General features: G+C 71.9%; 103 protein-coding genes and 3 pseudogenes (2 of these 106 cut by a window edge). 57 read left to right on the top strand and 49 right to left on the bottom strand.

Annotated elements, in window-relative coordinates; translation table 11 throughout:
- Together AC6F7H_RS15870 and AC6F7H_RS15865 are read right to left on the bottom strand one after the other, a co-directional pair.
- Positions 1–363, bottom strand: the 5' portion of a protein-coding gene (locus AC6F7H_RS15870; protein ID WP_500757622.1) for a response regulator. The gene continues 312 nt to the left of window position 1, outside the view; the window shows 363 of its 675 coding nt (coding positions 1–363); it begins with the start codon at positions 361–363; its stop codon lies off the left edge, out of view.
- Positions 360–2,006 (bottom strand): sensor histidine kinase, encoded by a 1,647-nt coding sequence (locus AC6F7H_RS15865; protein WP_109381328.1) that lies wholly within the window; start codon positions 2,004–2,006, stop codon positions 360–362. The genes AC6F7H_RS15870 and AC6F7H_RS15865 overlap by 4 nt, the downstream gene beginning before the upstream one ends.
- A gap of 97 nt (positions 2,007–2,103) precedes the next feature.
- On the opposite strand from AC6F7H_RS15865, the gene AC6F7H_RS15860 reads away from it, so the two are divergent.
- From AC6F7H_RS15860 to AC6F7H_RS15840, 5 genes are all read left to right on the top strand, one after another.
- Positions 2,104–3,105, top strand: coding sequence for a Bug family tripartite tricarboxylate transporter substrate binding protein (locus AC6F7H_RS15860; protein WP_500757621.1), 1,002 nt, complete (start codon positions 2,104–2,106; stop codon positions 3,103–3,105).
- Positions 3,102–3,635, top strand: a complete 534-nt coding sequence (locus tag AC6F7H_RS15855) for a tripartite tricarboxylate transporter TctB family protein (protein ID WP_500757620.1) — start codon at positions 3,102–3,104, stop codon at positions 3,633–3,635. The genes AC6F7H_RS15860 and AC6F7H_RS15855 overlap by 4 nt, the downstream gene beginning before the upstream one ends.
- Entirely contained in the window at positions 3,635–5,149 is a 1,515-nt protein-coding gene (locus tag AC6F7H_RS15850) for a tripartite tricarboxylate transporter permease (RefSeq protein WP_500757619.1), read from the top strand. The genes AC6F7H_RS15855 and AC6F7H_RS15850 overlap by 1 nt, the downstream gene beginning before the upstream one ends.
- The gene (locus AC6F7H_RS15845) at positions 5,146–5,541 is read left to right on the top strand and encodes a universal stress protein (protein WP_109383879.1); all 396 of its coding nucleotides are present in this window, start codon (positions 5,146–5,148) and stop codon (positions 5,539–5,541) included. Before AC6F7H_RS15850 ends, AC6F7H_RS15845 begins: the two co-directional genes overlap by 4 nt.
- A 93-nt stretch (positions 5,542–5,634) precedes the next feature.
- Positions 5,635–6,771, top strand: a complete 1,137-nt coding sequence (locus tag AC6F7H_RS15840; RefSeq protein WP_500757618.1) for a DUF475 domain-containing protein — start codon at positions 5,635–5,637, stop codon at positions 6,769–6,771.
- 36 nt (positions 6,772–6,807) lie between these two features.
- Here the strand turns inward: AC6F7H_RS15840 and AC6F7H_RS15835 are convergent, their stop codons facing one another.
- On the bottom strand, positions 6,808–7,923 hold the full coding sequence (locus tag AC6F7H_RS15835) for an ADP-ribosylglycohydrolase family protein (RefSeq protein ID WP_500757617.1): 1,116 nt from the start codon (positions 7,921–7,923) through the stop codon (positions 6,808–6,810).
- A 211-nt stretch (positions 7,924–8,134) separates the two neighbouring features.
- Here AC6F7H_RS15835 and AC6F7H_RS15830 point away from each other — a divergent pair, with 211 nt between their 5' ends.
- The gene (locus AC6F7H_RS15830) at positions 8,135–8,416 is read left to right on the top strand and encodes a hypothetical protein (protein ID WP_500757616.1); all 282 of its coding nucleotides are present in this window, start codon (positions 8,135–8,137) and stop codon (positions 8,414–8,416) included.
- The gene (locus AC6F7H_RS15825) at positions 8,413–8,811 is read left to right on the top strand and encodes a PIN domain-containing protein (protein ID WP_500757615.1); all 399 of its coding nucleotides are present in this window, start codon (positions 8,413–8,415) and stop codon (positions 8,809–8,811) included. The genes AC6F7H_RS15830 and AC6F7H_RS15825 overlap by 4 nt, the downstream gene beginning before the upstream one ends.
- Positions 8,812–8,821: 10 nt before the next feature.
- Here the strand turns inward: AC6F7H_RS15825 and AC6F7H_RS15820 are convergent, their stop codons facing one another.
- The 3 genes from AC6F7H_RS15820 to AC6F7H_RS15810 all read right to left on the bottom strand — a co-directional run bounded on the left by AC6F7H_RS15820 (position 8,822) and on the right by AC6F7H_RS15810 (position 13,122).
- Complete coding sequence (locus tag AC6F7H_RS15820) at positions 8,822–9,403, bottom strand: hypothetical protein (RefSeq protein WP_500757614.1); 582 nt, start codon at positions 9,401–9,403, stop codon at positions 8,822–8,824.
- 138 nt (positions 9,404–9,541) lie between these two features.
- The gene (locus AC6F7H_RS15815; protein WP_500757613.1) at positions 9,542–12,127 is read right to left on the bottom strand and encodes a bifunctional FO biosynthesis protein CofGH; all 2,586 of its coding nucleotides are present in this window, start codon (positions 12,125–12,127) and stop codon (positions 9,542–9,544) included.
- A 101-nt stretch (positions 12,128–12,228) separates the two neighbouring features.
- Positions 12,229–13,122 (bottom strand): LLM class F420-dependent oxidoreductase, encoded by an 894-nt coding sequence (locus tag AC6F7H_RS15810; protein ID WP_500757612.1) that lies wholly within the window; start codon positions 13,120–13,122, stop codon positions 12,229–12,231.
- Positions 13,123–13,406: 284 nt separating this feature from the next.
- On the opposite strand from AC6F7H_RS15810, the gene AC6F7H_RS15805 reads away from it, so the two are divergent.
- The 5 genes and pseudogenes from AC6F7H_RS15805 to AC6F7H_RS15785 all read left to right on the top strand — a co-directional run.
- Positions 13,407–14,936, top strand: coding sequence for a CehA/McbA family metallohydrolase (locus AC6F7H_RS15805; protein ID WP_500757611.1), 1,530 nt, complete (start codon positions 13,407–13,409; stop codon positions 14,934–14,936).
- A 12-nt stretch (positions 14,937–14,948) separates the two neighbouring features.
- On the top strand, positions 14,949–15,344 hold the full coding sequence (locus AC6F7H_RS15800; protein ID WP_500757610.1) for a nitroreductase/quinone reductase family protein: 396 nt from the start codon (positions 14,949–14,951) through the stop codon (positions 15,342–15,344).
- Positions 15,345–15,557: 213 nt separating this feature from the next.
- Positions 15,558–18,524 carry an SARP-family global regulator AfsR gene (gene afsR / locus AC6F7H_RS15795; protein WP_500757609.1) on the top strand — a complete coding sequence of 989 codons (2,967 nt, stop codon included), beginning with the start codon at positions 15,558–15,560 and terminating at the stop codon, positions 18,522–18,524.
- A gap of 64 nt (positions 18,525–18,588) precedes the next feature.
- Positions 18,589–18,753 carry a hypothetical protein gene (locus AC6F7H_RS15790; protein ID WP_500757608.1) on the top strand — a complete coding sequence of 55 codons (165 nt, stop codon included), beginning with the start codon at positions 18,589–18,591 and terminating at the stop codon, positions 18,751–18,753.
- 12 nt (positions 18,754–18,765) lie between these two features.
- Positions 18,766–18,882 (top strand): annotated as a pseudogene (locus tag AC6F7H_RS15785) (hypothetical protein); the annotation flags it as partial.
- A gap of 75 nt (positions 18,883–18,957) precedes the next feature.
- Here the strand turns inward: AC6F7H_RS15785 and AC6F7H_RS15780 are convergent.
- Genes AC6F7H_RS15780 through AC6F7H_RS15770 form a run of 3 tightly spaced genes read right to left on the bottom strand, consistent with a single transcriptional unit; the run spans position 18,958 to position 20,821 of the window.
- A complete protein-coding gene (locus AC6F7H_RS15780) occupies positions 18,958–19,080 on the bottom strand; it encodes a hypothetical protein (protein ID WP_500757607.1) in 123 nt (40 codons plus the stop codon).
- Positions 19,077–19,610 (bottom strand): isoprenylcysteine carboxyl methyltransferase family protein, encoded by a 534-nt coding sequence (locus tag AC6F7H_RS15775; protein ID WP_500757606.1) that lies wholly within the window; start codon positions 19,608–19,610, stop codon positions 19,077–19,079. Before AC6F7H_RS15775 ends, AC6F7H_RS15780 begins: the two co-directional genes overlap by 4 nt.
- Positions 19,607–20,821 (bottom strand): type III polyketide synthase, encoded by a 1,215-nt coding sequence (locus tag AC6F7H_RS15770; protein WP_500761842.1) that lies wholly within the window; start codon positions 20,819–20,821, stop codon positions 19,607–19,609. Before AC6F7H_RS15770 ends, AC6F7H_RS15775 begins: the two co-directional genes overlap by 4 nt.
- 136 nt (positions 20,822–20,957) lie before the next feature.
- Between AC6F7H_RS15770 and AC6F7H_RS15765 the strand changes: the two genes are divergently transcribed.
- Entirely contained in the window at positions 20,958–21,197 is a 240-nt protein-coding gene (locus tag AC6F7H_RS15765) for a hypothetical protein (RefSeq protein ID WP_500757605.1), read from the top strand.
- 205 nt (positions 21,198–21,402) lie between these two features.
- Positions 21,403–21,609, top strand: a complete 207-nt coding sequence (locus AC6F7H_RS15760; RefSeq protein ID WP_500757604.1) for a hypothetical protein — start codon at positions 21,403–21,405, stop codon at positions 21,607–21,609.
- Positions 21,610–21,746: 137 nt separating this feature from the next.
- Here AC6F7H_RS15760 and AC6F7H_RS15755 read toward each other — a convergent pair whose 3' ends face one another.
- The 3 genes from AC6F7H_RS15755 to kbpA all read right to left on the bottom strand — a co-directional run bounded on the left by AC6F7H_RS15755 (position 21,747) and on the right by kbpA (position 25,873).
- Positions 21,747–22,334, bottom strand: a complete 588-nt coding sequence (locus AC6F7H_RS15755) for a hypothetical protein (RefSeq protein ID WP_500757603.1) — start codon at positions 22,332–22,334, stop codon at positions 21,747–21,749.
- A gap of 105 nt (positions 22,335–22,439) precedes the next feature.
- The gene (gene afsK, locus AC6F7H_RS15750; protein ID WP_500757601.1) at positions 22,440–24,806 is read right to left on the bottom strand and encodes a protein serine/threonine kinase AfsK; all 2,367 of its coding nucleotides are present in this window, start codon (positions 24,804–24,806) and stop codon (positions 22,440–22,442) included.
- Between the two features lie 221 nt (positions 24,807–25,027).
- Positions 25,028–25,873, bottom strand: a complete 846-nt coding sequence (gene kbpA / locus AC6F7H_RS15745; protein WP_500757600.1) for an AfsK-binding protein KbpA — start codon at positions 25,871–25,873, stop codon at positions 25,028–25,030.
- A gap of 134 nt (positions 25,874–26,007) precedes the next feature.
- Here kbpA and AC6F7H_RS15740 point away from each other — a divergent pair, with 134 nt between their 5' ends.
- Both AC6F7H_RS15740 and AC6F7H_RS15735 read left to right on the top strand, forming a co-directional pair.
- On the top strand, positions 26,008–26,643 hold the full coding sequence (locus AC6F7H_RS15740) for a TetR/AcrR family transcriptional regulator (protein WP_500761840.1): 636 nt from the start codon (positions 26,008–26,010) through the stop codon (positions 26,641–26,643).
- A gap of 174 nt (positions 26,644–26,817) precedes the next feature.
- The gene (locus AC6F7H_RS15735) at positions 26,818–27,486 is read left to right on the top strand and encodes a pyridoxine/pyridoxamine 5'-phosphate oxidase (protein ID WP_500757599.1); all 669 of its coding nucleotides are present in this window, start codon (positions 26,818–26,820) and stop codon (positions 27,484–27,486) included.
- A 28-nt stretch (positions 27,487–27,514) separates the two neighbouring features.
- On the opposite strand, the gene AC6F7H_RS15730 is transcribed toward AC6F7H_RS15735, so the two are convergent.
- Positions 27,515–28,129, bottom strand: coding sequence for a GNAT family N-acetyltransferase (locus tag AC6F7H_RS15730; protein WP_500757598.1), 615 nt, complete (start codon positions 28,127–28,129; stop codon positions 27,515–27,517).
- 148 nt (positions 28,130–28,277) lie between these two features.
- Here AC6F7H_RS15730 and AC6F7H_RS15725 point away from each other — a divergent pair, with 148 nt between their 5' ends.
- Complete coding sequence (locus AC6F7H_RS15725) at positions 28,278–29,480, top strand: flavin-containing monooxygenase (protein WP_500757597.1); 1,203 nt, start codon at positions 28,278–28,280, stop codon at positions 29,478–29,480.
- 63 nt (positions 29,481–29,543) lie between these two features.
- Here AC6F7H_RS15725 and AC6F7H_RS15720 read toward each other — a convergent pair whose 3' ends face one another.
- Positions 29,544–30,887: an MFS transporter gene (locus AC6F7H_RS15720; protein ID WP_500757596.1), complete on the bottom strand. Its 1,344-nt coding sequence runs from the start codon at positions 30,885–30,887 to the stop codon at positions 29,544–29,546.
- 71 nt (positions 30,888–30,958) lie between these two features.
- On the opposite strand from AC6F7H_RS15720, the gene AC6F7H_RS15715 reads away from it, so the two are divergent.
- Positions 30,959–32,080, top strand: a complete 1,122-nt coding sequence (locus tag AC6F7H_RS15715) for a GlxA family transcriptional regulator (RefSeq protein WP_500757595.1) — start codon at positions 30,959–30,961, stop codon at positions 32,078–32,080.
- Positions 32,081–32,529: 449 nt separating this feature from the next.
- Here the strand turns inward: AC6F7H_RS15715 and AC6F7H_RS15710 are convergent, their stop codons facing one another.
- The 3 genes from AC6F7H_RS15710 to AC6F7H_RS15700 form a co-directional block, all read right to left on the bottom strand.
- On the bottom strand, positions 32,530–32,970 hold the full coding sequence (locus tag AC6F7H_RS15710) for an ATP-binding protein (RefSeq protein WP_500757594.1): 441 nt from the start codon (positions 32,968–32,970) through the stop codon (positions 32,530–32,532).
- 901 nt (positions 32,971–33,871) lie between these two features.
- On the bottom strand, positions 33,872–34,384 hold the full coding sequence (locus AC6F7H_RS15705) for an EF-hand domain-containing protein (RefSeq protein ID WP_500757593.1): 513 nt from the start codon (positions 34,382–34,384) through the stop codon (positions 33,872–33,874).
- Positions 34,385–34,610: 226 nt separating this feature from the next.
- The gene (locus AC6F7H_RS15700) at positions 34,611–34,991 is read right to left on the bottom strand and encodes an STAS domain-containing protein (protein ID WP_500761838.1); all 381 of its coding nucleotides are present in this window, start codon (positions 34,989–34,991) and stop codon (positions 34,611–34,613) included.
- A 444-nt stretch (positions 34,992–35,435) separates the two neighbouring features.
- Here AC6F7H_RS15700 and AC6F7H_RS15695 point away from each other — a divergent pair, with 444 nt between their 5' ends.
- Positions 35,436–36,032 carry a sigma factor gene (locus AC6F7H_RS15695; RefSeq protein WP_500757592.1) on the top strand — a complete coding sequence of 199 codons (597 nt, stop codon included), beginning with the start codon at positions 35,436–35,438 and terminating at the stop codon, positions 36,030–36,032.
- On the top strand, positions 36,029–37,303 hold the full coding sequence (locus tag AC6F7H_RS15690; protein ID WP_500757591.1) for a maleylpyruvate isomerase N-terminal domain-containing protein: 1,275 nt from the start codon (positions 36,029–36,031) through the stop codon (positions 37,301–37,303). The genes AC6F7H_RS15695 and AC6F7H_RS15690 overlap by 4 nt, the downstream gene beginning before the upstream one ends.
- Positions 37,304–37,338: 35 nt before the next feature.
- Here the strand turns inward: AC6F7H_RS15690 and purU are convergent, their stop codons facing one another.
- Positions 37,339–38,220, bottom strand: a complete 882-nt coding sequence (purU, locus tag AC6F7H_RS15685; RefSeq protein WP_500757590.1) for a formyltetrahydrofolate deformylase — start codon at positions 38,218–38,220, stop codon at positions 37,339–37,341.
- Positions 38,221–38,266: 46 nt separating this feature from the next.
- Complete coding sequence (locus AC6F7H_RS15680; RefSeq protein ID WP_500757589.1) at positions 38,267–38,767, bottom strand: SCO4402 family protein; 501 nt, start codon at positions 38,765–38,767, stop codon at positions 38,267–38,269.
- Between the two features lie 117 nt (positions 38,768–38,884).
- Here AC6F7H_RS15680 and AC6F7H_RS15675 point away from each other — a divergent pair, with 117 nt between their 5' ends.
- On the top strand, positions 38,885–40,186 hold the full coding sequence (locus AC6F7H_RS15675) for an ABC transporter substrate-binding protein (RefSeq protein ID WP_500757588.1): 1,302 nt from the start codon (positions 38,885–38,887) through the stop codon (positions 40,184–40,186).
- Positions 40,187–40,315: 129 nt separating this feature from the next.
- Here AC6F7H_RS15675 and AC6F7H_RS15670 read toward each other — a convergent pair whose 3' ends face one another.
- Both AC6F7H_RS15670 and AC6F7H_RS15665 read right to left on the bottom strand, forming a co-directional pair.
- Positions 40,316–41,875, bottom strand: a complete 1,560-nt coding sequence (locus tag AC6F7H_RS15670) for a hypothetical protein (protein WP_500757587.1) — start codon at positions 41,873–41,875, stop codon at positions 40,316–40,318.
- 283 nt (positions 41,876–42,158) lie between these two features.
- Positions 42,159–43,544, bottom strand: a complete 1,386-nt coding sequence (locus AC6F7H_RS15665) for an NsdA family TPR-like regulatory protein (RefSeq protein WP_500757586.1) — start codon at positions 43,542–43,544, stop codon at positions 42,159–42,161.
- Between the two features lie 381 nt (positions 43,545–43,925).
- On the opposite strand from AC6F7H_RS15665, the gene AC6F7H_RS15660 reads away from it, so the two are divergent.
- From AC6F7H_RS15660 to AC6F7H_RS15650, 3 genes are all read left to right on the top strand, one after another.
- Positions 43,926–44,642 carry a bifunctional DNA primase/polymerase gene (locus AC6F7H_RS15660; RefSeq protein WP_500761836.1) on the top strand — a complete coding sequence of 239 codons (717 nt, stop codon included), beginning with the start codon at positions 43,926–43,928 and terminating at the stop codon, positions 44,640–44,642.
- Between the two features lie 363 nt (positions 44,643–45,005).
- Positions 45,006–45,797, top strand: coding sequence for an ABC transporter ATP-binding protein (locus AC6F7H_RS15655; RefSeq protein WP_500757585.1), 792 nt, complete (start codon positions 45,006–45,008; stop codon positions 45,795–45,797).
- Positions 45,794–47,443, top strand: a complete 1,650-nt coding sequence (locus AC6F7H_RS15650) for a transporter (RefSeq protein ID WP_500757584.1) — start codon at positions 45,794–45,796, stop codon at positions 47,441–47,443. The genes AC6F7H_RS15655 and AC6F7H_RS15650 overlap by 4 nt, the downstream gene beginning before the upstream one ends.
- A 32-nt stretch (positions 47,444–47,475) precedes the next feature.
- Here the strand turns inward: AC6F7H_RS15650 and AC6F7H_RS15645 are convergent, their stop codons facing one another.
- Together AC6F7H_RS15645 and AC6F7H_RS15640 are read right to left on the bottom strand one after the other, a co-directional pair.
- Positions 47,476–48,351, bottom strand: coding sequence for an alpha/beta fold hydrolase (locus AC6F7H_RS15645; RefSeq protein WP_500757583.1), 876 nt, complete (start codon positions 48,349–48,351; stop codon positions 47,476–47,478).
- Positions 48,352–48,894: 543 nt separating this feature from the next.
- Positions 48,895–49,587, bottom strand: coding sequence for an iron-dependent transcriptional repressor DtxR (locus tag AC6F7H_RS15640; protein WP_500757582.1), 693 nt, complete (start codon positions 49,585–49,587; stop codon positions 48,895–48,897).
- A gap of 250 nt (positions 49,588–49,837) precedes the next feature.
- On the opposite strand from AC6F7H_RS15640, the gene AC6F7H_RS15635 reads away from it, so the two are divergent.
- Positions 49,838–50,593, top strand: a complete 756-nt coding sequence (locus tag AC6F7H_RS15635; protein WP_500757581.1) for an SIS domain-containing protein — start codon at positions 49,838–49,840, stop codon at positions 50,591–50,593.
- Between the two features lie 10 nt (positions 50,594–50,603).
- Here AC6F7H_RS15635 and AC6F7H_RS15630 read toward each other — a convergent pair whose 3' ends face one another.
- Entirely contained in the window at positions 50,604–52,064 is a 1,461-nt protein-coding gene (locus tag AC6F7H_RS15630; RefSeq protein ID WP_500757580.1) for a PAS domain-containing protein, read from the bottom strand.
- Positions 52,065–52,282: 218 nt separating this feature from the next.
- Positions 52,283–52,960, bottom strand: a complete 678-nt coding sequence (locus AC6F7H_RS15625; RefSeq protein WP_109382685.1) for a helix-turn-helix domain-containing protein — start codon at positions 52,958–52,960, stop codon at positions 52,283–52,285.
- Positions 52,961–53,277: 317 nt separating this feature from the next.
- Between AC6F7H_RS15625 and AC6F7H_RS15620 the strand changes: the two genes are divergently transcribed.
- The gene (locus AC6F7H_RS15620; RefSeq protein WP_500757579.1) at positions 53,278–54,720 is read left to right on the top strand and encodes an NCS2 family permease; all 1,443 of its coding nucleotides are present in this window, start codon (positions 53,278–53,280) and stop codon (positions 54,718–54,720) included.
- 351 nt (positions 54,721–55,071) lie between these two features.
- On the opposite strand, the gene AC6F7H_RS15615 is transcribed toward AC6F7H_RS15620, so the two are convergent.
- A complete protein-coding gene (locus AC6F7H_RS15615) occupies positions 55,072–56,172 on the bottom strand; it encodes a citrate synthase 2 (RefSeq protein WP_500757578.1) in 1,101 nt (366 codons plus the stop codon).
- Positions 56,173–56,504: 332 nt separating this feature from the next.
- Here AC6F7H_RS15615 and pdxH point away from each other — a divergent pair, with 332 nt between their 5' ends.
- Positions 56,505–57,173 carry a pyridoxamine 5'-phosphate oxidase gene (gene pdxH, locus AC6F7H_RS15610; protein WP_500757577.1) on the top strand — a complete coding sequence of 223 codons (669 nt, stop codon included), beginning with the start codon at positions 56,505–56,507 and terminating at the stop codon, positions 57,171–57,173.
- 128 nt (positions 57,174–57,301) lie between these two features.
- Here the strand turns inward: pdxH and AC6F7H_RS15605 are convergent, their stop codons facing one another.
- Genes AC6F7H_RS15605 through AC6F7H_RS15595 form a run of 3 tightly spaced genes read right to left on the bottom strand, consistent with a single transcriptional unit; the run spans position 57,302 to position 58,952 of the window.
- Positions 57,302–57,931 (bottom strand): TetR/AcrR family transcriptional regulator, encoded by a 630-nt coding sequence (locus AC6F7H_RS15605; protein ID WP_500757576.1) that lies wholly within the window; start codon positions 57,929–57,931, stop codon positions 57,302–57,304.
- Positions 57,919–58,692 carry an enoyl-CoA hydratase family protein gene (locus AC6F7H_RS15600; protein ID WP_500757575.1) on the bottom strand — a complete coding sequence of 258 codons (774 nt, stop codon included), beginning with the start codon at positions 58,690–58,692 and terminating at the stop codon, positions 57,919–57,921. Before AC6F7H_RS15600 ends, AC6F7H_RS15605 begins: the two co-directional genes overlap by 13 nt.
- A complete protein-coding gene (locus AC6F7H_RS15595) occupies positions 58,689–58,952 on the bottom strand; it encodes a hypothetical protein (RefSeq protein WP_500762200.1) in 264 nt (87 codons plus the stop codon). Before AC6F7H_RS15595 ends, AC6F7H_RS15600 begins: the two co-directional genes overlap by 4 nt.
- Before the next feature lie 332 nt (positions 58,953–59,284).
- Here AC6F7H_RS15595 and AC6F7H_RS15590 point away from each other — a divergent pair, with 332 nt between their 5' ends.
- Complete coding sequence (locus tag AC6F7H_RS15590) at positions 59,285–60,382, top strand: IS630 family transposase (RefSeq protein WP_500754592.1); 1,098 nt, start codon at positions 59,285–59,287, stop codon at positions 60,380–60,382.
- A 39-nt stretch (positions 60,383–60,421) separates the two neighbouring features.
- Here AC6F7H_RS15590 and AC6F7H_RS15585 read toward each other — a convergent pair whose 3' ends face one another.
- The 6 genes from AC6F7H_RS15585 to AC6F7H_RS15560 all read right to left on the bottom strand — a co-directional run bounded on the left by AC6F7H_RS15585 (position 60,422) and on the right by AC6F7H_RS15560 (position 68,336).
- Entirely contained in the window at positions 60,422–60,952 is a 531-nt protein-coding gene (locus AC6F7H_RS15585) for a GNAT family N-acetyltransferase (RefSeq protein ID WP_500754593.1), read from the bottom strand.
- Between the two features lie 210 nt (positions 60,953–61,162).
- Positions 61,163–62,302, bottom strand: a complete 1,140-nt coding sequence (locus AC6F7H_RS15580; protein WP_500757574.1) for an acyl-CoA dehydrogenase family protein — start codon at positions 62,300–62,302, stop codon at positions 61,163–61,165.
- A gap of 81 nt (positions 62,303–62,383) precedes the next feature.
- Entirely contained in the window at positions 62,384–64,249 is a 1,866-nt protein-coding gene (locus AC6F7H_RS15575; RefSeq protein ID WP_500757573.1) for an acetyl/propionyl/methylcrotonyl-CoA carboxylase subunit alpha, read from the bottom strand.
- A 6-nt stretch (positions 64,250–64,255) separates the two neighbouring features.
- A complete protein-coding gene (locus AC6F7H_RS15570) occupies positions 64,256–65,854 on the bottom strand; it encodes an acyl-CoA carboxylase subunit beta (RefSeq protein WP_500757572.1) in 1,599 nt (532 codons plus the stop codon).
- Positions 65,851–67,542 (bottom strand): acyclic terpene utilization AtuA family protein, encoded by a 1,692-nt coding sequence (locus AC6F7H_RS15565; RefSeq protein ID WP_500757571.1) that lies wholly within the window; start codon positions 67,540–67,542, stop codon positions 65,851–65,853. The genes AC6F7H_RS15570 and AC6F7H_RS15565 overlap by 4 nt, the downstream gene beginning before the upstream one ends.
- Positions 67,539–68,336, bottom strand: coding sequence for a TIGR03084 family metal-binding protein (locus AC6F7H_RS15560; RefSeq protein WP_500757570.1), 798 nt, complete (start codon positions 68,334–68,336; stop codon positions 67,539–67,541). Before AC6F7H_RS15560 ends, AC6F7H_RS15565 begins: the two co-directional genes overlap by 4 nt.
- Positions 68,337–68,475: 139 nt before the next feature.
- On the opposite strand from AC6F7H_RS15560, the gene AC6F7H_RS15555 reads away from it, so the two are divergent.
- Both AC6F7H_RS15555 and AC6F7H_RS15550 read left to right on the top strand, forming a co-directional pair.
- Positions 68,476–68,874 (top strand): type II toxin-antitoxin system RelE/ParE family toxin, encoded by a 399-nt coding sequence (locus AC6F7H_RS15555; protein ID WP_500757569.1) that lies wholly within the window; start codon positions 68,476–68,478, stop codon positions 68,872–68,874.
- A gap of 11 nt (positions 68,875–68,885) precedes the next feature.
- A complete protein-coding gene (locus AC6F7H_RS15550) occupies positions 68,886–69,176 on the top strand; it encodes a helix-turn-helix domain-containing protein (RefSeq protein WP_279335352.1) in 291 nt (96 codons plus the stop codon).
- Between the two features lie 96 nt (positions 69,177–69,272).
- Here the strand turns inward: AC6F7H_RS15550 and AC6F7H_RS15545 are convergent, their stop codons facing one another.
- A complete protein-coding gene (locus AC6F7H_RS15545; protein WP_500757568.1) occupies positions 69,273–70,244 on the bottom strand; it encodes an EamA family transporter in 972 nt (323 codons plus the stop codon).
- Between the two features lie 357 nt (positions 70,245–70,601).
- Between AC6F7H_RS15545 and AC6F7H_RS15540 the strand changes: the two genes are divergently transcribed.
- Entirely contained in the window at positions 70,602–72,209 is a 1,608-nt protein-coding gene (locus tag AC6F7H_RS15540) for a vWA domain-containing protein (protein ID WP_500757567.1), read from the top strand.
- Between the two features lie 4 nt (positions 72,210–72,213).
- Here AC6F7H_RS15540 and AC6F7H_RS15535 read toward each other — a convergent pair whose 3' ends face one another.
- The gene (locus AC6F7H_RS15535) at positions 72,214–75,096 is read right to left on the bottom strand and encodes an FAD-binding and (Fe-S)-binding domain-containing protein (protein ID WP_500757566.1); all 2,883 of its coding nucleotides are present in this window, start codon (positions 75,094–75,096) and stop codon (positions 72,214–72,216) included.
- Between the two features lie 336 nt (positions 75,097–75,432).
- Between AC6F7H_RS15535 and AC6F7H_RS15530 the strand changes: the two genes are divergently transcribed.
- From AC6F7H_RS15530 to AC6F7H_RS15495, 8 genes are all read left to right on the top strand, one after another.
- Positions 75,433–77,580 carry an ATP-binding protein gene (locus tag AC6F7H_RS15530; protein ID WP_500757565.1) on the top strand — a complete coding sequence of 716 codons (2,148 nt, stop codon included), beginning with the start codon at positions 75,433–75,435 and terminating at the stop codon, positions 77,578–77,580.
- Positions 77,577–77,984: a roadblock/LC7 domain-containing protein gene (locus AC6F7H_RS15525; protein WP_279335345.1), complete on the top strand. Its 408-nt coding sequence runs from the start codon at positions 77,577–77,579 to the stop codon at positions 77,982–77,984. Before AC6F7H_RS15530 ends, AC6F7H_RS15525 begins: the two co-directional genes overlap by 4 nt.
- Positions 77,981–78,328 carry a DUF742 domain-containing protein gene (locus AC6F7H_RS15520; protein WP_109379351.1) on the top strand — a complete coding sequence of 116 codons (348 nt, stop codon included), beginning with the start codon at positions 77,981–77,983 and terminating at the stop codon, positions 78,326–78,328. The genes AC6F7H_RS15525 and AC6F7H_RS15520 overlap by 4 nt, the downstream gene beginning before the upstream one ends.
- Entirely contained in the window at positions 78,309–78,926 is a 618-nt protein-coding gene (locus AC6F7H_RS15515) for a GTP-binding protein (protein WP_500757564.1), read from the top strand. The genes AC6F7H_RS15520 and AC6F7H_RS15515 overlap by 20 nt, the downstream gene beginning before the upstream one ends.
- On the top strand, positions 78,923–80,167 hold the full coding sequence (locus AC6F7H_RS15510) for a cytochrome P450 (RefSeq protein WP_500757563.1): 1,245 nt from the start codon (positions 78,923–78,925) through the stop codon (positions 80,165–80,167). Before AC6F7H_RS15515 ends, AC6F7H_RS15510 begins: the two co-directional genes overlap by 4 nt.
- Positions 80,164–81,420: a cytochrome P450 family protein gene (locus AC6F7H_RS15505; RefSeq protein ID WP_500757562.1), complete on the top strand. Its 1,257-nt coding sequence runs from the start codon at positions 80,164–80,166 to the stop codon at positions 81,418–81,420. The genes AC6F7H_RS15510 and AC6F7H_RS15505 overlap by 4 nt, the downstream gene beginning before the upstream one ends.
- Positions 81,421–81,592: 172 nt before the next feature.
- Positions 81,593–82,711: a phosphoserine transaminase gene (gene serC / locus AC6F7H_RS15500; protein ID WP_500757561.1), complete on the top strand. Its 1,119-nt coding sequence runs from the start codon at positions 81,593–81,595 to the stop codon at positions 82,709–82,711.
- A gap of 579 nt (positions 82,712–83,290) precedes the next feature.
- Entirely contained in the window at positions 83,291–84,118 is an 828-nt protein-coding gene (locus AC6F7H_RS15495; RefSeq protein WP_500757560.1) for a DUF3800 domain-containing protein, read from the top strand.
- 188 nt (positions 84,119–84,306) lie between these two features.
- On the opposite strand, the gene AC6F7H_RS15490 is transcribed toward AC6F7H_RS15495, so the two are convergent.
- The gene (locus tag AC6F7H_RS15490) at positions 84,307–85,845 is read right to left on the bottom strand and encodes a cellulase family glycosylhydrolase (RefSeq protein ID WP_500757559.1); all 1,539 of its coding nucleotides are present in this window, start codon (positions 85,843–85,845) and stop codon (positions 84,307–84,309) included.
- A gap of 220 nt (positions 85,846–86,065) precedes the next feature.
- On the opposite strand from AC6F7H_RS15490, the gene AC6F7H_RS15485 reads away from it, so the two are divergent.
- A complete protein-coding gene (locus AC6F7H_RS15485; protein ID WP_500757558.1) occupies positions 86,066–86,500 on the top strand; it encodes a PPOX class F420-dependent oxidoreductase in 435 nt (144 codons plus the stop codon).
- Positions 86,501–86,512: 12 nt separating this feature from the next.
- Here the strand turns inward: AC6F7H_RS15485 and AC6F7H_RS15480 are convergent, their stop codons facing one another.
- Positions 86,513–87,526: a WD40 repeat domain-containing protein gene (locus tag AC6F7H_RS15480; RefSeq protein WP_500757557.1), complete on the bottom strand. Its 1,014-nt coding sequence runs from the start codon at positions 87,524–87,526 to the stop codon at positions 86,513–86,515.
- A gap of 88 nt (positions 87,527–87,614) precedes the next feature.
- On the opposite strand from AC6F7H_RS15480, the gene AC6F7H_RS15475 reads away from it, so the two are divergent.
- The 5 genes from AC6F7H_RS15475 to AC6F7H_RS15455 all read left to right on the top strand — a co-directional run bounded on the left by AC6F7H_RS15475 (position 87,615) and on the right by AC6F7H_RS15455 (position 90,937).
- A complete protein-coding gene (locus tag AC6F7H_RS15475; RefSeq protein WP_500757556.1) occupies positions 87,615–88,301 on the top strand; it encodes an SGNH/GDSL hydrolase family protein in 687 nt (228 codons plus the stop codon).
- 114 nt (positions 88,302–88,415) lie between these two features.
- Positions 88,416–89,003 carry a Uma2 family endonuclease gene (locus AC6F7H_RS15470; RefSeq protein ID WP_500757555.1) on the top strand — a complete coding sequence of 196 codons (588 nt, stop codon included), beginning with the start codon at positions 88,416–88,418 and terminating at the stop codon, positions 89,001–89,003.
- A 272-nt stretch (positions 89,004–89,275) separates the two neighbouring features.
- The gene (locus AC6F7H_RS15465) at positions 89,276–89,491 is read left to right on the top strand and encodes a type II toxin-antitoxin system VapB family antitoxin (protein WP_500757554.1); all 216 of its coding nucleotides are present in this window, start codon (positions 89,276–89,278) and stop codon (positions 89,489–89,491) included.
- Positions 89,488–89,904, top strand: a complete 417-nt coding sequence (locus tag AC6F7H_RS15460) for a PIN domain nuclease (RefSeq protein WP_500757553.1) — start codon at positions 89,488–89,490, stop codon at positions 89,902–89,904. The genes AC6F7H_RS15465 and AC6F7H_RS15460 overlap by 4 nt, the downstream gene beginning before the upstream one ends.
- Before the next feature lie 43 nt (positions 89,905–89,947).
- The gene (locus AC6F7H_RS15455; protein WP_500757552.1) at positions 89,948–90,937 is read left to right on the top strand and encodes an aldo/keto reductase; all 990 of its coding nucleotides are present in this window, start codon (positions 89,948–89,950) and stop codon (positions 90,935–90,937) included.
- A 157-nt stretch (positions 90,938–91,094) separates the two neighbouring features.
- Here the strand turns inward: AC6F7H_RS15455 and thpR are convergent, their stop codons facing one another.
- Complete coding sequence (thpR, locus tag AC6F7H_RS15450) at positions 91,095–91,667, bottom strand: RNA 2',3'-cyclic phosphodiesterase (RefSeq protein WP_500757551.1); 573 nt, start codon at positions 91,665–91,667, stop codon at positions 91,095–91,097.
- A gap of 114 nt (positions 91,668–91,781) precedes the next feature.
- Between thpR and AC6F7H_RS15445 the strand changes: the two genes are divergently transcribed.
- Positions 91,782–92,369 (top strand): Uma2 family endonuclease, encoded by a 588-nt coding sequence (locus AC6F7H_RS15445; RefSeq protein ID WP_500757550.1) that lies wholly within the window; start codon positions 91,782–91,784, stop codon positions 92,367–92,369.
- A gap of 36 nt (positions 92,370–92,405) precedes the next feature.
- Here AC6F7H_RS15445 and AC6F7H_RS15440 read toward each other — a convergent pair whose 3' ends face one another.
- Complete coding sequence (locus AC6F7H_RS15440) at positions 92,406–93,797, bottom strand: MFS transporter (protein WP_500757549.1); 1,392 nt, start codon at positions 93,795–93,797, stop codon at positions 92,406–92,408.
- Between the two features lie 31 nt (positions 93,798–93,828).
- Complete coding sequence (locus AC6F7H_RS15435; RefSeq protein ID WP_363034199.1) at positions 93,829–94,266, bottom strand: MarR family winged helix-turn-helix transcriptional regulator; 438 nt, start codon at positions 94,264–94,266, stop codon at positions 93,829–93,831.
- A gap of 211 nt (positions 94,267–94,477) precedes the next feature.
- Between AC6F7H_RS15435 and AC6F7H_RS15430 the strand changes: the two genes are divergently transcribed.
- Positions 94,478–94,660: a ribbon-helix-helix protein, CopG family gene (locus tag AC6F7H_RS15430; protein WP_109379380.1), complete on the top strand. Its 183-nt coding sequence runs from the start codon at positions 94,478–94,480 to the stop codon at positions 94,658–94,660.
- Positions 94,661–94,696: 36 nt separating this feature from the next.
- Here the strand turns inward: AC6F7H_RS15430 and AC6F7H_RS15425 are convergent, their stop codons facing one another.
- Positions 94,697–96,148 (bottom strand): NCS2 family permease, encoded by a 1,452-nt coding sequence (locus AC6F7H_RS15425; protein WP_500757548.1) that lies wholly within the window; start codon positions 96,146–96,148, stop codon positions 94,697–94,699.
- 181 nt (positions 96,149–96,329) lie between these two features.
- Here AC6F7H_RS15425 and AC6F7H_RS15420 point away from each other — a divergent pair, with 181 nt between their 5' ends.
- Both AC6F7H_RS15420 and AC6F7H_RS15415 read left to right on the top strand, forming a co-directional pair.
- Positions 96,330–96,716 carry a DUF2530 domain-containing protein gene (locus AC6F7H_RS15420; protein WP_500757547.1) on the top strand — a complete coding sequence of 129 codons (387 nt, stop codon included), beginning with the start codon at positions 96,330–96,332 and terminating at the stop codon, positions 96,714–96,716.
- Positions 96,717–96,834: 118 nt separating this feature from the next.
- Positions 96,835–99,234, top strand: coding sequence for an HAD-IC family P-type ATPase (locus tag AC6F7H_RS15415; RefSeq protein ID WP_500757546.1), 2,400 nt, complete (start codon positions 96,835–96,837; stop codon positions 99,232–99,234).
- A 121-nt stretch (positions 99,235–99,355) separates the two neighbouring features.
- On the opposite strand, the gene AC6F7H_RS15410 is transcribed toward AC6F7H_RS15415, so the two are convergent.
- Positions 99,356–100,231 carry a hypothetical protein gene (locus AC6F7H_RS15410; protein ID WP_500757545.1) on the bottom strand — a complete coding sequence of 292 codons (876 nt, stop codon included), beginning with the start codon at positions 100,229–100,231 and terminating at the stop codon, positions 99,356–99,358.
- A gap of 328 nt (positions 100,232–100,559) precedes the next feature.
- On the opposite strand from AC6F7H_RS15410, the gene nhaA reads away from it, so the two are divergent.
- Positions 100,560–102,455, top strand: coding sequence for a Na+/H+ antiporter NhaA (nhaA, locus tag AC6F7H_RS15405; RefSeq protein WP_500757544.1), 1,896 nt, complete (start codon positions 100,560–100,562; stop codon positions 102,453–102,455).
- An 80-nt stretch (positions 102,456–102,535) separates the two neighbouring features.
- Here nhaA and AC6F7H_RS15400 read toward each other — a convergent pair whose 3' ends face one another.
- Positions 102,536–105,667 carry a sacsin N-terminal ATP-binding-like domain-containing protein gene (locus AC6F7H_RS15400; protein ID WP_500757543.1) on the bottom strand — a complete coding sequence of 1,044 codons (3,132 nt, stop codon included), beginning with the start codon at positions 105,665–105,667 and terminating at the stop codon, positions 102,536–102,538.
- A 376-nt stretch (positions 105,668–106,043) separates the two neighbouring features.
- Here AC6F7H_RS15400 and AC6F7H_RS15395 point away from each other — a divergent pair.
- Positions 106,044–106,520: pseudogene (locus AC6F7H_RS15395) on the top strand (transposase); the annotation flags it as partial.
- A gap of 15 nt (positions 106,521–106,535) precedes the next feature.
- On the opposite strand, the pseudogene AC6F7H_RS15390 reads toward AC6F7H_RS15395, so the two are convergent.
- A pseudogene (locus tag AC6F7H_RS15390) lies at positions 106,536–106,676 on the bottom strand (transcriptional regulator); the annotation flags it as partial.
- Positions 106,677–106,835: 159 nt separating this feature from the next.
- Between AC6F7H_RS15390 and AC6F7H_RS15385 the strand changes: the two are divergent.
- Complete coding sequence (locus AC6F7H_RS15385) at positions 106,836–107,276, top strand: ATP-binding protein (RefSeq protein ID WP_500757542.1); 441 nt, start codon at positions 106,836–106,838, stop codon at positions 107,274–107,276.
- A 529-nt stretch (positions 107,277–107,805) separates the two neighbouring features.
- On the opposite strand, the gene AC6F7H_RS15380 is transcribed toward AC6F7H_RS15385, so the two are convergent.
- Entirely contained in the window at positions 107,806–108,732 is a 927-nt protein-coding gene (locus AC6F7H_RS15380; RefSeq protein WP_500757541.1) for a DUF3027 domain-containing protein, read from the bottom strand.
- A gap of 316 nt (positions 108,733–109,048) precedes the next feature.
- Here AC6F7H_RS15380 and AC6F7H_RS15375 point away from each other — a divergent pair, with 316 nt between their 5' ends.
- From AC6F7H_RS15375 to AC6F7H_RS15360, 4 genes are all read left to right on the top strand, one after another.
- Positions 109,049–110,488 (top strand): MFS transporter, encoded by a 1,440-nt coding sequence (locus tag AC6F7H_RS15375; protein WP_500757540.1) that lies wholly within the window; start codon positions 109,049–109,051, stop codon positions 110,486–110,488.
- Positions 110,489–110,551: 63 nt separating this feature from the next.
- Positions 110,552–111,049 (top strand): DUF2771 domain-containing protein, encoded by a 498-nt coding sequence (locus tag AC6F7H_RS15370; protein WP_500757539.1) that lies wholly within the window; start codon positions 110,552–110,554, stop codon positions 111,047–111,049.
- Positions 111,050–111,111: 62 nt separating this feature from the next.
- Positions 111,112–111,807: a futalosine hydrolase gene (locus AC6F7H_RS15365; RefSeq protein WP_500757538.1), complete on the top strand. Its 696-nt coding sequence runs from the start codon at positions 111,112–111,114 to the stop codon at positions 111,805–111,807.
- Positions 111,797–112,648 (top strand): 1,4-dihydroxy-6-naphtoate synthase, encoded by an 852-nt coding sequence (locus tag AC6F7H_RS15360; RefSeq protein WP_500757537.1) that lies wholly within the window; start codon positions 111,797–111,799, stop codon positions 112,646–112,648. The genes AC6F7H_RS15365 and AC6F7H_RS15360 overlap by 11 nt, the downstream gene beginning before the upstream one ends.
- A 29-nt stretch (positions 112,649–112,677) precedes the next feature.
- On the opposite strand, the gene AC6F7H_RS15355 is transcribed toward AC6F7H_RS15360, so the two are convergent.
- Complete coding sequence (locus AC6F7H_RS15355) at positions 112,678–113,061, bottom strand: cold-shock protein (RefSeq protein WP_202278384.1); 384 nt, start codon at positions 113,059–113,061, stop codon at positions 112,678–112,680.
- Positions 113,062–113,225: 164 nt separating this feature from the next.
- Between AC6F7H_RS15355 and AC6F7H_RS15350 the strand changes: the two genes are divergently transcribed.
- Positions 113,226–113,474 carry a hypothetical protein gene (locus tag AC6F7H_RS15350; protein WP_500757536.1) on the top strand — a complete coding sequence of 83 codons (249 nt, stop codon included), beginning with the start codon at positions 113,226–113,228 and terminating at the stop codon, positions 113,472–113,474.
- 189 nt (positions 113,475–113,663) lie between these two features.
- On the opposite strand, the gene AC6F7H_RS15345 is transcribed toward AC6F7H_RS15350, so the two are convergent.
- Positions 113,664–114,045, bottom strand: the 3' portion of a protein-coding gene (locus tag AC6F7H_RS15345) for an HAD family hydrolase (RefSeq protein ID WP_500757535.1). Its footprint extends 275 nt past the window's final position; the window shows 382 of its 657 coding nt (coding positions 276–657); its start codon lies beyond the right edge, outside the window — the gene reads right to left on this strand; its stop codon occupies positions 113,664–113,666.

Below are 114,045 nucleotides of genomic sequence, written 5' to 3'. Positions count from 1 at the left end.
CTGGGCGGCGTACCGCTCGAGACGAAAGCGCAGGTCTTCGAATTCGAACGGCTTCAGCAGGTAGTTGACAACGCCCTGACGGACGGAGCGGCGGACCGCGTCGGCCTCGCGCGAGGCGCTGATCACCATGACGTCACAGTCGTGCCCGGCGGTCCGCAGGCGTGGGATGACGTCCAGGCCGAACATGTCCGGAAGATAGAGGTCGAGCAGGACCAGGTCGGGGCGCAGCTCGCCGACGGCCGCGATCGCCTGCTCACCGGTGTTCGCCGTGCCGACGACCCGGAAGGGCTCGACGCGGTCGACGAAGGTCCGGTGGACACCTGCCACCATGAAGTCGTCGTCGACGACCAGTACATCGATCATCGGGAGGCTCCTTCCGGTACCGCGCCGGCCGGGTTGCCGACGGACATCCTCGCGGTGAACATGGCGCCGTCGGGCGTGTTGGCCACCGCGACCTCGCCGCCGTGGCGCTCGCAGACGAGCCGGGTGAGCGCCAGCCCGATGCCGCGCTCCCCCTCTTGGGCGGCCTTCGTCGTGAAGCCGTGCAGGAAGACCTCCTGGGCGAGTTCGGGCTCCACGCCGGGGCCCGAGTCGCGCACCACGATCTCCACGCTGGAGGCGTCCTGCCGCAATTCGACCTCCACCCAGGCATCGTGGCCGTCACCGCCCGCCGCCGCGGCGTCGACGGCGTTGTCGACGAGGTTGCCGATCACCGTCGCCACGTCCACGGAGTCCTCCGGCGCCAGCCGACCGAGCGCCGTGTGCTCCGAGACGCGCAGCACGACCTTCCGTTCAGCCGCGAGTGAGGACTTCGCCATCAGCAGAGCGCTGACGGCCATGTCGCGGACCCGTCTGGTCAGGGTCGTGTCCAGTGACTGGCGGTGTCGGCTCAGCGCGCGGACGTACTGCACCACCTCGTCGTGCTGACCGATCTGGATCAGCCCGGAAATCGTGTGCAGCTGATTGGCGAACTCGTGGGCCTGCGCGCGCAGCAACTCGGCGGAGCTGCGGAACGATCCGATCTCGCGTTCCATCTGCGCCAGTTCGGTGCGGTCCCGCAAGGTCGTGACCGAGCCGAGCCGGCGGCCGTCCTTGGTGACGGTCATCCGGTTCATCACCAGCACCCGGCCCCGGCGTATGACGACTTCGTCGCGCCGCTCGGTCGTGTCATCGGGGGATCCGGCGAGCACGTCGTGCAGTCGGCCCTCGATCCGGAGGTCGGCCAGGCTCATCCCCACACAGTGCTCGGGCAGATCGAGCAACCGCCTGCCGACCTCGTTCACCAGGGTGAGCCGCAACTGCGGGTCGAGGGCGATCACGCCTTCCGCGATCCCGTACAGCATCGCCTCGCGGTGCTCGGCGAGCCCCGCGATCTCGCGTGGCTCCAGACCGAAGGTCTGGCGTTTGGTACGCCGGGCCAGCAGCCACGATCCGATCAGACCGAGCCCGCTCGCAATGCCGAGGTAGGCGAGCAGATACGACGACGCGCCGCTCAGCCGCTGCCAGATCGTCGGTGACGCCTCACCGATCATCACTGTGCCGAGGTGCCGGCCGCGGTCCGGTTGAGTCGCTTTGAGCACCGGCACCTGGGCCACCAGCTCGTGGGCACCGTCCAGGACCAGATCCCCCGACCAGCCGCGGGCCTCGGCGACGCCGGGGCCGAGCGACAGCCTTGTACCGATCACCGTGGGATTCGTGGAGCTGACGATCCTGCCGCTGCTGTCGGCGACCGTCACGGAGGTGACGCCTGACTGGGTCAGCGTGGTCTGCACGAGCGGGGCGAGCGTCTCACCCGGCGCCGGCCGGCCGAGCTGGCTGGACACCAGGGGGTTGCCGGCCAGTTGCTCGGCCAGCGCGGTGACCCGGCGTCCCTCGACCCGGTTGAAGGTCGCTTCCGACTGGGCCAGCGAGACGGCGGCGACCGCCAGCAGCACCACCACGATGATGGCGAGCTGGAGTACCAGCAGCTCGCCCGCGAGGGTATGGCGGCGAAAAGTTACGACCACAATGAACTCAATCTTTAATGCTGACACAACACAGACGTGGTGTCTCACGAGTCGCACAATCATGGCGTCCGACTGCCGGAAGCGAAAGAGACAAGCCATGAGAACTCGCAGAGCTGCTGTCGTCAGTGCCCTGGCCACCATGTCCATGCTCGCGGTAGGCGCCTGCGGCGCCACCGCGGAGAAGAAGGAGACGGGCAAGAGCGACGAGCCCGTCACCGGACTGCGGATCATGGTCCCCAACACCCCGGGCGGCGGGTACGACACCACCGCGCGGACGGCGGCCAAGGTGCTGGAGGACACCAAGATCGCGTCCGGTGTCCAGGTGTTCAACCTCCCGGGCGCCGGCGGCACGGTCGGTCTGCAACGCACCGTGAACGAGAAGGGCAACGGCAAGCTCGCCATGCAGATGGGGCTGGGGGTCGTCGGTGCCGCGTACGCCTCGAAGTCGAAGGCGACGCTCTCGCAGACCACGCCGATAGCCAAGCTGATGGAGGAGGCGGGCGCGATCGTCGTGCCCAAGGACTCTCCGTACAAGACGATCGACGATCTCGTCACCGCCTGGAAGAAGGACCCCAAGAGCGTCGCGGTCGGGGGCGGCTCGTCGCCCGGCGGACCGGACCACCTGCTTCCGATGCAGCTCGCCAAGACGGTCGGCATCGACCCGAAGAAGGTCAACTACATCGGCTACGACGGCGGCGGTGAGCTGCTCCCGGCGATCCTCGGCAACAAGATCGCCTTCGGGGCCAGCGGTTTCGGCGAGTTCCTCGACCAGATCGAGGCGGGTCAGGTGCGAGTGCTCGCGGTGACCAGCGAGAAGCCGATCGACGCCCTCGATGACGCCCCGACGCTGAAGTCCTCGGGGATCGACATGGTCTTCACCAACTGGCGCGGAATCGTCGCCCCGCCCGGCATCAGCGACGCCGACAAGAAGGTCTGGATCGACTCGCTGACCGCGATGCACGGCTCCGAGGAGTGGAAGGCCGAGCTGACCAAGCACGGCTGGACCGACGCGTTCACCACGGGCGACGAGTTCGCCACCTACCTGACTGAACAGGACAAGACCGTCGCCGACATCCTCACAGAGCTCGGTCTGGCATGAGTCTGGACGTCGATGAGCGCACCGCTCCCGAGTCCCGCCGGCCCCCGGGAGCGGACCGCGCACAGTACGGCGTGTGCGCGTTCCTCGCCCTGCTGGGCGTACTGGTGATCGTCGACGCCACCGGGATCGCGCACACAACGAGCAGCACCGACCCGATCGGGCCGCGCACGGTACCGGTACTCCTCGGCGTACTGCTCCTTCTGATCGCCCTCGTGTACGTCGTCGACGTCGCGCGGGGCGGCCGCGTCGAACCGGAGGGCGGCGAGGACGTCGACCTGACGAATCCGATCGACTGGCGCACCGTGCTGCTGATGGTCGGCGCGTTCGTCGTCAACGCGGTACTGATCGAACCCCTCGGCTGGGTGATCAGCGGGACCCTCCTGTTCTGGGGAACGGCCTTCGCCCTGGGCAACCGGCACCACCTGCGCAACCTGGCGATCGCGGTGGCGCTGTCACTCATCACCTTCTACGCCTTCGCGATCGGGCTCGGCGTCTATCTCCCGGCCGGCGTGCTGCAAGGAATCCTGTAATGGACAACCTGAATCATCTGCTCGACGGGTTCGCGCACGTCGTCACCCCGATGAACCTGCTGCTGGCGCTGATCGGCGTCACCATCGGTACGGCGGTCGGGGTCCTGCCCGGCATCGGCCCGGCCATGACCGTGGCCCTGCTCCTGCCCGTGACGTACGGAATGGAGCCGACCCAGGCGTTCATCATGTTCGCCGGCATCTTCTACGGAGGCATGTACGGCGGTTCGACCACCTCGATCCTGCTGAACACGCCCGGCGAGTCGTCCTCGGTCGTCACGGCCATCGAGGGCAACAAGATGGCCAAGGCCGGCCGGGCGGCGCAGGCGCTCGCCACCGCGGCGATCGGCTCCTTCGTCGCCGGCACGATCGGCACTCTGCTGCTGGTGTTCGTCGCCCCCATCGTGGTGGATTTCGCGGTCGGCCTCGGCGCACCGGACTACTTCGCGATCATGCTGCTGTCCTTCATCGCGGTCACCGCGGTACTCGGCTCGTCGCGCATCCGCGGGTTCGCCTCGCTGCTCGTCGGCCTGGTGATCGGCATTGTCGGAATCGACTCGGTCTCCGGGCAGCAGCGGCTCACCTTCGGCGTCCCCCAACTCGCCGACGGCATCGACGTGGTGGTGGTCGCCGTCGGCATCTTCGCCGTCGGTGAGGCCCTCTGGGTGGCGGCGCATCTGCGGCGCAAGCCCGCGGGGGTGCTTCCCGTCGGCGTGCCGTGGATGGGCCGGGAGGACTGGAAACGGTCCTGGAAACCCTGGCTGCGCGGCGCCGCCTTCGGGTTCCCCTTCGGAGCCATGCCGGCCGGTGGCGCGGAGATCCCGACGTTCCTGTCGTACGTCACGGAGAAGAAGCTGACCAAGTACCCCGAGCAGTTCGGCAAGGGGGCCATCGAGGGAGTCGCCGGCCCGGAGGCGGCGAACAACGCGTCCGCGGCGGGCACCCTGGTGCCGATGCTCGCCATCGGACTGCCGACGAACGCGACCGCCGCGGTGATGCTCGCGGCGTTCCAGTCGTACGGCATCCAGCCCGGCCCGCTGCTGTTCGAGCGCGAGTCGGGGCTGGTCTGGGCACTGATCGCCAGCCTGTTCATCGGCAACCTGCTGCTGCTCCTGCTGAATCTGCCGCTCGCGCCGGCCTGGGCCAAACTGCTGCGGATACCGCGCCCCTATCTGTACGCGGGGATCGTGTTCTTCGCATCGATGGGTGCCTACGCGGTCAACGCCCAGCCGCTGGACCTGTTCCTCCTCCTGACGCTGGGACTGCTCGGTTTCGGAATGCGCAGATTCGGGCTGCCGGTGCTGCCGCTGATCGTCGGCGTCATCCTCGGCCCCCTCGCGGAACTGCAGGGCCGACGGTCGCTTCAGCTGTCGGGTGGCGAACTGTCCGGTCTGCTGGGCGGACCGGTCTCCTATGTGATCTACACGGTGATCGTGCTCGTACTGGTCTGGCCGCTGGTCCACCGGTTCGTCGTGCGTCCACTCGTCGAGCAACGGGCCCGAAAGGGGCGATCATGACGGTACTGGTGGGATATGTGCCCACGCCGGAGGGAGAGGCGGCCCTGCGCGCGGGAGTCGACGCGGCCCGCGCCCGGGGCGAGAACCTGCTGGTGGTGAACACCTCGCGAGGTGACGCGTACGTCGACCGCGGTTTCGCGGAGCGGACAGACCTCGACCAGGTCCGACGGGACCTGACCGAACTGGGCGTCGACTTCGACATACGCCAGGTGGTCGGCGGACGCGACGCCGCCGAGGAGATCGTCGAGCTGGCGGGGTCCGCCGGGGTGTCCCTGGTGGTGATCGGGCTGCGGCACCGCAGCCCGGTCGGCAAGCTCCTCCTGGGGTCCTCGGCGCAGCGGATCCTCCTGGACGCGCCGTGCCCGGTCCTCGCAGTGAAAGCGGATTCCTGACACACCCCTGTGACACACCGTCACCCCGGGGTGCGCCGTGGTCGGCGACGCGCGAGGTCGCCGGAGCCCCCTCCCTAAACCGATTGGGTACCAGTGGTTCTGAAAACCTTCGGCTGGTCGTTCGCGGTCACCGCGCTCGGTCTGGTCGCAGCGATCCTTTTCGGGGGGTGGACCGCCTTTGGCATCGTGGCGATCCTGTCGATCCTCGAGATCTCGCTGTCCTTCGACAACGCGGTGGTCAACGCCGGGATCCTGAAGAAGATGAATGCCTTCTGGCAGAAGATCTTCCTCACGGTCGGCATTCTGATCGCCGTCTTCGGCATGCGGCTGGTCTTCCCCGTCGTGATCGTCGCCATCAGCGCCCAGCTCGGTCCGATCGAGGCGGTCGATCTGGCCTTCAGCGACAAGGACCGGTACCAGCAACTCGTCACCGACGCCCACCCGTCGATCGCCGCGTTCGGTGGCATGTTCCTGCTGATGATCTTCCTGGACTTCGTGTTCGAGGACCGGGAGATCAAGTGGCTGACCTGGATCGAGCGCCCGCTCTCCAAGCTCGGCAAGGTCGACATGCTGTCGGTCTGCGTCGCGCTGATCGTCCTGCTGATCGCCTCCCTGACCGTCGGGGCCAACGCCCACCAGCACGGCGGCCTCCATGTCGACAAGGCGGAGACCGTCCTCCTCGCCGGCATCGGGGGTCTGATCACCTACATGATCGTGGGCGGACTCTCCGGCTACTTCGAGGACAAACTCGAAGAGGAGGAGGAACGCGAGCACGAGGAGGAGGAGAAGGCCGTGCGCGCCGGGAAGCCCCGCTCGGCGGTCGCGCTGGCCGGCAAGGCCGCGTTCTTCATGTTCCTCTACCTGGAGGTCCTGGACGCGTCCTTCTCCTTCGACGGTGTGATCGGCGCCTTCGCCATCACCAACGACATCGTGCTGATGGCCCTGGGCCTGGGCATCGGCGCCATGTACGTCCGTTCGCTGACGGTCTACCTGGTCCGCCAGGGCACCCTCGACGAGTACGTCTACCTGGAGCACGGCGCGCACTACGCCATCGGCGCGCTCGCCGCCCTGCTGCTCGTCACGATCCAGTACGAGATCAACGAGATCATCACCGGCCTGATCGGTGTCGTCCTGATCGGCGCCTCCTTCTGGTCCTCCGTGCGCCGCAACAAGGCGATCGCGGCGGCCGGGGGGACCCCGGAGAAGACCGAGGTCCCGTCCGGGGTGTGACCGGCCGTCGGACGCGGTGCGCACGTAGGGCCCCCGCTATGCCCGCGGGTATCTCGCCAGCCAGGCCGGGGACGAGTCGGCGGGGCTGTGCAGGGCGGGGCCCTGGGTCATCTCCATGGCGAAGTCGTCGGCGAGTTCCAGGATCGTGGGACGGCCCTCCAGTTCGGCCAGCCAGGCCGGTGGGAGGGCCGTCTCGCCGTGCAGGGCGCCCAGCAGCCCGCCGGTCAGCGCGCCGGCCACCGCGCTCGGCCCGTCCTGGTCGGCGGCGAGGCACAGCCCGTGCCGTACGTCCTCCCCCACCAGGGCGCAGTACACGGCGGCGGCGACGAGCCCCTCCGCCGTGCCCGTCCCGGCGAGCTGGGTGACCCGCTCCGGGGTGGGCATCCCCTGCCGCACGGCGCCCAGGGCCTGCTGCAGGGCGTCCGACACCGGCTGGTGCCCCGGCCGGGCGGCCAGCAGCGCGAGCGCCCGCTGCACCGCCGCGTCCAGGCTCTCGCCCCGGGCCAGCCCGTGCACGATCACCGCGTACGCGCCGGCCGCGAGGTAGGCGGTCGGGTGCCCGTGGGTCTGTGCCGCGCACTCCACGGCGAGCTGGGCGACGAGCTGCGGCTCCCAGCCGACGAGCAACCCGAAGGGCGCCGAGCGGGCCGCCGCCTCGGGCCCCGCCTCACCGGGGTTCCTGGGCGACTCGGGCGTCCCCATGGTCCCGTCCCCGAGCCCCAGCAGCAGCGCGCGGGCCGGGTCCCGGCGGGCGTAGAGCCACTCCTCCCGCGCGAGCCAGCCGTCCTCCGCCCGGCGCTCGTCCGGCCCCCAGTCCCGTTGCGTGGTCGCCCAGCGCAGATACGCCCGGTGCAGATCGGTCGGCGGATGCCAGGCGCCGGTGTCGCGCCGTATCTGCGCGCGGATCAGCCCGTCCACGGAGAACAGGGTCATCTGGGTGAGGTGCGTGACGGCCCCGCGCCGGTCGTGGGCGGGGACGAGTCCGGTGATCCCCGCGGCGCCGTGCGCCTTCCGGATCGCGTCGGTGCCCATCCCGTCCACGGGCGCGCCCAGGGCGTCCCCGAGGGCGACCCCGAGCAGCGTTCCGCGCACCCGGCTGCGGAAGTCCTGCTGCTCGCGCCGCCCCCACACGGGCCCGGCAGTCGCGTCCACCCAGACCTCCCAGGCCACCGTGCGTACGTGCGACGCCCAGCACTGTAACGAACGGGAGTGACCGGTTCAGTACGCGGTGAGGTACGGGAGCGGTACCCGAAACAACTGAGCCTGACCATTACTGGCCACCTGCGCTCAACCGCCACCGACCGTCCCTGCACTGCCCATGCAGCCAGGACGCTTATGGCATTTGCGATGCCATAATGGGTCCATGGCAGACGACGACACCGAATTTCCTCCCGGCAACGGCCCCAGCAGCGGCGTCTCCGTCACCCTCACCGCCGGCACCCTGCAGGCGATCCGGGAGCGGGTCGGCCGGCGGGGTGTCTCGGCGTATCTGGAGAGGGCGGCTCAGCGGCAGATCGAGCGGGATCAACTGGATGAGCTGATCGCCGCCTTCGAGGAGGTGCACGGGCCCGCAGACCCGGAGGCCGTGGCGGCCAAGCGCGCCCGGCTCACCGGAGAGGACTCCGGGGCGGGGGTCGCCGCGTGAGCGGTGCTCTGGTCCTGGACAGCGAGGGGCTGGCAAAGGCCGTGCAGCGGGACCGGGAGGTTCACGAGTGGCTGTCGGCCGCCCGTGACGCCGATCTCCCCGTGATCACCTCCGCCGCGGTGTTGGTCGAGGTGATCCATCCGAAGATCAACGATGCGGCGCTGCGGTGGACGCTCTCACGTGTGCGCGTGGAACCGGTCGCCCAGGCGCTCGCCCAGTCCGCTGCCGCTCTACTGCGTACCGCCGGCCTGCACGGCCACAAGTACGCCATCGATGCCATGCTCTGCGCGACCGCCCTGCAGTACCCCGGTCGGGTGACGATCCTGACCTCCGACGTGGAAGACGTCGGCCTCCTCACCTCCGGGCATCCACGCGTGGCGGCCGAGAAGGTCTGAGCTCACACGGTCACTCGACGACCCGGACCGTGGTGCCCGGGGTGCCGAAGGTCCACAGGGCCTTGCCGTCCGCCTTGCCCACGCGGATGCCGCCGGTCGTCCGGCCGTCGGGCGGTGGGGGTGAGGAGCCGTCGACGGCGTTGGAGAAGGCGATGGAGACGCCCGACTTGGCGGCGAAGTAGATGACGTGCTCGACCTCGACGCCGTCGCTGCCGGTCGTGGCCTCGGTGCGGGTGCCGATCGTGTACGTGCCGGGGTCGGGGGAGATTGTGCCCGGCCAGACCTCGAAGGAGCGGCGGGGGGCGTCGCTGGCGTCCACCAGCCACACCTGTTTGTCGTCGAGGGAGTAGACGATCCGGCGGCCGGTGCCCGAGTCGGCCGGGACCGCCTCCGACTCCGCCTCCGTCCCGGTCTCCTTCTCCTTCGGTTCGGCGGACGGTTTCGCGTCCGCCGTCGCCGACGCGCTCGGGCGGCTCGTGGACGCGGTGGGCTTCGGCCCCTGGTCCGCCTGGACGGCCAGGACCGCCACCGCGGCTATCGCCCCCGTGGTCAGCCCGGTCACCCAGGCCCACGAAGGAAGACGGGCAGGCACCGGTACGCATCTCCTCAGCTACGAGAACCCCCTCACCTCCGGGGCCCGATCATCGTACTGCGACCGGGGCGGGGCAGCGGGGTGGGCCGCCCTCACCCTTCCCGGCTCGCCCCGGCTCCGTTCCGGCTCGCCCCGGCTTCAATCCAGGACCGGCAGGAGGGCCGGCAGGTGGCCGTCGGAGGCCGCCGCCGCCTGCTGTCGTTCGGCCGGGACCTCGCCGTACAGGGTGGTGCGGGGCCTGGCCGGGCGGCCCGCCGCCTCCGCGACCGCGATCAGGTCCTTGACGGACTTGTAGGAGCCGTAGGAGGAGCCCGCCATGCGGGAGATGGTCTCCTCCATCAGGGTGCCGCCGAGGTCGTTGGCGCCGGAGCGGAGCATGTCGGCGGCGCCCTCCGCGCCCAGTTTGACCCAGCTGGTCTGGATGTTGGGGATGTGCGGGTGCAGCAGGAGGCGGGCCATCGCGGTGACCGCGCGATTGTCCCGGGTGGTGGGGCCGGGGCGGGCGATGCCGGCCAGGTAGACCGGGGCGTTGGTGTGGATGAAGGGGAGCGTCACGAACTCGGTGAAGCCGCCGGTGCGTTGCTGGATGCCGGCCAGGGTGCGCAGGTGCCCGAGCCAGTGGCGGGGCTGGTCGACGTGGCCGTACATCATCGTCGAGGAGGAACGGATGCCCAGCTCGTGGGCCGTCTCGACGACCTCGATCCAGGTGGCCGCCGGCAGTTTGCCCTTGGTCAGGATCCAGCGGACCTCGTCGTCGAGGATCTCGGCGGCCGTGCCGGGGATGGAGTCCAGGCCCGCCTCCTTGGCCGCGGTGAGCCACTCGCGGACGGACAGGCCGGTGCGGGTGGCGCCGTTGACCACCTCCATCGGGGAGAAGGCGTGCACGTGCATGCCGGGGACGCGTTCCTTGACCGCCTTAGCGATGTCGAAGTACGCGGTGCCCGGCAGGTCGGGGTGGATGCCGCCCTGCATGCAGACCTCCACCGCGCCCACGTCCCAGGCCTGCTGGGCGCGGTCGGCCACCTGCCGGAGGGAGAGCGTGTACGCGTCGGCGTCGGTGCGGCGCTGGGCGAAGGCGCAGAAACGGCAGCCGGTGTAACAGACGTTGGTGAAGTTGATGTTGCGGGTGACGATGTAGGTGACGTCGTCGCCGACCGCCGTTCTGCGGACGTCGTCGGCGATCCGGCACAGGGCGTCCAGCGCCGGGCCGTCCGCGTGCAGCAGGGCGAGGGCCTCCTCGTCGGTCAGCCTCGTCGGGTCGTCGGCCGCCCTCGCCAGGGCCTGGCGCACGTCGGTGTCGATGCGCTCGGGTGTCATGCCGGGGGCGGCGGCCTCGCGCAGGGCGCCCCAGTCGCCGTATACCTCGTCGAAGTCGTCGCGGCGGTCGGCGGTACGGCCCTCGGTGTCGATGGTGTGGTGCAGGTCGGTGCGGCCACTGTCCGTGAACACCTCGTCGGGCTCCTGCCAGGGGCGGCCCTCGACCACGGCGTCCGGGAGGGCGAGGCCGGTGGCGGGGTCGGCGAGCGCCGCCACGTGCGGGCGCAGCCGCGGATCCAGCCAGGGTTCGCCGCGGGTGACGAACTCCGGGTAGACGCAGAGGCGTTCGCGCATCTCGAAACCGGCCGCCCGGGACTTCTCGGCCAGTTCCCCGATCCGCGGCCAGGGGCGTTCGGGGTTGACGTGGTCGATGGTGAGCGGGGAGACGCCGCCCCAGTCGTCGATGCCGGCCGCGATCAGCCGTCCGTACTCGGAGTCGACGAGGTTGGGCGGGGCCTGCAGGCAGGCGGACGGGCCGAGGACGTGCCGGGCCACGGCCACCGTGGCGACCAGCGCGTCGAGTTCCGCGTCCGGCATGCCGCGCATCGCGGTGTCCGGCTTGGCGCGGAAGTTCTGGACGATCACCTCCTGGATGCCGTGGTGGGCGCGGGAGACCTTCCGCAGGGCGAACAGGGACTCGGCGCGCTCCTCGTAGGTCTCGCCGATGCCGATGAGGATGCCCGAGGTGAAGGGGACGGAGGAGCGGCCGGCGTCCTCCAGGACGCGCAGCCGCACGGCCGGTTCCTTGTCCGGGGAGCCGTGGTGCGGGCCGCCGGGCTCGGACCACAGGCGGGTCGCGGTGGTCTCCAGCATCATGCCCATCGAGGGCGCGACGGGCTTGAGCCGCTGGAAGTCGGTCCAGGTCAGCACGCCCGGGTTGAGGTGCGGGAGGAGTCCGGTCTCCTCCAGGATGCGGATGGAGATCGCGCGGACGTAGGCGATGGTGTCGTCGTAGCCGTGCGCGTCGAGCCACTCACGCGCCTCGGGCCAGCGGTCCTCGGGCTTGTCGCCGAGGGTGATGAGGGCTTCCTTGCAGCCGAGGGCGGCGCCCTTGCGGGCGATGTCCAGGACCTCGTCCGGCGACATGAACATCCCGTGCCCGGCCCGGCGCAGCTTGCCGGGCACGGTGACGAAGGTGCAGTAGTGGCACGTGTCCCGGCACAGCCGGGTCAGCGGGACGAAGACGCTCTTGGAGTACGTGATGACCCCGGGCCGGCCCGCCGCCCGAAGGCCCGCGTCCCTCACCCGGGCGGCCGAGGCGCACAGGTCCTCCAGCTGCTCACCGCGCGCCTGGAGCAGGACGGTGGCCTCGGACACGTCGAGGGAGACGCCGTCACGGGCCCGCTTGAGAGCACGACGCAGGGAGTTCTCGGTCGGGCCGGTTCCGGAGGTCGCGGATGTCGTCATTCCTTGAGCATACGTTCGGGGTGATCAGGGCAAAGGGGGGGTCGGGGCCCTCCTCCCGGCCCGGTGCTCACCGGCCGTCACGGGGACCGCCGCCGGTGCCGTCACCGGGTTGCCCCACCGGTGCCGTCGCCCGCCCCGTCGCCCGTGCCGTCGACGAACGGCTGGTAGGCGTCCAGGGCCCGCAGCACTCCCGCCTCGCCCTCCGGCGGCAGCTGCACCACGACCTCCTCGATCCCGAGTTCGGCGAAGCGGGCGAGCTTGCCCGGACCGGGCTGGACGGCGTACGGGACGACCTGGAGGGCGCCGGGGTCGCGGCCGGCGTCGGCCCAGGCGGTGCGCAGCCGGGGCACCGCCTCGGACAGGCCGCGCCCGCCGATCGGCATCCAGCCGTCGGCGTACTCGCAGACGTGCGTGAACAGCTTCGGCCCGGCCGTCCCGCCGACCAGCGTGCGCGGACCGATGACGGGACCGCGCGGCTTCTGCACCGGCTTGGGGTGCGCGAAGCTGGCCCGGACGCTGCCGAACTTCCCGTTGTACGCGGTCGGTTCCTCTGCCCACAGCGACCGCATCAGACCCATCCGGTCCCGGACCAGCTCCCGCCGCGTACGCCATTCCACCCCGTGGTCGGCGGCTTCCTCGACGTTCCAGCCGAAGCCGAGCCCGAGGGTGAACCGGCCGCCGGAGAGGTGGTCGAGGGTCGCGATCTGCTTGGCCAGGTCGATCGGGTCGTGCTGCGCGGCGAGCGTGATGCCGGTACCGACGCCGAGCCGCTCGGTGACGGCCGCGGCCTGCGCGAGCGCGACGTAGGGGTCCAGGGTGCGGCCGTACTCCCGGGGCAGGTCGCCGCCCGCCGGGTAGGGGCTGGTCCGCTCGACGGGGATGTGCGTGTGCTCGGGCAGATACAGCCCGGCGAAGCCGCGCTGCTCCAGCTCACGGGCGATCCGGGTCGGGGTGATCGTCTCGTCGGTGAGGAAGATCGTGACGGCGATGCGCATGAACGGGCCTTTCGTACGCGGACGACGGACCCATCCATACCCGGGCCCGGACCTCCTGTCCATACCGACCGGTCGGGACATCGGGACGGGCGCGGCGGGGCGGGAGGACCCGCGACAGAGGGGCCGACGATGAGCGGTCTCCGTCGCCGAATCCGCTGATTCCCTTTTCTTGCACGGCAGTTCACCGTTCGATATCAGTGTGGTACCGCACCACCCCTGCACCACCCATGCACCCGTGCCCTGTCATCCGCCCTGCCATCACACGACACCCCGGGAGCAGCAGCATGTGCGAGGAGCACCGGAGCGGGATCGGCCGGCGTGCCGTCTTCCTGACGGGAGCCGCCGCCGCGCTTACGTTGGGGAGCGTGAGCTTCGCTTCCGCGGCCGGCCGCGGCGAACAGGAGACGAGGACGGTGCGCGGCACCCTCCCGCCGGGCGCCCCCGACTTCGTCTACGTCCCCGTCGAAGTACCGTACGGCGTACGGGAGATCAGGGTCGCCTACACCTACGACAGACCGTCCGTCCCGGCCGGGACCGCGGGCAACGCCCTCGACGTCGGGATCTTCGACGAACGCGGCACCGAGCTGGGCGGCGCGGGCTTCCGGGGCTGGTCGGGCGGGGCCCGCACGGAGTTCTTCCTCCGCGCGGACGACGCCACCCCCGGCTATCTGCCCGGCCCGGTGCGGGAGGGCACCTGGCACATCGCGCTGGGCCCGTACACCGTGGCCCCGCAGGGTCTGTCGTACGAGATCACCGTCACGCTGACCTACGGAGAGCCCGGCGGGACGGTCCGGCCGGTGTATCCGCCCGAGCGGGCGAAGGGGCGCGGGCGGGCCTGGTACCGGGGCGACTGCCATCTGCACTCCTGGCACTCCGACGGCCGTCGCACCCCGGCCGAGATCGCGGCGCTCGCGCGGGCGGCGGGGCTGGACTTCATCAACAGCTCGGAGCACAACACCCATTCCGCGCACGCCCATTGGGCGGACTCCGCCGGGGACGACCTGCTGGTGCTGCTGGGCGAGGAGGTCACCACCCGCAACGGGCACGTGGTCGCGCTCGGCACGGACCCCGGCACCTTCGTCGACTGGCGCTACCGGGCCCGCGACGACCGGTTCGGCCGGTTCGCCCGCCGGATCCGCGGCGCCGGGGGCCTGGTCGTGCCGGCGCATCCGCACGCCACCTGCATCGGCTGCAACTGGAAGTTCGGCTTCGGCGAGGCGGACGCCGTGGAGGTGTGGAACGGCCCCTGGACACCCGACGACGAGGTGGCCCTGGCCGACTGGGACGGCATGCTCGTCGCCTCGGTGCGGGGTGGGCGGGGCGAAAGGGGCGGGCGGGGCTGGATTCCGGCGATGGGCAACAGCGACGCCCACCGGGACCCGGACGTCGTCGGTCACCCGCAGACCGTCGTCCTCGCCGACGAGCTGTCCCGCCGGGCCGTCCAGGAGGGCATCCGCGCGGGCCGCTCGTACGTCGCCGAGTCCGCACGCGTCTCCGTCGCCTTCACGGCGTCCGGCGGGCGGGGCGAACACGCCGATATCGGCGAGCGGTTGGGCGTGGACCGGGACACGCCGGTCACCGTCCGCCTGGAGGCCGTCGGCGCCCCGCGCTGCACGGTCCGCCTCGTCACCGACCAGGGTGTCCTGCACACCAGCGCCCCGCTGCCGGTGTCCGGCTCGGGTGCCGTCGAGTGGCGGACCACCCCGGCGTACGCCGCCTACGTCCGCGCCGAGCTGCGGCACGAGACGGCTGCCGGCCCGCTGCCGGGTGTCCCGGCCGCGTTGACCAACCCGATCTTCCTGGGTCGCCGGTAGGCTCGCCGCACCATGAGCCGTCATTCCGAACGCAAGTACCGGGCCGTCACCGCCGTCCAGCGCCGGATCGCCAACCCCGTGACGCGCCGCCTCCCACTGCAGACCCTCCTGGAGACCACGGGCCGCGTCTCCGGCCTGCCCCGGCGCACTCCGGTGGGCGGGCGGCGGGTCGGGAACTCGTTCTGGCTGGTGTCGGAGTTCGGCGAGCGGTCCCAGTACGTGCGCAACATCCGCGCGGATCCCCGGGTGCGGATCCGCATCCGGGGCCGCTGGCACACCGGTACCGCCCACCCGCTGCCCGAGGACGACCCGGTCGCCCGGCTGCGCGCCCTGCCGCGCATGAACAGCGCGACGGTACGGGCGGTGGGGGCAAAACTGCTGACGGTACGGGTCGACCTGGACGACTGAGGCGGGCGGCGCCACCTCCCACTCAGCTGACGCGGCGTCAACCGTGAGAGCCGGGGCCGGTTTCGGTGACATCGACGTACCCGTGCACGCGGAAGATGTGGGGGCCTTGTGGACCAGTGCGCGCCGCCGTGTGATCGCCGTCTCGCACAGCTGACGCATTCGTCACGGACAAGGCAAACTGGCGTGGTCGTTCAGGATCCGTAGGGGGACTCCATGGAGGGTGCACCGCGAGTGCCGGAGCAGGGACGTCCCGATTCGCCGACAGCACCGCCCGAGCCGCCGGTGCTGCGCTTCAGCGTGCTCGGACCGGTGCGCGCCTGGCGCGGCGGCGAGCCCGTCAGCACCGGCAGCCCTCAGCAACGCGCCCTGCTCGCCGCCCTGTTGCTCCGCGGGGGCCGTACGGCCACGGCCGCCGAGCTGATCGACGCCCTGTGGGGCGAGGAGCCGCCCTCACAGGCGCTGGCGGCGCTGCGTACGTACGCGTCCCGGCTGCGGAAGGTGCTGGACCCCGGGGTCCTGGTCAGCGAGTCCGGGGGATACGCGGTGCGCGGGCCGGGCGAGGGCGCGCTGGACGCCGAGGTGGCGCAGCGGCTGGCCGCCGAGGCGGAGCGGGCGAAGCACGCCGGGGACCTGTGCACGGCCCGTGCGCTGCTGGACCGTGCCCTCGCGCTCTGGGACGGCGAGACGCTGGCGGGCGTACCGGGCCCGTACGCGCAGGCCCAGCGGGTGCGGCTGGAGGAGTGGCGCCTGCAACTCGTCGAGGCCCGGCTGGACATGGACCTGGAGCAGGGCTGCCACGCGGAGGCCGTCTCGGAGCTGACGGCGCTCACGGCGGCCCACCCGCTGCGCGAACGCCTGCGCGAGCTGCTGATGCTGGCGCTGTACCGCAGCGGACGCCAGGCCGAGGCGCTGGCGGTGTACGCGGACACGCGCCGGCTGCTCGCCGACGAGCTGGGCGTGGACCCGCGGCCCGGCCTGCAGGAACTCCAGCAGCGCATCCTCCAGGCGGACCCCCACCTGGCGGAGCCCTCCTCCCCCGCTCCGCCCGAGCCCGCCGCCGCTCCGGTCCGTCCCGCGCAACTGCCCGCCACCGTGCCGGACTTCACCGGCCGCGCGTCCTTCGTACGCGAACTCGGCGCGATCCTCGCCTCGGCCGAGGGCCGGGTGATGGCGGTGTCCGCGCTGGCCGGGATAGGCGGCGTCGGCAAGACGACCCTCGCGGTGCACGTGGCCCACCAGGCACGGGCCGGCTTCCCCGACGGCCAGCTGTACGTCGACCTGCAGGGCGCGGGGCAGCGGGCGGCCGAGCCCGAGACGGTGCTCGGTGCCTTCCTGCGCGCCCTCGGCACCGCCGAGGGCGCTATCCCCGACTCGCTGGAGGAACGGGCGGCGCTGTACCGGTCCGTCCTGGACGGCCGCAGAGTGCTGGTGCTGCTGGACAACGCGCGGGACGCCGCCCAGGTACGCCCCCTCCTGCCGGGCACGGAGGGCTGCGCGGCCCTGGTGACGTCCCGGGTGCGGATGGTGGACCTGGCCGGCGCCCACCTGGTCGACCTGGACGTGATGTCCCCGGACGAGGCGCTGGCCCTGTTCACGAAGATCGTCGGTGAGGAACGGGTGGCGTCGGAGCGCGAGGCAGCGCTGGACGTCGTGGCGGCCTGCGGTTTCCTCCCGCTGGCCATCCGGATAGCGGCCTCCCGGCTGGCGGCACGCCGCACCTGGACCGTCGCGGTGCTGGCGGCCAAACTCGCCGACGAACGCCGCCGCCTGGACGAGCTGCAGGCCGGCGACCTCGCCGTGAAGGCCACCTTCGAACTCGGTTACGGACAGCTGGAGCCGGCCCAGGCCCGCGCCTTCCGTCTCCTCGGCCTGGCCGACGGCCCGGACATCTCCCTGGCGGCGGCGACGGCGGTCCTCGATCTCCCGCCGGACGACACGGAGGACCTCCTGGAGTCCCTGGTGGACACCTCCCTGCTGGAGTCCGCCGCACCCGGCCGCTACCGGCTGCACGACCTGGTCCGCCTCTACGCGCGTGCGTGCGCCGAACGCGACGAGCACCCGCCGGGCGAGCGCGCCGCCGCCCTGTCCCGTCTCCTGGACTTCTATCTGGCGACGGCGGCGGGCGTGTACGCGATCGAGCGGCCCGGGGACCGGCTGGTGGACCATCTGGCCGCCACCGACCATCCCGGGCTGCGTTTCCCCGACCGGGGGCCGGCGCGGGACTGGCTCTACACGGAGGCGAACTGCCTGCTGTCCTTCGCCCGGCAGTGCGCCGACCGGCCGGACACCCTGCGCCGGAGCATCGACCTGCTGTGGGCGGCGCTCGACCTGTCGGAGTCGGGGGCCAACTCCAAGGAGTACGAGTTCACGGCGCGGACCCTGCTGGAGGCGGCCCGGAAGGTCGGTGTCGCGCAGGTGGAGGCCCGGGCGCTGATGACCCTGGCGCACGCGCACCTCGACGGCGGCCGGTTCGACCTGGCCGACGAGGAGGCCGAGCAGGTCGTCCACCTCGCACGGCGGGCCGACGACCTGCTGCCCGTGTGCTGGGCGCACAACGCCCGCGGCGTGATCGCGCTCTACCAGGGCCGTACCGCGGCCGGCGAGGAGCATCTCTCCCACGCCATCACGCACTTCCGGACGCTGGGCGACCGCCCCGGTGAGGCCAGCGCGCTCTGCAACCTCTCGCGGATCCGGCTGGCCACCGGCAGCACGGACAGCGCCGTGGCACTCGCGCAGCAGGGCATGGAGATCTACGACGCCATGGGCAACTCCATGCGCGGTGCGAACGGCCGGTACGCGCTGGGCATGGCCCTCACCCAGAGCCACCGCCTGGTCGACGCGGCCGACCGGCTCCTCGAGGCGCTGGAGGTCTTCCGGGACAGCCGGCAACGGCTGTGGGAGGGCATGACCCTCTTCCGCCTGGCGGAGGTCGACATCGCGGGGCAGCGCTACGCCCCGGCCGCGGCGAACGCGGAGATGGCGCTGACGGTGCTGCGCGGCATCGGCGGGCAATGGCGGCGCGGCAACGTCCTGACGGTGCTGGGGCACGCCCTCACCGGCGTCGGCCACACGGGCCGCGCCCGCGTCTGCTGGGAGGAGGCCATGCGCATCTACGAGGCCCTGGGCTCACCGGAGGCCACGGCGGTACGCGCCCTGCTGACTCCCGTCGAGGCCGCCTGAACGTTCGCCGACCGCGGGTGACGGCGGCGCCGCGTGGCACGGGCCGGCCGGTGACGACGCGTGGATGCCCGTGGCCGCGACACGGCTGGGCCCGATCGCGGGGACGCCGGCCGGCTCGATGCTGTCCGGCCCGGACCGGCTGTCCCCGCACGAGCGCGGGCGCCTGCTGGACACCGTGGTCGCCTCCTGCGCGTCCGGGACGGTCGCGGCGGTCACCCGCGACCTGTAATGCCACCGCGACACGGTGCTCAACCGGCTGAGCCGTTCCACCGAGCTGACCGACCTCCACCCCACCGGGCCGGCGGAGGCGGCCACCGTCCTGTTCGCCCTGCGGTGCTCCCGCAGCCGTGGCGGGTGACACCGGCGGACCGTGGGACACCGGCGCTCCGGTGGCCGGGGATCGCGGACGACCGCGGCCCGCGGACGGCCGGGCTCACGCCAGGGCGTTCACCGCTGCGGCGAAGAGGTGGGGCAGGCGGGTGGCCGTGGGGGTGATGTGGTGGGCGAGGGCGGCGGGCCCGCCTCCGACGATCAGCAGGTCGTGGGTGCCGTTCACGCGGGGACCGCCTGGGTGAGGGCCGTGTTCTCGCAGCGGATCCGGACCGTGAGCAGCATCGCGTTGGCGAGGGTGAACGCCGTCGCGGTCAGCCACGCGGAGTGCACCAGGGGCAGCGCGACGATCTCCACGACGACCGCGACGTAGTTGGGGTGGCGCAGGAGACGGTAGGGGCCCGCCCCGACCAGGCGTGCTCCGGGGACGACGATGACGCGGGTGTTCCAGTACGGACCGAGGGTGGTGACGCACCACCAGCGCAGGGCCTGGGCCAGTACGGCGAGCGCCAGCATGGGCAGGCCGAGAGCGGGCAGGAACGGCCGGCCGGCGAGGAGCACGGGTTCGAGCAGGCAGCACGCGAGCAGGCCCGTGTGCAGGGCGACCATGACGGGGTAGTGGCCCCGGCCGTGCTCCACACCGGCGCGGGCGAGGGTCCAGGCCGCGTTGCGCCGGGCGACGGCGAGTTCGGCGACGCGCTCGGCGGCGACGGCGAGGACCAGGAGTACGTACCACCACTGCACGGGGGCGCTCACCAGCGCAGCAGGACGAGTTCGGAGCAGAAGCCCGGGCCCATCGCCAGGAGCAGGCCCCAGGTGCCGGGTTCGGGGCCGCGGGCTTCCAGGACGCTCTGCAGGATGTGCAGGACCGAGACCGAGGACATGTTCCCCACCGTCGCGAGGGAGCGCCACGCGGACTCCAGGGCGTCGCCGGGCAGGCCGAGGGTGTCGGTGACGGCGGAGAGGACCTTGGGGCCTCCCGGGTGGCACACCCAGGTTCCGATGTCGTCGGTGGTGAGGCCGTGTTCCGCGAGGAAGGCGCGCACGTGCCGGCCGAGGTGGTCGCGGACGACGCCGGGCACCCCGGCGTCGATCACGACGCGGAAGCCGCCGGCTCCGATGTCCCACCCGAGGAGTGGTGCGGTGTCCGGGTAGAGGTGGCTGCGTGTGGCGATCACCGAGGGGGCGGGGCCGGCCGCGTCCGGTTCACCGTTGTTCCTCCCGCCGGCGCTCCCCCACTCGCCGGCACTGCCCGCGCCGCGTGCGACGAGTGCCGCCGTGCCGTCGCCGAACAGGGCGCCGGCGACCAGGTTGGCGCGGCGGTCGTCACGGTGCTGGAGCGTCAGCGAGCACAGTTCGACGGTGAGCAGCACCGCGGTGTCGTCGGGGTGACCGAGCAGGTGGTCGTGCACCCTCGCGAGGCCGGCGGCGCCCGCCACACAGCCCAGGCCGAAGACCGGAAGCCGCTTGACGTCGGGCCGCAGCCCCACGCGCCCCGCCAGTCGGGCGTCGAGCGAGGGGGCGGCGACGCCGGTGATGGAGGCGCACACCAGCAGGTCGACGTCGGCCGGTGCGAGCCCCGCCTGCTTCAGCGCGCCGGTGAGGGCTTCCTCGCCCAGTTCGAGGCCGACCGCCAGCCAGGCGTCGTTGCGCAGCCCGAAGTCCCTCAGACCGGCGTACCGCTCGATCGGCAGGGCGAGGTGCCGGGTGCGGACGCCTGCGGACGCGTGCAGGCGGCGCAGTGCGGCGCGGTCCGCGCCCGGGGGCAGGCACAGGTCGCCGATCGGCTCGGTCAGGTCGGCCTGGGCGTATCGGTGCGGCGGCAGCGCGGTGTGGACGGCGGCGATCACAGACGGCGCGGTCGGCACGGCCGTCGCGGCCGTCGCGGCCGTACGGCGCGGGACGGCGGTCGGGGAGGTCGAGGTGGTCGGGGAGGGGGCATGGTCGGCGATCAGGGGGACACGCATGTCGGTCATGTCTCCCCCGCATCGGCTGCCTGACCACCTTGCGTATGTGTCTCTCCACCCGTCCGGGGCCCTCCGACGCTCGACGCGCCGGGTCCCGGTGTTGCTGCGTTCCTGTCGTCCGGAGCCGACGGTCGCCGTGACGGTGTTCGTGACCGCTCTGGCCGTGGCGGCGGCCGTGCTGGTGGTCGTCGCGGGGCCGCCCGGGGCGGTGGGGAGGCCGGGGTGGACGCTGGGGACGGCGGGCGGGATCGTCGCGGTCGCGGGTACGGCGGTACCGTCGGCGGACCGGAGCCGGTGGCCGTTCCGGGCGGCGGTCGTGGTGGCCGGGACGGCCGCGGCGCAGCTCCTGCTCCGGGGCTCGGACATGGCTTCTTGACGCCGGCGTTCATCATTCGTTTATCGCCGGGCGCCATCGTGGAGTCAGTCGATCCGTCGTGTCGGGGGGCAGACGGGTCGTCATCGAAGGCCGCTGTACCGGCCCACCAGGGTCGAGCGGCCGAGAGGCCCGTCCGGTCGTCCTCGGGGGAATGCCCGGGCGGGCCTCATGACGACGAACACCACACAGGGGAGACCGAGGAATCATGAGTGACGAGCAGGTCGTCAAGCCGCAGGACATCCACGCCACCTCGGAGCCGCTCGACACGAAGAGCGCGGACCCGAAGGCCCCCAAGGCCCCTGAGGCAGAGGTCGGCGGAGCGACCACCCAGGGCGACATCCACGCCACCGACGAGCCCCTGGAGACCAAGGACATCCACGCCACGTCGGAGCCGTTCAAGCCGACCCGGTAGACCACACCCGCACGGGGAAACAGCTGGGCCGCGACGGCGCGGAGGGGGAGCCGTCGCGGCCCAGCCGTGTGCGCGGCCCGTCCGCCGGTCTCGCCCAGGGCCCGCCCAGGGCTTGCGCGGGGTCGGAGCCTGGCGGGTCAGCGGGTGCCCGGGGCGTACCGGTCGGGGGCGCAGGCGGAAACCCGGGCGGCGCGTTCGTGGTCGCCGCCGACCTTCACCCGCGCGGTCGCCGTACCGCCGGCGGCCACGGCGACCCGCTGCGCCGGGGAGGCGACCCTGTGCCCGGCCCTGTCCGCGAAGGCCACGGTGACGGTGAAGACGCCGTCGACGGTATTGGGGTTGGTGACGCGGACGGTCGCGTACGGGACCGTCTTCGAGGCGCAGCTCAGCAGTTCCACGGTCGCGTCCCGGAGGGACGAGGACGAGCCCCCGCCACTCCCGCCGGTGCTGCTGCCGCCCGTGTCAGCGTCGTCGCCGTAGTCGTAGTTGTCGTCGTAGTAGTCGTCGTAGTCGTCGTAGTAGTCGTCGTCATCGTCATCGTCGCGGTGGCTTCCGCCGCCGGACCTCGACGACGAGTCGTGGTCCTGCGACGAGCTGCTGCACCCGCCACCGCCGTCCCCGCCATCACCGCGGCCGTGACCGCGTCCGGTCGAGAAGCCGGTGAGGGTGAGGACGACCAACGCCGCCACCGCTGTGAGCTTGAGAGTCTTCCCCCGTGACCGCATGTCCGGCAGACTGCCAGCCCCCTGTCACGAGCACGTCACCACCGGGCGACCGTCGCGTACCCGCCGGGGCGGCGGGCCCGGCGGGCCCCTGACAGGGGGCCGCCGTCACGTCGTACGTGCTGTGCCCGTCCCCTTCTCCGCGTCCAGGGCGTAGACGCAGCGGTCCTTGCTGCACGCGTAGACGACGCCGTCCCGGACGACCGGGGAGCCGGTGATCTCACCGCCGGTCGCCAGTTTCCATCTCAGGCGGCCGTCGTCGGCCTTCAGCGTGTAGAGCAGATGGTCCGTGGAGCCGAAGTGGATGCGGCCCTCGGCGACCGCGGGGGCGCCCACGATGTCGCCGCCGGCCTGGAAGCGCCACTTGGGCGTGCCGGTGACGGCGTCCAGGGTGTAGAGGCCCTTGCCGCTGCCGACGTGGACGTGGCCCGCGGCGACCAGGACCGGTTCGATCGAGGCGCGGGCCTCGGTGGCGATGCGCCAGCGGTCGCGGCCGTCGGTGGCGTCGAGGGCGTAGACCGTGCCGAGGTAGTCGGCGAGGTAGACGCCTCCGCCGGTGACCGCCGGACCGGAGACGAAGGTGGGCTGCGAGAGGAAGACCGCCGGCGCCTCGAAGTGCCAGCGGACGTGCCCGCCGACGACGTCCAGGGCGAGGACGCGGGTGCCCGCGGAGACGTACACGTACCCGTCGGGGGCGTGGGTGAGGCGGACCGGGACGCCGCCGCAGGAGGCCGCGTCGCCGATGGGGTACGACCAGCGCTCGTCGCCCGTGCGGGCGTCCAGGGCGCGCAGACGGGCGTCCTGCCAGACGTAGACCGTGCCGTCGTGGACGGCGGGGCCGGCCTCCGGGGTCTCGAAGTCGGTCTGGCAGCCGGTGACCTCCCACAGCTTCTGGCCGGTGGAGGCCTCCCACGCCTGGACGCCGCCGCCCCTGGTGCCGGTGACGACGGTGCCGTGGTCGGCCTGGAGGGAGTACACCCAGGCGTCCGTGGACAGCCGCCACAGATCGCCGCCCTCACGGGCGTCCAGGGCGAACAGGGTGGGGCCGTCGGATGCGTGGATGCGGCCGTCGGCGACCGCCATCGACCAGGCGACGTCCCGGGTCTTGAACCGGCGGCGGCCGGTGGCCACGTCGAGGGCGTGCACCTCGAAGGAGGTGACGTAGACGAGGTCGTCGGCGACGGAGGGGGTGCCCCAGACGTCGTTGGACATCCGGAAGCGCCACGGCCGCCAGCCGCTCGGCTGCTCCGGCGGCAGGGGCGGCACGGGCGGCGCCATGGTCACGGGGACGGCGGGGTCGGCGCCGTTGACGCCGGGGCGGGGCTTGGACCAGGAGGCGGCGAGGGCGGCCTCCGGCGGGGGCGCCTTGACGGCGGCGGCGCGGACGTCGGCGACGCGCGGGCCGGGGCCGATGGGCACCGGGGCGCCGGCCAGCCGTACCGGGCCGGTGTCGGGGGCGCCGACCGGCACGGGCGGGTGCGGCGGCGGGATCACGGGGTCGTGCGCGGGCGGGGGCGGGACCGGGAGGCGGGCGGCGCTGAGGCTGCGGCCCCCCGCGGGGGCGGGACGGGCGGGCGGTCGGCCGCCCCGGCGGCCCTCGATCAGGCTCACCGCCCGCTCGGGCAGCCACGCGGAGGCCGTGCCGCTGTCGTCGGAGCCGGAGCCGAACAGGTGCGGGGCGAGCTGGGACTGCAGGTCGGCGGGGCTGGGCCGGACCGGGGCCTCCATCTGCATGCAGGACTCGATCAGCGGACGCAGTTCGTCCGGGAGGCCCTCCAGGTCCGGGCCCTCGCGCAGCAGCATGAAGACCGTCTCGACCGGGTTCGCGCCGTGGAACGGGGCGTGCCCGGTGGCCGCGAAGACCAGGGTGGAACCGAGCGAGAACACGTCGCTGGCGCCGGTGACGCTGCGGGAGTCCTTGGCCTGCTCGGGGGACATGTAGGCGGGGGTGCCGACGGCGACGTTCGTCATCGTCAGACGGGTGTTCGACACGCCGGAGGCGATACCGAAGTCGATCACCCGGGGGCCGTCCTCGACGACGAGGACGTTGGACGGCTTGAGGTCGCGGTGGACGAGTCCGGCGCCGTGGATGGAGTGCAGCGCCTCCGCCACCCCGGCCGCCAGCCAGCGCACCGCCTGGGCCGGCATCGGCCCGCACTCGTTCACTATCTCCTCGAGGGAGGGTGCGGGAACGTACGCGGTGGCCAGCCACGGCACGGCGGCACGCGGATCGGCGTCCACCACGGCCGCGGTGTAGAACCCGGAGACCGCGCGGGCCGCCTCCACCTCGCGGGTGAAGCGGACGCGGAACAGCTGGTCCTCGGCCAGCTCGGTCCGGACGGTCTTGATCGCCACGCGCCGCCCGGACGCCGAGCGCGCGAGATAGACCAGCCCCATCCCGCCGGCCCCCAGCCGTCCCAGCACCTCGAACGGCCCGATACGCCGCGGATCGTGCTGCGTCAGCTGATCCACCACTTGCCTGCCACCTCCCCGTACGAATCGCGCCACCACCTGTACGCGACCGAAGTGCAGCGTCTCACCACCGCAGCCCCGTGGCGGCACGCACCCCGATTGTTCCTGTCCGGGGCGCCGGTTGCGAACCCGGCGACATAGGGGGTGTCTAGTCTTATATGCAAAATAATGGGACGGACGGGGAGCCGAGAACCCCCGGGACGGCCGGTCAGTGGGCCATCGGGTCAGTGGGCCAGGAGGGCGAAGGACGCGCCCTGGTCGTCGGTGACCACGGCCACCGTGCCGTAGGAGGTGTCGAAGGGCGGGACCTGGACGCGGCCGCCGAGCCGGGTCACCTCCGCCATGGTGGCCTCGGGGTCCTCGACGGCGAAGTGGACGAGGAAGTGGGGCGGCATCTCGGCCGGGAAGACGTCGGAGACCGGGGCACGGCCGAAGTCGGGCTCGACGCCCTCACCGAACAGGGCGTCGTGGAAGAGGCCGCCGTAGAAGGCGTTGGCCGCCTCGGTGTCCCGGGTGTAGAGCTCGGCCCAGGCGAAGCTCCCCCGCTCGTGCCGACGCCCGAAGCCGGGGCGGTCACCGGGCTGCCACAGGGCGAACACGGCGCCCTCGGGGTCGGTGACGAGTGCGGTGACGCCGAGTTCGCCGACCGGACGCGGCGCCGAGACGAGTTGTCCGCCGGCCGCGACGATCCGTCGGCACAGCGCCCCGACGTCAGGGGTCGCGAAGGACACCGTCCAGACGGTGGGGAGCCGGCCGTCCGTCTTGTGCGCGAGGGACGCCACCGGCTCACCGCCGAGCAGCGCCCGCACGGTTCCCAGGGGCGGGGAAGCCTGCGCTGGGCCCGACGGCGCGGGCTGCGAGGCCGGGGCGGGCCACTCGGGCTGCTCGGGCTGGTCCTCGAACGTCCACTCGAAGAGTTCGCCGTAGAACCGCTTGCCCGCCTCCACGTCGGGAAGCTGCGCGTCGACCCAGCAAGGGGTGCCCTCTGGGTACTCCGATGCCCTGTTTTCGGCGTTTCCAGCTTTTCCAGCTTTTCCAGCTTTTTCGGCGTTTTCGGCGTTTTCGGCCATACAGTCAAACTAGCCGTGCCGCACGCACCGCGCAGACCAGGCACACCAGGCGTCGAGAGCCCGCACACCCCATTTGCAGTCGGCCGAATCGCGCTCCGATCACCCGTCGGTAAGCTGACGTCATGACAGGACAAGTGCGTACCGTCGACGGCCGCGTGGCCGGTCGGCGTGGGCAGGCGACCCGGCAGAAGCTGCTCGACTGCCTCAGCGAGATGCTCAGCTCCTCCCCCTACCGGGATGTCAAAGTCATCGATGTCGCCCGCAGGGCGGGGACTTCGCCCGCGACCTTCTACCAGTACTTCCCGGACGTCGAGGGCGCCGTTCTCGAGATCGCCGACCAAGTGGCCGCCGACAGCGCCGGGTTGAGCGAGCTCCTGGAGGGCCGCTCCTGGGTCGGCAAGGCGGGCTGGCAGACGGCACAGGAACTTGTCGACGGTTTTCTGGACTTCTGGCGGAAGAACGACGCGATCCTGCGAGTCGTCGACCTCGGCGCCGCCGAGGGCGACAAGCGCTTTTACAAGATCCGTATGAAGGTCCTCAACTCGGTGAACAGCTCCCTCACGGACGCCGTCGCCGAGTTGCAGTCCAAGGGCCGGGTCGACAAGGACGTGAACCCGGCCGCGGTGGCCGGTTCCCTGGTCGCCATGCTCGCGGCGGTCGCCCTGCACCAGAAAGGTTTCACCTCCTGGGGCGTGAAGCAGGCCGAACTCAAACCCAATTTGGCCCTGTTGATCTACCTGGGCGTCACCGGCAAGAAGCCGACGAGGTAGGCGGATGCCGGCGACACTTCCCCGGTCCTCCATTTCGCACTTCACGTCCTGTCAGGCAGGCGGTGGTTCACTCCGGTGAGCCACCGCCTGTCGCATGTCACGACACCTCGCCGGTCCCGCCGTCGACCCGGCTGCCGGACTGCCGCCCCGGACACGTCCGGGCAGACTCGGGGCATGGGAACCGATCTTCATGAGCTGTTGAAGTCACTGCGGGTGTGGGATCCGGAGGTCACCGACCTGCCGGAGCTGGACCGGGCCGCCGCCCCCGCCGAGCCGCTGCCGCTGTTCACCCGGTGGTTCGCCGAGGCGGTGGCGGCCGGTCAGCCCGAGCCGCACACCATGTCGCTGGCCACGGCGGACGCCGAGGGGCTGCCCGACGTACGGATCGTGATGCTGCACGGCGCGGACGCGGACGGCTGGTCCTTCGCGACCCACGCCCACAGCCGCAAGGGCGGTCACCTCGCCGCCCGCCCGTATGCCGCGCTGGCCTTCTACTGGTCGGCGCTGGGCCGCCAGGTCCGGGTCCGCGGGCCCGTCGGCACCGCCCCGGCCGAGGAGGCGCAGGCCGATCTGCACGCCCGTTCGACCGGGGCGCTGGCCGCCGCGCTCACCGGCCGCCAGAGCGAGGTGCTCGGCTCGCCCGAGGAACTGGCCCGCGCCTCGGAGGCCGCCTGGGAGCGGGCCCGGCGGGAGCCGGACGCCCCGGCTCCGTCCTGGACCCTGTACCACCTGCGCCCGGACGAGGTGGAGTTCTTCCAGGGCGACGCCCTCCGCCGTCACACCCGGCTGCGCTACCGCCGCTCGCCCCGGGAGGGCTGGACGCGGGAACTGCTCTGGCCGTGAGGTCCGCGGTGGGGCCTTCGACGAGCCTTCAGCAGCCCTTCGGCGGGGCCGGCTCCGGGTCCGTGGCGAGGCGGGCGTGCAGGTGGGAGTCCCGGAAGGCGTCGTGGCTGCCCTCCGCGAACATCGCCTCGCGCAGGACCCCCTCGGGAAGGAACCCGCACCGTTCGGCGATCCGGCAGGACACCTCGTGTTCGACCGCGTGGTCCAGTTCGAGCCGGTGCAGGCCGAGTTCGGTGAACGCCCACCGCGCGGCGAGCAGCAGCGCCCGGGTGGCCACGCCCCGGCGGCGGGCCTCGGGCAGCACCCAGTAGCCGACCATGCCCAACCCCTGCACCGGCCGGACGTCGTTGACACCGATGTGCCCCAGTGGCGTACCGGTGTCCGCGTCGGCGATCCGGAAGGACACGGTCGTGCCGTCCTCGGTCCACTGCGCCCTCCTGCGCAGCGCCTCCCGGGCGCCCGCGACGTCCGTGACCGGCCGGAGCGGGGTGTTCCAGCGATGGAACTCCGGGTCCGTGGTGCCGCGCAGCCACACCTCGGCGTCGGACCGGGACGCCGGGTCCCAGGGGCTCAGGTGCAGACCGTGGCCGTGGAGTTCGGGGAGGGACCGCAAGGAGTGCGGGTGCGCATGCGTATCAGCCATACGGGTCATTCAAACCTGCACGGTCGGCCGGGACGCGAGAATTTCCGTCACTTGACCTCCCCCCTGTACCTACATACGTGATCAATCCGCAACCAATTCCGGTCTTGACCGATACCCATCAACCTGGTGCGTGATTACGCTCGCGCTCATGGCCGACTCCACCACGCCCCCGAACCCCACCGCACCGCCCCGGGGAGACCGCCCCGTCTACGTCGTCGGCGGTGGTCCCGGCGGCCTCGCCGTCGCGTACTCGCTGCGCGCCCGGGGCGTGCGGGCCGTCGTCCTGGAACGGTCCGAGCACGTGGGGGCGTCCTGGCGGCGCCACTACGACCGGCTGCGCCTGCACACCACGCGGCGCCTGTCCGCGCTGCCCGGCCTGCCGATACCGCGCCGGTTCGGGCGGTGGGTGGCCCGTGACGACATGGTCCGTTACCTGGAGAAGTACGCCGAGCACCACCGCCTCGAGATCGTCACCGGCGTCGAGGTCTCCCGCGTCGAGCGCACCGCCGACGACACGGGCTGGCTGCTGCGCGCCACCGGGGGCCGCGAACTGACCGGCGCCGCGGTCGTGATCGCCACCGGCTTCAACCACACGCCCCGCCTGCCCGACTGGCCCGGCCGGGAGACCTACACCGGCGAGTTCCTGCACGCGTCCGAGTACCGCAACGCGAAGCCCTTCGCCGACCGGGACGTCCTCGTCGCGGGCATCGGCAACACGGGCGCGGAGATCGCCGTCGACCTGGTGGAGGGCGGCGCCTCCCGGGTGCGGCTGTCGGTCCGTACCGTGCCGCACATCGTGCGCCGCTCGACCGCGGGCTGGCCCGCCCAGCGCTCGGCCGTCCTGGTGCGCCGGCTGCCGGTCGGGCTCGTGGACCGGCTGTCCCGGGCGCAGGCCAAGGTGGCGCTGCCCGACCTCTCGGCCCAGGGCCTGCCGCGCCCCGACAAGGGCCTCTACAGCAGGGTGCTGGAGGGCGCCATCCCCGTACAGGACGTCGGGCTGGTCGACGCCGTACGGCGGGGCAGGGTGGAGATCGTGGCCGCCGTGGCGGGGTTCGAGGACGGCGAGGTCGCCCTCGCCGACGGCACCCGCGTCGGCCCCGACGCGGTGGTCGCGGCCACCGGGTACGTCCGCGGCCTGGAGGGTCTCGTCGGCCACCTCGGCGTCCTCGACGACCGGGGAAGACCGGTGACCCGCGGCGCCGGCACCCCGCCCCACGCTCCCGGCCTGTACTTCACCGGCTTCACCAACCCCATCAGCGGCAACCTCCGCGAGTTGGCCATCGACGCGGAGAAGATAGCCAAGGCGGTGACCCGCCACGGGGCACCGGGAATCTCCCGACCACCCCGATGACTTTCGCTCATCAACTCAGCCTGTAACAGCTATTTCTGACGCCGTGCCAGTTCAGTGACCCGACTACCCCGAATACACGGTCGCAGCACCGGCCGCCGGTCGGCGCCGGATGACCAGGGCCATCAGGGCCGCCGTCGCGCACAGGGCACCGGAGGCGTACCAGACCACGTCGTACGAGCCGAAGACGTCCCGTGCGACACCGCCGAGGAAGGCGACGAGGGCGGCGCCGATCTGGTGGGAGGCGAGGACCCAGCCGAAGACGATCGGGCTGTCGTCGCCGTAGTGCTCGCGGCACAGCGCGAGGGTGGGCGGGACGGTGGCGACCCAGTCGAGGCCGTAGAAGACGATGAAGAAGATCATCGGGGGCTGGACCGTGGGGGCCAGGAGGATGGGCAGGAAGAGCAGGGAGACGCCGCGCAGGGCGTAGTAGACGGCGAGCAGGCGGCGCGCGTCGAAGCGGTCGGTGAACCAGCCGGAGGCCACCGTGCCGACGACGTCGAACACACCGATGACGGCCAGCAGGGAGGCGGCGGCGGTGATCGGCATGCCGTGGTCGTGGGACGCGGGCACGAAGTGGGTCTGGATCAGGCCGTTCGTGGAGGCACCGCAGATCGCGAAGGTGCCCGCGAGCAGCCAGAACGGGCCCGTGCGCACCGCCGAGGCCAGCACCTTGAGCGCGCGCCGGGCGGCGCCGGGGACGGGTGCGGGCTTGGGCACGAACTCCGTCGCACCGTACGGCTTCTGGCCCACGTCGGCCGGGTGGTCGTGCAGCAGCAGCCAGACGAAGGGGACGGCCGCGAGTGCGGCGAGCGCCACCGTGACGGCCGCCGGACGCCAGTCGTGCCGCTCGACGATCCAGGACAGCACGGGGAGGAAGATCAGCTGTCCGGACGCGGACGCCGCGGTGAGGATGCCGGTGACCAGGCCTCGGCGTGCGGTGAACCAGCGGTCGGTGACGGTCGCGGCGAACGCCAGCGCCATGGAGCCGGAGCCCAGGCCCACCAGCAGACCCCAGCACAGCAGGAGCTGCCACGCCGCCGTCATCCACACCGTCAGTCCCGAGCCGAGCGCGATCACGGTCAGCGCCACCGCGACGACCCGCCGGATGCCGTAGCGGTCCATCAGCGCCGCCGCGAAGGGGGCGGTGAGCCCGTACAGCGCGAGGTTGACGGAGACCGCGGCGCCGATGGTCCCTCGTGACCAGCCGAACTCCTCGTTCAGCGGATCGATGAACAGCCCCGGCACCGAGCGGAAGGCGGCGGCCCCGATGATCGTCACGAACGTGACGGCGGCGACGAACCACGCGCGGTGGATGCGGGGGCGAGGAGCCCGGAACCGAAGGGCGCGCCGGCGCAGCCCGTCACCGGGACGCTCCACGGCGTCGGCCGTCCTGCTTGTCTGGGTCACGCCATAGAGCTTCCGGAAACCGGCCTGACGCATCGAGTGGCCTGAAGGACAGCATTCGCTAGGATCGGGCCGTGGGATCGACAGGCTCCACCTCCAGCGCCCCGGGTGCCGGCACCGACGCCGGCACCTTCAGGCCCCATCGTGTCGTCGTCCTCGCCCTGGACGGGCTGCTCCCCTTCGAGTTGGGCATTCCGCACCGCATCTTCGGCCGCCCCGGGGACGCCGCGGGGCGGCCGCTGTACGAGGTGGTCACCTGCTCCGTCCGGCCGCCCGGACCGGTCCGGACCGACGCCGACTTCGCCATCCACGTCGTCCACGGCCCGGAGGCCCTCGCCACCGCCGACACGGTGGTCGTCCCGGCCTCCTACGAGCTCGGCCCGGTGTACGAGCGGGGCGAGCTGACCGGCGAACTGGCCGCCGCCCTCGCCCGCGTCCGCCCCGGCACCCGGCTCGCCTCCATCTGCACCGGCGTCTACGTCCTCGCCGCCGCCGGCCTCCTCGACGGCCGCCCCGCGACCACGCACTGGGCGGACGCCGAGCGCTTCCAGCGGCTCTTCCCCCGCGTCGACGTCGACCCGGACGTGCTGTTCATCGACGACGGCGACATCCTGACCTCCGCCGGCGTCGCGGCCGGCATCGACCTGTGCCTGCACATGGTGCGGCGCGACCACGGTGTCGCCGTGGCCAACGACGTGGCACGCCGCACGGTCGTACCGCCGCACCGCGACGGCGGGCAGGCGCAGTACATCGAGCGGCCGGTGCCCGATCAGCAGCAGACGTCCACGACGGGCGCCCGCGCCTGGGCGCTGGGCCGGCTGCACGAGCCGATCCAGCTGCGCGACATGGCCCTCCAGGAGTCGATGTCGGTACGCACCTTCACCCGCCGCTTCCGCGCGGAGACCGGTGCCAGTCCGGGGCAGTGGCTCACCCGGCAGCGGGTGGAGCGGGCCCGGCATCTGCTGGAGTCCACGGACCTGTCCGTGGACCGGGTGGCCGGTGACGCCGGTTTCGGTACCGCCCAGTCACTGCGGCAGCACTTCCAGGCGGCGCTGGGGGTGACGCCGTCCGCGTACCGGAGGACGTTCCGGGACGGAGACGCGGGCGCACCCCGGCCCGAAAAGTTGTCCACAGCCTGTGGAGGAACCGGCCGCCGCTCTGCGGGACTCCAGGGCTCCACCACCCCAGGACCCTGATCCGTCCGCGGTACACGACACCGGCGACGGCGATCGCCCTCCCGACGGCGACGGCGGCGCGGTGCCGCTCGGTCCCGAGCGCGGCGGCACCGCACCGCCTTCCGACTCCGGCGCTCCCTCCCCGGGCTCCCCTCGACCACAAAGGGAACCGACGCCGCAGTCGCGACCCACACTCGCCGAGGACTCCCGTCGTCGAAGCCCTCGCCGTCCCCTCGCAGCGAATCGCTGACGAACAGAGTGATCAAGTGGTCACGGCACGTCAATGCCGATTCATGGCCTTACGGATGACTCTGCGCCATATGCCCGGTTATTCGTCGGCCGCGCACGGAAGCACACCCGGCGCACCGGCTCACCCCCCGGCCCGCGCGACCGTCCCCTCGTGCATCCGTGCACCGATCCATCGACACATCGCCACGGCCGCGCGTCCACCCGCCGGCTCCGCGCGCGCCCTACACCGCCTCGTACGCGACTTCACCACAGGCCGGGGCGGACTCCCGCCCGGCCGTGCCGCGGTCCAGTTCGCACCAGATGCGCTTGCCGGTGCCGTCGGAACTCCACCCCCAGCGGTCCGCCAGGCCGTCGACGAGGGCGAGCCCGCGCCCACCGGTCGCCTCGCCGCCCGCACAGCGCGGCACCGGCGCGCTGCTGCTCCGGTCGGCCACCTCCAGGCGGACGGTGGCCTCCCCGGCCGCCACATCCCTCAGGGACAGTCTCAGTACGGCCGGACAGCCGGTGTGCACGACGGCGTTGGTGACGAGCTCCGAGACGAGAAGGATCAGCGTCTCGGACAGCGGCTCGTCGACCTCTATCCCCGACCCGGCCAGGCGTGAGCGGGTCCACTGCCGGGCCCGCCCCACCTCAGCGGGGTCGGGCCGGATCTCCAGTTGCACTTGAAGCACCTGCACCGCTCACACCATCCGAACCGGCGGACACTTGGACTCGCGCCTCACGAGGGCCACGATCGTAGCCATTCTCTGCATGGCCAGAACAACGGCCGGGACAGGGGTCACGGAACGTGAGTCCCTTGTGGGACAGCATGGTTGACGTACAGTCACGCCAACAAGCGCTTCGGGCATATTCCAGCGCGAAGGAGTACTCGTGCGGCATACTGTGCGACGCCCACCCCGGTCGGCCGAACAGGCGGTGGCGGCAGGCCCGGTCGCACGGCGAACAGCGGCAGACGCTGACATTTCCGGGGCCGTCCCGAAGACGGCTCCCGTACTGTGCGTGCTCACGACCACTCGCATCCCACACAAGGTACCGGAGCGGGCGGCCGACTCCGGGCCGTGACGAGTCACGTACAGGACACAACACGGCATCAACGCTCCGTGACCTCGTTGTGCCACAATCCGCGACATCCGAGCGGGAGCGCTCCAGGACATCGCAGACGAAGAGGCGGGGCAGGCCGTTCCGGCGGGCAGTTCGACGACGGACACCCCCCTCGCTCTCCGTCACCGTTTCCGCACGCCGAGTCCGCACCCAGGCTTTTTCGTGGGCAGCCGGGCCGCCGTGACGCCCGCGGGGTCGACGGTGACGGCCGCCCCGTGGACGGCGGCGCGGGGGCTCTCCGCGCGGGCCGGCATCCCGGCGCACCGGTCGGGCCACCGCCCGGAAGGTCCCGATCGGCCACGGCCGAACTGTTCACGGCTCCGGGCGTGTTGCGCCGTCGGCTCGCACCCGCACGTGGGCGCCGCCCCTGCGGAAGGCGCTGAAGGCACCGAAAGTACTCGAGTACGTCCCCGGGCGGCGCTGCTCCAGGAGCAGCGCCGCCCGGGGACGTGGAAACCGGCCCTACTCGGGGACGGTGAAGTAGCGGGCGAAGCCCCGTACGACCTCTTCCTCGCCGATCCTGCCGTCGCCGTCCGCGTCCAGCGCGGCGGCAGCGGATCCGGCGAGCTCCTCGGGAACACCGAGCGCCCTCAGGACGCGGGCGGCGTCCGCCACGCCGACCGCGCCGTCGTCGTCCGGGCCGGTCAGGGCGAGGGTCGCGCGCAGGAAGGGCCGGGCGATCTCGGCGAACCGGTCCGGGTTGTCCCGCAACCGCTTCACCGCGCCGGTCACGAATTCCTCGCGGGTGATGCGCTGGTCGCCGTCGTGGTCCGCGATGCCCGCCATGCCCTGCCAGAAGGCCTCGGCGCCGCCGTACAGGGCCTGGCCCTTGTCGGAGCGGGCCCGCGTGCCGAACTCGGCGAGCAGCGCCTTGGCCGCTCCGCTGAAGTCCTCGCGGTCGATGTAACCGTTGCCGTCCTGGTCGAAGGTGGCGAACCGGGCCGCGATCCGGCGCTCGTACTCGCTGGTGACCATGTTTCTTTCAGGCCGCCTTACTCAGAGGGTCGTCTCGCTCGGAGGGTACGTCGTACGAGGCGGCTTCATGAATTCGGAAGCGACATCTGCGCCAAGAGCGGGAGAATTCCGGGACAATCGCGTGACACGCGACACCTTTCGCGGTAGGTGCGGTGCGCGTGGTGTCCGTGATGCGCGTGCGCCCCGAGGTCCGTCGCGCCTGACGCCCCGAGGGCTCGCGGTCGGCTCAGGCCGACAGCGGGCGGGAGCTCCCGTCCACCGCGGACGGGACGTCCGGGTGCACGTCGAAGAGGCGGCGGACACCGAGCGCGCCGAGGACCCGGTTGACGTGACTGCCGTCGGCGGCCCCGTGGGCGGGCAGGATCAGCCGCAGACTGCCCCGGCAGGAACGCAGCAGCCGGCGGGTGGCTATGAGCACCCCGACGCCGCTGGAGTCGCAGAACCACACCTCGGAGAGATCGAGGACGAGGCTGTGCCTGCCGTCGGCCACCGCGTCGTGCACCCGCTGACGCAGCACCGGCGACGTCACCAGGTCCAGCTCACCCGACACTTGGAGCACGGCCCACTCGCCCTGCTGCCCGTCGGTCACTTTGAAGGCCACCACCACGCCCTTCGCTCGCCGAAACGGAAGAAACACCTACGCTTCCTTGCAGCGCGGCTGCCCACCGGCCGTGCCCTGAAACTCGACCCGGGAAACCGTTACCGAACAGTAAAGGCTTGTTTCAGTCGGCTTCGATCCAATTCGATGGGTTACGGTCTGTTCAGATCCGCATCAGTCAGTTCTGGTCAGTTCCGGTTGGCTTCAGTCAGTCTCAGTCGACTTCAGTCGATTCCGATCGGTGAGCGGCTGGGTAGGCACGCTCCGGACGGCATCCGACGTGCCCGCGGGTGGCTCCTTACCACCTGTGGCTCGCCGGGGGCGCGCATTGCCGTAAAGGGGCGTGCGCTCTCCGACGTGCCGACTACATTCATGGAGTCGGCGGGCACACGCCGGCCCCGGGCACGATCGGCTCGGGGCGCCGGGGGAGGAACAGGGGGTGAAGGGGGCCACATGTCGAAAAGGGACGTCCCGCCTCACTGGGACCGCAAGATGCAGCAGCGGCTCGCCCGCGGGGAGGCCGCGGCGCTCGGTGAGTTCTACGACCGGTTCGCCTCCCTCGTGCACGGCCTCGCCCACCGCGTCCTCGGCGACGAGCGCGCCGCCGACGGCATCACGCGCGACGTCTTCGCCCACGTCTGGGAGCACCCGGACGCCTACGACCCCAAGCAGGGCCCGCTGCGCACCTGGGTCGCCGAGCTGACCCATCGGCTGGCCGTCGAGCGGCTGCGCGCCACCGGGACGGCGGCGCTCGCCCGCAGCTCCCCCGGCTCCCCCGGCGACACGGAGGAACTGGAGCGCCAGGTGCGCCACGCCTCGGTGGCCGCCCGCGCGGACTACATCGCGCACGCCATGCCGGTACCGCTGCGGGCCGCGCTGGAGCGGGCGTACTTCCAGCGCCGCGACTACCACCAGACCGCCGCCGACCTCGGCGTCACCGCGGACGAGGCCCGCCGCCGCCTCCGGCTGGGCCTGCAACTGCTGGCCACGGCTCACGACACCGAGACGGCCCGGCTGGACACCCCGCCCGGCATCGGGGGTGCGGCGTGAGCGACGACCGTTGCGAGCCGTCCGGCGACGACGCCGCCGCCGCGGGAACACACACGGCCACGGGAAACGGGGCGGACGGTATGCGTGAGGACGGCGGGCCGTCCCTGCCGGCGCCGGCACCCGAGCCCTCCGCCGGGGTCGCGCCGCGACCGGTCGAGCCGCTGGTGCTGGAGCACCGGGTGCTGAAGTCACTGCTGGGCGCGTGGGCGCTGGCCGCCTGCGCGCCGGAGGAGACGGCGGCCGTCGAGGAGCACCTCGGCGACTGCGGGGCCTGCGCCGACGAGGCGCTGCGCCTGCGCGACGCGGTCGGGCTGCTGCAGCGCCCCGAGAGCCTCGATCTGGACCCGGGGCTGCGCACCCGCGTCCTGGAGTCCTGCCTCAAGCGGCGCCCGCCGCGCATACCCGTACCCGACTGGGCCGCCGCCTACGACGCCGAGACGGCCCGGCTGGACGCGCTGCTCCAGGACTTCGGCGACACCGAGTGGCACGCGCCCGTACGGCTGCGCTGGTACGAGGACGACGAGGCGACCACCCGCCGCACCACGGTCGCCGGGGTCATCGCGCATCTGCTGACCGTCGACGGCCTGGTCGCGGTCGCCCTCGGGCTGGACGACCCGCTCGGCGGCCTGTCGGCCGAGCGGCCCACCCCGTCGGCCCGCACCGAGGCGTACTGGAGTGCCGCCCACTCCCCTCCCACCCGCTCCGTACGGGCGCCCTGGCGTGCGCAGACCCACGACCTGGTGCGGACCGTGTCCTTCACGGGCAGCCGGGCCGGGCGGACGGCGGTGCCGTACGGCGACTTCGAGCTGCCGCTGCACGACGCGATGCTGGACCGCGCCTTCGAGTGCTGGGTGCACGCGGAGGACATCGCCGAGGCGGTGGACTACCCGTACGATCCGCCCACCGGACGGCATCTGCACCGCATGGTCGACCTGGCCGCGCGGATGCTGCCGTCCGTACTGGAGGCACGCCGCCGCTCCGGGCCGGACGCACCCGGCGGGCGGCGGCTGGTCGCGGCCGGTGCGCCGGGGCGGAGCCTGCGGCTGGAGATCGAGGGGTCCGGGGGCGGGGAGTGGCTGATCCCGCTGGACTCCCCCGCCGCCCGGGGCTCCGCCGAGCACGAGGTGGCCCACATCGCCCTCGACGGCTCGGAGTTCTGCCGTCTGGCCGCGGGCCACGTACCCCCGCGGGAGGCGGCCGCCGGGCAGGTCGGCGACAAGGAGGCCATCAGTGAGGTCCTCCTGGCGGCGGCCTCACTGAGCAGGATGTAGCCGGGACCCTCCACGCCTTCCGGGCGGCCGGCGGTTCAGGCGAAGACCACCGTCCGCCGCCCGTTCAGCAGGATGCGGCGCTCCGCGTGCCACTTCACCGCGCGCGCCAGCGCCTGGCACTCCACGTCGCGGCCGACGGCGACGAGCTGGTCCGGGGCGACGTCGTGCCGCACCCGCTCGACCTCCTGCTCGATGATCGGGCCCTCGTCGAGGTCGGCGGTGACGTAGTGCGCGGTGGCACCGATCAGTTTCACTCCCCGGGCGTGCGCCTGGTGATACGGCTTCGCGCCCTTGAAGCTCGGCAGGAAGGAGTGGTGGATGTTGATGATCCGCCCGGAGAGCTGCTTGCACAGGTCGTCCGAGAGGACCTGCATGTAGCGGGCGAGCACGACGAGTTCGACGTCCTCCTCGCGCACGATCTCCAGCAGCTTCGCCTCGGCCTCCGCCTTGGTGTCCTTCGTCACCGGCAGGTGGTGGAAGGGAATGTTGTACGAAGCCACCAGTTCCGCGAAGTCCGTGTGGTTGGACACCACTCCGGCGATCTCCACCGGCAGCGCGCCGATCCGGGCGCGGAAGAGCAGGTCGTTCAGGCAGTGGCCGAACCTGCTGACCATCAGGAGGATGCGCATCTTCTCGTCGGCCCGGTTGATCTGCCAGTCCATCCGGAACGAGTCACCGATCGCCGCGAAACTCGCCCGCAGCTTGTCCACGGTCACCGGTGCCTCGGCGGAGAAGTGGACCCGCATGAAGAACAGGTCGGTGTCGTGGTCGCCGAACTGCTGGCTGTCCTCGATGTTGCAGCCGGTCATGAACAGGTAGCTCGACACGGCGTGCACGATGCCCTGCTTGTCGGGGCAGGACAGGGTCAGAACGTACTGGTCGGCCGGGGCCTCTGCTCGGGTGGGCTGCTCACTCATGCGGGAAAGGGTCCCATACGCGGGTCGCGGACGAGGAGCCGTCCCGCTACGCGGACCGCGTGAGGATGTTCAGCACCTCGAGGGTCCGCGGCGCGGTGTCGGGGTCCTCCCCGTCGCTCACCGCCAGCCGCACATGCGCGTCCCGCGCGGCCCGTACCGCGTCCGGCCATCCCTCGTGCTCGAGGTAGGCGGTGACCGGTGCGTCCGGACCGACCTGGTGCATGATCCGCAGCACGCGCAGCACCGCGGTGTCGACGAGCGCCGCCTCCTGGGAGTCGCGGAAGATCGTGCCGACGTACTTCTCGGCGGACCAGTTGTCCAGCCAGGTGTCCTCGACCAGCCGGTAGACCGCGTCGGTGACGTCACCGTAGCCGTCCACCCCGGCCAGCCAGACCCCCTGCTGGAACCCGGGGTCGGAGAGCATGTGCAGCGCGGAGCGCACATTGCTGCGCCAGCGCCACCATGGCATGTCGTTGAGTGGCATGCCGCCCATGGTGGATGAGCGACGGCCGCGGCGGGAAGAGTTCTCCGAACCTTGCACGGTCATCGATCGTACGTTTCCACTTCCCAGGGGTCACATCGGCCCCTTAATTCACTCCCACGTCACCACTCGTTGACCACAGGTCACCCCGGGGTTGGCGATGTGAGGGAATCGTGCGTAAGCATGACCGGCAGTCGCATTCGCAGCAGTTCCCTTCCCCGCCACCGCTCCCGGACGTTCAGAGCGGGCGTCATGACCACGGGCACGCTGGCGGCGATGACGCTCGCCGCCGGCTGCGGAGTCGTCCCCGGCACCTTGGGGACCGACGACGACCCGATCACCGTCATGACCTGGGCGCCCGAGGAGACCAAGACCACCAACAAGCCCGGCATGCCCGCTTTCGCCCGCGCCTACGCCCGCTGGGTGAACTCCGAGGGCGGCATCAACGGCCGCAAGCTCAACGTCCTCACGTGCAACGAGCGCAACGACAGTGTGGCCGCCGCGCGGTGCGCCCGGACCGCGGTCAAGGAGAACGCCGTCGCGGTCGTCGGCTCGTACAGCCAGCACGCCGACGCCTTCCTGCCCACCCTCGAGGGTGCCGGCATCCCGTACATCGGCGGCTACGGCATCACCACCGACGAGTTCACCAGCCCGCTGTCCTACCCCGTCAACGGCGGCCAGCCGGCGCTGCTGGCCGGTCTCGGCCGCGCCCTCGCCGATTCCTGCGGGCCGGTCACCCTGATCCGGCCGGACACCATAGCGGGCGACCAGCTGCCCCCGCTGCTCAACTCGGGCCTGTCCGCCGGCGGTCATGAGCCGACCGCGGACCAGCGGGCGGAGGAGGAGGCCACCGAGTACGCCGGGCAGTCGAAGCGGGCCCTGGAGACCAGCACCACCGACCCGGAGGCGCCGGGCTGTGTGGTGCCCGCGCTCGGGGACCGCACCGGCACCTTCATGGACTCCTTCCGGCGGGCCCGCGCCGACTACCCCGACGTGCGCACCGCGACCGTGATGGGCAGCGTCGACCAGACGACGATCAACACGTCCGGCGGCGCGTCGAGCCCGTACGAGGGGTCGTACGTGACCGGCTGGTACCCGGCGTCGAGCGACGCGCTCTGGGACCCGATGAAGGACGTGATCAAGAAGGAGGCGTTCGGCGACAACCGGATCGACCCCGCCGACGCCGGGGTGCAGACCACCTGGATCGCCTACACGGTGCTGAAGCAGGTCCTCGAGTCGCTCGGCGACGACGAGGTGAGCTCGCGCGGTGTGACCCGGACGCTGAACAAGGGGCTGAAGGTCGAGACGGGCGGCCTCACCCCCACCCTGCGCTGGCAGTTCCAGGACAAGTTGGCCGCCGTCGGCTTCCCGCGGCTGGTCAACGCCAACGTGACCCTGCAGAAGGTCGAGGACGGGCGGCTGGTGGCCGGCAGCGAGGGCTTCATCGACGTGACGGACACCCTGCACGAAGCCGACGTGGTGTGACGCGCGGGGGCGCGGCGAGGACGGAGCGGGGTGAGGAGGGGCAGGGTGCGGACGGAGGCCGTCCACCGGCCCGGCCCGCTCCGCTGTCCTCCCCTGTCCTCCGCCGCCCCCGCTGCCGCCAAAAGCCGGTCACAGCTGGGTCGGCGGCCGCTCGGTCAGGCCGTACTGCTTGGCGATCGCGTTCCACAGCGAGGCCGCCTTGGTCTTCTCCTCCGTCGCGGTGCCGCTGGCCCGGTTGCCCGCCTCGGTCTGACCGGTCGTGCGGGCCTGGCCCTTCTTGCAGCCCTTCTTGCCCGCCACCTGGTCGGCCCAGGCCGCGTAGTGGTCGTCGGCCGACGCCGACGCCTGCCACGCCTTGGTGAGCGCGGCGCTCAGCGCCTGGTGGTCGGGCAGCTTGTCCACCTCGATGCCGGAGAGGTCGGTGACCAGTTGGTTGCGCTGGTCGGCCGCGTCCCGCAGGTCCTTGGCCGCCTGGTCGAGATTGCGGCAGGCCTTCACGTCGTTCACCGCGTTGATCACGGCGGTCCGGCTGTCGCCGCTGACGGCCAGCAGCTTGTCCAGCTCCACTGCCTGCTGACGGACCGGGTCGACGGTGGGGGACGCCTCGGCCTCGGGTTCCTCGCTCGCGGGGGCGGTGGCGGAGACGGGCTGCTTCTTGCCGCTGTCGTCGTCTCCGCTGCCGAGCAGCGCGCCCGCGCCGATGCCCAGGACGACGAGACCGACACCGACCGCCGCGATGAGCGGCACCCGTGAGCCCGTACGTCCGCTCCGGCCGCCGCCGTCGCCCCCACGGGCGGCACGCCGGCCGCCGCCACCCCGGCCGGGCGGGGTGTGGGCGGGCTGCGGACGCTCGAAGCGGGGGAGCTGCTGGGTGGAGCCGACCGCGCCCGGGTCGGCGCCCGCGCCGCGGAAGAGGTTGTCGAACTCGGCGGGCGGCTGCCGGTTCCCGTCGTCGCCCGGAGCGCCGGGTGCGGCGCCGTACGGGGCTCCCCCGGGCTGGTCGGTCACCGGGGCCATGAACTGGGTGGCCTCGGCGTCGGGGTTGCCCGCGGGCGGGCCCGGGTACCCGGTCGCCTCGGAGTGGTGTGCGGCGGGCATCTCGGGGGGCAGCGCCCCCGGGCCCACCGGGGGTATGTACTGCGTCGCACCCTCGTCCACGGGGGCGGCGGGCACCGGCGGCAGGAACTGGGTGGCCCCCTCCGACCCGTCGGGCAGTGCGCCCGCGGCGGCGGAGCCGTACGCGTCGACGGCGGGAACACCGTAGGAGGAACCGTTCTGCGGCGGCATCGGGGCGGACGGGTCGTACGGGGTGTGGGCGCCGTACGCCGGGACCTGCCCGCCCTCGGGCGGCAGCGGACCCGGACCGTGCTGCCCCTGGCCGTGCCCGCTCGCGGCCGGGTCCTGCGCGCCCCAGGGGGCCGGTTCCTGCGGGCCCCACTGCTGCGCGGGCGGGGATTGCCAGCCCTGACCCTGCGACGGGGCCGGCAACTGCTCCTCCGGTCCCCAGGGCGTTCCCCAGGTCTGGCCGCCGGGCGGCGCCGAGGCGGGCGGCTGTCCGCCCGCACCGCCCGGGGCTACCGGACCGGCCGGCCCGCCCGGCAGCAGGGGCTCGCCACCGTCGGAGGGCAGCACGATGCCTTCGCGCGCGGGGCGCGCCGAGGGCTCCTCGCCCTGTCCACTCTGCGTCACCGGGACTCCTACACATGGGGGACCTTGTGAATCGTCGACTCACGCTACCGGGTCCCCGGAGCCCGGTGCCACGCAGCACGGAGCCTGAGATCCTGCCCTGTGATCGCGGTAACAGAACCAGGTCACCACACGCTGTTCATGGCCCCTCCTTCACCCCGGCCCCGCGTCAACTCCACGTTGGCCGCCCGTTCGCCCGCCGAAGTCCGTCCCGTTCATCCCCCGACGCCGCCACCGTGCGTACCCGTACTCTTGCTCGCACCCCCGCCCGTACCTGTGTTCATGCTCATGCCGCGGCCGGGAGGGCGACACGTGCGCCGAACTCCCGCACCACCGGCTCCTCCTGATACGGCTCCAGTCGCTGTCGGAAGTCCTCCAGGTACTCGGCACCGCGGTTCGACCTGAGCCCGTCGAGCAGTTCCACCGCTTTCAGGCCCGTACTGCAGGCCTGTTCGACCTCCCGCTGCTGCACCTGCGCGGTGGCCAGCAGCACATAGCCGATCGCCCGGCGCCGGGCCCGGGACTCCGGATGGCCGGCCAGTGCCTCGAGCGCGCACCGCGCGGCCGCCTCGGCCTGTCCCAGATCCCGGTGGCAGTGCGCCAACTCGTCTGCCAAATAGGCCTCGTCGAAGTGTGCGATCCACACGGGATCGTCCCCCGACGCCGGATCGGCCGCCTCCATGGCGCTGATCGCGTGCCCGGCCGCGATCTGCGCGGCGTGCGCGTCGCCCATCAGCGCGTGCCCGCGTGCCTCCGCCGCGCGGAACATCGCCTGCGCGCGGGGTGTCGCCCGGCCCCGCGCGCCTTCCTGCGCGGCTCGCGCCAACTGCGCGATCTCCCGCGGGTTTCCGAGCTGCGCGGCCAGATGGCTCATGGAGGCGGCCAGTACGTACCCGCCGTAGCCGCGGTCGCCGGCCGCCTGGGCCAGCCGCAGCGCCTGGATGTAGTAGCGCTGGGCGAGGCCCGGTTGCCCGGTGTCGATCGCCATGTATCCGGCGAGTTCGGTCAGCCGGGCGACCGCCGCGAACAACTCCCGCCCCACGGCCTCTCGGTAAGATCCCGCGAGCAGCCCCGAGACGACGCTGTTGAGGTAGTGCACGACGACCGGACGCACGTGCCCGCTGCCGTACTGGTGGTCCAGGTCCACCAGGGCCTGCGTCATCGACCGCACGGCCCCCACGTCGGACCGCCCGACCCGCGGCCCGACCGAGCGCGCCACCTGCGCGTCGGGGGCGGAGATCAGCCAGTCCCGGCTCGGCTCCACGAGGGCGGACGCGGCGACGGAGGAGCCGGACAGGAAGTCCCGCCGGCCCACATCACTGCGCCACAGCTCGCAGACCTGCTCGATGGCCCCCAGCACCGTCGGCGAGAACTGGAGACCGACGCCCGACGCGAGGTTCTTGCCGTTGGCCATGCCGATCTCGTCGATCGTGACCGTGCGGCCCAGTTTGCGTCCGAGCGCCTCCGCGATGATCGCCGGCGCCCGGCCCCGCGGCTGCTGTCCGCGGAGCCAGCGGGCCACCGACGTCTTGTCGTAGCGCAGGTCGAGGCCGTGTTCGGCGCCGCACAGGTTGACCCTGCGGGCCAGCCCGGCGTTGGAGCACCCGGCTTCCTGAATGAGCGCCTGCAGTCGTTCGTTCGGCTGCCGCGCGACGAGAGGCCTTGCGGCCATGGCACACCCCCTGTGGCTGCGGTGCCTGCCCACGCACCGAGTTGACGTGTCTTCCGCGGCCGGAGACCCGGCATCTCCTGACATCTCCTCTCGACCAGGAGCAAAAGTTCCGGCCCTGAAGATCAATGCCCCGCCGAGGTGCCGAAGATGCGAGACATGTACGGATTGCCGGGGTGACAGTTGATGCCTGCCCCGGCCGGCCGCCCACTCCCGGTCGCGGCCGCCGGCCGGCCACCACCGGTCACCCACTCCTGGCTACCCACCTGGGGACGTGGATCCTCTTGCGCGCCCCCGCGGATGCACCCATGCGCCCCGGGCGCGAAGCAAGTGCTCCTCCCCCGCGCATGGACACGGGCGTAACCCCTGGTGACGGACGTAGTTGTGTTCATCGTGGAAAAAACGATCCCGGGCACCGGCACCGGACACATCCCGAAGCAGCGCGGAGAAACCCTGCTGGAGACCGCGGTGCGGTATACCGAGGAGCGGCACTGGGACGTGTTCGCGGGCACCTGGCTGGAGGCCGTCAACGGGGTGCACCGCTGCTCCTGCGGCGTCGCCGGGTGCCCGGCACCCGGCGCACACCCGGCGCGCTCGGACTGGGCGGCCCAGGCGACCGGCAGTGCGACCACCGTTCGCCGCATGTGGCAGATGTGGCCGACGGCCTCGATCCTGCTGCCCACCGGCCACGCCTTCGACACGATCTCCGTCCCCGAGACGGCCGGATTCCTGGCGCTGGCCCGGATGGAGCGGATGCAACTGACGCTCGGCCCGGTGACCCTGAGCCCGGCCGGACGCATGGAGTTCTTCGTGCTCCCCGGCGCCTCGACCAAGGTGCCGGGTCTGATCCGCTCCCTGGGCTGGTCGCTGTCCCCGCTCGATCTGAGCGTGCGGGGCGAGGGGGCGTACGTGGCGGCGCCGCCCACGCGGTTCGGGTCGAGGGGGGCCGTGCAGTGGGCCAGCAGGCCGACCCCGGCGAACCGCTGGCTGCCGGACGCGACGGAACTGATCTCCCCCCTCGCCTACGCCTGCGGCCGCGACCGCCAGGACCGTCGGGACCGGCAGGACCAGCAGGAGCTCAGGCGCCGGCAGGGCCAGTAGGACCGCCGGGACCGCCGGCCTCGGCAGAACCTCGCACCTGCCGGGACCGGCGGAACTCCGCGATCGACGCAACCACCAGGACCGGCAGAACCGACCACCGGACCCGGCAGGACAACGGAACCCGCAGGACCGGCAGGGCCACCGGGACCGACGGAACCATCAGGTCCGATCGGGCCACCAGGGCGCAGGGCCCACGGGAACACCAGGGCTGCAGGGTCCGTGGAGGTGCCCGGTCGGCGTGGGGCGCGGTCGGTCGAGGCGCGGTCGGTCGAGGCGCGGTCGGTCGGGGCGCGGTCGGTCGGGGCGGTGTGGGGCCGTGTGCTCCGGCCCCGCGCGGATCGCCCTCCCCGTTAGGGTGCTCGTATGACGGAGGGAGCAGGGGTGGGTTCGTCCGCCGTGCGTGTGCAGGGGCTCTGGAAGCGGTTCGGTCAGCAGATCGCGGTGGCCGGGATCGATCTGGAGCTGCCCGCGGGCAAGTTCATCGGGCTCGTCGGGCCGAACGGAGCGGGGAAGACCACCACGCTGTCGATGGTGACCGGGCTGCTGCGGCCCGATCAGGGCACCGTCGAGGTCGTGGGACACGACGTGTGGCGCGACCCGGTCGAGGTCAAGGCACGGATCGGGGTGCTGCCGGAGGGGCTGCGGCTGTTCGAGCGGCTGTCGGGGCGTGAACTGCTCGCCTACTCCGGCCGGTTGCGCGGCCTGCCCGGCGCCGAGGTCGACAAGCGCGCCACCCAGCTGCTCGACGTCCTCGACCTGGCCGGGGCCCAGCACAAGCTGGTCGTCGACTACTCGACCGGTATGCGCAAGAAGATCGGCCTCGCCGCCGCGCTCCTGCACAACCCCGAAGTGCTGTTCCTGGACGAGCCGTTCGAGGGGGTCGACCCGGTCTCGGCGCAGATCATCCGGGGCGTCCTGGAGCGGTACACCGCGTCCGGCGCCACGGTCGTGTTCTCCTCCCACGTCATGGAACTCGTCGAGTCGCTGTGCGACTGGGTCGCGGTGATGGCCGCGGGCCGGATCCGTGCCCACGGGCCACTCGCCGAGGTGCGCGGGGACGCGCCCTCGCTCCAGGCGGCGTTCCTGGAACTCGTCGGTGCGCACGGCCGCGACACCGGCTCCGAGCTCGACTGGCTGGGCGGCGGATCCCGGTGAGCGCCCCCGTCCCCGCTCCCGCGACCGCCCCCTCCCCCGCGGCCGCCTCCGCCCCCGCGCTCACCCCGGTCTTCGTCCGGCTGAAACTGTCCCTGCTGCGCAACGGACTGCGGCAGTCCGGTGGGCGCAAGGCCGCGTACATCACCTCGGCCGTCGTCGTCCTGCTGTTCGCCGCGCTCCAGCTCGTCGGCCTCGTCGTGCTGCGCCGCGTCGACCACGCCGAGTCGCTGGTCGTGCTGCTGGTGGCGGTGCTGGCACTGGGCTGGGCGGTGATGCCGCTGTTCTTCCCCAGCGGTGACGAGACGCTCGACCCGACCCGGCTGGTGATGCTGCCGCTGCGTCCCCGGCCGCTGGTGCGGGCCCTGCTCATCGCCTCGCTGGTCGGCATCGGACCGCTGTTCACACTGTGCATGCTCGTCGGGTCGGTGATCGCCGTCGCGCACGGCGGGGCGGCGATCGCCGTCAGCGCCTCTGCCGTACTCGCCGTCCCGCTGGCGCTGCTGGTGTGCGTGGCGCTGGCCCGTGCGGTCGCCACCGCCAACGTACGGCTGCTGACCAGCCGCAAGGGACGCGACCTCGCGGTGCTCAGCGGACTCCTGATCGCGATCGGGGCGCAACTGGTCAACTTCGGTGCGCAGCGGCTCGGTGCCTCCGGTCTCGAACAGCTCGAACCCGCGGCGGACGTGGTGCGCTGGATCCCTCCGGCGTCCGCGATCGGCGCGGTGCACTCGGTGGGCGAGGGCTCGTACGGGATCGCCGTCGCCCAGTTCGCCCTGAGCGTCGGGGCGCTGGTGGCGCTGCTCGCGCTGTGGTCGCGGTCGCTGACCCTGTTGATGACCTCGCCCGACGGTTCCACCCTGCAGAGCGGCGAGGCGGCCGTGCGCGACCGCGCCTCGACCGGGCCGGCCCGGCTGCTGCCCGCGGGACGCACCGGCACGGTCATGGAGCGCAGCCTCCGCTACGTCTGGCGCGACCCCAAGACCAAGGCGGCATGGGTGACCTCGCTGGCCATCGGGCTGATCGTGCCGGTGTTCAACGCCTGGCAGGGCACCGGCTCGGTCTACTTCGCCTGCTTCGCCGCCGGGATGCTCGGCATCATGATGTACAACCAGTTCGGCCAGGACACCTCGGCGTTCTGGATGGTCGCGATGACGATCGCCGGCACCCGGGACGCCTACGCCGAGCTCCGCGCCCGTGCCCTGGCCCTGCTGCTGATCACGCTGCCCTACGCCACGCTCGTGACCGTCCTGACCACCGCGATGCTCGGCGACTGGCCCCGGCTGCCGGAGGCCCTGGGGCTGTCCTTCGCCCTGCTGGGCGCGATGCTCGCGACCGGTGCGTGGACGTCGGCGTGCTTTCCCTACTCCATTCCGCAGGAGGGCTACAAGAACGTCGCGCCGGGGCAGACCGGGCTCGCCTGGATCTCGATCTTCGGTGGCATGGTGGCGGCGGCCGTGCTGTGCGCACCGGTCATCGCGCTCACGATCTGGCTGAACGTGAGCGCGGGCGGCGAGGGCCGGACGTGGCTGCTGCTCCCGGTGGGCACGGTGTACGGCGCCGCCATCGGCCTGCTCGGCCTCCGTCTCGCCGCCCCGCGCACGGCCCGCCGCCTCCCGGAGATCCTCACCGCGGTCAGCAAGGGCTGAGCGCCCCGGACAAGCGGTACGGGCGGCCGGGTTCAGCCGGCGCGGAGGGTGGCCAGGAACGGCTCGATCGCCGTCCGCCAGGCCTCCGGCTGGTCGTAGTGGACCAGGTGGCCGGCGTCGGCCACCTCCGCGTACTGGCCGCGGGGCAGGACGCGGACCATCTCCTGGGCCTCCGCGCGCCCCAGTTCGCCGTCGAGGCCGCGGACCACCAGGGTGGGGCACCGCACCTGGGCCAGCTCCTCCCAGTGCGCGTTGTACACCCAGGTCTCGCGGGAGCGGAGCATCTGGTCCGGGTCGAAGACCGGCCGCCACCCGTCCGGGGACTCGGCCATCACCTCGGCGTAGAACTCACCGCGGGCCGGGTTCGGCCGCTCCACCCAGGGGTCGTCCTCGCCGAACCACTTGCGTACGTCGGCGAGCGTGGCGAACGGGAGGGGCCAGGCCTTGAACCACTGGGCCCACTCGCGCTGCGAGGCGGCCCCGAGCGCGGAGGCCCGCATGTCGCAGATGATCACCCCGCGCACCAGGTCCGGCCGCTTGGCGGCCAGCTGCCAGGCGGTCAGCGCGCCCATCGCGTGGCCGATGAGGACGGTCGGGCCGAGACCGAGCTGCTCCAGGGCGGCCTCGGTGTCGTCGACATAGGCGTCCCGGGTGAACGAGGCCTGCGCGGGCTTGTCGCTGCGGCCGTGGCCACGCTGGTCGAGGGCGACGGCCCGGTACCGCCCGGAGAGCCAGCGGGCCGTGGGCGCCCAGTGCGAAGCCCGCCCCATGAGCCCGTGCAACAACAGCACGCTCGTGCTCCCGGCGGCGTGCTCCGCCGGATCGCCGCCGGTCTTGGGGGGATCACCGAACTCCCAGGCGGTGAGCCGTACGCCGTCCGCCCCCGTCACGTCGATACGTCGCGCCATCGTGTTGGCACCCCCAAGCTCGCTGCCTGCCGTGCTGCTTGCCCTGTCTGCTGTTGCCGCCCCGCACAGGTTATCGAATGCGCTTTCGAGAACCCCGTTCCCGCCGCCAATACCCCTCGATCGAGTGACACCCCTCGATGATTGATCGTCGTGGCCGAGGGGAGATTTCCAGCGGGAGGCGAACCGCTCGGGGAAACCGGTTCGAGGGGAATGACCCTGGGAGCTCGGGGCTCCGGGTCAGCACTGGGGAGGACAGGCCCCGGCGCCGCACGGCGCCGGGGCCCCTCACGTACTCACGGCACATCCTCCGCCCCTCCCCGGCCGGGCGACATCGTGCCGGACCCGGCCAAGAGCCCCTCGCGTCATATGCCTCACGCGACAGCCTCGCACGTGAACCCGGCGAGCGCTGCACTTCGGCACACCGAATCTCGGATTCGGCCCGATCACACCGAACCCCCAACTCCCTCCCGGGCGAGACGAGTTGGGGGTTCAATGCGCGATGCGGCGATGCGGCGACAGGCCCCGGGCCCCAGACCCCGGGCCCTAGGGCTTGGCGACGAACACGTGGGAGGCGACATCCGTCTCCAGCTCGGCCGCCTCGCCGCCGCTGCCCACCAGCACACCGCCCGCCGACTCCGTCACGCTGACCACCGAGCCGGGCTGCACGCCCGCGCGGCGCAGCGTGTACATCAGCTGCGCGTCCGTCTGGATCGGCTCGCCGATACGGCGCACCACGACCGTCTTGCCCTCGGGCCCCGGGTCGAGATCGGCCAGGGACACCATGCCCTCGTCCAGGAAGGGGACGGCGCCGTCCTTCTCGCCCAGCTCCTCCAGGCCCGGGATCGGGTTGCCGTAGGGCGACTCGGTCGGGTGCCGCAGCAGCTCCAGCACGCGACGCTCGACGGCCTCGCTCATCACGTGCTCCCAGCGGCAGGCCTCGGCGTGCACCTGCTCCCACTCCAGGCCGATCACGTCGACGAGCAGACACTCGGCGAGGCGGTGCTTGCGCATCACCCGGGTGGCCAGCCGACGGCCCTCCTCCGTCAGCTCCAGATGCCGGTCGCTGGCGACGGACACCAGGCCGTCACGCTCCATCCGGGCCACCGTCTGACTGACCGTCGGCCCGCTCTGGTCGAGCCGCTCGGCGATCCGGGCGCGCATGGGGACCACGCCTTCCTCCTCCAGCTCGAGGATGGTGCGGAGATACATCTCCGTGGTGTCGATCAGTCCGGACATACGTGCCCCTCGATGAGATCTGCGATTGGCTCTGCCGGAGGCTGGACGGCTCACCGGCGCATGCGCTGGCCCTGGACTCAATTCTGACCCATCGCGCCGACAACCGGGGCATGCCGTGGAAACGCCGGGCACTCGCCGGGTGGTACGGGCCGCCGCGGAGGTCTGCCCGGCCCCTGCCGCCATGTTGACACGGCGCTGGTCCGGACCGCACGGTGATCCGCAGCAGCCCACCCCGAAGGGATGGTCCTCCATGAGCGACCGCACGCCGGCCGGCCGGTTCCTCGACGCCGCGATCGACCTGCTGCACCGGGTCCGCGACGAGGAGGCCGACTCCGTGGCGGCCGCGGGCACCCTGCTCGCGGACACGGTCACAAACGGCGGACGCCTCTTCGCCTTCGGCGCCGGCCACTCCTCGCTCGCCGCGCAGGACGTCGTCTACCGCGCGGGCGGACTCGCCCTGATGAACCTGCTCGCCGTCCCGGGTGCCGTCGGCGTCGACGTGATGCCGGCCACCCTCGGTTCCGCCCTCGAACGCGTCGACGGCCTCGCGAGCGCCGTGCTCGACGCGTCACCGGCCCGCGCGGGCGACGCCCTGGTGATCGTCTCCCTGTCCGGGCGCAACGCGCTCCCGGTGGAGATGGCCGTGAGCGCCCGCGCCCTGGGGATGAGGGTCATCGGCGTGACCTCGGTGGCGTACGCGGCGGAGACGACGTCCCGGCACGCGTCGGGGACGTATCTGAAGGACCACTGCGACCTCGTCCTGGATTCCAAGATCGCGGTCGGCGACGCGGAGCTCACCCTGGACAACGTCCCCGCCCCCTTCGCCCCCGCCTCCACGGTCGTCACCGCGGCCCTGCTCCAGGCGGTCGTGGCCACCGCCGCCGCCACCCTGGCCGAGCGGGGCGTCGAGCCCCCGCTCCTGCGCTCCGGCAACGTCGACGGCGGCCACGACTGGAACGGCCGCGTCCTGGACCAGTACGCCGACCGGATCTTCTACCGGCGCTGAGAGCCCGCCGTCACTCCGGCCGCCCGGTCACTCCCGCCAGGTCCAGGGCCGTGGCGATGCGTGCGGCCACGTCCTCCGCGTACACCGCGTCAAAGCGTTCGAACGCGCTCCGGCCCGGACCGCGCAGAAACGTCACGGCGCCCAGCGTCCGGCCGCGGCTGCGCAGCACCGTGCACAGGGCGTGTGCCGCGTCCGCCGGCCACTGCCGGGACACCGCCCACACACGTGCCTCCTCCGCCGGCACCGCCCCCGCGTCGGCCCGCACCGAGCCGGCCCGCTCCACGCACTGCAGCGCCGGATGCCCCTCGCGGTACCGCACCGGCAGACCCGCCCGCCCGGCCAGCCGGCTCGGCCCCGGCGCCCCGGCAGGGGTGGCCGCGATCCGCACCAGCCGGACCCGCCCGGCGCTCTCCCCCTCGTCCGTCGTCCCGTCGGACCCCCGGCCGGCCACCCGGTCGATCAGTGCGTGGTCGGCGAATCCGGCCAGCGCGAAGTCCAGGTGGACGGTGACCGCCTCCGCCGGGTCCTCGCACTCGGCCGCCGCCCGCGCCGCCCGGTGCAGTTGCTGCCCGCGGAACCGCAGCAGCGACGCCTCCTGCTCGCCCTGCCGGGACTCGGTCACGTCCTGGAACAGCCAGCCCACGCCGAGCGGCACCGGTTCCTCCGCCAGCGGCGACGACAGCCGCACGAACCCGCACCGCCAGCACCGCCGCCGCTCGCCCTCCGGCTCCCGCACGCTCACCCAGATGTCGGCGGGCGCGGGCGGGGCGCCCTCGGCCAGCACATGGGTGAGCGCGCTCTCCAGCTCCTCCACGCCCTGCGACAGCAGCTCCCCGAGCGGCCGTCCCAGCACGGACCCGCGCCCCGTGCCGAGCGCGCGGGCCGCGTGCGGGTTCACCACGGCGGGCCGCAGATCGGCGTCGACGAGCACGACGCCCCAGCTCGCGTCCTCCAGCAGCGCCTCGCTCAGCGCGATCGACCGCTCCAGGTCGATCTGCGCGTGCACCTCGCTGAACGCGCAGTACACGCCCGCCGGCTTCCCGTCCGGCCCGCGCACGGCCGCGGACTGCGTCCGCACCAGCACCCGGCCGCCGTCCTTCGTCAGCAGCGCGAACTCGTGCACCTGCCGGCCCGGCGCGCCCATGGCCGACATCAGCCGCGCCTCCACCTCCGCGGCGTCGGCGCCGCGCACCGCCCATCCGGCGAACCCCTGCCGGCCCACCGCCTCGACCGCGGTCCACCCGAGGACGCGTTCCGCCTCCCGGTTCCAGTGCGTCACCACCCCGTCCGCGTCGAGAGCGCACAGGGCGGCATCCATACCGTCCAACAACGCGGCCAGCAGATCGGATCCGGCTGGGCTCTCCCGCCCGGACCCACCCGGCCCCTTCCGCCCGGAACCACCCGAACTCTCCCGCTCGGGCTCGTCGGGCCCCAGTTCGTCGGTGGCCCCACTACGCCGGGAAGCACTCACCTGGACCCCCTGCAGGCCGCGTCCGCACGTACGGCACATCGGTTCACTCACTTGCAATCATTCAACTTGAACGTGACCCAGCGCACATCGGGTTTCCGCAACATCGAAGGAATCGTCGTACGGCCCCGGCATCATCGCGGCCGGCCGTGCCGCAGCACCGCGACGCTGCGGCACGGCCGGCCGGGTTCGGCGTCCTCACGCGCGGGCGGCAGGGGGCGTCACCCCTCCGGGAAATGGGACCAGAAGTGGTCCACGATGTCGTCGAGGTAGCGCCGCCCCTGCTCGCCGGAGGCGTTGGCGCCGCCGCCCCTGCTGAGGGTGGCCGCCATGAGGGACTGGTACTCGGTGTGCATGGTGCGCAGCGGGTCCTGCAGGTCGCGGCGTTCCATCGAGAGAAGGCGGGCGATGTCGCGGATGTGGGCCTGCCAGCGGGTGGAGACGGCCTCGGCGAGCAGCCGGGTGAGTTCCGCCTCCCCGCCGGTGATGGCGACGAAGTCTCTCGGGGGGAGCTTGAGGAGGGCGCCCAGTTTGGCCGACTGCCGTCGGTCGCCGGTCCATTGCCCGGTCTCCTCCATGCGGAGGTAGTCGTGAAGTCTCAGGCTGGTGACGCGGGCGACGTCCTCGGCGGCGAATCCGCTGGCGATCCGGTGTTCCCGCAGGGTGCGGGGAGCACCCATGAGGTCGCTCGGGGAGCACCACAGCGCGCCGGCCAGAGCGGTGAGTTCGGTGGCGGTGGGCAGGGCGACACCGCGCTCCCACGCGGTGATGTGGTCGGGGGTGATGTGGGTCATGCCGTAGGAGGCGCGCATGCCGTAGGCGACGTGGCCGGGGGCCATCCCGACCTTCCCGCGCAGGGTCCGGGCGGCGCGCGCGTTGAAGGGGAGCGGTGAGTTCACGCACCGAGAGTATGGAGTGACCCACCGTGAACACCATGCCCTCCTGTCGCCTGCCTCCCGTTATGACGGGAAGGTCGCGGCGAATTCTGTAGGAACCGACGGGAGGCCGACTAGGGAATCAACTCCTCTTTTCCCCAAAGGGCTTGAGGAAATCGCCCAGGTTCGTAGAATCCGCTGGCGGTCTGCCGCAGGTGTGTCTGGATTTCGGTGTTTTCGGTATTTCCGGCATTTTCGATATTCCCGAAATTTTCGATGCCGCACGCGCCCGGCGGTTGCCGTCATGCTTCCCCGCACCTGCTCGCCCAGGAGACCCACCCATGCAAACCCTCACGACCGACCCGGCCGACCCGGCGCCCGCCAGAGCCCACGGCCCGCTCGACCGGTTCTTCCGCATCAGTGAACGCGGCTCGACCTACGCCAGGGAGATACGCGGTGGATTCGCCACGTTCTTCACGATGGCCTACATCCTGGTGCTGAACCCCATCATCCTGGGCAGCACCGAGGACAAGTTCGGCCACACCCTGAGCGCCGCCCAGCTGGCGACCGCCACCACCCTGGTGGCCGCCGTGATGACCGTGATCATGGGTGTGGCCGGCAACCTGCCGCTCGCCCTGGCCGCGGGCCTGGGTCTCAACGCCGTCGTCGCCTTCCAGATCGCTCCCCTGATGGCCTGGGAAGACGCGATGGGCCTGGTCGTGCTCGAGGGCCTGCTGATCTGTGTCCTGGTGCTGACCGGTCTGCGCGAGGCCATCATGCACGCCATCCCGCAGCCGCTCAAGCAGGCGATCAGCGTCGGCATCGGCATGTTCATCGCCTTCATCGGCTTCGTGGACTCCGGGTTCGTGACCCGCATCCCGGACGCCGCGAACACCACCGTGCCCGTCCAGCTCGGCACCGGCACCCTCACCGGCTGGCCCATGCTCGTGTTCTGCCTGGGTGTGCTGCTGACGTTCGTCCTCATGGCCCGCAAGGTGCGGGGCGCCATCCTCATCAGCATCCTGGCGATGACGGTGTTCGCCGTCATCGTCAACGAGTTCGCCGACGTCAAGAGCTGGGGCCTCACCGCCCCCGAGCTGCCCGGCACCCCCGTCGCCGCGCCCGACTTCGGACTCCTGGGGCAGTTCGACCTGCTGGGCGCGTTCGGTCAGATCGGCGTGCTCACCATCGTCCTGCTGATCTTCACGCTCATCCTGTCCGACTTCTTCGACACGATGGGCACCGTCGTCGGTGTCACCGCCGAGGCCGGGCTGCTCGACGAGCGCGGGCAGGTCCCCGGTCTGGGCCGGGTCCTGTTCATCGACAGTGCGGCGGCCGTCGCGGGCGGTGCCTCCTCGTCCTCGTCCGCCACCACCTACATCGAGTCCGCCGCCGGTGTCGGCGAGGGTGCCCGGACCGGCTTCGCCAACCTCGTCACCGGTGGCCTGTTCGCTCTGGCCCTCTTCTTCACCCCCCTGCTCACCATCGTGCCGATGCAGGCCGCGGCCCCCGCCCTGATCGCGGTGGGCTTCCTGATGATGACGCAGGTCAGGCACATCGACTGGGACCGCTTCGAGCTCGCCGTCCCCGCCTTCCTGACCGTCGTGGTCATGCCGTTCACCTACTCCATCAGCAACGGCATCGGCGCCGGCTTCATCTCCTACGTGGTCATCAAGGCCTGCCTGGGCAAGGGCCGCGAGGTGCACTGGCTGCTGTGGAGCACCGCGGGGCTCTTCCTCGTCTACTTCGCCATCGACCCGCTGAAGCAGCTGCTCGGCGTCTGACGGCACCGGCGCTCGGGGGCCACCGAAAAAAGTGGTTGCTCCGGAGGGAATCGCTTCTTAGGCTGGCGGTACTTCGGAGAGGAGGTGGTTCGGCAGATGTATGAATACCGGACGGAAGAGGTGGCTGCGGGCTAGTGGCCCGTCGCCGTACTCGGTTCGGCGCCGGACCGGCGTGTGCGAGATACACGCAACCGGCCTAACCCAACGCAGTCGCCCGACCCGCGAGTCGCCGGTACGTCCGGCCGGCCCCTCCTTCGGAGGACCGGACTCGCGGGTCGTCTGCGTTTTCGGGGCTCCGGGGACCCGGGTCCCCGGGGGTCCCGGGTCCCCGGGTCCTCAGGACTCCCGCACTCAGCGGGCGAGGTCCGCGTGGCCCTCGATCTCGTGCAGGCCGCGGCTGCCGGGGCCGATGTAGTGGGCGGAGGGACGGACCAGGCGGCCGGTGCGCTTCTGTTCCAGGATGTGGGCCGACCAGCCCGCGGTGCGGGCACAGGTGAACATCGAGGTGAACATGTGGGCCGGGACCTCGGCGAAGTCGAGGACGATGGCGGCCCAGAACTCGACGTTGGTGGCCAGGACGCGGTCGGGACGGCGGGCGTGCAGTTCGGCCAGGGCGGCCTTCTCCAGGGCCTCGGCGACCTCGAAGCGCGGGGCCCCCAGGTCGCGCGCGGTGCGGCGCAGGACACGGGCGCGCGGGTCCTCGGCGCGGTAGACGCGGTGGCCGAACCCCATGAGGCGTTCGCCCCTGTCGAGCGCCTGCTTCACATACGCCTCGGCGTCGCCCGTGCGCTCGATCTCCTCGATCATGCCGAGGACCCGTGAGGGGGCTCCGCCGTGCAGCGGTCCCGACATGGCGCCGACGGCGCCCGAGAGGGCCGCGGCCACGTCCGCGCCGGTGGAGGCGATGACGCGGGCAGTGAAGGTGGAGGCGTTCATGCCGTGCTCGGCGGCCGAGGTCCAGTACGCGTCCACGGCGGCGACGTGCTTGGGGTCGGGTTCGCCGCGCCAGCGGATCATGAAGCGTTCGACGATGGAGTGCGCCTTGTCGATCTCACGCTGCGGGACCATGGGCCGGCCCTGGCCGCGCGCGGACTGGGCGACGTAGGAGAGAGCCATGACGGCGGCGCGGGCGAGGTCCTCACGGGCCTGCTCGGCGTCGATGTCGAGGAGCGGTTTCAGGCCCCAGACGGGGGCCAGCATGGCGAGCGCGGACTGGACGTCGACGCGGATGTCACCGGAGTGGACGGGGATCGGGAACGGCTCGGCGGGCGGCAGGCCGGGGTTGAAGGCGCCGTCGACGAGCAGGCCCCAGACGTTCCCGAAGGAGACGTGCCCGACCAGATCCTCGATGTCGACGCCCCGGTACCGGAGAGCGCCGCCCTCCTTGTCCGGTTCGGCGATCTCCGTTTCGAACGCGACGACTCCCTCGAGCCCGGGTACGAAGTCGGACATCAGGCGGCTCCTTGTGGTGTGGGCGACGGATGATGTTGTCGTGGGGGTGGTGCCGTTGTGGGGGGGTGTCGTGGGGTGGGGCGACCTCGTGCGGGCCGGTCGACGGGAACGGGGTGCGCGTCCGATGGATCCACGGTCCTCCTGCGAGGACTCGCGGTCCGGGACGCCACCGGTCATTCCTGTGATGCCCGGTGGGCTGTCGCCCAACCGGGCCGGTGCCAGCACAATATCCCTGAGTGCCATTTTTGGGGAGGGTTCACGGCACTCAGTGCCATACGAGACCGTGGGGCACCGGGCTCCCACGGAATCCGTCCATACGGCAGGATGACGGCGTGACCGACCGAGACCCCGTCCCCCTCGCTCTCGCCTCGATGCGCAAGCAGTACCGGGCCGAGGGGCTTTCCGAGACCGACCTGGCCGCCACTCCCGTCGAGCAGTTCGCGCGCTGGTTCAAGCAGGCCGCGACGGACGGCGGGCTGTTCGAACCGAACGCCATGATCGTCTCCACGGCGGACGAGCTGGGCCGGCCCAGCTCCCGTACGGTGCTGCTGAAGCACTTCGACGAGCAGGGGTTCGTGTTCTACACGAACTACGACTCCCGCAAGGGGCGCGAGCTGACCGGGAACCCGTACGTCTCGCTGCTGTTCCCGTGGCATCCGATGGCCCGGCAGGTCATCGTCACCGGGGTCGCGCTGCGCACCGGCCGGGACGAGACGGCCGCCTACTTCCGCACCCGGCCGCACGGCTCGCAGCTGGGCGCGTGGGCGAGCGGCCAGTCCTCGGTGCTCGCGAGCCGTGCGGAGCTGGACACGGCGTACGCGGAGCTCGCGGCCCGGTATCCGGAGGACGAGCAGGTGCCGGTGCCGCCGCACTGGGGCGGTTTCCGGGTGGCCCCGCAGGCGGTGGAGTTCTGGCAGGGCCGGGAGAACCGCCTGCACGACCGCCTGCGGTACGTGGCACAGGCGGACGGGGGCTGGAGGGTGGAGCGGCTGAACCCGTGAGTGCGGCGCCGCACCGGTGAGCGCCACGCCGCGCACGGCGCGCTCGCCGCGCACGCCGGCCCCCGGGACACCGACCGCCGACCGCCGACCGCCGACCGCCGACCGCCGACCGCCGACGACACCTTGCCTCAGTCCAGCGCCTCGTCCAGTGCCCCCTCGAGGAGAGCCGCCCACTGCCCCACCACCCGTTCGCGGCGGGCCGCGTCGTCGGTGAGGAGGTTGGCCAGACCCAGGCCGCGGGCCATGTCGAGGAGGCCCTGGACGGTCTCGCGGACGCCGGGGCGGGTCTCGTCGGCGCCCAGGAGGTCGACGGCGATGCGGTGGGTCTCGCGGCCGACGCGCGCCTCCAGTTCGGTCACGCGCGGACGCAGCTGCTCCTCGTCGGAGGCGGCGACCCACAGGTGGAGGGCGGCACGGAACAGGGGCCCGGTGTAGAGGTCGACCAGGGCGATGACCACCGCGCGGCGGTCACCGGCGGCCGCTCCCTCGGGGAAGAGCGCGCGCAGCGCGGTGGAGCGTTCCTCTGCGACGTACTCGACGGCGGCCGTGAACAGGTCCTCGCGGGTCGGGAAGTGGTGCTGGGCGGCGCCCCGGGAGACACCGGCGCGTTCGGCGACCACGGAGACCGTGGAGCCCGCCCAGCCGTGTTCGGCGAGACAGGCCACGGCGGCCTCCAGGAGGCGCTGCCGGGTGGCCCGGCTGCGGTCCTGCTTGGGGACGCGTTCGGCACGGTCGGCCGCCGCGCTCACACCACCCATTCCGGATCCCGTCGTTCGAGGAAGGCCGTCATCCCCTCGCGCCCGTGGGCGGAGGCGAAGAGGCGGGCCGAGAGCGCCGTCAGGTGGGCGGCGTCCCGGTCGAAGTTCTCCAGCACCCTAGCCGTGAGCAGCCGTTTCGTCTCGGCCAGGGCTTCGGGGGCGGATCTGCGCAGGCCGTCGAGGACGGGCGCGAGCGTCTCGTCCACGTCGTCACCGGCGGCGGTGAGCAGTCCGATGCGAACGGCTTCCGCCGTGTCGAGGCGTTCGCCGGTGAGGTAGTAGCGAGCCAGCGCGCGCGGGTCGGTGCGGGGCAGCAGCGGCAGGGAGATGACGGCCGGGGCGACCCCGATGCGGACCTCGGTGAAGGCGAAGGTCGCCGCGTGGGAGGCGACGGCGATGTCGCAGGCGGCGAGCAGGCCGAGGCCGCCCGCGCGGACGTGCCCGGTGACCCGGGCGACGACCGGTTTGGGCAGCTCGACGATCTGCCGCAACAGGCCCACCAGGGCCTCGGGAGGGTTGGGGTCTCCCCTGCTCGAGCGAAGCCGAGAGCTTGGGGAAGGGTCGCGCAGGTCGGCGCCCGCGCTGAAGGTGTTGCCGGTGTGGGTGAGGACCACCGCGCGGACGCCGGTGTCCTGGCCGGCGTCGGTCAGCGCCTCGGTCAGTTCCCCGACGAGGGCGGCGGACAGGGCGTTGCGGCGCTCCGGGGCGTCGAGGGAGAGCGTTTCGACGCCCCGTGCGTGGGTGCGGCCGATCAGGGTCACGAGGGCTCCTTGTGCGCCGTGCGGAGCTCACGGCGCAGGGTCTTTCCGGAAGCGGCGCGGGGGACGGCGCCGAGGAAGGTGACGTGCCGGACCCGCTCGTACGGGGCGACGCGCCGGTGGAACCGGTCCGCCTGCTCGTACGTGAGGGTGGTGCCGTCGGTGAGTGCCGGGGTGCTCCCGAACTCGGCGGCGCGCGCGAGCACCGCGCCATGGATGGGGAGTTCCACGGGTGGGACGTCCGCGTACTCGCTGCGGAACACGGTTCCTCCAGGACGGCCGAGAAGCCGAGCGGGCCCAGGGCCTGTCCGGCGGATCAGGTAGCAGGAAAGCAACGGCGCCTCATCAGCACGGGTGAGCGGGGGCGATGGGGGTGCCCCCGCTCATGGGGGTCCCTCCCGCTCGAGCGAAGTCGAGAGTGGGGGAGAAGCCGAGAGTGGGGGAGCGTCCAGCTGCAAGGCGGAGGAGGGCGTCGACGCGCTGGGGGTCCCCCTGCTCGAAGAGCTAGTGGCTCGTCACGCAGCCTTGGCCGGGTAATCAACCCGCTGTTCGTCGGGCAGCAGACTGTCTCCAAGACCTGATCTTGGAGGTGGTCGTGGGACGTCGACCAAGCGTGTTCGTCCGGCCGGTGAGCATGGAGGAGGGCCGGAAGCTGCAGCGGATCAGCCGGACCGCGAAGGACCCGGTGAAACTCCGCCGGGCGATCGTGGTGCTGATGTCCGCCCAGGGCCAGACGGTCAAGGACATCACCGTGCTGATGCAGGCCGGCGAGGACTACGTCCGCGATGTCATCCACGCCTTCAACGAGCGAGGGCTGGACGCGCTGGACCCAAAATGGAGCGGGGGACGCCCCCAGACGATCAGTGACCAGGTGCGTGAGCGCATCTGCCTGATCGCCCGGACGTCCCCCGCCGACTGGAAGATCACCGCGTTCTCCACCTGGAGCCTGAGCAAGCTCGCCGAGCACCTGGTCAAGCAGAAGGTGACCGCGGCCATCAGCCGGGAGACGCTGCGCCGGATCCTGCACGCCGGCAAGGTCTCCTGGCAGACCACCACCACGTGGAAGGCGTCCACCGACCCGGAGTTCATCGCCAAGATGCACCGCATCCTGGCGCTGTACGACACCCCGCCCGCCGACGGGCGGGTGATATGCGTCGATGAGTTCGGGCCGCTGAACCTGATGCCCCGCAAGGGCAAGGCGTGGGGGCCGGTGCGGCGTCCGCGCCGGCTGCGGGCCACCTACAACCGGTACAACGGCGTAATGCACATGCTCGCCGCCCTCGATCTGGCCACCGGCAAGTTGTACTACCGCATCCGCCCGCGCAAGCGGTGGCGCGAGTTCCTCGACCTGCTCATGGTCCTGCGCGCCCGCTGGCCCGGTCAGAAGCTGTATGTGGTGCTGGACAACTTCTCCCCGCACAAGCATGCCAAGGTCCGCGCCTGGGCGGTCGGCAACGACGTCGAGCTGGTCTTCCTGCCGACCTACGGCTCCTGGCTGAACTGGATCGAGGCCGAGTTCGCCGCCCTGCGCTACTTCGCCCTCAACGGCACCGACCACCGCAGCCACGACGAGCAGAACGCCGCCATCGCCGCCTACGTCCGCTGGCGTAATGCCCGTGCCGAGCCGAAGACCATCTTCGCTCCTGACTCACCCATCCGGACCTGGACCCGGTATCCGACCCGCGCTGCCTGAGCACCCGTAGGAGGTTCAGAGGCAGTGTTTTGCTCGCCCCTATCGGGCGAGGGGCGACTTGTCGGTCGCAGCCGGACCGCGGGCCAACACGCGGGTGGTGGTGCCGTCGTCCTCTTTGATGTCCCGGACATGCTCGAAACCGATTCTGCCCAGCAGAGTCAGTGAGGCCTCGTTCGATGCAGCTACGGTGGCATACACCCTGGTCAATCCGAGAGTATCCAAGCCATAGGCGACGATGGCCTCAGCCAGCTCAGTCCCTAGGCCGGACCCCCATGCCGTCGGCGCCAAAGCGTAGATGATCTCGTGGCCTCCGACGACGTCGGTCAGCTTGATCTCGGCATGCCCGACCAGGAGTCCGTTGCGACGAACAGCCCAGACATCGAACAGGTCCTGGGCATAGACCTTCGTGAAGATCCGCCCGAACAGGGCCCGGTCTGTTGCTTCGGAAGCAGGGCCGTCACCCATCCACTGCGACACCCTGGTGTCCTGGAACAGAGCGACGAAGCCCTCTTCGTCCTCGGGGACGTACGGCTCCAGAAGCAGCCGCTCGGTGCGCAGAGTCGGGGTCACAGATGGCGACGCTACCCACGCAACATCCGTGTCGGCAAACCACTTTCGCCTGCGCGGACATCGCTTTTCTCGTCGCCATGCCCCACATCGCCCAGCGCTGCAGGCCGAGCTGTCATGAGGGGCCATTTACACGGTCAACTATCCGAGCTGAGCCACTAGGGGGAGGGCGTGCCGGACCCCGCGTCTGCGGCATGATCCGCCGGACAGGCCCTAGTACGACTTGGGAAGGCCCAGGGTCTGGTGGGAGACGTAGTTGAGGATCATCTCCCGGCTCACCGGGGCGATACGGGACACGCGCGCGGCGGTCACCAGCGAGGCGAGCCCGTACTCGCGGGTGAGGCCGTTCCCGCCGAGGGTGTGCACGGCCTGGTCGACGGCCTTCACGCATGCCTCGCCGGCCGCGTACTTGGCCATGTTGGCGGCCTCGCCCGCGCTCATGTCGTCACCGGCGTCGTAGAGGTGGGCGGCCTTCTGCATCATCAGGCAGGCCAGTTCGAGGTCGATGTGGGCCTGCGCGAGGGGGTGCGCGATGGCCTGGTGGGCGCCGATGGGGGCGTTCCAGACGGTGCGCTCACGCGCGTACTCGACGGCGCGGGAGAGCGCGTAACGGCCCATGCCGATCGCGAAGGCGGCGGTCATGACGCGTTCGGGGTTGAGGCCGGCGAAGAGCTGGAGCAGACCGGCGTCCTCATCGCCGACCAAGGCGTCGGCGGGCAGCCGTACGTCGTCGAGGACCAGCTCGAACTGCTTCTCGACGGCGTTGAGTTCCATGTCGATGGGGCGCCGCCGGAAGCCCTCGGTGTCGCGGGGGACGATGAACAGGCAGGGCTTGAGTTTTCCCGTGCGGGCGTCTTCGGTGCGGCCGACGATCAGGGTGGCGTCGGCGATGTCGACGCCGGAGACGAAGACCTTGCGGCCGGTGAGGAGCCAGTCGGTGCCGTCCTTGCGTGCCGTCGTGGTGATGCGGTGGCTGTTGGACCCGGCGTCGGGCTCGGTGATGCCGAAGGCCATCAGGCGGCTGCCGTCGGCCAGGGCGGGCAGCCACTCCCGTTTCTGGGCCTCGGTGCCGAAGCGGGAGATGACGGTGCCGCAGATGGCCGGAGAGACGATCATCATCAGCAGGGGGTTGCCGGCGGCACCCATCTCCTCCAGGACGAGGGAGAGTTCGGTGATGCCACCGCCACCACCGCCGTACGCCTCAGGCAGGTTGACGCCGATGTAGCCGAGCTTGGCGGCCTCCTGCCAGAACTGTTTGTTGTCGGTGCCCGGAGTGCGGGGGTGGCTCCGGGCGAAGGAGGAGACCGCTTCGCGGAGGGACTTGTGCTCTTCGGATTCGATGAGGGTGGTCATGCGGCTCCTTCAGCTGCGGGTTGTGGGTGGCTGGTCGCGCCCACGCGGCGGTAGCCGCATGTCGGGCACAGCCCCGCGCCCCTACTCGGTGTTTCCCTCGACCACGGCCAGGAGGGCGCCGACCTCCACTTGCCTGCCGGGCTCGGCGTCGAGGGTGCTCAGCGTGCCCGCGACCGGGGCGGTGATCTCGTGTTGCATCTTCATCGCCTCCAGCCAGAGGAGGGGCTGTCCGGCCTCCACCGCGGCTCCCTCGGTCAGGCCGTCGGCGATGCGGACGACCGTGCCCGGCATGGGGGCGAGGAGGGAGCCGGGGGCGTGTCGGGCGGTGGGGTCGGGGAAGCGGGGCAGGGCGGTGAGGACGGTGGCGCCCACGTACACGCGGTCGCCGTAACGGCTGACCTCGAACCTGCGTCGTACGCCGTCCACGTCGAGAACGACGAGCCCCGCGTCGGCGTGTACGACCTGCACCCCGTCGGCCGCGAGGCCGTCGCGTGTGTGCCGGTAGCGGGCCTCGTGTTCCTCGCCCGCCATCGCGTACCGCTTGACCTGCGGCTGCGAGGGCAGGTTGCGCCAGCCGCCGAAGCGGGAGCGGCCGTGGGCGTCGGCGAGGGCGGCGGCGAGCGGGGCGTACGGGTCGGGGGCCGGGGTGGTCAGCTCGGGCAGGTGGCGGTCGTAGAAGCCGGTGTCCATGCGGGCTCCGGCGAACTCCTCGTGCCGCAGGGAGCGGACGAGCAGGTCCCGGTTGGTGACGGGGCCGTGGATCACCGCGCGGTCCAGGGCGGAGGCCAGCTTGCGGATCGCCTCCGCGCGGGTGGGGGCGTGGGCGACGACCTTGGCGAGCAGGGGGTCGTAGTGGACGCCGATGTCGTCGCCGTCGGTATGGCCGGTGTCCAGGCGGATGCCGTCCGGGACGGCGAGGCGGTGCAGACGGCCGGTCTGCGGGGTCCAGTCGTGGGCGGGGTCCTCGGCGTAGAGGCGGGCCTCGACGGCGTGCCCACGCGCGCGTGGCGGGTCCTTCTCCAGCGGGTGCCCCTCGGCGACGCGGATCTGCTCGGCGACGAGATCGACTCCGAACACGGCCTCCGTCACCGGGTGTTCGACCTGGAGGCGGGTGTTCATCTCCAGGAAGTGCGCCCTGCCGTCCGCGACGAGGAACTCGACGGTTCCGGCGCCGGCATAACTGACGGCGCGGGCGGCGCGTACGGCGAGGGTCTGCAGTTCGTCGGTGAGCCGCGCGGACAGCCCGGGTGCCGGGGCCTCCTCGATCACCTTCTGGTGGCGGCGCTGGAGGGAGCAGTCCCGGGTGCCCAGCGCCCACACCGTGCCGTGTGTGTCGGCGAGGACCTGCACCTCGACGTGCCGTCCGCCTTGCACGTAGGACTCGACGAACACCTCGCCGTCGCCGAAGGCGTTCGCCGCCTCCGCGCGGGCGGCGGCCAGTTCGGCGTCCAGGTCGGCGAGGCGCCGTACGACGCGCATCCCGCGCCCGCCGCCGCCCGCCGCGGCCTTCACCAGCACCGGCAGGTCGGCCTCGGTGACCTCGCTCAGGGGCTCGATGCCCATCAGTTCCTTGGCGCGCGTCTTGGACGCCATCGCCTCGATCGCCTCCGGGGGCGGCCCGATCCACACCAGGCCGGCGTCCTGGACGGCCCGTGCGAAGCCGGCGTTCTCGGAGAGGAAGCCGTAACCGGGGTGCACGGCGTCCGCGCCTGCCGCGAGGGCCGCCTTCACGATCAGGTCGCCCCGGAGGTAGGTGTCGGCGGGCGCCGCACCCGGCAGGCGTACCGCCGTGTCCGCCACGCGCGCGTGGAGGGCGTTCTCGTCGGCGTCCGAGTGCACGGCGACCGTCCGGATCCCGAGCTCACGGCAGGTGCGGACGACACGGCAGGCGATCTCGCCCCGGTTCGCCACCAGTACGGAAGTGATCGAGGTGATCGAGGTGAACACAGTCCCTCACATCCGGAAGACGCCGAAGCCACCGCGCACGCCCTCGTAGGGCGCGGTGTGGACGGCCGACAGGCACAGGCCGAGGACGGTACGGGTGTCGCGCGGGTCGATGACGCCGTCGTCGTACAGCCGCCCGGACAGGAACACGGGCAGCGACTCCGACTCGATCTGCTGCTCCACCATGGCGCGCAGCGCCGCGTCCGCCTCGTCGTCGTAGGGCCGGCCCTTCGCCGCCGCCGACTGCCGGGCGACGATGGAGAGCACGCCGGCGAGCTGCTGCGGACCCATGACGGCCGACTTGGCGCCGGGCCAGGCGAACAGGAAGCGCGGGTCGTACGCCCTGCCGCACATGCCGTAGTGCCCGGCGCCGTAGGAGGCGCCCATGAGGACGGACAGGTGGGGGACGCGGGAGTTGCCGACCGCGTTGATCATCATGGCGCCGTGCTTGATGATGCCGCCCTGCTCGTACTCCTTGCCGACCATGTAGCCGGTGGTGTTGTGCAGGAACAGCAGCGGGATGTCGCGCTGGTTGGCGAGCTGGATGAACTGGGCGGCCTTCTGCGACTCCTCGCTGAACAGCACCCCCCGGGCGTTGGCGAGGATGCCGACGGGGTAGCCGTGCAGGGTGGCCCAGCCGGTGGTGAGGCTGGTGCCGTACAGCGGTTTGAACTCGTCGAAGTCGGAGGCGTCGACGATCCGTGCGATGACCTCTCGCGGGTCGAAGGGGATCTTCAGATCGCCCGGGACGATGCCGAGGAGTTCGTCCTCGTCGTGCTTGGGAGGCGCCGCCGGTCCCGGATCGGGGTACGCCTTGCGGTGGTTGAGGCGGGCCACGACCCGGCGGGCCTGCCGCAGGGCGTCCGGCTCGTCGACGGCGAAGTGGTCGGCGAGGCCCGACACGCGCGCGTGCATCTCGGCGCCGCCCAACGACTCCTCGTCGCTCTCCTCCCCGGTGGCCATCTTCACCAGCGGCGGACCGCCGAGGAACACCTTCGCCCGCTCCTTGACCATGATCACGTGGTCGGACATGCCGGGGACGTACGCGCCGCCGGCGGTGGAGTTGCCGAAGACGACGGCGACGGTCGGGATGCCCGCCGCCGAGAGCCGGGTCAGGTCCCGGAAGACGGCGCCCCCGGGGACGAAGATCTCCTTCTGGGAGGGCAGGTCGGCGCCGCCGGACTCCACCAGGCTGATCACGGGCAGCCGGTTGGCGAGCGCGATGTCGTTGGCGCGCAGGGCCTTCTTCAGCGACCAGGGGTTGCTGGCACCGCCCCGGACGGTCGGGTCGTTGGCGGTGATCAGGCACTCCACGCCCTCGACGACACCGATCCCGGTGACGAGCGAGGCGCCGGTGGTGTAGTCGCTCCCCCAGGCCGCCAGCGGGGACAGCTCCAGGAACGGCGTGTCGGGGTCGAGGAGCAGCTCGACGCGCTCACGGGCGAGCAGCTTGCCGCGTTTCCGGTGCCGCTCGACGTACTTCTCGCCGCCGCCCGCGAGGGCCTTGGCGTGCTCGGCGTCGAGTTCGGCGAGCTTGCCGAGCATGGCCTCGCGGTGGGCCCGGTACTCCGGGCCGGCCGTGTCCAGGGCGGATTCGAGGACCGTCACAGCAGGACCTCCGGGATGTCGAGGTGCCGGGAGCGCAGCCATTCGCCGAGCGCCTTGGCCTGCGGATCGAAGCGGGCCCGCGCTGCGACGCCCTCGCCGAGGATGCCCTCGACCACGAAGTTCAGGGCGCGCAGGCGGGGCAGGACGTGCCGGGTGACGGGCAGCTCGCGGGCCTCGGGGATCAGCTCCCGGAACCGCTCGACGGTCAGCTCGTGCGCGAGCCACCGCCAGGCGTCGTCGGAGCGAACCCAGACGCCGACGTTGGCGTTCCCGCCCTTGTCCCCGCTGCGGGCGCCGGCGAGGAGCCCGAGCGGGGCGCGGCGGGTCGGTCCGGGGACCGGGGGTTCCGGCAGCTCCGGCTCCGGCACGTCCGCGAGTACGGCGGTGTCCTGGGGCGGGTCCACAGTGATCCGGCGTCCGTCGTGGAGGACGGCCACATGGTCGACGTCACCATGGGGGACGTACACATCTTCGAAGACTCCGTACGGGGAGCCCTTCCCCGGTGGCGCGAGCACATGGAACCCGGGATAGCTCGCCAGCGCCAATTCGATCGCGGCCCCGCTCAGCGCACGTCCGACCGCCTCCTGGCCGGGGTCCCGCACGACGAGTCGCAGCAGGGCGCTCGCGGTCTCCTCCGTGTCCGCGTCGGGCCGGTCGGTGCGCACCGGTTCCCACCGCACCTCGGCGGGCGGCGCCTTGGCGAGCGCGCCGGTCATCTGCTCCCGTACGAGATCCGCCTTGGCCTCGATGTCGAGCCCGGTGAGGACGAACACGACCTCGCTGCGGAAGCCGCCGAGCCGGCTCCGCCCGACCTTGAGCGTGGGCGGCGGCGCCTCCCCTTCGGCGCCTTCGACACGTACCCGGTCGGGGCCGTCCTGGGTGAGCCGTACGGTGTCCAGCCGGGCGGTGACGTCGGGCCCGGCGTACCGGGCGCCACCCGTCTCGTAGAGCAGCTGCGCGGTGACGGTGCCGACGTCGACGAAGCCGCCGGTGCCGGGGTGCTTGGTGATGACGCCGGAGCCGTCCTCGTGCAGCTCGACGAGGGGAAAGCCGGGCCGCAGTGAGTCACCGGGCGGCCGCTCGCCGAAGAAGGCGTAGTTGCCGCCGGTGGCCTGGGTCCCGCACTCCAGCACGTGCCCGGCGACGACGGCTCCCGCGAGCCGGTCGTACTCCGTGGGCGCCCAGCCGAAGTGGGCGGCGGCCGGCCCGGTGACCAGGGCCGCGTCGGTGACCCGCCCGGTGACCACGATGTCGGCGCCCTCGCGCAGACAGGCCGCGATGCCGAAGCCGCCGAGGTAGGCGTGCGCGGCCAGCGCGCCCGGGTGGGCGGCGGTGAGGTCGTCGCCCTCCACGTGCGCGACGCGTACCGGGACGCCGAGCCGCCCGGCCAGCTTCCGTACGGCGTCGGCGAGGCCGGCCGGGTTGAGCCCGCCGGCGTTGGTGACGATCCTGACGCCGCGCTCGTGGGCGAGGCCGAGGGTCTCCTCCAGTTGCCGCAGGAAGGTGCGGGCGTACCCGGCGGAGGGGTCCTTGAGCCGGTCGCGGGCCAGGATGAGCATGGTCAGCTCGGCGAGGTAGTCGCCGGTGAGGACGTCGAGCTCACCGGCGGTGAGCATCTCGCGCAGTGCGTCGAAGCGGTCGCCGTAGAAGCCGGAGGCGTTGCCGATGCGCAGGGTCGTCGCCGTCACCGCGCGGTGTCCCCCTTCGGCTCCCGGCCACCTCCGGGCGGCCCGGCGAAGGCCTGGGCGATGTCCAGCCAGCGGTCGGCGTCGGGGCCGTCGGCGGTGAGGGCGAGGTCGGCGCGGTGGGCGCGCTGGGTGACCAGGAGGCAGAAGTCGAGCGCGGGGCCGGTGACGCGGTCCGTGGCGTCCTCGGGGCCGTACGTCCACTGCCCGCCCGAGGGGGCGGTGAGTTCGACGCGGAACTGCTCGAACGGCGCGGGCAGTCCGTGCACCCCGAAGGCGAAGTCGCGGGTGCGGATGCCGAGCCGCACCACATGCCGGAGCCGGTCGGTGGGTGGCCGCACCACACCCAGCGCGTCCGCCACGTCCAGGCCGTGGGCCCAGGTCTCCATGAGCCGGGCGGTGGCCATGGAGGCCGTGGACATGGGAGGGCCGTACCAGGGGAAACGCGCCCCCTCGGGTGCTGCCCGCAGGGCGCTCTCGAGGGCCTCGCGCCCGGCCCGCCAGTCCGCGAGCAGCCGTGCGGGCGGCAGGCCGGCCCCCTCCCGCGCGGCGTTGTCCACGAAGTCCCCGGGCTCGGTCAGCGCCTTCTCGACCTCGCGGGCGAAGGCACCCTGATCGGTCACGGCGAGCAGCGAGGAGCGGTCGGTCCAGGCGAGGTGCGCGATCTGGTGGGCGACGGTCCAGCCGGGCGCGGGGGTGTCCAGCGCCCATTCCTCCCCACCCACTCCGGCCACCAGCCGGTCGAGTTCGTCGCTCTCCGCACACAGGTCGTCGATCACGAGCGTCGGGTCGGCCATGGAGCGAGCATGACAGGCCCTCAAAAAACAATCAAGCATGCTTGCTGGATTTCATCCGTCATCGCAGCGACAGCGGGCAGGACTGGGCGACAACGGCACCCACTTGCCCGCAAATATTAGTTCGTGCTAATTTTCAGATGTGGCCGAACCTTATGAGCTGCGCTTCTTCGACGATGTGCTGGACTGGATCAAAACACACGCCAAGGAGGACCCTGGCAGCCACCTCCACGTGATAGCCGCTCTGGAACGGCTCCAGGAAGTGGGCCCGGCGCTGCGGCGGCCGATGGTCGGCGCGATCGAGAAGAGCCGCTACCGGAACATGCGGGAGTTACGCCCACGCAACGGCGGGACGGTGAGCATTCGGATGCTTTTCGTCTTCGCCCCCGAGCGGCGGGCCATCTTCCTGGTGGCGGGCAACAAGGCCGCCGGGCGTCAGTGGGCAGCCTGGTACCCCCGGGCGATCAAAGAGGCCGACGACAAGTTCACGGCATACCTTGAAGCGCTGGAACAGGAGAAGAAGAAAGGGCAGGGCGAATGAACCTCGGCTCCATGGACGACCTGACGGCCGACATCACACCCGAGAAGCGCGAGCGTATCGATGCCATCAAGGCGGAGATGGTCGATGCGGAGCGCGGACACGAGCTGGCCACGCTCCGCAAAGCTCAAGGTTTCACCCAGATCCAGGTCGCCAAGGCGATGGGCGTCACGCAGGGCCGGGTCAGCCAGATCGAGCGAGGCACCGCTCGCCTGGACACCTCGACGATGGCGGCGTACCTGCACGCAATCGGTGGCGAGCTGACCATAACGGCCACCGTGGGAAACCTTTCGGTACGGCTGTAGGGCGCACCGAATCGCAGCCCGGCGACGGGGCCGTGTTGATTCGAGCGACGAGAGCGACTCCAGCCCCCGTCGCCCCTCACCACGTCGCCGCAAGCGTCAGGAGACCGCCTCCGGCGCCTTCGCGCGCCCCCGCCCCACCTGGGTCCGTACCGCTCCCATGCTCGCCGCGATGACCAGGGCGATGGCGGCGGCCTCGGTGAGGGTGAGGGCCTGGCTGAGGATGAGGAAGCCCGCGGCGGCGGCGATGGCCGGTTCCAGGCTCATCAGGATGGCGAACGTGGAGGCGGGCAGGCGGCGCAGGGCGAGGAGTTCCAGGGTGTACGGCAGGACGGAGGAGAGCACCGCGATCGCCGCGCCCAGGCCGAGGACCGTCGGGTCGAGGAGCTTGGTGCCGGACTCGGCGATGCCCAGCGGCAGGAACACCAGCGCCGCCACGCCCATGGCGAGGGCGAGCCCGTCGGCCTGCGGGAAGCGGCGCCCCGTACGCGCGCTGAAGACTATGTAGGCCGCCCACATGACACCGGCCCCCAGGGCGAAGGCGGCGCCCACGGGGTCGAGGCTGTCGAAGCCTCCGCCGCCGAGGAGGAAGACACCGGCGAGGGCGAGTCCGGCCCAGAGGAAGTTGATCGCGCGCCGGGAGGCCAGCACGGACAGGGCGAGCGGGCCGAGGACCTCCAGGGTGACCGCCGTACCGAGGGGGATGCGGGCGACGGACTGGTAGAAGAGGCCGTTCATCCCGGCCATCGCGAGTCCGAAGACGATCACCGTGGTCCAGTCGGCGCGCGAGTGCCCGCGCAGCCGGGGCCGGCACACCAGGAGCAGCACGACCGCGGCCACCAGCAGCCGCAGCGTCACGACGCCGAGCGCGCCGGCCCGCGGCATCAGGGTCACCGCGAGCGCCCCGCCGAACTGCACGGAGATCCCCCCGGCGAGCACCAGCCCGACGGGCCCCAGCGCGCCCCGCCCGCGCGGCGGGGCACCCGCCCCGCCGGGAGCATGCCCGGGAGCCGCCGCGGGGACGGCGGCCGGGGCCGGGACGGACGGGGTGGCGGAGCTGGGGGTGGTCACGGCGCCTTCCATGGGCTCGGGGCGAGGGAGCGGGTGACCCCCCTCGGGGGATTGTGCATGGAGCTGGACTGTCCGGTCCAGAGTAATGGACCCGGCCAGCACCATGCAGCTTGCACGTACCTGACGATGAGGCCCGCGTCCCGTCCGGGTCAATCCGGTCCGTCATACGGACGACCGGACGGGCGACGACACGACGGCACGACGCCGTAGGTCGACGGAAGGTCACCCACCGGTCTCGGCGGCCGTCGGCCGTGCCCGCTTCGAGACGCACCTGTGACGCCCCGTGCCGCACGTTCCGCCCCGCCCCGGCGTCACAGTCGCATGAGTCGGGTTCAACGGACCGAGGGGGCACGGACGATGAAGTGGCACGCGACGACGAAGCAATACAGAACGACGAAGCGGCACGGGACACGGCGGCTGAGCGGCGCGCTGCTGGCACTCACGGCGGCGAGCGGCCTGCTGCTCACCGGATGCAGCGCGGGCGGCAGCGGCGACGAGAACGCGACGGCCGACAGCGGGTACGACCGCAAGGGGAACGGCTCGGCCCCGCTCCCCGCCCCCGACGGCCCCCGGGGCCCGGGCTCGGGCGAACAGCGCGAGGGCGGGCAGCGCGAGGGTGAGCAGGACTCCCGCGACATCGCCCCCGCACCGGATTACCTGTCCACCTTCGCCCTCGACGTCGACACCGCCTCCTACGGCTACGCCCGCCGCACCCTCGCCGACGGCCGGCTGCCCGACCCCTCCACGGTCCGCCCCGAGGAGTTCGTCAACAGCTTCCGCCAGGACTACACACGCCCCGACGGCGACGGCTTCACTGTCACCGTCGACGGCGCCCGCACCGACGAGGACGACTGGTCCCTGGTCCGCGTCGGCCTCGCCACCCGCCCCGCCGAGCCGAGCGGCGAGCGCCCGCCCGCGGCCCTCACCTTCGTCGTCGACATCTCCGGCTCCATGGCCGAACCGGGCCGCCTCGACCTCGCCCGGCGGTCCCTCGGCACCATGACGGACCGGCTGCGCGACGAGGACTCCGTGGCGATCGTCACCTTCAGCGACGAGGCCGAGACCGTGCTGCCGATGACCCGCCTCGACGGCAACCGCGGCGAGATCCACGAGGCCGTCGACCGTCTGGAACCCGCCCGGTCCACCAACCTCGGCGCGGGCGTCGAGACCGGCTACGCGACCGCCGTCGAGGGCCTGCGCGAGGGCGCCACCAACCGGGTCGTCCTCGTCTCCGACGCGCTCGCCAACACCGGCGAGACCAGCGCCGACGCGATCCTCGAACGCATCTCGACGTCCCGTCGCGAGCACGGCATCACCCTCTTCGGCGTGGGTGTCGGCAGCGACTACGGCGACGCCCTGATGGAACGCCTCGCCGACAAGGGCGACGGGCACACGGTGTACGTGTCCGACGAGGAGGAGGCCCGCGAGGTCTTCTGCGAGCAGCTGCCCCGCCACATCGAGCTGACCGCCCGCGACGCCAAGGCCCAGGTCGCCTTCGACCCGCAGACGGTCGCCGAGTTCCGCCTCGTCGGCTACGACAACCGCCGCGTCGCCGACGAGGACTTCCGCGACGACGGTGTCGACGGCGGCGAGGTCGGCCCCGGCCACACCGTCACCGCCCTGTACGCGGTCCGTACGAGGTCCGGCGCCGACGGCCACCTCGCCACGGCCACGGTCCGCTGGCTCGACCCCGACACCCGCGCCCCGCACGAGGAGACCGGCGCCCTGGAGACCGACGCCCTCGACGACTCCGTCTGGACCGCGAACCGCGGTCTCACGCTCACCGCGACCGCCGCCTACTTCGCCGACGCCCTGCGCTCCTTTGACCACCGCTACAGCGCCCTGCCCGGCGCCCCGGCCCTCGGCGAACTCGCCGACCGCGCCGCCGACCTGTCCTCCCGGACCGAGGACAAGGCCCTCCGCGACCTGACCCAGGCCATCCGCGACGCGAACCGCCTGGCATGAGTCCTCACGGGTTGTCCTCCAGGGCCTCCGCCAGCACCTCCGCCAGGTGGCGGCCCCGTACGCCCGCCAGCTGGTCCAGCTGGGTGCGGCAGGAGTAGCCGTCGGCCAGGATCAGGGCGTCCTTCGGTGCCTGCCGCACCGCGGGGAGGAGCTGGTCCTCCGCGCAGGCGGCCGAGACCTCGTAGTGGCCCTTCTCGAAGCCGAAGTTGCCGGCGAGGCCGCAGCAGCCGCCGCTCAGGTCGCCGGTGAGGCCCGCGGCGGTACGCAACCGGCGGTCGGCCGTGTCGCCGAGGACCGCGTGCTGGTGGCAGTGGGTCTGGCCGGTGACGGGGCGGTCCAGGGCCGGTGGGGTCCAGTCCGGCGCGTACTGCTCCAGGGTCTCCGCGAACGTGCGGACGCGGGAGGCCAGTCGTGCCGCGCGGGGGTCGTCGTGCAGGATTTCCGGCGCGTCCGTGCGCAGGGTCGCCGCGCAGCTCGGCTCCAGGACGACCACCGGAGCGTCGGTGGCGAGCACCGGTTCCATCAGGTCCAGGGTGCGGCGCAGCACCGCGCGGGCGCGGTCGAGCTGGCCCGTGGAGATGTACGTCAGGCCGCAGCAGACCCGGCTCCTGCGGGCCGCCAGCAGCCGCAGCGCCGAGCGGGAGCGCGCGTCCCCCACCAGGCCCCGGGCTCCGGCCAGGCGCAGCGTCGGGGGCAGCGCGACCCGCAGGCCCGCCGCCTCCAGGACCCGTACGGCCGCGCGGCCCACGGAGGGCGAGAGGTGCTCGGTGAAGGTGTCCGGCCAGAGGACCACCAGAGTCCCCGGGGCAAAGGGCGCGGCGGTCCGCCGTCCCCGCCACCAGCGGGTGAACGTCTCCCCGGCCAGGCGCGGGATCTCCCGCTCCCCCGCGATCCCGCCCAGCCGTTTCGCCGCCCGCGCGAGCGGGCCCACCGAGGCGCCCGCGTTGACCAGCGCCGCCGACCTGGTACGCGCCACCCAGCCCAGCCACAGCGGCAGCCGTCCCATCGCGTAGTGGGCGGCGGGGCGGCGGCGGCCGGCGTAGTGGTGGTGGAGGAACTCCGCCTTGTAGGTGGCCATGTCGACCTCGACCGGGCAGTCCGAACGGCAGCCCTTGCAGGACAGGCACAGGTCCAGTGCGTCCCGTACCTCCGTGGACCGCCAGCCGTCGGTCACCAGCTCGCCGGCGAGCATCTCGTGCAGCAGGCGTGCGCGCCCGCGCGTGGAGTGCTCCTCCCGGCCCGTGGCCCGGAACGACGGGCACATCACCGCCGGCCCCGACACCGACTCCGTACGGCACTTGGCCACGCCCACGCAGCGGCGGACCGCCGCGGAGAAGTCGCCGCCGTCGGCGGGGTAGCCGAAGGCGACGTCCACCGGTTCGCGCGGGAGGACGGCGAAGCGGAGGTTCGCGTCCAGGGGCTCGGGGCGCACCAGCATCCCCGGGTTGAGCAGGTCGTCGGGGTCCCAGACGCCCTTCACGCGCTCGAAGAGGGCCACCGTCTCCGTGCCGTACATGCGCGGCAGCAGCTCCGCGCGCGCCTGCCCGTCACCGTGCTCGCCGGACAGCGATCCGCCGTGGGCCACAACCAGGTCGGCGAGCTCCCCGGAGAAGGCCCGGAAGCGGGCGATGCCCGGTTCCGTCAGCAGGTCGAAGTCGATGCGGACGTGGATGCAGCCGTCCCCGAAGTGCCCGTACGGCGCCCCGCGCAGCCCGTGTGCGGCCAGCAGCCCCCGGAAGTCCCGCAGGTACGCGCCGAGCCGGGCGGGCGGCACCGCGCAGTCCTCCCAGCCGGGCCAGGCCTCCGTACCGTCGGGCATCCGGGTCGCCGTGCCGCTCGCGTCCTCCCGGATGCGCCACAGGACGCGCTGCCGGGCCGGGTCGGTCACCACCAGGGAGTCCACGACGTCCGCCGCGCGGACGATCGCGTCCGCACGCGCGCGTGCCTCTTCCTCCGTCTCCCCGCCCGTCTCGACGAACAGCCAGGCACCACCGCGCGGGAGGTCCACCGAGGACGGCACCAGATCGGCCGCCATGCCCTCCACGGTCAGCGGCTCGTACGGCAGCAGCCCGGCCGCGGCCTCGGCGGCGCCGCTCTCGTCGGCGTACGCCAGCACGGCGAGCGCACGCGCGCGTGGGGCGCGTACCAGCTCCACTACCGCCTCCGTCAGCACGCCCAGCGTGCCCTCGGAGCCGCAGAAGGAGCGGGCGACGTCGGCGCCCTTCTCGGGCAGCAGGGCGTCCAGGGCGTATCCGGAGATGCGGCGGGGCAGCTCGGGGAAACCGGTGCGCAGGCGGGCGAGTTCGCCGTCCACCAGCTCCCGCAGTCCCGCCGGGGCCCCGGCCCACCCCCGTCCGGGGCGCAGCCGCTCCCCGCGCGGGGTGATCACCGACAGTTCCCGCACGTTGTCCGCCGTCGTCCCCCAGGCGACCGAGTGGGAGCCGCAGGAGTTGTTGCCGATCATGCCGCCGAGGGTGCAACGGCTGTGCGTGGAGGGGTCCGGGCCGAAGCGCAGTCCGTGCGGGGCGGCGGCCTCCTGGAGCCGGTCGAGGACGAGGCCGGGCTGGACGACGGCCGTGCGGGTCTCCGGGTCGAGGGACAGCAGCCGGTTCATGTGCCGGGTGAGGTCGAGCACCACACCGGTGCCGGTCGCCTGGCCCGCGATCGACGTGCCGCCGCCGCGCGGCACCACGGGGACTCCGCGCTCCCTGCAGACGGCGAGGGCCGCCGCCACGTCGTCGGCGTCCCGCGGCGACACCACGCCCAGCGGCACCCGGCGGTAGTTGGAGGCGTCCATGGTGGTCAGCGCCCGCGCGGTGACGCCGAAGTCCACCTCACCGCGCACGTCCGCGCGCAGCCCGGCCCGCAGTTCCCGGAGATCCGTCATACCCCCCAGGATGCCCCCGGGGCGGGCGGAACAGCGGCGACGGCGCACACCCCGCGCGGCGCACGGGGCGAGGGCGCCGGGGAGCCGCTTCCCTCAGGAGTGGCTCAAATCCCAAGGACGAGACCGGAATCTTCCCAAGCAGATCACTAACTTGCATATAGTGACCGCGAGTTGTGCGCAGTTGTCGGCCCTCGTTCCAGAGGCGACCCAGGAACCGGATCCGGCGACCCCATGGACCGCTCGAGGGCCGCGCGGACCGCATGTGCAGACGACACGGGCAGACAACGGCGTATGCCCCGCGGCCCCGACCGAGGACCCGACCGAGGACCCTGATTGATGACCTCCCCCCTGCTCCCCGGCGACCGCCCCACCCCCCGCAGCCTGCTGCCCGCCCCCCTGCTCACCGCGGCGCTCTCCGCGGTCGGGGTCGTCGTCGCGGTGTTCCTGGGACCGGCCTCCGCGCGTGGCGCCCTCACGGCGGCCGGAGTGATCGCCGCCCTGCTGCTGTGCGCGGCCGTCACCTGGGCCACCCACGCCGTCCTGACGGCGCGGGCGCTCCGCGGGCGGCTGGAGGAGGTCTCCCAGGACGTCGGCCGGCTGCTCCAGGAGCGCGCCCGGCAGGCGGAGGAGGCCCGCCGCCAGCACGAGCGGCTGACCGGCGAACTCACCCGGGAGCGGGCCCGGTTGTCGGCCGACCTGGACCAGGAGCGGGCCCTCCTCGCGAAGTCCGTGGCGGCGGAGCACGAGCGCCTCAACGACCAACACGCCGCCGCCAAGGCCCGGTTGACGCAGGAGCACATCGCCGAGCGGGCACGGCTCGCGGAGGAGCACGCCACCGAACTCACCCGGCTGAGGGACGACCACGCCGCCGAACTCTCCCGTCTCGCCGACGAGCACGCCGGGGAACTGCGCCGGCGCGCCGAGGAACACGACGGCCACACCGCCCAACTGGTCCAGCAGCACACCGACGAGCGCGACCGGCTCGACGCGGAACTCAAGCGGCTCGGCGAGGAGCGGGCGCGGCTGTCACAGGACCGGGACCGGCACATCGGGGAGAACGCGCGGCTGGCCGTCCGGCTGCGCGAGGCCGACGGCGCCCGCGCCGCCGCGCTGTCCGCGACGGCCAACGCGGCCGGCCGGATGCAGGCCCTGTCCACCGGCATGCTCGCGGACCTGCGCGCGATGGAGGACAAGCACCACGACGAGGAGGTCCTCTCCGACCTCCTCCACCTCGACCACCGCACCGCGCAGGCGGGCAGGCTCGCCGACTCCGTCGCCGTCCTCACCGGCGCCCGCTCCGGCCGCCGCTGGGCCCGGCCGATCCGCATGGAGTCGATCCTGCGCGGTGCCATGGGCAGGATCAGCGGCTACCGGCGTGTCCGCGTCCACTCCGCCGCCGACACCGCCGTCGCCGGGCACGCCGCCGAGGGCGTGATGCACGCGCTCGCCGAACTCCTCGACAACGCGGCCAACTTCTCGCCGCCGACCGCCGAGGTCCACGTCTACGTGGAGGAGGTGCCGGCCGGCGTCATCGTCTCCGTCGAGGACAGCGGGCTCGTCATGGGCGAGGCCCAGCTGCGGCGTGCCGAGCGTGCCGTCTCCGGCGAGACCAGCGGGCTCGGCGGCCTCACCGGCACCCGGCTCGGACTCGCCGTGGTGGGCCGGCTGGCCCGGCGCTACGGCCTCCGGGTCTCCTACCGGCCCTCGGCCCGCGGTGGCACGGGCGTGCTGATGCTCGTACCGCAGGACATCCTCGTGTCGCCGGACGCGCCGCCCACCCCGCCCACCGGCGCCCCCGCCCGCACCGGAGCGCACACCCGGCCCGCGCGGCCCGCACGCTCCGAGGCGAAGACACCGGCGGGCGCGGCACCCGCGCCGTCCGCGCCGGGTCTCCCCCAGCGCACCGGCACCCGCCCGGCCGAGGCACCGGCCGTCCACCCCGCCGATGCCACGGCCCCGACGGAAACGGGCCCCGCGGCCACGTCGGCGACCGCGTCGACGGCGGCCACGGCGGCTACGGCGACCAGCCACTCGTACGCGGCACACCGCGCCGGAGCCGACCTCGACCCCGACCCGGTGCCCACCCACGAGTCCCCGGACCGGCACACGGACCCGAGCCCGAACACAGGCACAGGCACGGACGCATCCGCACCGGACGCGCCCCCGCTCGGCCTCCCGCGCCGCCGCCGCGGCCGCACCCTCGCCGAGGCCGAGCGCACCCGAAGCGCCGGGACCCGCGCCACCACCCCGCGTCCCACGGCGCCCACCGCCGAGGAGACGAGGACCCGCACGGCCCGCTTCAGCAGCTTCCGCCAGGCCGTCCGCGCCACCGCCCCGGACGACGCGGAACCCTGCCCGGAAGCAGCACCCTGCACAGAAACGGACACAGGCACAGGTACGAGCACGGACACCGGCACAGGCACCGCCCCCCTCGACACCCCGACCCCCACCCCCGTAACCCCGGAAGGCGACACCACCTCATGACCGGCACGACGACCGCCGACGAGAAGCTCACCTGGCTGATAGAAGGCCTGCTGGAGCGCACGCCGGGCGCGCGGCACGCGCTCGTGCTGTCCAGGGACGGCCTGAAACTGTGCCGCACCCCCGAGCTCTCCGCCGACCAGGCCGACCAGCTCGCCGCGATCGCCGCGGGCATCCAGTCCCTGTCGCACGGCGCGTCCGTGGAGTTCGGCGACGGCAGCGGAGGCGTCAGGTCGGCGATGACCGAGTTCTACGGCGGCGTGCTGTTCATCGTGGAGGCCGGCCAGGGCGCGCACCTGGCCGTCGTCACCGACGAGGACGCCGACGCCGGGCTCATCGGGCACAACATGAGCGAGCTGGTGGAGCAGCTCGGGGAGCACCTGACCGCGCCGCCGCGCACCTCATGAGCAGGCCGGGCAGGGACGACGCCCCCGACCGCCTCTACACCGTCACCGGCGGACGCAGCCGGTCCGGGGCCGACAACCCCTTCGACCTGGTGACCCTGGTCGTCGCCGAATGCGATCCGGTGCCGGGCATGCAGTCCGAGCACGCCGCGATCCTGCGGCTGACCGAACGGCCCACGGCGGTCGTGGAGATCGCGGCCGAGCTGAAACTGCCGGTGAGCATCACCCGCATCCTGCTCGCCGACCTCCAGGCGGCGGGACGCGTCAGCGCCCGCCACCCCCGCCAGGCCGCCGTACCCGACCCCGACATCCTGGAGCAGGTGCTCGTTGGACTCCGCAACCTCTGAGACGCGTACGCCGCTGGGCGCGTCGGCCGACAACGGCCTCAAGATCGTGGTCGTGGGCGGCTTCGGCGCCGGCAAGACGACGATGGTCCGCTCGGTGAGCGAGATACGTCCCCTCAACACCGAGGAGACGATGACCCGGGCCGGGGAGGCCGTCGACGACACCAGCGGAGTGGGCGGCAAGACCGCGACCACCGTCGCCTTCGACTTCGGCCGCATCACCCTGGACCGGCGCAATGTGCTGTACCTGTTCGGGGCGCCCGGCCAGGAACGCTTCTGGTTCCTGTGGGACCGGCTGTTCTCCGGCACCCTGGGCGCGGTCGTCCTGGTCGACACCCGGCGCATCGACGAATCCTGGTACGCCATCGACCGGCTGGAGAAGCACGGCACGCCGTTCATCGTGGCCTGCAACGACTTCGGCGGCCCCGCCTTCGCCCCGGAGCAGATCCGCGAGGCCCTCGACCTCGATCCGCACGTCCCGCTGGTCACCTGCGACGCGCGGTCCCGGGAGTCCAGCAAGCTGGTGCTGATCACACTGGTGGAGCACATCCAGGCCCGCTACACCGACCCGGCCCGAGCCCCCCGTCAGGAGCTGGTGTGAGCCCCACCCCCGCGTCCCCGGCCGCCGCCCCCGTCGCCCTCAGCGGGCCCCTGCTCCAGGACGACCCCGCCGGGGTGTACCGGGAGATGCGGCGCGACCACGGCAGCGTGGTCCCGGTGCTGCTCGACGGCGACGTACCGGCCTGGCTGGTGCTCGGCTACCGCGAGCTGCACCAGATCACCGGCGACCCGGTGCTGTTCAGCCGCGACTCCGACCTGTGGAGCCAGTGGGAGAACATCCCCGACGACTGGCCGCTGCTGCCGATGATCGGCCGCAAGCAGCCCTCCATCCTCTACACCGTCGGCGAGCGGCACCGCGAGCGGGCCGGGATGATGATCCACGCGCTGGAGGCGGTGGACCCGTTCGAACTGCGCCGCTATGCCGAGAAGTTCGCCGACGAGCTGATCGACGGCATCTGCCCCCGGGGCGCCGCCGACATCATCGGCGAGTTCGCGACGCTGCTGCCGGTACGCGTACTGGCCCGGCTCTATGGCTTCTCCGAGGAGCAGGGGCCGGCCCTGGTCACCGCCCTCAACGACATGATCGACGGACGGGAGCGGGCGCTGGCGGGCCAGGCCCACCTGTTCACGTCGATGACCGAACTGGTGGCCGCCCGCGGGAACGAGCCCGCCGAGGACGTGGCGTCGCGGATGCTCGCCGACACCTCCGGGTTCACCGACGAGGAGATCGTCCAGGACCTGATGGTGATGATGGCGGCCGGACACCAGCCGACCGCCGACTGGATCGGCAACTCCCTGCACCTGATGCTGACGGACAACCGGTTCGCCGCGTCCCTGTTCGGCGGCCGCAACAGCGTCGCCGAGGCGATGAACGAGGTGCTGTGGGAGGACACCCCCACCCAGAACGTGGCCGGCCGCTGGGCCTCCCGCGACACCCAGCTGGGCGGTCGCCGCATCCGCGCCGGTGACATGCTGCTCCTCGGTCTCCAGGGCGCCAACTCCGATCCCCAGGTGCGCACCGACGGCTCCGCCCTGACCGGCGGGAACGGCGCGCACTTCTCCTTCGGCCACGGGGAGCACCGGTGCCCGTTCCCGGCGCAGGAGATCGCCGAGGTGATCGCGCGGACCGGCATCGAGGTCGTCCTGGACCGGCTACCGGACATCGACCTCGCGGTACCGGCCGCGTCCCTGACCCGCCGCCCGTCGCCGTGGCTGCGCGGGCTGTCCGAACTTCCGGTCACGTTCACCCCGACTCCCGCCCTTGGAGGAAGACCCAGATGACGGCTGGTACGGACACTCAGGCACCCGCGTCAGGCACCGAGGGGAACCCGATCCCTCTGGACCCGTTCGTCTCCGACCTGGAGGCGGAGAGCGCGGCGCTGCGGGCCGCCGGACCCCTCGCACGCGTGGTGCTGCCGGGCGACGTACCGGTGTGGGCGGTCACGCACCACGCCGAGGCGAAGAAGCTGCTCACCGACCCCCGGCTGGTGAAGGACATCAACGTCTGGGGCGCCTGGCAGCGCGGCGAGATCGCCCCCGACTGGCCGCTGATCGGACTCGCCAACCCGCCCCGCTCCATGCTCACCGTGGACGGCGCCGACCACCGCCGCCTGCGCACGCTGGTCGCGCAGGCGCTCACCCCGCGCCGGGTGGAGCAGATGCGCGGCCGGATCACGGAACTGACCGAGGGCCTGTTGGACCAGGTGGCCGCGGAGCCGGGCGAAACGGTCGACCTGAAGGCCCTGTTCGCCTATCCGCTGCCGATGTACGTGGTCGCCGACCTGATGGGGCTCGCCGAGGAGCGGCTGCCGCGGCTGAAGGAGCTGTTCGAGAAGTTCTTCTCGACGCAGACCCCGCCCCAGGAGGTCATCGCGACGCTGACCGAACTGGCCGGGATCATGGCCGAGACGGTCGCGAGCAAGCGGGAGAACCCCGGCGACGACCTGACGTCCGCGCTCATCCAGGCGTCCGAGGACGGCAGCCGGCTCACCGACCAGGAGATCGTCTCCACGCTCCAGCTGATGATCGCGGCCGGTCACGAGACGACGATCTCGCTCATCGTCAACGCGGTGGTCAACCTCTCCCTCCACCCCGAGCAGCGCGAGCTGGTGCTGTCCGGCAAGGCGGACTGGTCGGCGGTGATCGAGGAGACCCTGCGGTACTCCACGCCCACCTCCCACGTGCTGATCCGGTTCGCCACCGAGGACGTACCGGTCGGCGACGCCGTCCTCCCGGCCGGGGAGGCGCTGATCGTGTCGTACGCCGCGATCGGCCGCGACGAGCAGGCCCACGGCCCGAGCGCCGGCGCCTTCGACATCACCCGCGAGACCGCCAACCGGCACATCTCCTTCGGGCACGGCCCGCACGTGTGCCCCGGCGCGGCCCTCTCCCGCCTGGAGGCGGGCGTCGCCCTGCCGGCCCTGTACGCGCGCTTCCCGAAGCTGGACCTGGCGGTCCCGGCGACCGAACTCCGCAACAAGCCGGTCGTCACCCAGAACGACCTGTACGAACTGCCGGTGACACTCGGCGGCTGACCTTTCCGGGCCGGCCTTCGGGGCGACTCTCGGAGCGGCGGGACGGGGAATCGACCCCGTCCCGCCGCCCCACCGCCCTGCCCCGGCCCTCCCCTCCCCCCACCGGCTGATTCGTGTCTCAGCCGACGGACGAGATTGCACCCGGGTTTCCCGGAGCCGCTAGGCTCCTTTCGTGGCTGAGATCCGGATTCCTGCTGACATCAAGCCCGCCGACGGTCGTTTCGGCGCGGGCCCCTCCAAGGTGCGGACGGAAGCGCTGGACGCGCTGGCCGCGACCGGCACGTCCCTGCTGGGCACCTCCCACCGCCAGGCCCCGGTGAAGAACCTGGTCGGCGAAGTGCGCGAGGGCATCCGTGACCTGTTCCAGCTCCCCGAGGGCTACGAGGTCGTCCTCGGCAACGGCGGCTCCACCGCGTTCTGGGACATCGCGACCCACGGCCTGATCGAGAACAGGTCGCAGCACCTCACCTTCGGCGAGTTCAGCTCCAAGTTCGCCAAGGCGGCCAAGCTCGCCCCCTGGCTGGCCGAGCCGGACGTCGTCTCCGCCGACCCGGGCACACACCCCGAGCCGGTCGCCGCGGCCGGCGTGGACGTCTACGCCTTCACCCACAACGAGACCTCCACCGGTGTCGCCATGCCCATCAAGCGGGTGTCCGGCGCCGACGAGGGCTCCCTGGTCCTCGTGGACGCGACGAGCGGCGCCGGCGGCCTGCCCGTCGACATCGCCGAGACGGACGTCTACTACTTCGCCCCGCAGAAGTCCTTCGCCTCCGACGGCGGCCTGTGGATCGGCGTCTTCTCCCCGGCCGCCATCGAGCGCGCCGAGCGCGTCCACGCGTCCGGCCGCCACATCCCGGAGTTCTTCTCGCTGCCCACGGCGATCGACAACTCCCGCAAGAACCAGACGTACAACACCCCGGCCCTGGCCACCCTCTTCCTCCTCAACGAGCAGCTGAAGTGGATCAACGGCCAGGGCGGCCTGGACTTCGCCGTCCGCCGCACCGCCACCTCGGCCCGCACGCTGTACGGCTGGGCGGAGGACGTGAAGTTCGCGAACCCGTTCGTCACCGACCCGGCCAAGCGCTCCCAGGTCATCGGCACCATCGACTTCACCGACGAGGTCGACGCCGCCGCGGTCGCCAAGGTGCTGCGCGCCAACGGCATCGTCGACACCGAGCCCTACCGCAAGCTCGGCCGCAACCAGCTCCGCGTCGCCATGTTCCCGGCCATCGACCCCGCGGACGTCGAGGCCCTGACGAAGTGCGTCGACTACGTCATCGAACAGCTCTGACCGCTCCCCCGCACGACGACGAAGGGCGCCCGACGGATCCCCGTCGGGCGCTGTTCGCGCTCGGCGAGGCGGAGAGCGCTCGCATCCCTTCAACTCTGTGAGGCGCTCGCCCGACGCCGCGGGGCCGGAGACGGGTGCCTTGCCGAAAACCGTGAGCAGTCGGCGGACATGTGTCACGAGAGCGCTCAAACGAGCGGCATCAGGACAGTGGCAGCCAAAGTGCTCACGCTTTTGGGACGGTGCACCCTCCCCGGGGCGCGGACGCGTGCCCGGCCTCGCACACGTCGAGACCGCCGTCCCACCGGGTGAGATTTACTCGCTCCGCTCACACTTCGGGCGGCGGCTGGCCGGCCGAGGGTGGACGACCGGCAGGTCATCAACGGAATGATCTACCTCGAACGACCCTCCTCTCCTTCCCTGGCCCTGGTGACCTGCCTCCCGGGCCACCGACACCTGGAACTCCAGTGCCCTCTGGCATAGCGGGGGAGGGGAAGCGCACGTCATGAGATTCGGTGAGATGCGCAGGTGAGAGTTGCAAGGAGGGCCAACTGCGGTCTCCTGACGCCATATATTCCGAACGTGTACTTTTGCTACGCCGATGATTCAGGGGCGGACCAGGGCCGCACTCTGACCGGACTCCTCGTACCTGAAGAAGGCTGGAACGACCTCCTGCACTGCTGGCTGGAAGGCCGACGAGGACTGGAGGAGACATGGGGCATCTCGAAGAACACCGAGTTGCATGCCAGCAACTTGGTCAAAGGGCGAGGCCGCCCCTGTGCGACTGCCGAACAGAATCAGCGCTTCGGCCGCCCGGCGCGCCTTGCTGCGCACGACCTCATGATGAGGCACCTGGCCCGGTGCGCCAGCCTGCGGGTGCTGACTGTCGCGGGCCGCACCGCTCAGATAGCCGAGGTGTACCAGGGCTTCGTCGACCACCTGGAGCTATGGGCTCTGGAGCAAGACACCCGCATGCTGATCATGTACGACGGCCAGGTCGGACCTGAGGACACTTCCGGCATAGCACAGGAAGACGCTCAGAAGCTCTGGGAGCAGGCGGTACGTAACGCAAGTCCCTACCGAGCAGCACATCGCCGACTGCCACTCACCACTCGCAGGATTCTCGAAGACCCGATCATGCAGGACAGTCGGTACAGCCAGTTCATCCAGGCTGCCGACATGGTCGGCTATGCCGCCTTCCATCACCTGGGACTCACCCATCCCGAAGTGTGGCCCAAGATGAATCCAGTGGGGGCCATGTCGAAGTCCTACCGGCGGCTGTCGCAGCACTGGCTCCCTGGCCACGGCACCGATGGCATCGTCTGGCTCGACGCGGACAGTGCCCAGAAACGCAGAAACCCCCGGCACGCCGGGGGCCCACGAGAGCAAGATCCTTTGAGTGCCCTCTAGAGGGCACATAGGACCTTGCCCAATCAGTTTCGCATCCCCTACGCCTGACAGCAAGCCATTCAGCCGTCGCGTGGATGTTCAGCCGAAAATTCCCCATTCACGGTGGCATGCCCAGGTGCGACCCGTACAGGGCAGGGGGCCCAGCACTGTGTGCGGGTCACTGCGCCGGCCCCCTGATCACACGCCGCTCACGTCGCCGTGCACGTCGCGCTCGGTACGCTTCCGCCACCGGGGGCGCCGCCGAAGCCGAAGCTCGCCGAACCGCCCGCCGGGACCGCGCCGTTGTGGGTGGCGTTGGTCGCGGTGACGGTCGGGCCGGACTGGGTGTGCGAGGCGTTCCACATGGTGGTGACCCGCTGGGAGCCGCTCCAGGTCCACGTCACCTTCCAGGACTTCAGCGGTACGGTCCCGGTGTTGGTGACCTTCACGTCGGCGTTGAAGCCGCCGCCCCAGTCGCTGCTGACGGTGTAGGCGGCACTGCACGCGGGCCCGTCGCCCCCGGGACCACCCGGGCCGCCCGGGTCCCCCGGATCGCCGGCCGGGAACCCCGGCGCCTTGATGTCCGCGAGGTAGCCGTCCTTGACCGTGTCCACGGTCTTCCAGTCGTCCTTCAGGATGCCCCCGGTGTCACCGGAGTTGGGGTTCCATGACCAGAAGGTCCAGTGGAAGCTGTCAGCGCCGTGCCCCGAGGTCGACCGCAGGTACGTCACCAGTGCGGACAGCCACCGCTGGTCCACACCCGACTGGAGCGTCGTGCCGAACTCGCCGAGCCAGACCGGGGCGATGTTCTGCTTGAAGATGTAGCCCCAGTACTTGTCCCAGATGCCCGGCATGTTGGCGGGGAACGACGGGTCCTCGAACCAGGGCTGCCGGCCCACGCTGGTGGCGTAGTCGTGGGCGGAGTAGACGAGCCGGTTCGGCACGTCCAGGCGGACCGGGTGCTGGGCGACGCCCATCAGGTTGCCGCCCCACCAGCCGTTGACCCCGTTGTACGACTGCACGCCCTCGACGAAGACCAGCAGGTTGGGGTTGACGGACAGCACCGCGTTGCCGGCCCGCTCGGCGGCCAGCCGCCAGTCCCTCGCGGTGTCGCCGCAGCCCCAACAGGCGGGATCGTGCGGCTCGTTGTGCAGGTCGATGCCGATGACGGTCGGATCGCCCTGATAACGGGCCGCGAGTGCCTTGAGGTTGGCGATCCACGTCGACTCGGGGACCATCGAGGTGTACCAGAGCGCGGACTGCCCGGCCGCGTCCGGACGGTGCCGGTCGAGCACCACCTTCAGGCCCGACTGCCCCGCGTACGCCACGATCCGGTCCATGACCTGGAGCGAAGTAAGGCCGCGCAGGTCGGTGTTGATGCCGTCGTGGCTGATGCTGTCGGGCATGGCGCCAGGCTTGAGGACGTCGTCGCTGTAGGGGAGACGGATCGTGTTGTAGCCCAGCGACTTCATCTGGTCGATCATGCTCTTGTAGTCGCGGGCCCACAGGCCGTGGGCCACACGGGTGTCGGTCTCGAAACCGAACCAGTTGACGCCGGCAACGCGTACGGACCGCCCGGCCGCGTCCAGGATCCGACGGCCGTCGGTGTGCCAGTAGCCCTCCCCCGCCATCGCGGTGCGCGCCGGGCCGTCGCCCCGCTCCACCGCACCGGCCGACGGCGTACCCGCCAGCGGCAGCAGGAACGCCGCCACGGCCACGCACAGCGCTCTTCGCAAGCTGCGGAACATGTCACCGCTTCCTCTCGGAGGGACGGGCCCGGAACGGATGGGAGCGCTCCCATCACCCTGCACCCCCATGCAAGCCATGTCACATGAACACGTCAAGAAGGCGAGCGGTATTCGCACTCCCGAGCACCGCCTCGGCTGTGCGTCCTGGACGGGCTGGAGGTGCTGGTCCGCCGACGTGCCACCGGATGACAGACCGGCGAATCGGTGCCTGCATGGAGGTATGGCCACCTCGCGCACCCACCCGGAACCCACCACCCACCCGGAACTGACGGACTTCGCCGGGCAGTGGGCGGTGCTGCTCACCAGCCACCGCAGGAACGGCACGGGCGTGGGCACCGCCGTGAACCTCGCCGTGGAGGGCGACCACGCCTACTTCCGCACCCCCGGCAAGGCCAAGAAGGCCAGACGCCTGCGCCGCGACCCGCTGGTGGAACTGGCCCCCGCCACCCCCGACGGCAAGCCGGTCGGACCGGAGATGCGCGCCCGGGTCCGGCTGCTGGACCACGGGAGCGAGGAGGACCGGCACGCGGCACGGCTGCTGCGGCGCAAGTACCCGGTCGTGCAGGGCGCCCTGGTCCCGCTCGCGCACCGGCTGATGCGGACGCGGACGCTCCACTACGAGGTGCGGACGGCGCCCGCGGACGGCGCCGCGTGACCGCCCGCCGGTTCAGCCCCGTCGGCGCCGACGCCCCAGCCCGAACAGGACCGCGCAGACGACGGCCACGGCGGCCACGGCACCGATCGTGAGGCCGTCACCGGAACCGGCACCGCCCCCCGAGCCCTCGCCCCCCGCCTGCGAGCCCCCACCCGAAGAACCCGAGGCGCCCGACGAGGACGCCGACCCCGAGTCGCCACCGCCGGGCGCCTCCCGGGCCTCGACCGGGCTCTGCGCGCCCTCGCTCCCGTACATCAGCCGGGAGCCGTCGGCGGAGTAGCTGACGGACTCGCCCTGCCCCTGGAGCGGCACGCTGAGCCGCCCCTTGCGCTCGAGCTTCCCGTCCCGGGCGTCGTCCCACGCGTAGTGGATCCCGCCGAAGTACCCGCGCACGGCGAGCTGCCGGCCGTCCGGGGAGAACGCGGCGTCGGTGGCCCACAGCTCGACGGGGGCGATGGGCTCGAAGACGTTGCTGCCCGAGGCGGAGAGTTCGGCCGGCCCCTCGTACAGGTGGCCGCCCTCCTCCTTCTTGTCGACGATGTAGACGCGTCCGGTCCTCGGGTGCACGACGAGGGACTCGGCGTCGCGGGGCCCGTCGGAGTACTTCACGACGTACTGCGTGGCCCGCACGGTCTGGTCCCGCAGCTCCTTCGGCTCGGGCAGCTCGTAGATCCACACATACGGCCAGGTGCCCCCGAGGTTGTCGCCGATGTCCCCGACGAAGATCCGGTTGTCCGGCCCGATGGAGATCGCCTCGACGTCCCGGGGTTCGCCGATGCCGGTGAGGGTGAGCCGGGCGACGGTGTCGCCGGTGGCGCTGTCGACGGCGTAGAGGTAGGGGCCGTCGTCGCTGTCGTTGTGGGTCCAGTAGACGCCCGGGTGGAGACGGGAGGCGGCGAGACCGCTGGACTCGGTGATGCGCGGGTCCTTGATCGTGAACCCCTCGTCGCCGTCGGCTGCGGAGGCGGGTGCGGCGAGCACGCCCACGAGAACGGGGGCGGCGAGCAGGGCGAAGGGTCGGCGCATGGCCCAAGACTGCCATCCCGCCGCCGACTTGGCGGCAGGTGGTCGGTCTCACATCGCGGCGACCGGGCCGATCGACGATGATGACCGGGTGCTCAGGTTCATGCCCGTCGGCGACTCGATGACCATCGGGAGCGCGGGTGAACACACCTGGCGCTACCGCCTGTGGCAGCACCTGTGCACGGAGTACGGCGGCCCCTTCACCTTCGTCGGCCCGCGCGAGACGCTGCACGACCAGGCGACGGACGCCCCCACCTCGTACGCCTACGCCGAGCCCGACTTCCCCCGGGCCCACCTGGCCGGCTGGGGCGAGGGCTGGCAGCACATGGCGCCGCTGATCGGCGAGACCGTCCGCTCCCGGCGCGCCGACGTGCTCCTGGTCTCCCTGGGCCTGATCGACCTCGGCTTCTACACGAACGCCGAGCAGACCGCGGACAACGTCCGCGCCTTCGTCGCCGGGGCGCGGGCGGCCAACCCGCGCATCCGCATGGTCGTGCTGCCCGTGATCCCCAACATCCGCGCGGAGGCCGACCCGTCCTTCGCCACCGAGGTCACCCGCTTCAACGAGCTCCTCGCGAAGACGGCCGCCGACCTCGACACCCCGGGCTCCCCGCTCCTCCTGGCCGCCGTCCCGCCGTCGTACGACATCCACACCGACACCTACGACGGCACCCACCCCAACGCGACCGGCGAACACAGGATCGCGGAGGCCTTCGCGGAGGCGATGTACGGGGGCTGGGAGCTGGGCGGGCCCTACTCCGCGTCCTGCACGCCGTAACCGGCGACGGCGCTGCGGCGGCATATGCGCCTTTCCCCGTGTCCCGGTCACCGTGCGTATCGTTGTACCGCACGGCTGTGCTCGTCCGTGGGGGCAGCCGGGGAGGATGCCACGATGACCGTCGTAGACGACAGGATCGCCATGGCCGACGCCAACACTCAGCGCTTGGACGAGTGGTTCGAGCGGCTGGAGCGGATGCCCGTCCCCGAAGGGTTCAGGGTCGAGATCGTCGGGGGCAACGTCTACATGACACCGCAGCGGGACACCCATTGGGGGATCATCCGCCGGATCGTACGGGCCGTCGAGGACAGGTTCGGCATGGACGTCAAGGTCTTCTCGGACGTCCGCATCGACTTCCCCGGCCACGAGAACGGCTTCTGTCCGGACGTGGCCGTGCTTCGCGGCTCCGCACGGAAGGACGACGAAGGCCACTGGCGTCACCAGGACATCGAGTTCATCGTCGAGGTCGTCTCCGAGGGCACGGCCGCCAACGACTACGGCCCGAAGAAGGCCGCCTACGCGGTCGCGGAGGTCCCGCTCTACGTCATCGCCGACCCGTACCAGGCCCAGTGCTACGTCTACACCCACCCCAAGAACGGTGACTACGCCACGAGGACGAAGGTGAACTTCGGCGACACCCTCGACCTGACCGGCACAGTGGCGGACCTGGCGGTCGGGACCGGCGACTTTCCCCGCGACTGATCCCGATCCCGTCCGCGCCCACCGCACCGACGTGCTCCTGGTCTCCCTGGGCCTGACCGACCTCGGCTTCTGCACGAACGCCGAGCAGACCACGGACAATGTCCACGTCTTCGTCCCGGAGTCGCCGCACCAGGAGTGGGAGCTGGGCGGGCCCTACAAGAACCAGAGCCCCCGAACGAGGCTCCGAGCGGAAGCGAGTGCCGAACGATATCAAGTGGCGACGATTTTGATATCCTCGCCATGTTGGGCGCCGCCCCGTCCTGGAGGTACACATGGCACGAACGGTCATCGACATCGACGACGACAAGCTGGCCGAAGCCGCCGAGATCTTCGGGACCACCACCAAGGTCGCCACGGTGAACGCGGCTCTCGAGGACGCCATCAAACGCCGGAAGCGAGAGTCGTTCCTGAACTGGCTGGCCGAGGGCGGGCTGCCCGGCCTCACGGGGCCCGTGGAGGGGACGACCGACTCGCGGGGAGCCGCGTGACCGACCGCTACCTGATCGACAAGTCGGCCCTGGCCCGTTACCCGAAGCCGGCGGTCCGCGCCGTCATCGACCCGCTGCACAACGCAGGACTACTCGCGGTATGCGGTGCGGTGGAACTCGAAGTCCTGCACAGCGCCCGGTCCAAGGCGGACGCCGAGCGGATCCGCGACGAGATGCGCGGCTTCGACTGGCTGCCGACTCCTGACGAAGCCTGGGACCGGGCGCTCGAGGTCCAGACGCTCCTCATCCAGAAGGGGAACTGGAAGGCGCTGTCGGTCTCCGACTTGGTCATCGCAGCGACGGCCGAGCGTCACGGCGCCGTCGTCCTGCACTACGACGGCGACTTCGACATGATCGCCTCGGTCACCGGACAGCCGACGGCCTGGGCCGCCCCCGCAGGCACCGCCGACTGATCCCCTTGCATAGAGCGCGCTCCAAGACGTTGGCTTGGTGCTCATGGAGTACACGCAGCTCGGACGCACGGGACTCAAGGTCGGCCGACTCGTCCTCGGGACGATGAACTTCGGTCCGCAGACCGACGAGGCCGACAGTCACGCCATCATGGACGCGGCGCTGGACGCCGGGATCAATCTCTTCGACACCGCCAACGTGTACGGCTGGGGCGAGAACAAGGGCCGTACCGAGACCATCATCGGCAACTGGTTCGCCAAGGGTGGCGAGCGGCGCGACAAGGTCGTGCTCGCCACCAAGGTGTACGGGAACATGGGCGCCGACGGCGAGGCGTGGCCCAACCACGACAAGCTCTCCGCGGTGAACATTCGCCGGGCCGTCGACGCCTCCCTCAAGCGGCTGCAGACCGACTACATCGACCTCTACCAGTTCCATCACATCGACCGGTCGACGCCGTTCGAGGAGATCTGGCAGGCGATCGACGTCCTGGTCCAGCAGGGCAAGATCCTCTACGTGGGATCGTCCAACTTCCCCGGCTACAAGATCGCCCAGGCCAACGAGATCGCCGCCCGGCGCGGGTCGTACGGCCTGGTGAGCGAGCAGTGCCTGTACAACCTCGCCGAGCGCCGCGCCGAGATGGAGGTCATCCCGGCCGCGCAGGACTACGGGCTCGGGGTCATCCCCTGGTCGCCGCTGCACGGCGGTCTGCTGGGCGGGGTCATCAAGAAGGAGGTCCAGGGCGGGCGCCGCGCGTCCGGGCGGGCCGCGGACACGCTCGCCGACCCCGCCGCCCGCGCCCAGATCCAGGCGTACGAGGACTTGCTCGACAAGCACGGCGTCGAGCCCGGCGAGGCCGCGCTGGCCTGGCTGCTCACCCGGCCCGGGGTGACGGGCCCGATCGTCGGTCCGCGCACCACCGAGCAGCTGGCGTCGGCGCTGCGGGCGGTCGAGCTGAAGCTGAGCGAGGAACTGCTGACCTCGCTGGACGAGATCTTCCCCGGCCCGGGGCCTTCTCCGGAGGCCTTCGCCTGGTAGGAGGCCACCTTCCCGGCGGGCACGACGGATCGCCGGGGATGCCTGGCGGCGGCGGGGCTAGTTTCCGAGCGCCGCCGCCACGGCCACTACCACGAACATCAGTACGAGCGCACCGGCCATGATCCGGTTCCGGGTTTTCGGGTCCACGCCTTCGAGCCTAACCGGCCGCCCCGAGTGGCCGGCGCGCGACCACCTCGTAACGCGGCTGCTCGCCCGGCACCCCCGACCTCGGCAGGTTGCTGCGCACCAGTGCCAGCTCGCCCACGGTCCAGGCACGGCTCCGGAACCGCCCCAGGGCCTCCACGTACGGCCGTACGTCGGCGCCGGTCCGGCTGCGGGCCAGCGTCAGGTGGGCCTTGTAGCGGCGGTGCTCCCCCATCGCCACGCCCGCCTTGCGCCCCGCCGCCTCCGTACGGTCGGCGAGCAGGCTCAGGGTGTGCAGGTCACCGTCCGCCCCGGTCCACAGGGCCCGTCCGTGGCCGAACTGACCACCACCGCACAGCGCCAACCCGAAGGGCTCGCTCCGGGACGCGGCCCGCTCCAGGCGGGCGGTCAGTTCGGGGGCGAGGTCGTCGTCGACCTCACCGTAGAAGGCGAGCGTGAAGTGCCAGCCAGGCCGGCCGGTCCAGCGCAGGGCGTCCGCGCCGGGCAGCCGCCGCAGCTCCTCGACCTCGACGGCAAGCTCACGGATCACGTCCTCGGGCGGCACCACGGCGGCGAAGAGTCTCATGCCTCCAGTCTCACCGGGGAACGCGTGTACGCCCACGCGTGTCCCGGTCACCGTGCGTATCGTTGTACCGCGCGGCCGCACCCGTCCGGGGCTCAGCCGGGGAGGAGCGCCACGATGACCGTCCTTGACGACAGGATCAAGATGGCCGACAGCAACGGCGAACCCACCCTCGACATGATGTTCGAGTGGTTGGAGACGATGCCCGTCCCCGAGGGTCACAAGGTCGAAATCGTCGGGGGGAACATCTTCATGGCGCCTCAGCGGGACACCCACTGGGACATCATCGCGAACATTTACGACCAGCTGCGCGCCGAGTACCCACGCAAGCGCGTGAAGTGCGACGTCCGCATCGACTACCCGGGGTACCTCAACGGCTTCGCCTCCGATGTCACGTTGATGGCCGAAGGCTCCGACAAGAACGCCGAAGGGCTGTGGAGCTGCGCGGACGTCGAATTCGTCGCCGAGGTGATCTCCGAGGAGACCGGCGCCAACGACTACGGGCCGAAGAAGGACGCCTACGCCACCGCCGGCGTGCCCGTGTACCTGATCGTGGACCCGTACACCGGCGAGTGGCACCTGCACACCCTGCCGAAGGACGGCACGTACCGCGGGGCGGTCCGGCTTCCCTTCGGTGAGGAGGTCGACCTGACCGGGACGGCCGTCGGTCTGGTGCTCAAGACCGACGAGTTCCCCCGCAACTGACCGCGGGGGAACTCGTCGGGGCGGTGGGTCCGGCCGTCAGGCCACCGCCGTCAGCTCCCGTTGCCGATCCCTCGGCACGAACCGCACCCGGGGGTGGCCCCCGGTCCAGCCGACCGTCAGGCGCAGGTTGCCGACGCGGGCCAGGATCAGGCCGATCACGGCGGCGGCGAGGACCGCGACGGCACCGCCCGTCGCGAAGCCGAGACGGGCGCCGTAGGTGTCGGTGATCCAGCCGACGATCGGGGCGCCGACGGGCGCGCCGCCGAGGAAGACCATCATGTACAGGGCCATGACGCGACCGCGTACGGCCGGGTCGGTGGACATCTGGATGCTGGTGTTGGTGGTGACGTTGACCGTCATGGCGAACAGGCCGATCGGGATCATGAGCAGGGCGAACAGCCACAGGGTGGGTGCCCCGGCCGCCACGATCTCCAGTCCGCCGAAGGCCAGCGCGGCCAGGATCAGCAGCCGCAGGCGGGCCGTGCCGCGCCGGGCGGCGAGCAGGGCGCCGGCCAGGGAACCGACCGCCATCAGGGTGTTGAACAGGCTGTAGGCGCCCGCGCCCCCGTGGAAGACGTCGTCGGCGAAGGCCGAGAGGTAGACGGGGAAGTTGAAGGCGAACGTGCCGATGAAACCGACCAGGACGATCGGCCAGACCAGATCGGGCCGGCCCGCGACATAGCGCAGCCCCTCCCGCAGCTGCCCCTTGCCGCGCGGGGACGGCGTGACGGCGTGCAGTTCGCGGGCCCGCATCATCATCAGGCCGGCCAGCGGCGCGATGAAGGACAGGCCGTTGAGGAGGAACGCCCAGCCCGTGCCGACGCCGGTGATCAGCAGGCCCGCGACGGCGGGGCCGACCAGGCGGGCGGACTGGAAGTTCGCGGAGTTCAGGCTGACCGCGTTCTGCAGCTGCCCGGGGCCGACCAGCTCGGCGACGAAGGACTGGCGGGCGGGGTTGTCGACCACCGTCGCCAGACCGGTGACGAAGGCGGCGACGTAGACGTGCCAGACCTCGACCTGTCCGGTGAGGGTGAGGGCGGCGAGCGCCAGCGAGGTGAGGGCCATCGCCGACTGGGTGACGAGCAGCGTGGGGCGCTTGCGCAGGCGGTCCACGAGGACACCGCCGTACAGGCCGAACAGCAGCATCGGCAGGAACTGCAGGGCCGTGGTGATACCGACGGCGGCCGAGGAGGCGGTGAGGGTGAGCACCAGCCAGTCCTGGGCGATGCGCTGCATCCAGGTGCCGATGTTGGAGACGACCTGGCCGATGAAGAACAGGCGGTAGTTCCTGACCCGCAGCGAGGAGAACATCCGGGACCTGCGGATGTTCCGCCCCGGCTTTTCGGGGTTGGGCGGCGTGTCACCGCCGGTGGTGATGTCGTGGGTGTCCGGTCCGGGGGCGGAGTCTGCTCCGGGTCCCGTACTCAAGGTTCGCCTCCTAGCGACAGCTGCTGAGTTCCTAGATGTGCGCGAGCTTCTCCAGCACGGGGGCGGCGGCACGGAGTTTCGCCCATTCGTCCTCGTCGAGTTCCTCGGCGAGGGTGGCCAGGAAGACGTTCCGCCTGCGTCGGCTCTCGGCGAGCATCGCCTCGGCCTGTTCGGTCTGCGTCACGACCTTCTGCCGCCGGTCGTCGGGGTGCGGCTCCAGCCGGACCAGCCCCTTGCCCTCCAGCAGGGCCACGATGCGGGTCATCGAGGGCGGCTGGACGTGTTCCTTGCGGGCGAGCTCGCCCGGGGTGGCTTGGCCGCAGCGGGCCAGAGTGCCCAGCACCGACATCTCGGTGGGGCTGAGCGACTCGTCGACACGCTGGTGCCTGAGTCGACGGGACAGTCGCATCACGGCGGATCGAAGGGCGTTGACGGCGGCCGCGTCGTCGCCATGGCTGAGGTCCGGCATGTTCTTTAGCATAACTCATTACTCTCGCTAAATGACTGGTCGGGGCGCGCTCGAACTCCGCCCGCGCCCGTGAGGTCGGCCACTCGTGCCGCGGTCATGCCGCAATCGCGCCACAGAGCAGGCCATGGAGCAGGCCATAGATCACTCGTACGGGTGATCTCTGCGTGGAACAGGGCACACCGGGCCGGAGAGTGCGGCAAGGCTCATGCCCATGGGGACCGACGTACTCAGCCTGCGCATGGACCAGGAACTGCTCGAAAGACTCCGGAGCCATGCCGCCAAACGCGGAATGAGCGTCCAGGACTATGTCGTCCAGACGCTCATTCGCGATGACTTCGACCAGCGGTTCCAGACCGCCGTCGAGGAGACGGAGAAGTTCTACGGCGTCACCTGAGCCCGTACCGAGCCGGTCGGGGCAGGCCGGGCCGGGTCAGGTCAGACCCAGCGCCGGCATCAGGTAGTAGAAGGCGAAGACCGCCGACACCGCGTACATCGCCGCCGGGACCTCCCGGCTGCGCCCGGCCGCCAGGCGCAGCAGCACGAAGGCGATGAAGCCCATACCGATGCCGTTGGTGATCGAGTAGGTGAAGGGCATCATCACCATGGTCACGAAGGCCGGGATGGCGATCGTGTAATCCGCCCAGTCGATCTCCTTGATCGAGCCCGCCAGAATCAGGAAACCGACCGCGAACAGCGCCGGGGTGGCCGCCTGGGACGGCACCATCGTGGCGACGGGCGTGAGGAACAGCGCGACGGCGAACAGCCCGCCGGTGACGACGTTCGCGAAGCCGGTGCGCGCGCCCTCGCCGACGCCGGCCGTGGACTCCACGAAGGCGGTGGTGGCGGAGGCGGAGCCGACACCGCCCGCGGCGACCCCGACACCGTCGATGAACAGGACCTTGTTGATGCCGGGCATCTGGCCGTCGGCGTCGGTCAGCTTGGCCTCGTCGGAGACGCCCATGATCGTGCCCATCGCGTCGAAGAAGCACGACAGCAGCACGGTGAAGACGAACAGGACGCCGGTCAGCACGCCGACCTTGGCGAAGCCGCCGAACAGGCTGACCTCGCCGATCAGGCCGAAGTCGGGGGTGGCGACGGGGTTGCCGGGCCAGGTCGGGTTCGTCAGGCCCCAGGAGGGGATGTCGGCCACGGCGTTGATGACCACGGCGAGGACCGTCATCGCGACGATCGAGATGAGGATCGCGCCGGGCACCTTGCGCACGATCAGCGCCAGCGTGAGCAACGCGCCGAGGACGAAGACGAGGACCGGCCAGCCGGTGAGGTGACCGCCGGTGCCGAGCTGGAGCGGGACGGTGGTCTGGGCGGCGTCCGGGATCCGGGAGACGAAACCGGAGTCGACCAGGCCGATCAGCATGATGAACAGGCCGATACCGATGGCGATGGCCTTGCGCAGGCCGTACGGGACGGCGTTCATCACGCGCTCGCGCAGACCGGTGGCGACCAGCAGCATGACGACGAAGCCTGCCAGCACCACCATGCCCATCGCGTCGGGCCACGACATGCGCGGGGCGAGCTGGAGGGCGACGACCGAGTTCACGCCGAGGCCGGCGGCCAGCGCGATCGGCACGTTGCCGATGACGCCCATGAGCAGCGTGGTGAACGCCGCCGTCAGGGCGGTCGCAGTGACCAGCTGACCGTTGTCGAGCTGGTTGCCGTACATGTCCTTCGCGCTGCCGAGGATGATCGGGTTCAGCACGATGATGTAGGCCATCGCGAAGAAGGTGGCGAATCCGCCACGGATCTCGCGGGGCAGGCTGCTGCCCCGCTCGGAGATCTTGAAGTAGCGGTCGAGTGCGCCGCGCGCGGGCGCGGGCCCCGGCTGGTCGGGCGTGGGGGCCTTACTGGGGGCCGACGTGGACATGCAGAACCTCATCACCGTCGGACTTCCATCAAAGCCCTTTGGTGTTTCCTACGAGCAGAACTGGCCAGAGACAAACAGATTCAGTATGAAGATATAACGACATCCACGCTATCTCCGCGCGTAGACACCTGCGGCCCGATGCGGCGAACCTCACCCCCGTCCGCCCTCGTAAGCTGTCCGCATGGCCGCTTTCTTCTCGGGTCTCTCGCGTTGGTTCACGGGGACCCCCAAGCACGAGGCGCCGGAGCCCCTGGAGGGCCCCGTGGTCGCCACCATCGTCGGCGGCACGATCATCTGGTTCGCCCTCTTCCTGGTGCAGCTGCCCTTCTACGGCTGGTTCGACGAGCACGGCCACACCTGGTGGCTGTGGACCTGCCTGGCCGGCGGCGGGCTCGGGTTCATCGGCATCTGGTACGTCCGCCGGCGCGACGCCGCGATCAAGCGCGCCCAGGCCGCGGCGGCCGCGCGGGGTACGGAGTCGGCACAGTCGGTGGAGACAGCGGAGACGGTGGAGACGGAACCGGCCGGCGGCCCCTCGGGCGCCTCCTCCCCGTCGTCGGCCGACTGACCCCTCACCGCTCCTGTACGACCACGGAACTACGGCCGCCCCGCGTATCTCCTCCCCTGGTCGGATCTTCCTCGTATCCGGTGGGTGAAGCCGTGAAACCGCACGTACCGTCGACTGCATGACGCCTCTCGACGCGGACCCCCAGGCAGGGGCCACGCAGCCCGGCACCGTCACCTCGCCGGTGACCGGCCTGACCGCCGCGGAGGTGGCGCGGCGGGTGGCCCTCGGGCAGGTCAACGACGTGCCGGCGCGCAGCAGCCGGTCCATGATCGAGATCGTCCGCGCGAACGTCTTCACCCGGTTCAACGCGATCATCGGCGTCCTCTGGGTGATCATGCTGGCCGTCGCGCCCATCCAGGACAGCCTGTTCGGCTTCGTGATCCTCGCCAACACCGGGATCGGCATCGTCCAGGAGTGGCGGGCGAAGAAGACCCTGGACTCACTGGCGCTGATCGGCGAGGTGCGGCCCACGGTGCGCCGGGACGGGGCGGCGGCAAAGATCGGCACGTCCGAGATCGTGCTGGACGACCTGATCGAGATCGGGCCGGGCGACAAGGTCGTCGTCGACGGGGTGTGCGCCGAGGCGGACGCGCTGGAGATCGACGAGTCGCTGCTCACCGGCGAGGCCGATCCCGTGGTCAAACAGCCCGGGGACCGGCTCATGTCCGGAAGCTTCGTGGTCGCGGGCGGCGGTTCCTTCCAGGCGACCAGGGTGGGACGCGAGGCGTACGCGGCGCAGCTCGCCGAGGAGGCGTCCCGGTTCACGCTGGTCCACTCCGAGCTGCGCTCGGGCATCTCCACGATCCTCAAGTACGTGACGTGGATGATGATCCCGACCGCGACCGGGCTGATCATCAGCCAGCTGGTCGTGAATCACAACGAGCTGGGCGACTCCATCGCCCGCACGGTCGGCGGGATCGTGCCGATGGTGCCCGAGGGGCTGGTGCTGCTCACCTCGGTGGCCTTCGCCATCGGGGTCGTCCGGCTGGGGCGCAAGCAGTGCCTGGTGCAGGAACTGCCCGCCATCGAGGGACTGGCCCGCGTCGACACGGTCTGCCTGGACAAGACCGGCACCCTCACCGAGGGCGGCATGGACGTCACCGGACTGCGGCTGCTCGACGGCGGCGACGAGACGTACGTACGGAAGGTGCTGGGGGCCCTCGGCGCGTCCGATCCGCGGCCGAACGCGTCCCTCCGGGCGATCGTCGACGCCTACCCGGACGCCGGGGACTGGCGCTGCACCGACACCCTGCCGTTCTCCTCGGCCCGCAAGTACAGCGGCGCCACCCTCGACGAGGGCACCGGGCAACCGCCCGTCACCTGGCTGCTCGGGGCGCCCGATGTGCTGCTGGACGCCGACGACCCGGCCCTGGCCCAAACTACGCGGCTGAACGAGCAGGGGCTGCGGGTGCTGCTGCTCGCCCGCGCCGAGCGCGACGTGGACGTGGACGACCCGGACGCGGCCAAGGGTGTCCGCCCGGCCGCGCTGGTGGTGCTGGAGCAGCGGCTGCGGCCGGACGCGGCCGACACCCTGCGGTACTTCTCCGAGCAGAACGTCCGCGCCAAGGTCATCTCCGGCGACAACGCCGTGTCGGTCGGCGCGGTCGCGGCCAAGCTGGGGCTGAGCGGTACGACGGTCGACGCGCGCCGGCTGCCCGCCGAGCCGGACGAGATGGCCGAGGCGCTGGACCGGGGCACGGTGTTCGGGCGGGTCGGCCCGCAGCAGAAGCGGGACATGGTGGGCGCGCTCCAGTCGCGCGGGCACACGGTCGCCATGACCGGCGACGGGGTGAACGACGTGCTGGCACTGAAGGACGCCGACATCGGGGTGGCGATGGGCTCCGGTTCGGAGGCCACGCGGGCGGTCGCGCAGATCGTGCTGCTGAACAACAGTTTCGCCGCCCTGCCGTCGGTGGTGGCCGAGGGGCGGCGGGTGATCGGCAACATCACCCGGGTCGCGACGCTGTTCCTGGTGAAGACCGTCTACTCGGTGCTGCTGGCGGTGCTGGTGGTGTGCTGGCAGGTGGAGTACCCGTTCCTGCCGCGCCATCTGACCCTGCTGTCCACGCTCACCATCGGCGTCCCGGCGTTCTTCCTGGCCCTCGCCCCCAACAAGGAGCGGGCCCGGCCGAACTTCGTACGGCGGGTCATGCGGTACGCGGTCCCGGGCGGGGTGCTGGCCGCGCTGGCGACGTTCGCCACGTATCTGCTCGCCCGCCACCACTACAGCGGTGAGGGGGCGTTGGAGGCGGAGACGAGCGCGGCGACGCTGACGCTGTTCCTGATCTCGCTGTGGGTGCTGGCGATCATCGCCCGGCCCTACACCTGGTGGCGGATCGGGCTGGTGGCGACGATGGCCGCGGGGTTCCTGCTGGTGCTGGTCGTGCCGCGGCTGCAGGAGTTCTTCGCGCTGAGGCTGGTGGGGATGACGATGCCGTGGATCGCGGTCGGCATCGCGGTGGTGGCGGCGGCCGTCCTGGAGTTCCTGTGGAGACGGGTGGACCGCGTTTCCGCTTAGCGCTCGGCTCGGCAGGGAACATCGGCCGTCGGTTTCCCTGCGGGCCGGTGGGGGCTGGTCGCGCAGTTCCCCGCGCCCTTGTAGGGCGCCTCGGTGAACCGCGCGACCAGCCGGACGCGGCTTACTTCACGTCGACGAAGTCACCGGCGGCCTTGACGGCCGGGGTGGTCGAGGTGCCCTCGAAGTTGTAGCGGTGGTAGCCGTCGACGGAGGCCTTGACCGTGGTCTTCAGGTTGCCCGTCGAGTTGGTCTTGATGGTCTTGACGGTGGTGTAGGTGCTGGAGTTCTTCTTGCGGAACTGCAGCTTCACCGACTGGTTCGTGTAGCCGGCGTACTTGTTGGTCTCCCAGTTGGCGCGGGTCAGCTTGCCGGTGACCGTGATGGTCTTGCCCTTCTTGACCGGCTCGGGAGAGGCGTTGACGGTCAGCTTGGAGTAGCGCTGGACCTTGGTGGTGCCGAGGGCACCCTCGTCGGCGTACTGCTCCGTCTCGTAGTTCAGGGCCAGGGCGCCGCCCTTCCAGGTACCGGCGTCGGAGTTGATCAGCTCTCCGTAGGCCGGGTAGATGTCGATCTTGCCCGTGCAGTTGGCGGTGGTGGACGAGGTCGCGGTGCATTTCGCCGCGTAGTCGCCGAGCAGGAGGTTGACCGGGGCTTCGAAAGAGCCCTTGTAGATGTAGGGACCGGTGTCGAAGTCCTCGGACTTGATGTCCACGTCGGCGCCGTGCGTGATCTTGTAGGTCACCGTGGTGGAGACCTTGTTCGTCGTACCGACCTTGACCGCCGTGGCGATCTTGAAGTTCGAGAAGGAGACATCGAGGTCGCCGATGACGGCGACGGTGCTGAACGTGGACCGGGCGGACGCCCCGTGCGCGGACGCGAACGCGGAGGCGGCCTTCTCACGGAACGAGGGGCCGTCGGCCTGTGCGGCCGGGGCGGCGAGGGCGGACAGGGCCAGGGCGCCGGAGACTGCGGCGACGGCGGTGGCTCGAATACGCATGCATTCCCCATGTGGAGAAGGGGCCCCGATGGTCGTCGTTCCCAACGGCTCGTCGTCACTTCCGGGGCCCGAGTGACCTTGGAGTCTGTTGACTCAACTGATCAGATACATGACACCGGTGAATGGTTGTACGGGCAATCGAAAACCTGTGTGCGATTCTTGAAGATCAAGGTCCCGGCCGCCGCGCGCCGCACGCAGAGCCCGAAAGGCCAGAAGCATCTGAAGAACCCGAAGGAGGGTCCCGCATGATCACACCCGCCCGCGACAACCCCTGTCAGCACCATTCCCAGGCCTTGTCCGCCATGCGGACGGGTACCGTGATTCAGTGATGAGCGCGACGAAGACTCCGGACACGCAGTCCCGGGCGAAGCGGCGCTCACTGGGTGGGCAGCTCTCCACCCGCGTGCGTTCCTTCATGGAGACCGAGGCCGGCAGCGCCGGTCTGCTCCTGATAGCCGTCGCGGTGGCCCTGATCTGGGCGAACTCGCCCTGGTCGGACTCGTACACATCGTTCTGGGCCACCGACCTGTCCCTCTCCCTCGGCAAAGCCGAGCTGTCGATGGACCTGGGGCACTGGGTCAACGACGGGCTGATGGCCCTCTTCTTCTTCATCATCGGCCTGGAGGTGCGTTACGAGGTCTCCGTCGGGGAGCTGAACAGCCGCAGCCGGCTCATGATCCCGCTCCTCGCCGGGATCGGCGGCATGCTCGTGCCCGTCCTGCTGTACCTGGCGATCGCGCCCGGGGGCGACGCCGCCATGGGCTGGGGCGTGGTCATCGGCACCGACACGGCGTTCATGCTGGGCGCGCTCGCCATCGTGGGCCCGCGGTTCGTCACGCAGCTGCGCGTCTTCCTGCTGGCCATCACCGTCATCGACGACATCGTGGCCGTCACCGTGATCGGCGTGGTCTACTCCGGCAGCGTCAGTGTGCCGGAGCTGATCGTCGCGCTCCTCCTGGGCGTGGTGCTGTCCGCGCTGACCCGCTTCGGCGTCTGGCAGGCGGCCCCGTACGTCCTGATCGTCCTCGTGATGTGGCTCGCCACCCTCCAGGCCGGTCTGCACGCCTCCATCGCCGGCATGCTCGGCGGCCTCCTGATCCCCGCCCGGAACCCCTCGCGCGAGGGAGTGGAACAGGCCGCACGGCTCTTCCGCGCCTTCCGTCAGTCTCCCCTCGCGGACGTCGGCAAGACGGCACGCAGGGGGCTCCAGCAGGCCGTCTCCGTCAACGAGCGGCTCCAGACGGTGCTCCACCCCTGGTCCAGCTACGTCATCGTCCCGGTGTTCGCGCTGGCCAACGCCGGTGTCGACCTGCGTGGCGGCGTCCTCACCAACGCCCTGACCTCCTTCGTCACCTGGGCCGTGGTCGTGGGTCTCGTCGTCGGAAAGCTGGTCGGTATCTGGGGTGGCGCCTACCTCGGCACCCGGACCGGCCTCGGGAAGCTCCCGACCGGGGTGGGGCAGGGCCATGTCCTGGGCGGCGGTGTCCTGTCCGGGATCGGCTTCACCGTGTCCCTGCTGATCGTCGGACTCGCCTTCCACGACCCGGTGATCCGTGCCGAGGCGACCGTCGGTGTCCTGCTGGCGGCCCTGTTCTCCACCCTCGGGGGCTGGCTCGTGTTCCATCTGGCCGCGGTCCTGCGCGGGGAGACCGACGCGGACCTGCCCCGTTATCTGGACCGTCCGGTCGACCCGGAGACGGACCACATCCTCGGGCCCCCCGAAGCGCCCCTCACGCTGGTGGAGTACGGCGACTTCGAGTGCCCCTTCTGCGCCCGCGCCACCGGCGTCACCCAGGAACTGCGGCAACGTTTCGGTGACCAGTTCCGCTACGTCTTCCGGCACCTGCCGCTGCCCGACGTGCACCCGCACGCCGAGCTCGCCGCACGGGCGGCGACGGCCGCCGGTCTGCAGGGCCGCTTCTGGGAGATGCACGGCCTGCTCTACAAACACCAGGACGAGCTCGAGTACGAGGACAGCGCCGGCTACGCCGCCGACCTCGGACTCGACGTCGAGAAGTTCCTCCGCGACCTCGACGACGAGAAGACGGCCGACCGGGTACGGGCGGACGCCGCCAGCGCCGAGGCCAGCGGCGCCCGCGGGGTCCCGACGTTCTTCATCGGCAACCGCCGGCACACCGGCCCGTACGACGCGGCGACGCTCGCCCGCGAGCTCGAGGCGTACGCGCAGGAGTCCGGCGCCCAGGCGCCCACCGAGCAGAAGTAGAGGCAGAGGCAGAGGCAGGCGAAAGGTCCGCCCGTGGGGGGGTGGGCCGGGGGCGACCCCGGCCCACCCCCCACGGGCGTTCAGTCGAACCAGCGGTCCCGCGCCAGTTCCTCCGTCCTGGACGGGTCCTCCAGCAGGGCCGCGACCTCGAAGCGGCGCGGCCACTCACCGGCCGCCCAGGCCAGTCCGGCGGCGACGCCCTCCAGGGTGGCGGCGTGCAGCACGCCGTCGCCGGTCAGGCGCCAGTCGATCTCCACGCCGTCCACGACGAGTTCCTCGTGCTCGACGTACGTGGCCGGGGTGCGCGACCCGAGCAGCACCCGCACGGACTCCGGCACGTCGTACTCGGTGCCCTGGGAGCCGACCTCCCCGGTGACGGACTCGCTCAGCCGCCGCACCTGGAACAGTTCGGCCAGCTCGGCCGCCCGCGAGGGGCGGACGGGCAGCAGGGCCACACCCGCGGTGAACGGCAGCAGGTCGGGCGAGTCGACGACCACCGCGTCGGCGGCGTCCACCACCTCGACCCGGCCGTCGACCACCGCGCGCAGCTCGTCCGGCAGGGTCACCTGTTCCGGCTCCAGGTCGGCCAGCGCCCCGTAGAGGGCGTGCAGCTGGGCGGCGGTGACCGCGCGGTCGGGGTCGGCGAGGCGGTCGAGGAGTTCGGCCGCGCCGCCCGGTTCGTCGAGCAGCGCGGACACGGAGGTGCGCACCCCGAGCGCCCGCAGCACCTGCTCGTCCTCGAAGCCGGTGGCATCGGCCTCGTCGTACAGGCCGCGCAGCAGCGGGTCGCTCCCGGCGGCGCGCAGACCGGCCGGGCGGCGACCGCCGAGCACCGGGTGCCCGCGCAGCCACCAGGCGGTGTACGGGCGGACGACCTCGTGGGTGCCGTCGGGCAGCAGGACGCGCACCGGCTGGGTGAGCGCGTCGCGCAGCGGCGGGCGGGCGAGCAGGGCGAGGGCCCGGGGCCACTGGTCGTCGTCGACGAGGTCGAGGTCGCGCACGGCGACGATCTCGGTGGCGACCGGCGGCACCGGGCTGTCGGGGAAGCGGTCGAGGATGTCCTCGCTCCACACGTCCACGGCGTCGAGCAGGCCCGCGTCGTCGGGTTCGGCGAAGTCCCCTTCCCGCGGCTCGAGTTCGTCCGGGTCGAGGACGACGTCGGTGGCACGGACGAGGGCGAAGTCGACCAGCACGCCGCAGGCGGCCAGTGGGGCCTCGCCCCACTTCTGCGCCAACTCGGTTTCCACGGAGGCGAGTTCACCTTCGCGCATGACGCGGGCGAAGGGGCCGCCGGGGAAGACCAGTTCGCAGGCCGGGGAGAGTTCGCCGTCCTCGTCGGGCAGGGCGAGGGCGCCCAGCCAGGGCTCGTCACCGGGTTCGAGACCGGCGTCGCGCACCAGGCCGAGCACGGTGTCGGCGAGTTCCTCGGCGTCGGGCGCCTCCTCCTCCCAGTTCACACAGCCCTCGTCGTCCAGGGAGGCGGCGACGGCGGCCCGCACCTGCGGGGTGGTGAGCACCGCGCGCGGGGTGGCCGGGAGGGCGCCGAGCTTCTCCAGCAGGGGGTGCGCGGCGTCCGGATGGGCGACCTTGAGGCCGAGCCGGGCCAGCACCTCGGGGTCGATCCGGGCGGCCTCCGCGCCGGGCAGCAGCACCTGCCGGGGGCCGATGGTGGTACGCCGGTCGGCGAGCGGCACGGGCAGCCCGGAGAGCCGGTCCGGGTCGACCCCGGCAAGGCTCTCGTACAGCCGCCGCCACCAGTCGGGCGCCTTCTCCAGCCCGGCGAGCCGGTCGATCGCGTCGGCCAGCGGGACCCGGGCCACGCCCAGGGTGCGCAGTTCCGTCCGCCGCTCGAGCCCGGCGGGCAGCAGGGTGGGCAGCACCTCGGCGAGTACTCGCACGGTGTCGGCCCCGGCGCCCTCGACGATCTCGGCGTCCCGGGGCCGCAGGGACTCGGGCAGACCGGATTCGTCGTCCTGCTCGCGCGGCGGGACGGCGGGGGGCAGGAAGGAGGTGCGGGGCAGCCGCCCGAGGACCGCCCGGCGCAGGGCGCCGTCCAGTTCGCCCTTGCCGAGCGGGCCGGGCACGAGGTCGATGATCCCGGCGGTCACCGGATGCCACTCCGCGAGGAGACCGGCGTAGGCGTCGGCCGCGCGCTCCACCAGGAAGTCGGTGAGCGGGCCGGGGGCGGCGTGCCGTCGGGTGGAGTCCAGCGGGAAGGAGGCGATGAGCAGGGCGGGGACGCCGAGCGGCTCGTCGCTCGGGGTGGGGGCGTGCACGACGGGGCTGGTGCGGGGCCGGGCGGGACTGCCGTCGGGGTCGACGGGGACGGCCCAGGTGACCGACCAGTGGGGCCGCAACCGCTCCTCGACGGGACGGTCGGCGAGCAGGTCCGGGGTGAGCAGCCCGTGCGCGGCGGAGGTGCGCCAGCGGGTGGTGCCGTCGCGTGAGTCCGCGACGACGGTGAGGGCGCCCTCCTCGCTCCGGCGCACGGTACGGGGCTCGGCGTCGCCGGTCTCGACGACGACCTCCTCCAGGCCGGGCAGGGCGAGCAGCAGGGCGTCGTCGACCGCGTGCAGCAGCCGCTCGGCCAGGTCGGCGGCGGCCGTGTCGCGCAGCGGCAGGATGACGGCGGTGTCGTACGGGTCGGGGGCGGTGCCCTCGGCGGCGAAGGGCAGGCGCAGCAGCGGTACGTGCCCGTCGCGGCGGCGGATCTCGTCGCCGAGACCGGCGCTGTGCCCCGCGCTGTCACCGGCGAGCTCCCGGGCCTCGGCCAGCGACCACCGCACCCCGCCCTGCCGGCCGACGAGGGCGGGCTCGTCGGTGACGGCGAGGACGGCGGCGAACCCGACACCGAACCGGCCCACGGCCCCGGCGGGCTCGTCCCGCTTCGCGGACGCCCGCAGGGTGGACAGCGACTCGACCCCGGCCGCGTCCAGTGGAGCACCGGTGTTGGCGGCGACGAGCACCCCGTCGCGCAACGTGAGCCGGAGCCGCCCCGGCACCCCCGCGCGGGCGGCGGCGTCGGCGGCGTTCTGCGCCAGCTCGACGACGAGGCGGTCCCGGTACCCGCCGAGGACGAGATCCTCCTCGGCGTTGGCGTCCTCACGGAACCGGGCGGGACTGGCGGCCCAGGCGTCCAGCACCCCACGCCGCAGCCGCGCCGTCCCGAACGGGTCGGCGCCCTCGTCCGCAGGCCGTACGAACATGCTCACGGTCACTCTCCTCATCGGCCCCGATCGGCGTGAGACCGAAGGTACCCCTCCGCGGGACGCGACCACGCACGCCCCGGACCCCGCGGCCCCGCCGCCCCGGGTAGCAGGGGTCTCGGCCACCACTCGGCCGGGGTGCGCCGTCCAGCGTCGCCCGTTGCCCGGCATGCCCTCGTTGTCGGTGCCCTGCGGCACAATGGCCGCTGTTTCCGGTTCCACCGCGTCACCGCTCCGGCGCTCGCGGTTTCATCAGGGGGGAGTGGATGACCACAGCGCCGCAGACCAACCTGGACAAGCTGCTCACCCGGCTCGCCGACCGCAAGGCCACGCGCACGGAGGCGGACCTCCGGTCAGCCGTCCGGCAGTTCCTGCTGGACGGCTGACTCGACCTCGGCGAGAACGACCTGAGCGTCGACCCGGAGTCCCAGGTGGGCGACGGCGCCGCATCGACGTCGAGGCCGACGGCCGTACCGCGGAGCCGAGCGCCGGGCTGATCGACTCGCAGTCCGTGCGCACGGCCGATACGGTCCCCGTCGGTACCCGGGGCTTCGACGCGGGCAAGAAGGTGAAGGGCCGCAAGCGGTTCATCGTCACGGACACCCTGGGCCTGCTGCTGGCGGTTCACGTGGTCGCGGCGAACATCCAGGACCGCGACGGCGCGAAGCGTTCGTTGCTGTGGACCCGCCTGGACCTTCCGGGCGTGCAGAAGATCTGGGCGGACCAGGGCTTCACCGGCCGCCTCGTGGAGTGGTCACGCATGATCCTCAGCCGCGAGCTGGAGATCGTGCGCAAGGCCCCGGGCCAGCGCGGATTCCAGGTCCGACCCAGGAGATGGGCGATCGAGCGCACCTCCTCGTGGCTCACCGCCCACCACCGCCTCGCGCCGCAGCTCCAACTGCCGCCCGACGGTCGTGGTGACCGCGACGCCCCACTCGTCGTCCGGGTCCACCTCCCAACCCGGCTCGTCGGCCTCGCTCTTGAGCTTTCCCGCCTCCGCCTCGACCGCCGTCATGTCGCGCCTCTCCCTCGAAACCGTCCGTGACGCACCCGACGCCCTACCCGTACCAACCGTCGGCACAGCCTCGACAGCACCGGACGACCTCCGGAAAGTGACCGTTCGCACGCGCCGAGTCACCTCTCGCGGCACGCAGGTACCGCCACGCCGGGTGACGTGAACCAGAAAACCGCCGAACCCGCGACCCCCGTCCGCAACTTCAGCGTGCAGTTCTCCCCCACGCCACGCGGTGCCTGCCTCGCCCGCCTGCTCGGAGCGGAACAGCTCCGTTCCTGGGGGCTGCCGATGGGCCCCGCCCACCAGATCATCGCGGAGCTGGCCGTCAACGCGACCACACACGGTCGCGTCCCGGGACGCGACTTCCAGCTCACCCTATACGTCGTCGCCGACACGCTCCGCATCGAGGTCACCGACACCCGCGGGGAACGACTTCCCCAGCCCCAACCGCCCGCCCCCGACGCCGAATCCGGGCGCGGCCTGCTGCTCGTCGACGCGTTCGCCGACCGCTGGGGCGTGACCGAGGGCCGTTACCCGCGCAAGACCGTCTGGGCCGAACTGAGCCTCACCCCACCGGAACACCACCGCCCGCACGCGTGAGCACTTCGGCCACATCTGTCCATATGCCGCTCACATGAGCGCCCAGATGACACTTTCCCCCTGACTGCTCACGGTTCCCGGCACGACACCCCTCCCGCCGGTTGTGCGGGCCCGGAACCGTGGGGGCCCGCATCGCCCATCACGGCACCGGAACCCGACTTCTCAAGCTCCGGTGCCCTCAGCTGACTCCACGTCCCGAGCAGACCCCCGACGCCCTGCGAGCCACCCTCGCCGTCGTCGCCCCGGGCCGCCTGCCGAAGATGCAGCGAGCCAAGGACGAGGCGTTCGCCCAGGCCGCCGAGTGGCAGTCCCTCAACCCCGTGCGGAGCTGGGTCCTGGCCTGGGCCCGGGACATCGAGATCACCCGACGCCCCGACCTCGCCACCCGTCACGCCCGCGCCAGGAGCAACCTGGAACACGAGGACGCGGCCGTCGCCCGGGAGGCCCTGCGGGAGCTGAGCGCCCTCCTGGACGAGGCCATGAAGGCAGTACGCGCCCGAACCAGGCCGATCGTGGCTCGCGTCACCGCCTACGAGTGCCCCAGTTCCGCCGAGGATGCGTCCTCCGTCACCGGGACCGAGCCGGAGTCCGGTGCCGGGCGCAGCGGGAACGGGTCGACGCGGGTCTCGTCGATCCGGGGCGGGACGGGCTGGGGCGGCTTGGGCATGACCGCGGCCTCCGAGTGGCCGCCGCAGCCGTAGGACAGGGAGACGACACGGCCGTCGGCCGGGGAGAACTCGTTGGCGCACACGCCGAAGGCCTGACCGAGCGATCCGCCGATCGGGGTGAGGAAGCCGCAGGACACACAGGACGCGGGGGCCGCCTGCGCCATCGGGGTCTTGGCGCCGAAGGCCTCCTCCCAGCGGTCGGCGGCGGTGTGCAGACCGTAGCGGGACAGGACCCGGGCGCGCCGCATGCCGAGTTCCTCGGCGACCGCCGCGATCGAACCGCGGGCCGGGGCGGTCACCTGGTGCGCCGGGGTGCCCTCGGTGACGTCCGCGTCCTCGGCCTCCGCCAGTTCGGCGAACTCCCCGGAGACCGGCGAGTTCGGCGGCGGCGCGTCCTCACCGGAGAAGCCGGGCTCCAGCCGCAGGTCCTCGGCGTCGGTGGGCAGCAGATCGCCGGGGCCCATGTCGCCGGGACGCAGCCGCTCGCTCCACGGCACCCACTCCGGCGCGAGGATCGCGTCGGGGCCGGGCAGCAGGACCGCCTCGTCCACCGTGACGATCTTGGCGCGGGAGGCGCGGGCGACGGTGACGGCCCAGCGCCAGCCGCGGTAGCCGAGCTCACCGCACGCGAAGTAGTGGGTGACGACCCGGTCGCCCTCGGAGAGCATTCCTTCGTGTTCGCCGACGACCCCGGGCGCGGCGGCCTCCTCGGCTGCTGCGCGGGCGAGGTCGACGGCCTCGGCGCACAGCCGGTCGGGGGTGCGGCTTCGCGTTGTCGCTGCCTTCACAGGTATCGCTTCTCTCCTACGCCGTCTCACGAGTGCGCCACTCCCGGCGCGAGGGCGGACGGAGCGGACCGGAGGACCGCGTCGACGTCCACGCCTGATCGTGCTCGGGCGCGCCTCCATCCATTCTGCGGGATGGCTGAGATACGCACGCTACCTGTTCGCGTGCGCTGGGCCTACACCGACGGTTGTTCTCGAGTGTTCTCAGGTGTTCCCGGGCACCGCGCGCCGGTGCCGCGTTCCGCCGGAAGCCGCACGCCACGGGGCCGTCGAGGCGGTTGGGGCACTACGGACCGCCGTATCGGGCACTATGAACGTCGTGGCTACCGCGAGGACACCCCAGGGCGCCACCGGGACCGGTGGGCCGAACGGGGCCAGAGTCAAAGGGAAGGCCCGACGCCTCACAGCGGACAGGCCGGGCGGCCGTCTGCGCGCGGTCGGCCGCGTCCTGCGCTTCCCGGTGACCGGAACCGCACGCGGAATCCGCCGGGCCACCCACGCGCACGGCGCCGGGGAGTCCGGGCTCGGCAAACTGATCGAGCTGCACGGTGTGAACGGCGCCGGCGACGTCATGATCACCGTCGCGCTCGCGTCCACCGTCTTCTTCTCCGTGCCGACGGACGAGGCACGCGGCCGGGTCGCGCTCTACCTCGCCATCACGATGGCGCCGTTCACCCTCCTGGCCCCGGTGATCGGCCCGCTCCTGGACCGCCTCCCGCACGGCCGCCGGGCCGCGATGGCGGGCGCGATGCTCGCCCGCGCGCTGCTCGCCCTGGTGCTGTCCGGCGCGGTGGTCACCGGCGGCATCGAGCTGTATCCGGCCGCGCTCGGCGTACTGGTCTCCTCCAAGGCGTACGGGGTGGTCAGAAGCGCCGTCGTGCCCCGACTGCTGCCGCCCGCGTTCTCCCTGGTGAAAGCCAACTCGCGGGTCACCCTCGGCGGGCTGCTGGCCACCGGCATCGCGGCACCGATCGGCGCGGGGCTGCACCAGATCGGACCGCGCTGGCCGCTGTACGGCGCGTTCGTGCTCTTCGTCACGGGCATGTTCCTGTCCTTCCGGCTGCCGTCGAAGGTGGACTCCGCCAAGGGCGAGCACACGGCGCTGCTCGCGGCGGACGAGACCCATCTGCACGGCCCGCACCGCAAGCCCGTCAAGCGGCCCGGCCTGCGCACGGTCGGCCCGGCCGTCACCCACGCGCTGGCCGCCAACGCCTCCATCCGCTGCCTGACCGGCTTCCTGATCTTCTTCCTCGCGTTCCTGCTGCGCGAGCATCCGATGACCGGCCAGAGCGCCGCCGTGTCCCTGGGCGTCGTGGGGGTGGCGGCGGGCACGGGCAACGCGCTCGGTACGGCCGTCGGGGCGTCGCTCAGGTCCCGCGCGCCGGAGATCATCATCGTGATGGTGGTGGCCTGTGTGGCGACCGCGGCGATCACGGCGGCGGCGCTGTTCGGCACGGTCGTGGTGGCCTGCCTCGCCGGGGTCGCCGGCTTCGCGCAGGCGCTGGCCAAGCTGTCCCTGGACGCGCTGATCCAGCGGGACGTGCCCGAGACGGTCCGCACGTCGGCGTTCGCACGCTCCGAGACGCTGCTGCAGATGTCGTGGGTGCTGGGCGGGGCGATCGGTATCGCGATGCCGCTGATCGGGTCGCTGGGCCTCGCGGTGGGCGCCGCGATCGTCACCACGGGCTGGCTGACCACCGTCCGCGCGCTGATCGGCTCCGCCCGGCACGGGGGCCACGGACGCGCGCGAGTGGCGTAACGCTCCGGCCACGCCGTACCCCCACGTGGGAAGCTGACCGGACGTGCCCGATAACCTTCGCCCATGACCACGTTGCCCCGCGGCACAGCCGCTCGAAGTGACCGCGCTGTGCGACGGCGCCGTGCCGTCGTCGCCGCCGGTGCCGTATCCGCCGGACTGCTCGTCCTGTCGGCCTGTGAGAAGCCGACGGCGATGTCCACGATCACCGTGGGCGGTGACTCGGTGTCCTCCGAGGCCACCTGCGGCGGTGAGGGCAAGGCCCTGAAGGCCGCCGACCTGACGTCGTGCCTGAAGGACAAGGACATCAAGGAGATCTCGGTCGACCCGGACGAGACCGTGCGCTTCGGTGTCGACCCGGACCTCGCCGACAAGGGCTGGACGATCCTGATGAACGGTCAGCCGCTGACCGACTCCAGCACCAAGACCTACCGCACCATCCCCGGCAGCGTGTTCTTCAACGCCCAGTACGGCGCACAGGGCAACTCGACCCTGGTGTCGATCAAGCAGGGCGAGAACGAGGCCACGGGCCTGTGGTCCTTCCGGCTGAAGAAGGAAGCCTGATCACGCCGTCCGCCGGGACGCCCCCCGCTCCCAGGGGACCTGGAGCGCGGGGAGGCGTCCTCGTGGCCACCGCCGTCCCCGCCGAACGGGACGCGGTGGCCCGGGCATTCCCGGGTGCCGCGCAGGAGAGGGCCCTGCCCGGGGCGAGTGTCGTCGAGATCGCCGACGGCCCCGATCTGATCGCCGCCGGTGTCGGCCCGGCCCTCGCCGCCGCCTCCACGGCCACCGCGCTCACCGCCGCCGCTCTGGACGGCCGCCCCTACGGCCTGGTCGTCTCGGCCGGGATCGCCGGCGGTTTCCCGCCGCACGCGCCCCTCGCCTCGCTCGTCGTCGCCGACGAGATCACCGCCGCCGACCTGGGCGCCGAGACGGCCGACGGCTTCCTGCCGGTGACCGACCTCGGCTTCGGCACCGTCACCCACCGTCCCCCCGTCGCCCTGGTCCGGGAGGTGGCCGCCGCGTCCGGCGCGCTCACCGGTGCCGTGCTCACCGTGTCGACGGTGACCGGCACCGCGGCCCGCGCCGCCCTGCTCCGCGACCGCCACCCCGGCGCGCTCGCCGAGGCCATGGAGGGCTTCGGCGTCGCCGAGGCCGCCGCCGCGCACGGCGTACCCGTGCTGGAGATACGGGCGGTGTCGAACCCCGTCGGCCCGCGCGACCGCGCCGCCTGGCGTGTCGGTGACGCCCTGAACGCCCTCACCGAGGGCTTCGGGAAGATCGCGCCCGTCCTGGAGAGTTGGAACCGGTATGACAGTTGAGCAGCAGCGACTGGGGATCGTGTACTCCCCCTGCCCGAACGACACCTTCGTCTTCGACGCCCTCGCGCACGGCCGCGTCCCCGGCGCGCCGGCCCTCGACGTCACCTTCGCCGACATCGACGTCACCAACGGCATGGCCGAGCGCGGCGAGTCGGACGTGCTGAAGGTGTCGTACGCGGCCCTCCCCTACGTCCTCGACGAGTACGCGCTGCTGCCCTGCGGGGGCGCGCTGGGCCGGGGCTGCGGACCGCTGGTGCTGACCAGGGAGCCCGGGGAACTCACCGGGCGCACGGTCGCCGTGCCCAGCGAGAAGTCGACGGCGTACCTGCTGTTCCGGCTGTGGGCGGCGGACGTGGTGCCCGGTGGGGTCGGGGAGATCGTGGTGATGCCGTTCCACGAGATCATGCCCGCCGTACGGGACGGAAAGGTGGACGCCGGGCTCGTCATCCACGAGGCGCGCTTCACGTACCAGGACTACGGACTGCACCGGCTCGCGGACATGGGTGAGCACTGGGAGCGGACCACCGGGCTGCCGATCCCGCTGGGCGCGATCATCGCCAGGCGGTCCCTCGGAGCGCGGACGCTGACCCTGCTCGCCGACTCGATCCGCGGCTCCGTACGGGCCGCCTGGGACGACCCCGAGACGGCGCGGCCGTACGTCATGGCGCACGCCCAGGAGATGGACCCGGCCGTCGCCGACCAGCACATCGGGCTGTACGTCAACGAGTTCACCGCCGACCTCGGCGAGGACGGCTACGCGGCCGTACGGGGCCTGCTGACGCGTGCGGCGGCCGAGGGACTGGTACCGCCCCTCGGCCCGGACGCACTGCGGTTCCCCTGACCCGTACCGGTACCGGACGTCCGGCCGGGTCAGACGTCCAGCTGGTCGGCGACGGCGCGCAGGAGCCCGGCGATCTGCTTCCCGGAGGTGCGGTCCGGGTAGCGGCCCTTCTCCAGGTTCGGCGTGAGGTTCTCCAACAGGGTCGTCAGGTCCTGGACGATGGAGGCCAGCTCGTCGGGCTTCTTGCGCTGGGCCGCCGCGACCGACGGGGTCGGGTCGATGACGGTCAGGGACAGGGCCTGGTCACCTCGCTGCCCGGCGACCACGCCGAACTCCACCCGCTGACCCGGCTTCAGTGTCTCGACTCCGGCGGGGAGGACCGAGGAATGGACGAAGACGTCACCGCCGTCGTCGCGGGAGAGAAAGCCGAAGCCCTTCTCACTGTTGAACCACTTGACTTTGCCGGTGGGCACGTCTGTCCTCGTCCTCGTACTCGTCGGGAAACCGCTTCTGAAAACTGCTCTTGATAACGCTCGGGCGGGTCCTGGTGACCCGCCGCAACCAAGGCTAATGGTCTTCGGGCAGGTGACAAGACGTCGCCCGGTAGTTCCCTCCGGCCAGGAACTACCCTGGTCCGGTGGCTGACAAAACCCAAGCGAATTCCACGGCGCCCGGCGACGGCCTGGTCCGGGCCGGCGGCGTCGTCTTCATCATCGGTGCCGTGGCCACTCTGGTCACGGTGGCCCCGTTGTTTTTCGGTATGGAGCCCTTTCCGACGTACATGTTCGTACTGAGCATGCTCATGGGGGTCGGATTCCTGATGGCCGGCGCGGGAGTACTCCGCTCGGTCGCGGCGGGCCGCCGTCAGGCACGCGCCGGGCAGTGACCCCGTCAGACGCCTGCCGCGCGGTCAGCCGCCGCGGGCGCGCCGCACGCTGAGCCGTCAGGCCCCCGCCGGGCAGCACCCCGCCAAGGCGCGCGCCGGGCACCGGCCCCGTCAGGCGCGCCCCGCGCGGTGAGCCGTCAGGCGCGCCCCGCGCGGTGAGCCGTCAGGCGCGCCCCGGGCGGTGAGCCATCAGGGGCGTGCCGAGCGGTGGTCCGAGAGCCAGCCGGGGAATTCGGTCAGGTCGGCGAGGACGACGTCCGCGCCCGCCGCGCGCAGTTCCGCCGGGTCGCACGGGCCGGTGGCGACCGCGACCGCCAGCGCTCCGGCGGTCCGCGCGCCGCGCACATCACCCACATGGTCGCCGACGTACACACCCGCGTCGTACTCGCGCAGCGCCAACGCCTTCTGCTCGGCCCACAGATCGCCGATCACCGCGTCCGGTTCGATGCCGAGGTGGGCGAGGTGCAGCTTGGCGTTGGGCTCGTGCTTCGCGGTGACGACGATCGCGCGTCCGCCCGCCTCCCGTACGGCCGCCATGGCGTCGCGGGCGCCGGGCAGCGCCGGCGTGGGG

The organism is Streptomyces sp. MMS24-W38 (assembly GCF_059889265.1).
Note: the sequence above shows the minus strand (reverse complement) of the source record. Positions and strands in the feature narration are given on the sequence as shown.

Coding starts and splice junctions, on each gene's coding strand:
- AC6F7H_RS15485 (WP_500757558.1), top strand. CDS start 86,066: ATGGCCACCTCGCGCACCCACCCGGAACCCACCACCCACCCGGAACTG.
- thpR (WP_500757551.1), bottom strand. CDS start 91,667: ATGAGACTCTTCGCCGCCGTGGTGCCGCCCGAGGACGTGATCCGTGAG.
- AC6F7H_RS15425 (WP_500757548.1), bottom strand. CDS start 96,148: ATGTCCACGTCGGCCCCCAGTAAGGCCCCCACGCCCGACCAGCCGGGG.
- AC6F7H_RS15535 (WP_500757566.1), bottom strand. CDS start 75,096: ATGACGGATCTCCGGGAACTGCGGGCCGGGCTGCGCGCGGACGTGCGC.
- AC6F7H_RS15735 (WP_500757599.1), top strand. CDS start 26,818: ATGGGAACCGATCTTCATGAGCTGTTGAAGTCACTGCGGGTGTGGGAT.
- AC6F7H_RS15645 (WP_500757583.1), bottom strand. CDS start 48,351: ATGGCGCGACGTATCGACGTGACGGGGGCGGACGGCGTACGGCTCACC.
- AC6F7H_RS15415 (WP_500757546.1), top strand. CDS start 96,835: ATGACGCCTCTCGACGCGGACCCCCAGGCAGGGGCCACGCAGCCCGGC.
- AC6F7H_RS15815 (WP_500757613.1), bottom strand. CDS start 12,127: ATGACGACATCCGCGACCTCCGGAACCGGCCCGACCGAGAACTCCCTG.
- AC6F7H_RS15770 (WP_500761842.1), bottom strand. CDS start 20,821: ATGCGTGTCCCCCTGATCGCCGACCATGCCCCCTCCCCGACCACCTCG.
- AC6F7H_RS15420 (WP_500757547.1), top strand. CDS start 96,330: ATGGCCGCTTTCTTCTCGGGTCTCTCGCGTTGGTTCACGGGGACCCCC.
- AC6F7H_RS15605 (WP_500757576.1), bottom strand. CDS start 57,931: ATGGGTGGTGTGAGCGCGGCGGCCGACCGTGCCGAACGCGTCCCCAAG.
- AC6F7H_RS15680 (WP_500757589.1), bottom strand. CDS start 38,767: ATGACCGTGCAAGGTTCGGAGAACTCTTCCCGCCGCGGCCGTCGCTCA.
- AC6F7H_RS15790 (WP_500757608.1), top strand. CDS start 18,589: ATGCCCGTGGCCGCGACACGGCTGGGCCCGATCGCGGGGACGCCGGCC.
- purU (WP_500757590.1), bottom strand. CDS start 38,220: ATGAGTGAGCAGCCCACCCGAGCAGAGGCCCCGGCCGACCAGTACGTT.
- AC6F7H_RS15730 (WP_500757598.1), bottom strand. CDS start 28,129: ATGGCTGATACGCATGCGCACCCGCACTCCTTGCGGTCCCTCCCCGAA.
- AC6F7H_RS15855 (WP_500757620.1), top strand. CDS start 3,102: ATGAGTCTGGACGTCGATGAGCGCACCGCTCCCGAGTCCCGCCGGCCC.
- AC6F7H_RS15530 (WP_500757565.1), top strand. CDS start 75,433: ATGACCTCCCCCCTGCTCCCCGGCGACCGCCCCACCCCCCGCAGCCTG.
- AC6F7H_RS15805 (WP_500757611.1), top strand. CDS start 13,407: ATGTGCGAGGAGCACCGGAGCGGGATCGGCCGGCGTGCCGTCTTCCTG.
- AC6F7H_RS15620 (WP_500757579.1), top strand. CDS start 53,278: ATGCAAACCCTCACGACCGACCCGGCCGACCCGGCGCCCGCCAGAGCC.
- AC6F7H_RS15360 (WP_500757537.1), top strand. CDS start 111,797: ATGACAGTTGAGCAGCAGCGACTGGGGATCGTGTACTCCCCCTGCCCG.
- AC6F7H_RS15435 (WP_363034199.1), bottom strand. CDS start 94,266: ATGCCGGACCTCAGCCATGGCGACGACGCGGCCGCCGTCAACGCCCTT.
- AC6F7H_RS15850 (WP_500757619.1), top strand. CDS start 3,635: ATGGACAACCTGAATCATCTGCTCGACGGGTTCGCGCACGTCGTCACC.
- AC6F7H_RS15845 (WP_109383879.1), top strand. CDS start 5,146: ATGACGGTACTGGTGGGATATGTGCCCACGCCGGAGGGAGAGGCGGCC.
- AC6F7H_RS15470 (WP_500757555.1), top strand. CDS start 88,416: ATGACCGTCGTAGACGACAGGATCGCCATGGCCGACGCCAACACTCAG.
- AC6F7H_RS15480 (WP_500757557.1), bottom strand. CDS start 87,526: ATGCGCCGACCCTTCGCCCTGCTCGCCGCCCCCGTTCTCGTGGGCGTG.
- AC6F7H_RS15755 (WP_500757603.1), bottom strand. CDS start 22,334: ATGCGGTCACGGGGGAAGACTCTCAAGCTCACAGCGGTGGCGGCGTTG.
- AC6F7H_RS15860 (WP_500757621.1), top strand. CDS start 2,104: ATGAGAACTCGCAGAGCTGCTGTCGTCAGTGCCCTGGCCACCATGTCC.
- AC6F7H_RS15760 (WP_500757604.1), top strand. CDS start 21,403: ATGAGTGACGAGCAGGTCGTCAAGCCGCAGGACATCCACGCCACCTCG.
- AC6F7H_RS15410 (WP_500757545.1), bottom strand. CDS start 100,231: ATGCGTATTCGAGCCACCGCCGTCGCCGCAGTCTCCGGCGCCCTGGCC.
- AC6F7H_RS15370 (WP_500757539.1), top strand. CDS start 110,552: ATGACCACGTTGCCCCGCGGCACAGCCGCTCGAAGTGACCGCGCTGTG.
- AC6F7H_RS15830 (WP_500757616.1), top strand. CDS start 8,135: ATGGCAGACGACGACACCGAATTTCCTCCCGGCAACGGCCCCAGCAGC.
- AC6F7H_RS15810 (WP_500757612.1), bottom strand. CDS start 13,122: ATGCGCATCGCCGTCACGATCTTCCTCACCGACGAGACGATCACCCCG.
- AC6F7H_RS15695 (WP_500757592.1), top strand. CDS start 35,436: ATGTCGAAAAGGGACGTCCCGCCTCACTGGGACCGCAAGATGCAGCAG.
- AC6F7H_RS15560 (WP_500757570.1), bottom strand. CDS start 68,336: ATGGCCGACCCGACGCTCGTGATCGACGACCTGTGTGCGGAGAGCGAC.
- AC6F7H_RS15505 (WP_500757562.1), top strand. CDS start 80,164: ATGACGGCTGGTACGGACACTCAGGCACCCGCGTCAGGCACCGAGGGG.
- kbpA (WP_500757600.1), bottom strand. CDS start 25,873: ATGGCCGAAAACGCCGAAAACGCCGAAAAAGCTGGAAAAGCTGGAAAA.
- AC6F7H_RS15445 (WP_500757550.1), top strand. CDS start 91,782: ATGACCGTCCTTGACGACAGGATCAAGATGGCCGACAGCAACGGCGAA.
- AC6F7H_RS15800 (WP_500757610.1), top strand. CDS start 14,949: ATGAGCCGTCATTCCGAACGCAAGTACCGGGCCGTCACCGCCGTCCAG.
- AC6F7H_RS15520 (WP_109379351.1), top strand. CDS start 77,981: ATGAGCAGGCCGGGCAGGGACGACGCCCCCGACCGCCTCTACACCGTC.
- AC6F7H_RS15540 (WP_500757567.1), top strand. CDS start 70,602: ATGAAGTGGCACGCGACGACGAAGCAATACAGAACGACGAAGCGGCAC.
- AC6F7H_RS15525 (WP_279335345.1), top strand. CDS start 77,577: ATGACCGGCACGACGACCGCCGACGAGAAGCTCACCTGGCTGATAGAA.
- AC6F7H_RS15705 (WP_500757593.1), bottom strand. CDS start 34,384: ATGGTCACCAGCGAGTACGAGCGCCGGATCGCGGCCCGGTTCGCCACC.
- AC6F7H_RS15550 (WP_279335352.1), top strand. CDS start 68,886: ATGGACGACCTGACGGCCGACATCACACCCGAGAAGCGCGAGCGTATC.
- AC6F7H_RS15640 (WP_500757582.1), bottom strand. CDS start 49,587: ATGTCCGGACTGATCGACACCACGGAGATGTATCTCCGCACCATCCTC.
- nhaA (WP_500757544.1), top strand. CDS start 100,560: ATGAGCGCGACGAAGACTCCGGACACGCAGTCCCGGGCGAAGCGGCGC.
- AC6F7H_RS15615 (WP_500757578.1), bottom strand. CDS start 56,172: ATGTCCGACTTCGTACCCGGGCTCGAGGGAGTCGTCGCGTTCGAAACG.
- AC6F7H_RS15465 (WP_500757554.1), top strand. CDS start 89,276: ATGGCACGAACGGTCATCGACATCGACGACGACAAGCTGGCCGAAGCC.
- AC6F7H_RS15665 (WP_500757586.1), bottom strand. CDS start 43,544: ATGGCCGCAAGGCCTCTCGTCGCGCGGCAGCCGAACGAACGACTGCAG.
- AC6F7H_RS15655 (WP_500757585.1), top strand. CDS start 45,006: ATGACGGAGGGAGCAGGGGTGGGTTCGTCCGCCGTGCGTGTGCAGGGG.
- AC6F7H_RS15430 (WP_109379380.1), top strand. CDS start 94,478: ATGGGGACCGACGTACTCAGCCTGCGCATGGACCAGGAACTGCTCGAA.
- AC6F7H_RS15580 (WP_500757574.1), bottom strand. CDS start 62,302: ATGACCACCCTCATCGAATCCGAAGAGCACAAGTCCCTCCGCGAAGCG.
- AC6F7H_RS15635 (WP_500757581.1), top strand. CDS start 49,838: ATGAGCGACCGCACGCCGGCCGGCCGGTTCCTCGACGCCGCGATCGAC.
- AC6F7H_RS15675 (WP_500757588.1), top strand. CDS start 38,885: ATGACCGGCAGTCGCATTCGCAGCAGTTCCCTTCCCCGCCACCGCTCC.
- AC6F7H_RS15455 (WP_500757552.1), top strand. CDS start 89,948: ATGGAGTACACGCAGCTCGGACGCACGGGACTCAAGGTCGGCCGACTC.
- AC6F7H_RS15725 (WP_500757597.1), top strand. CDS start 28,278: ATGGCCGACTCCACCACGCCCCCGAACCCCACCGCACCGCCCCGGGGA.
- afsR (WP_500757609.1), top strand. CDS start 15,558: ATGGAGGGTGCACCGCGAGTGCCGGAGCAGGGACGTCCCGATTCGCCG.
- AC6F7H_RS15490 (WP_500757559.1), bottom strand. CDS start 85,845: ATGTTCCGCAGCTTGCGAAGAGCGCTGTGCGTGGCCGTGGCGGCGTTC.